At 63.8% G+C, this 110,763-nt stretch carries 114 protein-coding genes, 1 tRNA gene, 3 pseudogenes and 1 riboswitch (2 of these 119 cut by a window edge); of the genes and pseudogenes, 61 read left to right on the top strand and 57 right to left on the bottom strand.

The genetic code is table 11. The annotated features are described in order from the left end of the window. From XH88_RS38600 to XH88_RS38565, 8 genes are all read left to right on the top strand, one after another. Positions 1-260, top strand: partial view of an MFS transporter gene (locus XH88_RS38600; protein WP_333909295.1) — the 3' portion only. Its footprint begins 1,003 nt before the window's first position; the window shows 260 of its 1,263 coding nt (coding positions 1,004-1,263); its start codon lies beyond the left edge, outside the window; it ends in the stop codon at positions 258-260. 23 nt (positions 261-283) lie between these two features. Then, positions 284-1,132, top strand: a complete 849-nt coding sequence (locus XH88_RS38595) for a fumarylacetoacetate hydrolase family protein (RefSeq protein ID WP_271673380.1) — start codon at positions 284-286, stop codon at positions 1,130-1,132. Further along, a complete protein-coding gene (locus XH88_RS38590; protein WP_271673379.1) occupies positions 1,132-1,299 on the top strand; it encodes a cytochrome b/b6 domain-containing protein in 168 nt (55 codons plus the stop codon). The genes XH88_RS38595 and XH88_RS38590 overlap by 1 nt, the downstream gene beginning before the upstream one ends. A 29-nt stretch (positions 1,300-1,328) precedes the next feature. After that, complete coding sequence (locus XH88_RS38585; RefSeq protein WP_271673378.1) at positions 1,329-1,691, top strand: cytochrome b; 363 nt, start codon at positions 1,329-1,331, stop codon at positions 1,689-1,691. 468 nt (positions 1,692-2,159) lie between these two features. After that, positions 2,160-2,357: riboswitch (cobalamin riboswitch) on the top strand. A gap of 114 nt (positions 2,358-2,471) precedes the next feature. Then, on the top strand, positions 2,472-4,574 hold the full coding sequence (locus XH88_RS38580; RefSeq protein ID WP_271673377.1) for a TonB-dependent receptor plug domain-containing protein: 2,103 nt from the start codon (positions 2,472-2,474) through the stop codon (positions 4,572-4,574). A 140-nt stretch (positions 4,575-4,714) separates the two neighbouring features. Then, a complete protein-coding gene (locus tag XH88_RS38575) occupies positions 4,715-5,005 on the top strand; it encodes a hypothetical protein (RefSeq protein ID WP_271673376.1) in 291 nt (96 codons plus the stop codon). A 3-nt stretch (positions 5,006-5,008) separates the two neighbouring features. Beyond that, the gene (locus XH88_RS38570; protein ID WP_271673375.1) at positions 5,009-5,215 is read left to right on the top strand and encodes a CbtB domain-containing protein; all 207 of its coding nucleotides are present in this window, start codon (positions 5,009-5,011) and stop codon (positions 5,213-5,215) included. Between the two features lie 10 nt (positions 5,216-5,225). Further along, positions 5,226-6,020 (top strand): CbtA family protein, encoded by a 795-nt coding sequence (locus XH88_RS38565; RefSeq protein ID WP_271673374.1) that lies wholly within the window; start codon positions 5,226-5,228, stop codon positions 6,018-6,020. Positions 6,021-6,036: 16 nt separating this feature from the next. Here XH88_RS38565 and XH88_RS38560 read toward each other — a convergent pair whose 3' ends face one another. Then, positions 6,037-7,104, bottom strand: coding sequence for a nickel/cobalt efflux transporter (locus tag XH88_RS38560; RefSeq protein ID WP_271673373.1), 1,068 nt, complete (start codon positions 7,102-7,104; stop codon positions 6,037-6,039). Positions 7,105-7,108: 4 nt separating this feature from the next. Further along, positions 7,109-7,387: a metal/formaldehyde-sensitive transcriptional repressor gene (locus tag XH88_RS38555; RefSeq protein ID WP_063706516.1), complete on the bottom strand. Its 279-nt coding sequence runs from the start codon at positions 7,385-7,387 to the stop codon at positions 7,109-7,111. Between the two features lie 559 nt (positions 7,388-7,946). On the opposite strand from XH88_RS38555, the gene ilvD reads away from it, so the two are divergent. Both ilvD and XH88_RS38545 read left to right on the top strand, forming a co-directional pair. Further along, on the top strand, positions 7,947-9,671 hold the full coding sequence (gene ilvD, locus XH88_RS38550; RefSeq protein ID WP_271673372.1) for a dihydroxy-acid dehydratase: 1,725 nt from the start codon (positions 7,947-7,949) through the stop codon (positions 9,669-9,671). Continuing rightward, positions 9,658-10,482, top strand: coding sequence for a tetratricopeptide repeat protein (locus XH88_RS38545; protein ID WP_271673371.1), 825 nt, complete (start codon positions 9,658-9,660; stop codon positions 10,480-10,482). Before ilvD ends, XH88_RS38545 begins: the two co-directional genes overlap by 14 nt. A 153-nt stretch (positions 10,483-10,635) precedes the next feature. Here the strand turns inward: XH88_RS38545 and xth are convergent, their stop codons facing one another. Then, positions 10,636-11,433 carry an exodeoxyribonuclease III gene (gene xth / locus XH88_RS38540; RefSeq protein WP_271673370.1) on the bottom strand — a complete coding sequence of 266 codons (798 nt, stop codon included), beginning with the start codon at positions 11,431-11,433 and terminating at the stop codon, positions 10,636-10,638. A gap of 134 nt (positions 11,434-11,567) precedes the next feature. Here xth and XH88_RS38535 point away from each other — a divergent pair, with 134 nt between their 5' ends. The 3 genes from XH88_RS38535 to XH88_RS38530 all read left to right on the top strand — a co-directional run bounded on the left by XH88_RS38535 (position 11,568) and on the right by XH88_RS38530 (position 14,615). Beyond that, positions 11,568-13,898, top strand: coding sequence for a hybrid sensor histidine kinase/response regulator (locus XH88_RS38535; RefSeq protein WP_271673369.1), 2,331 nt, complete (start codon positions 11,568-11,570; stop codon positions 13,896-13,898). A gap of 71 nt (positions 13,899-13,969) precedes the next feature. After that, positions 13,970-14,383 (top strand): DUF6883 domain-containing protein, encoded by a 414-nt coding sequence (locus tag XH88_RS39385; protein ID WP_442868523.1) that lies wholly within the window; start codon positions 13,970-13,972, stop codon positions 14,381-14,383. Between the two features lie 43 nt (positions 14,384-14,426). Further along, positions 14,427-14,615, top strand: coding sequence for a DUF4926 domain-containing protein (locus XH88_RS38530; RefSeq protein ID WP_333909294.1), 189 nt, complete (start codon positions 14,427-14,429; stop codon positions 14,613-14,615). 126 nt (positions 14,616-14,741) lie between these two features. Here the strand turns inward: XH88_RS38530 and XH88_RS38525 are convergent, their stop codons facing one another. Both XH88_RS38525 and erpA read right to left on the bottom strand, forming a co-directional pair. Then, positions 14,742-15,644 (bottom strand): hypothetical protein, encoded by a 903-nt coding sequence (locus tag XH88_RS38525; RefSeq protein WP_333909293.1) that lies wholly within the window; start codon positions 15,642-15,644, stop codon positions 14,742-14,744. A 266-nt stretch (positions 15,645-15,910) separates the two neighbouring features. Then, entirely contained in the window at positions 15,911-16,240 is a 330-nt protein-coding gene (gene erpA / locus XH88_RS38520; RefSeq protein WP_011087527.1) for an iron-sulfur cluster insertion protein ErpA, read from the bottom strand. Positions 16,241-16,349: 109 nt separating this feature from the next. Here erpA and XH88_RS38515 point away from each other — a divergent pair, with 109 nt between their 5' ends. The 12 genes from XH88_RS38515 (at position 16,350) to surE (ending at position 27,766) form a co-directional block, all read left to right on the top strand. Continuing rightward, positions 16,350-17,558, top strand: coding sequence for a deoxyguanosinetriphosphate triphosphohydrolase (locus XH88_RS38515; protein WP_271673367.1), 1,209 nt, complete (start codon positions 16,350-16,352; stop codon positions 17,556-17,558). A gap of 9 nt (positions 17,559-17,567) precedes the next feature. Continuing rightward, positions 17,568-19,358, top strand: coding sequence for an arginine--tRNA ligase (argS, locus tag XH88_RS38510; RefSeq protein WP_271673366.1), 1,791 nt, complete (start codon positions 17,568-17,570; stop codon positions 19,356-19,358). Between the two features lie 140 nt (positions 19,359-19,498). Next, positions 19,499-20,998: an SPOR domain-containing protein gene (locus XH88_RS38505; RefSeq protein WP_271673466.1), complete on the top strand. Its 1,500-nt coding sequence runs from the start codon at positions 19,499-19,501 to the stop codon at positions 20,996-20,998. 45 nt (positions 20,999-21,043) lie between these two features. Continuing rightward, entirely contained in the window at positions 21,044-21,481 is a 438-nt protein-coding gene (locus XH88_RS39380) for a hypothetical protein (protein ID WP_442868522.1), read from the top strand. Next, a complete protein-coding gene (locus tag XH88_RS38495; RefSeq protein ID WP_271673465.1) occupies positions 21,478-22,317 on the top strand; it encodes a segregation and condensation protein A in 840 nt (279 codons plus the stop codon). The genes XH88_RS39380 and XH88_RS38495 overlap by 4 nt, the downstream gene beginning before the upstream one ends. 21 nt (positions 22,318-22,338) lie before the next feature. Beyond that, entirely contained in the window at positions 22,339-23,082 is a 744-nt protein-coding gene (gene scpB, locus XH88_RS38490; RefSeq protein ID WP_271673365.1) for an SMC-Scp complex subunit ScpB, read from the top strand. 166 nt (positions 23,083-23,248) lie between these two features. Further along, a complete protein-coding gene (locus XH88_RS38485) occupies positions 23,249-23,482 on the top strand; it encodes a twin-arginine translocase TatA/TatE family subunit (protein ID WP_027529733.1) in 234 nt (77 codons plus the stop codon). Between the two features lie 87 nt (positions 23,483-23,569). Beyond that, the gene (gene tatB / locus XH88_RS38480) at positions 23,570-24,073 is read left to right on the top strand and encodes a Sec-independent protein translocase protein TatB (RefSeq protein ID WP_271673364.1); all 504 of its coding nucleotides are present in this window, start codon (positions 23,570-23,572) and stop codon (positions 24,071-24,073) included. Then, positions 24,070-24,882 (top strand): twin-arginine translocase subunit TatC, encoded by an 813-nt coding sequence (tatC, locus tag XH88_RS38475; RefSeq protein ID WP_271673363.1) that lies wholly within the window; start codon positions 24,070-24,072, stop codon positions 24,880-24,882. The genes tatB and tatC overlap by 4 nt, the downstream gene beginning before the upstream one ends. Positions 24,883-25,079: 197 nt before the next feature. Continuing rightward, complete coding sequence (serS, locus tag XH88_RS38470) at positions 25,080-26,411, top strand: serine--tRNA ligase (RefSeq protein WP_271673362.1); 1,332 nt, start codon at positions 25,080-25,082, stop codon at positions 26,409-26,411. 92 nt (positions 26,412-26,503) lie between these two features. Then, a complete protein-coding gene (locus XH88_RS38465) occupies positions 26,504-26,866 on the top strand; it encodes a hypothetical protein (protein WP_271673361.1) in 363 nt (120 codons plus the stop codon). Between the two features lie 132 nt (positions 26,867-26,998). Further along, entirely contained in the window at positions 26,999-27,766 is a 768-nt protein-coding gene (gene surE / locus XH88_RS38460) for a 5'/3'-nucleotidase SurE (protein WP_271673360.1), read from the top strand. Between the two features lie 3 nt (positions 27,767-27,769). Here the strand turns inward: surE and XH88_RS38455 are convergent, their stop codons facing one another. Further along, positions 27,770-28,141 carry a response regulator gene (locus XH88_RS38455; RefSeq protein WP_271673359.1) on the bottom strand — a complete coding sequence of 124 codons (372 nt, stop codon included), beginning with the start codon at positions 28,139-28,141 and terminating at the stop codon, positions 27,770-27,772. A 237-nt stretch (positions 28,142-28,378) separates the two neighbouring features. Here XH88_RS38455 and XH88_RS38450 point away from each other — a divergent pair, with 237 nt between their 5' ends. After that, a complete protein-coding gene (locus XH88_RS38450; protein WP_271673358.1) occupies positions 28,379-29,029 on the top strand; it encodes a protein-L-isoaspartate(D-aspartate) O-methyltransferase in 651 nt (216 codons plus the stop codon). Between the two features lie 109 nt (positions 29,030-29,138). Next, complete coding sequence (locus XH88_RS38445; RefSeq protein ID WP_271673357.1) at positions 29,139-30,506, top strand: LysM peptidoglycan-binding domain-containing M23 family metallopeptidase; 1,368 nt, start codon at positions 29,139-29,141, stop codon at positions 30,504-30,506. 81 nt (positions 30,507-30,587) lie between these two features. Here the strand turns inward: XH88_RS38445 and XH88_RS38440 are convergent, their stop codons facing one another. Next, positions 30,588-31,592 carry an ATP-binding protein gene (locus XH88_RS38440; protein ID WP_271673356.1) on the bottom strand — a complete coding sequence of 335 codons (1,005 nt, stop codon included), beginning with the start codon at positions 31,590-31,592 and terminating at the stop codon, positions 30,588-30,590. 179 nt (positions 31,593-31,771) lie between these two features. Between XH88_RS38440 and yajC the strand changes: the two genes are divergently transcribed. The 6 genes from yajC to XH88_RS38410 are packed head-to-tail and all read left to right on the top strand — an operon-like array spanning position 31,772 to position 37,412. Beyond that, the gene (gene yajC / locus XH88_RS38435; protein WP_271673355.1) at positions 31,772-32,128 is read left to right on the top strand and encodes a preprotein translocase subunit YajC; all 357 of its coding nucleotides are present in this window, start codon (positions 31,772-31,774) and stop codon (positions 32,126-32,128) included. A gap of 49 nt (positions 32,129-32,177) precedes the next feature. Next, complete coding sequence (secD, locus tag XH88_RS38430; protein ID WP_271673354.1) at positions 32,178-33,776, top strand: protein translocase subunit SecD; 1,599 nt, start codon at positions 32,178-32,180, stop codon at positions 33,774-33,776. Positions 33,777-33,792: 16 nt separating this feature from the next. Continuing rightward, positions 33,793-34,818, top strand: a complete 1,026-nt coding sequence (gene secF, locus XH88_RS38425) for a protein translocase subunit SecF (protein WP_271673353.1) — start codon at positions 33,793-33,795, stop codon at positions 34,816-34,818. A 60-nt stretch (positions 34,819-34,878) separates the two neighbouring features. Next, the gene (locus XH88_RS38420; protein WP_271673352.1) at positions 34,879-35,262 is read left to right on the top strand and encodes an Mth938-like domain-containing protein; all 384 of its coding nucleotides are present in this window, start codon (positions 34,879-34,881) and stop codon (positions 35,260-35,262) included. Next, complete coding sequence (locus XH88_RS38415) at positions 35,259-36,122, top strand: phytoene/squalene synthase family protein (protein WP_271673351.1); 864 nt, start codon at positions 35,259-35,261, stop codon at positions 36,120-36,122. Before XH88_RS38420 ends, XH88_RS38415 begins: the two co-directional genes overlap by 4 nt. Before the next feature lie 45 nt (positions 36,123-36,167). Next, positions 36,168-37,412: a threonine ammonia-lyase gene (locus XH88_RS38410; RefSeq protein ID WP_271673350.1), complete on the top strand. Its 1,245-nt coding sequence runs from the start codon at positions 36,168-36,170 to the stop codon at positions 37,410-37,412. A 13-nt stretch (positions 37,413-37,425) separates the two neighbouring features. Here the strand turns inward: XH88_RS38410 and XH88_RS38405 are convergent, their stop codons facing one another. After that, the gene (locus XH88_RS38405; protein WP_271673349.1) at positions 37,426-38,967 is read right to left on the bottom strand and encodes a winged helix-turn-helix domain-containing protein; all 1,542 of its coding nucleotides are present in this window, start codon (positions 38,965-38,967) and stop codon (positions 37,426-37,428) included. Between the two features lie 125 nt (positions 38,968-39,092). Here XH88_RS38405 and XH88_RS38400 point away from each other — a divergent pair, with 125 nt between their 5' ends. Then, positions 39,093-39,554, top strand: a complete 462-nt coding sequence (locus XH88_RS38400) for a cupin domain-containing protein (protein WP_271673348.1) — start codon at positions 39,093-39,095, stop codon at positions 39,552-39,554. 26 nt (positions 39,555-39,580) lie between these two features. Here XH88_RS38400 and XH88_RS38395 read toward each other — a convergent pair whose 3' ends face one another. The 7 genes from XH88_RS38395 to XH88_RS38365 all read right to left on the bottom strand — a co-directional run bounded on the left by XH88_RS38395 (position 39,581) and on the right by XH88_RS38365 (position 46,986). Then, complete coding sequence (locus tag XH88_RS38395) at positions 39,581-40,759, bottom strand: aminotransferase class V-fold PLP-dependent enzyme (protein WP_271673347.1); 1,179 nt, start codon at positions 40,757-40,759, stop codon at positions 39,581-39,583. Positions 40,760-40,856: 97 nt separating this feature from the next. Beyond that, positions 40,857-41,420 (bottom strand): CAP domain-containing protein, encoded by a 564-nt coding sequence (locus XH88_RS38390; RefSeq protein ID WP_271673346.1) that lies wholly within the window; start codon positions 41,418-41,420, stop codon positions 40,857-40,859. 94 nt (positions 41,421-41,514) lie between these two features. Next, a complete protein-coding gene (locus XH88_RS38385; RefSeq protein WP_271673345.1) occupies positions 41,515-42,609 on the bottom strand; it encodes a serine/threonine protein kinase in 1,095 nt (364 codons plus the stop codon). A 7-nt stretch (positions 42,610-42,616) separates the two neighbouring features. Further along, positions 42,617-44,044, bottom strand: a complete 1,428-nt coding sequence (gene trmFO, locus XH88_RS38380; RefSeq protein ID WP_271673344.1) for a methylenetetrahydrofolate--tRNA-(uracil(54)-C(5))-methyltransferase (FADH(2)-oxidizing) TrmFO — start codon at positions 44,042-44,044, stop codon at positions 42,617-42,619. Positions 44,045-44,170: 126 nt separating this feature from the next. Further along, the gene (locus XH88_RS38375) at positions 44,171-44,323 is read right to left on the bottom strand and encodes a DUF1127 domain-containing protein (RefSeq protein ID WP_194461963.1); all 153 of its coding nucleotides are present in this window, start codon (positions 44,321-44,323) and stop codon (positions 44,171-44,173) included. Between the two features lie 800 nt (positions 44,324-45,123). Beyond that, entirely contained in the window at positions 45,124-45,948 is an 825-nt protein-coding gene (locus XH88_RS38370; protein WP_271673343.1) for a lytic murein transglycosylase, read from the bottom strand. A 135-nt stretch (positions 45,949-46,083) separates the two neighbouring features. Continuing rightward, positions 46,084-46,986 carry a DUF2189 domain-containing protein gene (locus XH88_RS38365; protein WP_271673342.1) on the bottom strand — a complete coding sequence of 301 codons (903 nt, stop codon included), beginning with the start codon at positions 46,984-46,986 and terminating at the stop codon, positions 46,084-46,086. A 335-nt stretch (positions 46,987-47,321) separates the two neighbouring features. Between XH88_RS38365 and XH88_RS38360 the strand changes: the two genes are divergently transcribed. Continuing rightward, positions 47,322-47,735 (top strand): DUF3597 domain-containing protein, encoded by a 414-nt coding sequence (locus XH88_RS38360; protein WP_271673341.1) that lies wholly within the window; start codon positions 47,322-47,324, stop codon positions 47,733-47,735. 54 nt (positions 47,736-47,789) lie between these two features. Here XH88_RS38360 and XH88_RS38355 read toward each other — a convergent pair whose 3' ends face one another. Then, the gene (locus XH88_RS38355; RefSeq protein ID WP_271673340.1) at positions 47,790-48,065 is read right to left on the bottom strand and encodes a GNAT family N-acetyltransferase; all 276 of its coding nucleotides are present in this window, start codon (positions 48,063-48,065) and stop codon (positions 47,790-47,792) included. 103 nt (positions 48,066-48,168) lie between these two features. Between XH88_RS38355 and XH88_RS39375 the strand changes: the two are divergent. The 4 genes and pseudogenes from XH88_RS39375 to XH88_RS38340 all read left to right on the top strand — a co-directional run. Beyond that, positions 48,169-48,510: pseudogene (locus XH88_RS39375) on the top strand (tetratricopeptide repeat protein); the annotation flags it as partial. Between the two features lie 104 nt (positions 48,511-48,614). Then, positions 48,615-48,668, top strand: a pseudogene (locus XH88_RS38350) (hypothetical protein); the annotation flags it as partial. Positions 48,669-48,716: 48 nt separating this feature from the next. After that, on the top strand, positions 48,717-49,103 hold the full coding sequence (locus XH88_RS38345) for a tetratricopeptide repeat protein (protein ID WP_271673339.1): 387 nt from the start codon (positions 48,717-48,719) through the stop codon (positions 49,101-49,103). A gap of 183 nt (positions 49,104-49,286) precedes the next feature. Next, positions 49,287-49,685 (top strand): SPW repeat protein, encoded by a 399-nt coding sequence (locus tag XH88_RS38340; protein ID WP_271673338.1) that lies wholly within the window; start codon positions 49,287-49,289, stop codon positions 49,683-49,685. 49 nt (positions 49,686-49,734) lie between these two features. Here the strand turns inward: XH88_RS38340 and XH88_RS38335 are convergent, their stop codons facing one another. The 3 genes from XH88_RS38335 to XH88_RS38325 form a co-directional block, all read right to left on the bottom strand. Continuing rightward, on the bottom strand, positions 49,735-50,010 hold the full coding sequence (locus XH88_RS38335) for a GNAT family N-acetyltransferase (RefSeq protein WP_271673337.1): 276 nt from the start codon (positions 50,008-50,010) through the stop codon (positions 49,735-49,737). A gap of 11 nt (positions 50,011-50,021) precedes the next feature. Then, on the bottom strand, positions 50,022-50,537 hold the full coding sequence (locus XH88_RS38330; protein ID WP_271673336.1) for a DUF3828 domain-containing protein: 516 nt from the start codon (positions 50,535-50,537) through the stop codon (positions 50,022-50,024). A 90-nt stretch (positions 50,538-50,627) separates the two neighbouring features. Continuing rightward, positions 50,628-51,092, bottom strand: a complete 465-nt coding sequence (locus tag XH88_RS38325) for a hypothetical protein (RefSeq protein WP_271673335.1) — start codon at positions 51,090-51,092, stop codon at positions 50,628-50,630. On the opposite strand from XH88_RS38325, the gene XH88_RS38320 reads away from it, so the two are divergent. The 4 genes and pseudogenes from XH88_RS38320 (at position 51,091) to XH88_RS38305 (ending at position 55,033) form a co-directional block, all read left to right on the top strand. Further along, positions 51,091-51,591, top strand: coding sequence for a hypothetical protein (locus XH88_RS38320; RefSeq protein WP_271673334.1), 501 nt, complete (start codon positions 51,091-51,093; stop codon positions 51,589-51,591). The two genes, XH88_RS38325 and XH88_RS38320, sit on opposite strands and share 2 nt — an antisense overlap. Positions 51,592-51,696: 105 nt before the next feature. Continuing rightward, positions 51,697-53,304, top strand: coding sequence for an acyl-CoA synthetase (locus XH88_RS38315; RefSeq protein WP_271673333.1), 1,608 nt, complete (start codon positions 51,697-51,699; stop codon positions 53,302-53,304). Between the two features lie 9 nt (positions 53,305-53,313). Continuing rightward, positions 53,314-54,174, top strand: coding sequence for a PCC domain-containing protein (locus tag XH88_RS38310; protein WP_271673332.1), 861 nt, complete (start codon positions 53,314-53,316; stop codon positions 54,172-54,174). A 90-nt stretch (positions 54,175-54,264) separates the two neighbouring features. Further along, positions 54,265-55,033 (top strand): annotated as a pseudogene (locus XH88_RS38305) (AAA family ATPase). Positions 55,034-55,045: 12 nt separating this feature from the next. Here the strand turns inward: XH88_RS38305 and XH88_RS38300 are convergent. Next, the gene (locus tag XH88_RS38300) at positions 55,046-57,115 is read right to left on the bottom strand and encodes a DUF1217 domain-containing protein (RefSeq protein WP_271673331.1); all 2,070 of its coding nucleotides are present in this window, start codon (positions 57,113-57,115) and stop codon (positions 55,046-55,048) included. A gap of 972 nt (positions 57,116-58,087) precedes the next feature. Between XH88_RS38300 and XH88_RS38295 the strand changes: the two genes are divergently transcribed. Then, the gene (locus tag XH88_RS38295) at positions 58,088-58,654 is read left to right on the top strand and encodes an SRPBCC family protein (RefSeq protein ID WP_271673330.1); all 567 of its coding nucleotides are present in this window, start codon (positions 58,088-58,090) and stop codon (positions 58,652-58,654) included. A gap of 2 nt (positions 58,655-58,656) precedes the next feature. Further along, positions 58,657-59,607: a YVTN family beta-propeller repeat protein gene (locus XH88_RS38290; protein ID WP_271673329.1), complete on the top strand. Its 951-nt coding sequence runs from the start codon at positions 58,657-58,659 to the stop codon at positions 59,605-59,607. Between the two features lie 4 nt (positions 59,608-59,611). Here the strand turns inward: XH88_RS38290 and XH88_RS38285 are convergent, their stop codons facing one another. The 5 genes from XH88_RS38285 to XH88_RS38265 all read right to left on the bottom strand — a co-directional run bounded on the left by XH88_RS38285 (position 59,612) and on the right by XH88_RS38265 (position 65,931). Next, a complete protein-coding gene (locus tag XH88_RS38285) occupies positions 59,612-60,244 on the bottom strand; it encodes an HAD-IA family hydrolase (RefSeq protein ID WP_271673328.1) in 633 nt (210 codons plus the stop codon). 18 nt (positions 60,245-60,262) lie between these two features. Further along, positions 60,263-60,826: a DinB family protein gene (locus tag XH88_RS38280; protein ID WP_271673327.1), complete on the bottom strand. Its 564-nt coding sequence runs from the start codon at positions 60,824-60,826 to the stop codon at positions 60,263-60,265. Between the two features lie 88 nt (positions 60,827-60,914). Beyond that, complete coding sequence (uvrA, locus tag XH88_RS38275; RefSeq protein ID WP_271673326.1) at positions 60,915-63,890, bottom strand: excinuclease ABC subunit UvrA; 2,976 nt, start codon at positions 63,888-63,890, stop codon at positions 60,915-60,917. 340 nt (positions 63,891-64,230) lie between these two features. After that, entirely contained in the window at positions 64,231-64,914 is a 684-nt protein-coding gene (locus tag XH88_RS38270) for an outer membrane protein (protein ID WP_271673325.1), read from the bottom strand. A gap of 234 nt (positions 64,915-65,148) precedes the next feature. Further along, entirely contained in the window at positions 65,149-65,931 is a 783-nt protein-coding gene (locus XH88_RS38265; RefSeq protein WP_271673324.1) for an outer membrane protein, read from the bottom strand. Positions 65,932-66,353: 422 nt separating this feature from the next. Here XH88_RS38265 and XH88_RS38260 point away from each other — a divergent pair, with 422 nt between their 5' ends. Then, the gene (locus tag XH88_RS38260) at positions 66,354-66,848 is read left to right on the top strand and encodes a single-stranded DNA-binding protein (RefSeq protein ID WP_271673323.1); all 495 of its coding nucleotides are present in this window, start codon (positions 66,354-66,356) and stop codon (positions 66,846-66,848) included. A 357-nt stretch (positions 66,849-67,205) separates the two neighbouring features. Further along, entirely contained in the window at positions 67,206-69,950 is a 2,745-nt protein-coding gene (gyrA, locus tag XH88_RS38255; RefSeq protein WP_271673322.1) for a DNA gyrase subunit A, read from the top strand. 105 nt (positions 69,951-70,055) lie between these two features. Here the strand turns inward: gyrA and XH88_RS38250 are convergent, their stop codons facing one another. Next, entirely contained in the window at positions 70,056-71,909 is a 1,854-nt protein-coding gene (locus XH88_RS38250; RefSeq protein ID WP_271673464.1) for a potassium transporter Kup, read from the bottom strand. Positions 71,910-72,100: 191 nt separating this feature from the next. After that, entirely contained in the window at positions 72,101-72,358 is a 258-nt protein-coding gene (locus tag XH88_RS38245; RefSeq protein WP_271673321.1) for a hypothetical protein, read from the bottom strand. A gap of 260 nt (positions 72,359-72,618) precedes the next feature. Here XH88_RS38245 and coaD point away from each other — a divergent pair, with 260 nt between their 5' ends. The 5 genes from coaD (at position 72,619) to queA (ending at position 75,816) form a co-directional block, all read left to right on the top strand. Then, positions 72,619-73,113 (top strand): pantetheine-phosphate adenylyltransferase, encoded by a 495-nt coding sequence (gene coaD / locus XH88_RS38240; RefSeq protein ID WP_271673320.1) that lies wholly within the window; start codon positions 72,619-72,621, stop codon positions 73,111-73,113. 39 nt (positions 73,114-73,152) lie between these two features. Next, positions 73,153-73,728, top strand: coding sequence for a peptidylprolyl isomerase (locus XH88_RS38235; protein ID WP_271673319.1), 576 nt, complete (start codon positions 73,153-73,155; stop codon positions 73,726-73,728). Positions 73,729-73,735: 7 nt separating this feature from the next. Beyond that, the gene (locus XH88_RS38230; protein WP_271673318.1) at positions 73,736-74,161 is read left to right on the top strand and encodes a hypothetical protein; all 426 of its coding nucleotides are present in this window, start codon (positions 73,736-73,738) and stop codon (positions 74,159-74,161) included. Further along, complete coding sequence (locus tag XH88_RS38225) at positions 74,158-74,622, top strand: peptidylprolyl isomerase (RefSeq protein ID WP_271673317.1); 465 nt, start codon at positions 74,158-74,160, stop codon at positions 74,620-74,622. The genes XH88_RS38230 and XH88_RS38225 overlap by 4 nt, the downstream gene beginning before the upstream one ends. A 120-nt stretch (positions 74,623-74,742) precedes the next feature. Continuing rightward, complete coding sequence (gene queA, locus XH88_RS38220; RefSeq protein WP_271673316.1) at positions 74,743-75,816, top strand: tRNA preQ1(34) S-adenosylmethionine ribosyltransferase-isomerase QueA; 1,074 nt, start codon at positions 74,743-74,745, stop codon at positions 75,814-75,816. A 110-nt stretch (positions 75,817-75,926) separates the two neighbouring features. Here queA and XH88_RS38215 read toward each other — a convergent pair whose 3' ends face one another. The 4 genes from XH88_RS38215 to XH88_RS38200 all read right to left on the bottom strand — a co-directional run bounded on the left by XH88_RS38215 (position 75,927) and on the right by XH88_RS38200 (position 80,090). Then, positions 75,927-76,952, bottom strand: a complete 1,026-nt coding sequence (locus XH88_RS38215) for an aspartate-semialdehyde dehydrogenase (RefSeq protein ID WP_271673315.1) — start codon at positions 76,950-76,952, stop codon at positions 75,927-75,929. Between the two features lie 230 nt (positions 76,953-77,182). Next, the gene (locus XH88_RS38210; protein WP_271673463.1) at positions 77,183-77,788 is read right to left on the bottom strand and encodes a PepSY domain-containing protein; all 606 of its coding nucleotides are present in this window, start codon (positions 77,786-77,788) and stop codon (positions 77,183-77,185) included. A 255-nt stretch (positions 77,789-78,043) separates the two neighbouring features. Continuing rightward, on the bottom strand, positions 78,044-78,790 hold the full coding sequence (locus XH88_RS38205) for a TetR/AcrR family transcriptional regulator (protein ID WP_271673314.1): 747 nt from the start codon (positions 78,788-78,790) through the stop codon (positions 78,044-78,046). Between the two features lie 145 nt (positions 78,791-78,935). Further along, entirely contained in the window at positions 78,936-80,090 is a 1,155-nt protein-coding gene (locus tag XH88_RS38200; protein ID WP_271673313.1) for a patatin-like phospholipase family protein, read from the bottom strand. A 221-nt stretch (positions 80,091-80,311) separates the two neighbouring features. Here XH88_RS38200 and tgt point away from each other — a divergent pair, with 221 nt between their 5' ends. Then, on the top strand, positions 80,312-81,445 hold the full coding sequence (gene tgt, locus XH88_RS38195; RefSeq protein WP_271673312.1) for a tRNA guanosine(34) transglycosylase Tgt: 1,134 nt from the start codon (positions 80,312-80,314) through the stop codon (positions 81,443-81,445). Between the two features lie 12 nt (positions 81,446-81,457). Here the strand turns inward: tgt and XH88_RS38190 are convergent, their stop codons facing one another. Further along, positions 81,458-81,676, bottom strand: a complete 219-nt coding sequence (locus XH88_RS38190) for a hypothetical protein (RefSeq protein WP_271673311.1) — start codon at positions 81,674-81,676, stop codon at positions 81,458-81,460. A gap of 223 nt (positions 81,677-81,899) precedes the next feature. Here XH88_RS38190 and cysK point away from each other — a divergent pair, with 223 nt between their 5' ends. Both cysK and XH88_RS38180 read left to right on the top strand, forming a co-directional pair. Next, positions 81,900-82,877 carry a cysteine synthase A gene (gene cysK, locus XH88_RS38185; protein ID WP_271673310.1) on the top strand — a complete coding sequence of 326 codons (978 nt, stop codon included), beginning with the start codon at positions 81,900-81,902 and terminating at the stop codon, positions 82,875-82,877. A 3-nt stretch (positions 82,878-82,880) separates the two neighbouring features. Then, a complete protein-coding gene (locus XH88_RS38180; protein ID WP_271673309.1) occupies positions 82,881-83,120 on the top strand; it encodes a BrnA antitoxin family protein in 240 nt (79 codons plus the stop codon). Between the two features lie 71 nt (positions 83,121-83,191). On the opposite strand, the gene XH88_RS38175 is transcribed toward XH88_RS38180, so the two are convergent. The 5 genes from XH88_RS38175 to XH88_RS38155 all read right to left on the bottom strand — a co-directional run bounded on the left by XH88_RS38175 (position 83,192) and on the right by XH88_RS38155 (position 87,566). Beyond that, the gene (locus XH88_RS38175) at positions 83,192-84,610 is read right to left on the bottom strand and encodes a caspase family protein (RefSeq protein ID WP_271673308.1); all 1,419 of its coding nucleotides are present in this window, start codon (positions 84,608-84,610) and stop codon (positions 83,192-83,194) included. 207 nt (positions 84,611-84,817) lie between these two features. After that, the gene (locus XH88_RS38170; RefSeq protein ID WP_271673307.1) at positions 84,818-85,693 is read right to left on the bottom strand and encodes a DMT family transporter; all 876 of its coding nucleotides are present in this window, start codon (positions 85,691-85,693) and stop codon (positions 84,818-84,820) included. 248 nt (positions 85,694-85,941) lie between these two features. Next, on the bottom strand, positions 85,942-86,487 hold the full coding sequence (locus tag XH88_RS38165; protein WP_271673306.1) for a hypothetical protein: 546 nt from the start codon (positions 86,485-86,487) through the stop codon (positions 85,942-85,944). After that, the gene (locus XH88_RS38160; RefSeq protein WP_271673305.1) at positions 86,432-86,782 is read right to left on the bottom strand and encodes a hypothetical protein; all 351 of its coding nucleotides are present in this window, start codon (positions 86,780-86,782) and stop codon (positions 86,432-86,434) included. The genes XH88_RS38165 and XH88_RS38160 overlap by 56 nt, the downstream gene beginning before the upstream one ends. 196 nt (positions 86,783-86,978) lie before the next feature. Next, the gene (locus XH88_RS38155) at positions 86,979-87,566 is read right to left on the bottom strand and encodes a formyltransferase family protein (protein WP_271673304.1); all 588 of its coding nucleotides are present in this window, start codon (positions 87,564-87,566) and stop codon (positions 86,979-86,981) included. A gap of 191 nt (positions 87,567-87,757) precedes the next feature. Here XH88_RS38155 and XH88_RS38150 point away from each other — a divergent pair, with 191 nt between their 5' ends. Both XH88_RS38150 and XH88_RS38145 read left to right on the top strand, forming a co-directional pair. Continuing rightward, a complete protein-coding gene (locus XH88_RS38150; protein ID WP_271673303.1) occupies positions 87,758-88,042 on the top strand; it encodes a hypothetical protein in 285 nt (94 codons plus the stop codon). Positions 88,043-88,376: 334 nt separating this feature from the next. Further along, a complete protein-coding gene (locus tag XH88_RS38145; protein WP_271673302.1) occupies positions 88,377-88,613 on the top strand; it encodes a hypothetical protein in 237 nt (78 codons plus the stop codon). Positions 88,614-88,618: 5 nt separating this feature from the next. Here XH88_RS38145 and XH88_RS38140 read toward each other — a convergent pair whose 3' ends face one another. The 3 genes from XH88_RS38140 to XH88_RS38130 all read right to left on the bottom strand — a co-directional run bounded on the left by XH88_RS38140 (position 88,619) and on the right by XH88_RS38130 (position 91,369). Next, positions 88,619-88,921, bottom strand: coding sequence for a hypothetical protein (locus XH88_RS38140; RefSeq protein WP_271673301.1), 303 nt, complete (start codon positions 88,919-88,921; stop codon positions 88,619-88,621). A 96-nt stretch (positions 88,922-89,017) separates the two neighbouring features. Beyond that, positions 89,018-91,063 carry an acetoacetate--CoA ligase gene (locus XH88_RS38135; RefSeq protein WP_271673300.1) on the bottom strand — a complete coding sequence of 682 codons (2,046 nt, stop codon included), beginning with the start codon at positions 91,061-91,063 and terminating at the stop codon, positions 89,018-89,020. Between the two features lie 78 nt (positions 91,064-91,141). Further along, the gene (locus tag XH88_RS38130) at positions 91,142-91,369 is read right to left on the bottom strand and encodes a hypothetical protein (protein WP_271673299.1); all 228 of its coding nucleotides are present in this window, start codon (positions 91,367-91,369) and stop codon (positions 91,142-91,144) included. A 271-nt stretch (positions 91,370-91,640) separates the two neighbouring features. On the opposite strand from XH88_RS38130, the gene XH88_RS38125 reads away from it, so the two are divergent. Together XH88_RS38125 and XH88_RS38120 are read left to right on the top strand one after the other, a co-directional pair. Then, positions 91,641-92,738 (top strand): AI-2E family transporter, encoded by a 1,098-nt coding sequence (locus XH88_RS38125; protein WP_271673298.1) that lies wholly within the window; start codon positions 91,641-91,643, stop codon positions 92,736-92,738. Between the two features lie 149 nt (positions 92,739-92,887). After that, positions 92,888-93,280: an NUDIX hydrolase gene (locus tag XH88_RS38120; RefSeq protein ID WP_271673297.1), complete on the top strand. Its 393-nt coding sequence runs from the start codon at positions 92,888-92,890 to the stop codon at positions 93,278-93,280. A gap of 167 nt (positions 93,281-93,447) precedes the next feature. Here XH88_RS38120 and XH88_RS38115 read toward each other — a convergent pair whose 3' ends face one another. From XH88_RS38115 to XH88_RS38065, 11 genes are all read right to left on the bottom strand, one after another. Next, positions 93,448-93,735 (bottom strand): YciI family protein, encoded by a 288-nt coding sequence (locus XH88_RS38115; protein ID WP_271673296.1) that lies wholly within the window; start codon positions 93,733-93,735, stop codon positions 93,448-93,450. Between the two features lie 70 nt (positions 93,736-93,805). Then, positions 93,806-94,780: a sugar ABC transporter substrate-binding protein gene (locus tag XH88_RS38110; RefSeq protein WP_271673295.1), complete on the bottom strand. Its 975-nt coding sequence runs from the start codon at positions 94,778-94,780 to the stop codon at positions 93,806-93,808. A 43-nt stretch (positions 94,781-94,823) separates the two neighbouring features. Next, entirely contained in the window at positions 94,824-95,801 is a 978-nt protein-coding gene (locus XH88_RS38105) for an ABC transporter permease (RefSeq protein ID WP_271673294.1), read from the bottom strand. Next, positions 95,798-96,748 carry an ABC transporter permease gene (locus XH88_RS38100; protein WP_271673293.1) on the bottom strand — a complete coding sequence of 317 codons (951 nt, stop codon included), beginning with the start codon at positions 96,746-96,748 and terminating at the stop codon, positions 95,798-95,800. Before XH88_RS38100 ends, XH88_RS38105 begins: the two co-directional genes overlap by 4 nt. Further along, entirely contained in the window at positions 96,741-98,267 is a 1,527-nt protein-coding gene (locus XH88_RS38095) for a sugar ABC transporter ATP-binding protein (protein ID WP_271673292.1), read from the bottom strand. The genes XH88_RS38100 and XH88_RS38095 overlap by 8 nt, the downstream gene beginning before the upstream one ends. Next, positions 98,264-99,658, bottom strand: a complete 1,395-nt coding sequence (locus XH88_RS38090) for an FAD-linked oxidase C-terminal domain-containing protein (protein WP_271673291.1) — start codon at positions 99,656-99,658, stop codon at positions 98,264-98,266. Before XH88_RS38090 ends, XH88_RS38095 begins: the two co-directional genes overlap by 4 nt. A gap of 61 nt (positions 99,659-99,719) precedes the next feature. Continuing rightward, positions 99,720-100,604, bottom strand: a complete 885-nt coding sequence (locus XH88_RS38085; protein WP_271673290.1) for an intradiol ring-cleavage dioxygenase — start codon at positions 100,602-100,604, stop codon at positions 99,720-99,722. Positions 100,605-100,619: 15 nt separating this feature from the next. Further along, a complete protein-coding gene (locus tag XH88_RS38080; protein ID WP_271673289.1) occupies positions 100,620-101,522 on the bottom strand; it encodes an NAD(P)-dependent oxidoreductase in 903 nt (300 codons plus the stop codon). 19 nt (positions 101,523-101,541) lie between these two features. Then, entirely contained in the window at positions 101,542-102,918 is a 1,377-nt protein-coding gene (locus XH88_RS38075) for an amidohydrolase family protein (protein WP_271673288.1), read from the bottom strand. Next, a complete protein-coding gene (locus tag XH88_RS38070; protein WP_271673287.1) occupies positions 102,915-104,003 on the bottom strand; it encodes a maleylacetate reductase in 1,089 nt (362 codons plus the stop codon). Before XH88_RS38070 ends, XH88_RS38075 begins: the two co-directional genes overlap by 4 nt. Further along, positions 104,000-104,323, bottom strand: coding sequence for a Dabb family protein (locus tag XH88_RS38065; RefSeq protein ID WP_271673286.1), 324 nt, complete (start codon positions 104,321-104,323; stop codon positions 104,000-104,002). The genes XH88_RS38070 and XH88_RS38065 overlap by 4 nt, the downstream gene beginning before the upstream one ends. Positions 104,324-104,429: 106 nt before the next feature. On the opposite strand from XH88_RS38065, the gene XH88_RS38060 reads away from it, so the two are divergent. Next, a complete protein-coding gene (locus tag XH88_RS38060) occupies positions 104,430-105,350 on the top strand; it encodes a LysR family transcriptional regulator (RefSeq protein ID WP_271673285.1) in 921 nt (306 codons plus the stop codon). Between the two features lie 15 nt (positions 105,351-105,365). On the opposite strand, the gene XH88_RS38055 is transcribed toward XH88_RS38060, so the two are convergent. The 3 genes from XH88_RS38055 to XH88_RS38045 all read right to left on the bottom strand — a co-directional run bounded on the left by XH88_RS38055 (position 105,366) and on the right by XH88_RS38045 (position 106,262). Further along, complete coding sequence (locus XH88_RS38055; protein WP_271673284.1) at positions 105,366-105,656, bottom strand: hypothetical protein; 291 nt, start codon at positions 105,654-105,656, stop codon at positions 105,366-105,368. A gap of 118 nt (positions 105,657-105,774) precedes the next feature. Further along, on the bottom strand, positions 105,775-106,014 hold the full coding sequence (locus tag XH88_RS38050; protein ID WP_271673283.1) for a hypothetical protein: 240 nt from the start codon (positions 106,012-106,014) through the stop codon (positions 105,775-105,777). Positions 106,015-106,091: 77 nt separating this feature from the next. Then, on the bottom strand, positions 106,092-106,262 hold the full coding sequence (locus XH88_RS38045) for a hypothetical protein (RefSeq protein ID WP_271673282.1): 171 nt from the start codon (positions 106,260-106,262) through the stop codon (positions 106,092-106,094). Between the two features lie 262 nt (positions 106,263-106,524). Between XH88_RS38045 and XH88_RS38040 the strand changes: the two genes are divergently transcribed. Continuing rightward, positions 106,525-107,199 carry a hypothetical protein gene (locus XH88_RS38040; protein WP_271673281.1) on the top strand — a complete coding sequence of 225 codons (675 nt, stop codon included), beginning with the start codon at positions 106,525-106,527 and terminating at the stop codon, positions 107,197-107,199. Between the two features lie 437 nt (positions 107,200-107,636). Here XH88_RS38040 and XH88_RS38035 read toward each other — a convergent pair whose 3' ends face one another. The 3 genes from XH88_RS38035 to XH88_RS38025 form a co-directional block, all read right to left on the bottom strand. After that, complete coding sequence (locus tag XH88_RS38035; RefSeq protein WP_271673280.1) at positions 107,637-108,272, bottom strand: methyltransferase; 636 nt, start codon at positions 108,270-108,272, stop codon at positions 107,637-107,639. 856 nt (positions 108,273-109,128) lie between these two features. Further along, a tRNA-Lys gene (locus XH88_RS38030) sits at positions 109,129-109,204 on the bottom strand. 272 nt (positions 109,205-109,476) lie between these two features. After that, positions 109,477-110,763 carry the end of a glycosyltransferase gene (locus XH88_RS38025; RefSeq protein ID WP_271673279.1) on the bottom strand. Its footprint extends 1,383 nt past the window's final position, so only the last 1,287 of its 2,670 coding nucleotides appear in the window; its start codon lies beyond the right edge, outside the window; it ends in the stop codon at positions 109,477-109,479.

Here is a 110,763-nt window from a genome sequence, read left to right as displayed (position 1 = left end):
GCCGGCTGATCGTCGTGATCTATTCAGGCAATGCAGCGTCCGCGCTGTTCTCGAACGCGCTGACCGGATGGATCGTCGGCGAGGCGGGCAGCAATAGCGCGCTCGGCTATGCCCATGCCATGACGTTTACCGCCGGCATTCTCATCGTCGGCGCGATTGCCGCCTTCGCACTCATCTTCCCGGAGCGGACCATCGCGCGTTTTGCGAAGACCTCTTCGCCGTCATCTTCAGCTACTATTGTTTCGGTCACGTCGACTTGATCGGCCTATCTCGAGGACACCACATGAAATTCGCAAGCTTTGAAATCGACAACGCTGTCTCGTGGGGCCTGGTGGAGGGCGACAGCGTGGCCGATCTCGGCACCGTCCTGAAGGATCGCTATCCCGACCTCAAATCGGCGATCGCAGCCGGCGCGCTGGCCGAAGCGGCCGCCGCAACCGGCAAGGCAAAGCATCATCCGCTCTCGAAGATCACCTTCCTGCCGGTCATCCCGAACCCCGACAAGATCCTTTGCATCGGGTTGAACTACGAGAACCATCGCAAGGAGACCGGCCGCTCGGAGGTCGAGAACCCCACCGTCTTCGGTCGGTTCGCCAACAGCCAGACCGGACATCTCACCGACATCATCCGCCCCAAGGTTTCGACCCAGCTCGACTTCGAGGGCGAGCTCGCGGTGATCATCGGCAAGCCTGGCCGCTATATTTCGCGCAGCGAAGCGTGGGGGCATATCGCCGGCTATGCCTGCTACAACGAGGGCAGCGTGCGCGACTATCAGCGTCACACCCATCAGTTCACGCCGGGCAAGAACTTTCCCGCGACCGGCGGCTTCGGCCCGTATCTCGTGACGCCGAACGAGGTCGGCGATCTCGGACGCTTGCGCTTGCAGACAAGGCTCAACGGCGAGGTGGTGCAGGACACCACCATCGACCAGATGATCTTCGATATCCCGCGCCAGATCGAATATTGCTCGCAGTTCACGCGGCTCGAAGCAGGCGATGTCATCGCGACGGGCACGCCCGGCGGCGTCGGCTCCAGGCGCACCCCGCCGATCTGGATGAAGGCGGGCGATGTCGTCGAGGTCGAGATCGACAAGGTCGGCCTGCTGCGCAACGGGATTGCCGACGAAGCCTGATGTCCTCGGAAGTCACGCCGGCTTATGCGCCGCTGCTGCGCAGGATTCACTGGGCAACGGCGGTGCTCTTCATCGTAGCGATGCTGATCGGCTTCTATTGCGGACTTCAGCCGCCCGGCACGTCACCGCGCCGCGAGCTGCTGGAGGTGCACAAATCGCTCGGCTGACGCTGCTGTTCCTGTCGGTACTGCGGCTGATGGTACGCGCCGCCACGAGGATGCCGCCCGAGCCGTCCTCGTTCGGCGTGCTGGTGCGCTTCGCGGCCCGGATGAATCATCTCGCGCTCTATCTCATCCTGTTTGCGATGCCGCTCACCGGCTACGCGTTCTCCGCGGCCGGCGGCTATTCGCTAAAGTACTTCTGGACGTTCAGTTGGCCGCGCCTGGTGCGCGGTAGCCCTGGAATCGCCCATGCCGGGGAGATCGCGCACGATACGTTGGCCTATGTCGTCTATGCCGTCGTGGCCCTGCACATCGCCGCCACCGTCTGGCATGCGTTGGTGGTGCGCGATGGAACATTGGCCCGGATGTGGCCGCACCAGGGGAACGCCGAGCGCTGAGCTTGCTGGTGCCGGGGCACCGGAACGATTCACTTGGGTTAATCATTAGAGGAGGGGCGGCAGGACGCGGAGTCCTATGGAATGGGTATGCTCGATCCCGGTCGGTTTCTGGTGTCGTGCTCGCATTGCGAGACATGGCCGATGGCCGCCAACGTCAGGCGCTCGAACTGGTCGGCGTCTCCGCATGAAGTCCGCTTCGTGTGCCCACGCTGTCGCCGCGAAGAGACGGCGATCATTTCGGCCTCCGGTGAGTTGACGCCAATCAAGCGCATCGATGTTCCACTGCGAAACGTCAAGGCCGCCTGGGCTCAGGCTCAACAGCGGCCAAGAGGGCGAGCGTAGCTCGCCCGTCTCCAAGGGCCGTGAGGGCGAGCATAGCTCGCCCGTCCCAAAGCCAAGAAGGCGAGCGCAGATTGAGCCGGCGCAACTTGTCGCGGGCGCTTCGATTGACTCGCCATACGAACCACCCATAGATTGATCCCTGACGGTTCTCCTCAGGGAGATCAAAAGGGAACGTGGTGCGGGAATTTCCCAACGCCACGGCTGCCCCCGCAACTGTAAGCGGCGAATCTTTCGTCATATGCCACTGGGAATCTCGGTCCCGGGAAGGCGACGCAGAGGTCACGACCCGCGAGCCAGGAGACCTGCCGTCAGCCGTGGTCACACGCGAAGATGTCGGTCGGGGAGTGCAGACATTAGCTTCACCGGAGCAAGTGAGCGCTCTGCCGTGAAACCTCGTTCGCTGTGACGTGCCACTGACGTCATGCCGAGGTTACAAGGGTGTCCCGTATCATCTCTGCCGCCAGGCGCTTTCGCGCCGGCGTTGTCGCGTCCGTTTCCCTGTGCGCGCTCGATCCTTCCGTGGTCCAGGCACAGCAGCCGGCATCGCCCGACCTGCTGCCGCCGGTCGAGGTCGTGTCGACAGAACGTCAAGCCAGGCCGCAAGCCGCACGACGTGATCCTGACAAGCCCGCGCATCGACGTGTTGGGCGGACGCCGAAACCCGAGGTGCCCGTTGCCGGCGTCTCTGCCGCCAATTTGTTTCCCACGGTCGTCGTCAGTCCGACAGGCGTGGTCACGCCGGCCGATGTGGTTGCGAGTTCGGTGACGGTGCTGACTGCCCGCGACATGGAGCGCGATCAGCGCCGGACGGCGTCCGAGGCGCTCAGTGCCGTTCCGGGGCTCAATCTCGTCCAGACCGGCGGGCCGGGCGGACAGACCTCGATCTTCATGCGTGGAACGAACTCAAACCATACCAAGGTCCTGATCGATGGCATCGATGTCAGCGATCCCGGTAGCCCGAACCGATCGTTCGATCTCGGCAAGCTGCTCACGTCCGATCTTCAGCAGATCGAAGTGCTGCGCGGTCCGCAAAGCGGCCTCTACGGCGCCGATGCACTGGGCGGAGTGATCTCCATCGTGACGAAGAAGGGCGACGGTCCCGCCCGCGTGACGGGCTCGGTCGAGGGAGGCTCGTTCGGCACGTTCAATCAGACGACCGCGCTGAGCGGTTCGCAAGACCAGTTCAATTACGCCTTCAACGCCGCGCATTTTCACGCCAATGACGTTCCGGTGACGCCCGTCGAGCTGCTGCCGCCGGGGCGGAAGGCGATCGGCAATTCCTACGACAACATGACCTATTCGACCAAGCTCGGCACTGAAGTCAGCGAGAACCTGACGCTCAACGGCGTCGCGCGTTACACCGACGCGACCTTGCGCTTTACGGGCGACACGCTTGATCCCGCGACATTTGCGAGTTTTCCCGCTGCCACGCAAAGCACGCAGGCGGTTCACCAGCTCTTCACGCGGGGAGAGGCGGTCTGGTCCGCGCTCGACGACCGGATGAAGAGCTATTTCGGCGCCAACTACAGCAATCACTGGAATGACAACGTCTCGCCCGGCGACGCGGTACCGACCATCACAACCGGCGATCGGGTCAAATACGACTGGCACACCACGACCGAGCTAGCGCCCAACAACGATGTCATCATCGGTGCGGAGCACGAGACCGAAACGCTGCAGACCGCGACGGTCGCCGCGCAGAACGTCAACAAGGCGGGCTATATGGAGTTGCAGTCCCAGATCCGGGATCGCGTCTTCTTCACGGGCAATGTTCGCCAGGACGACCACGAGCGGTTCGGCGGGCATCCGACCTTTCGCCTGGCGTCCGCGGTCATCGCCCCGGTCATGGACACGAAATTCAGGGGGAGCTACGGCTCCGGTTTCAAGGCGCCGACGCTCAATCAGCTCTATGTCAGCTTTCCCGCGTTCTTCTTCTTTGCCAATCCAGACCTCAAGCCCGAGGAAAGCATCGGCTACGACGCCGGCTTCGAGCAGCCTTTGCTCAACGACCGTGTACGCTTCGGCTCGACCTACTTCCGAAACAACATCACGGGCCTGATCCAGAGCACGTTCGATCCCGTGACGGTCACCAGCACCAATGTGAATATCGGCAGGGCGATCACGGAGGGCACCGAAAGCTTCGTCGCGGCTGCGATCAGCGATCGCTTGCGCGTTCGCGCCGATTACACCTTCACCCGCGCCGTCGACACGACGGCGGGACTGGAGTTGCTGCGGCGTCCGAAAGAGAAATGGAGCGCAAACCTCATCTGGAGGCCGAACGATCCACTGACGCTGTCGGCGACGGTGCTGCACGTGGGAAGCTTCGTCGACGGCAGCCGCGACTTCAGCATTCCGCGCCTGCTGGCTCCGGCTTACACGGTCGTCAACGTGGCGGCGGAATATCGGGTCACCGATCAGTTCAAGGCGTTTGGCCGTATCGATAACCTCGCCAACATGCACTATCAAAATCCGACCGGCTTTCTGCAACCGGGGCTGGGTGTCTATGCCGGCATTCGCCTGGCGAATGACGATGTCAGATAGCGTAACGAGCGGAGCCTCAGGCCTGTCGCTGCGTTCCCGCAGAACGTGCTACGGATCCTGCAAGGAGATCTTTCCATGGCAGTCACCATCGTGACCCGGTTCGGGCTGACCGATGCGGTCTGGCTCAGAGGTGCGACAGCTTGAGCAGCGAGGTCCATTGGCGGGACGACATCGTCTCGCTGGTGTTTCCGGTCACCGGGCACGGTGCCATCTGCGCCGTGCACCGCGGCGCATTCCGGACACTGCTCGGCAGCGAGCCCGCACCGGAGGCCTGCCTCGGCTATTTCCGGCGGTTTGAGGCCGTCTTTCGGGCCGCCGCCGACGCCAAGATCGTCCGCCGGGGCATTTTGCCCGGGACAAGTCTGCATCTTACAAGTCGCGACATCGCTCGGAAGCTGTTAGAAGACGGCCAAATCGCCAATGGAGAATAGACCATGAGCCAGTCCCAGCTCGCCAACGCCCAGACCTCGGCCCAGATCTCGCTTCCGGTCGCCGCCGGGCAGGTGGGACGGCTGTCGCAGGCTCTGATGGCCATGGCGCTCGGCCTGTTCGCCGTCGGTATGGTCGGCTTCTCCAACATCGACGTCGTCCACAACGCCGCCCACGACGTGCGCCACTCCAACGCATTCCCCTGCCACTAACCGGGATGGCATGAGCACGTTTCGCTCGATCGTCTTCGCCTCGGTCATCTCAGGTTTCATCGTCGGTCTCGTCGTCACGGTCGTCCAGCAATTCGGCACCGTCCCCCTGATCCTGAAGGCGGAAGTCTTCGAGAAGGCGGCAGCGACGCATCATCATGATGCTCCGGTCGCGGCGGAGCCGACGGCCGCCGGCCACGACCATTCAGGCCAGGAACATGCCGCTCACGATCACGGCGACCATGAGCATGGCGCCGGCGACCATGAGCATGGCGCCGGGGCCTGGGAGCCGCGCGACGGTTTTGAACGCAATGCCTACACGGCTGCCGCAAATGTCCTGACCGCAATCGGTTTCGCGCTGCTGCTGGCCGGCTTCTTCGCCGTGCGCAGCGGCGTCACCGGCATGAGCGTGTCGTGGCACGAAGGGCTGTTGTGGGGCCTGGCGGGATTCGCCGTCTTCACCGTGGCACCCGGGCTCGGCCTGCCGCCGGAGCTGCCGGGTGTGCCCACGGCGCCGCTGCTGTCGCGCCAGATCTGGTGGCTGGCGGCCGTGCTGGCGACGGCCGGAGGGCTTGCCATGATCGCCTTCCGCCGCTCGGTGCCGGCGGCGATGTCAGGCGTGATCCTGCTGACCCTGCCGCATCTGATCGGCGCGCCGGAACTCGCCAACGTCGACACCAACGTGCCGTCGTCGCTGACGCATCAGTTCGTCACGGCGGTGACGGTGACGAGCCTGGTGTTCTGGACCCTGCTCGGCGGTGTGACCAGCGCGGTGTTCGCGCGTTTTGATCGCGGCGCGACTGTCTAGCGACTCACGCCGTCCGTCACGACATCAGTTCGTGCCAACCCGTCCAGCCGGTGTAGAGGCCGACGAAGACGATCAGGGCCGCCGAGACGTAGGGCGCGCGGTGGGCGTAGCGGCTGAAGCCGCCCCAGTGTCGTTCGACGTGTCGCAGGCTGAGGGCTGCGAGAACGCCGGCCGACACCATCGTGATCGCGAGCCCGATGCCGAAGGACAGTACCAGGACAAAGCCGAGACTGAACTGCTTCAGCTGAAGGCAAAGCAGCAGCACGGTGATGGCGGCGGGGCAGGGGATCAGTCCGCCGGTGAGCCCGAACAGAACGATCTGCAGGGTGGTCACCCTGCGCCCCCCAAAGCGCTTGCGGATGTCGGCGGCATGGGCACGGGCGTGCGCGTCGTCCTCGTCGCCGAGATCGATATGGCCATGATCGTGCTCTTCGAACAGGAGCTCGGTGGAATCGCCGGCCAGCGCGATGTGCGCCTTGAATGCGTGCGGCTCGGGAATCTCCGCGATGCTTTCGAGGTATCCATCCCGGGCAACGAAGGCGAATGTCTGCTCCGAGCCGTCCTCGCGGATCGTGGTCACCTTGATGTCGCCGGCAGCGGGAAGCGCGCCGGTCTCGCTCCTGACCCGCCAGCGAGGGGGCACGCCATCTTCGAACACGTCCAGCAGGAGCGGCAATCCGCCGAGCGAGATGGATTGCGGCTCGTCGTGGTGGTGATGGTCGTGCTCGTGCTCGTGGTTTTGATCCCGCCAGGTGCGCCAGACCATCCAGCCGGCGATGCCGACGATGACGACGGCGGAAGCCAGTTGCAGCCAGGCTTCGCTGCGTTCGCCCGATAATTCCCGGCCGAAATGGAGCCCCGCGAGGGCGACCGCCCAGACGATCGCGGTATGGGAGATGGTCGCCGACAGGCCGAGCAACACGGCCTGAAGCACCGTTCCCCTGATGGCGATGATGAACGCGGCCATCATGGTCTTGGAATGCCCGGGCTCCAGGCCATGCAGGGCGCCGAGCAGGATGGCGCTGGGCACGAACAGCCATGCGTGCGCGCTGCTCTGTTGGAGCAGCTGAGATAGGTCGGTCATTTCTTCACTTCAAATAGGTTCGAACGACGTCGATGAGGTCGGCAGCGCCCTTGGCCTTTTCCGGATCCTTCTCGTGGGCGGGATCCACGACGTGATGGCGGATATGATCTTCCAGCAGCTCGGTGGTGAGACCACTGATCGCGCCCTTCACCGAAGCCACCAGCATCAGCACATCGGCGCAGCCGATCTCCGATTCGAGCGCGCGCTCGACGGCTTCCAGTTGCCCCTTGATGCGCCGGACGCGGCCGATGAGCTTCGACTTGTGTTTGATCGTGTGGGACATGGGCGTAAGATAGGGGGGTACCCTATAATTGTCAAACCCGTCCTCTGCCGAAATTCGGAATTGCCAAAGCGTTGCAGGGCCGGTTCGTCCGTGACGCAAGGCGCGGGCGAAACGCGATGGTGAGAAGGTGGGTCTGCATCTGTCACCGCCCGCGAAGGCGGGCATGGCCTTGCCAGCGGAGAGGGCGACTCAGTCATGGTTGCTCGTCATCGCCGCAAAGTGGGTCGCGCGCCTCACGCCGTGAAATCAGAGATTGTGGATTGTCATCTTCATGACGGTATCAAGGTAAGCGGATCCGTGTCTTCCCGGTCACGATTGTGCTGTTCTCGCAACATTCCCGTGTGATTTAACCCTTATCGCAGCTCGTTCGCATCAGCGCCGCTTTTTGGCCACACCCGAACATGAATAAAATCGCTCTAATGTTTCAGGAGCTGGGCTCGCTCCTTGCAGGCGGCGGAAATTCCAAGGTCGATTCAAATCTTGGGTCTGATTTTCCCGGTCTGACAAGGGTTGGCCAAGGAAACTGGACCAGGAAACTGGACCAAGGAAACTGGTCGCGATGGACGCCAAGACCAACATAAAGAACAGGCTGCCGAGCCGTCACGTGACGGAAGGGCCGGCGCGCGCGCCCCATCGCTCCTACTTCTACGCCATGGGTCTGACCTCCGAGCAGATCCATCAACCTTTCGTCGGTGTTGCCTCGTGCTGGAACGAGGCTGCTCCCTGCAACATCGCCCTGATGCGCCAGGCACAGGCGGTGAAGAAGGGCGTCGCGTCTGCCGGCGGCACGCCGCGCGAATTCTGCACCATCACCGTCACCGACGGCATCGCCATGGGCCATGACGGCATGCGCTCCTCGCTGCCGTCGCGCGAGTGCATCGCCGACTCCGTCGAACTGACCGTGCGCGGCCACGCCTATGACGCGCTGGTCGGTCTTGCCGGCTGCGACAAGTCGCTGCCGGGCATGATGATGGCGATGGTTCGTCTCAACGTGCCGTCGATCTTCATCTATGGCGGCTCGATCCTCCCGGGCAATTTCCGTGGCCAGCAGGTCACCGTGCAGGACATGTTCGAGGCGGTCGGCAAGCACTCGGTCGGTGCGATGTCCGACGAGGACCTCGACGAGATCGAGCGCGTGGCGTGTCCCTCGGCGGGCGCCTGCGGCGCGCAGTTCACCGCCAACACCATGGCGACCGTGTCGGAAGCGATCGGCCTCGCGCTGCCTTACTCGGCCGGTGCTCCGGCACCGTATGAGATCCGCGACGCTTTCTGCATGACGGCGGGCGAGAAGGTGATGGAGCTGATCGCGTCCAACATCCGGCCGCGCGACATCGTCACGCGCAAGGCGCTGGAGAACGCGGCGGCCGTGGTCGCCGCCTCCGGCGGCTCGACCAATGCTGCGTTGCACTTGCCGGCGATCGCGCACGAGGCCGGCATCAAGTTCGACCTGTTCGACGTCGCCGAAATCTTCAAAAAGACACCTTATGTCGCGGATTTGAAGCCGGGCGGCCGTTATGTCGCCAAAGACATGTTTGAAGTAGGTGGCATACCGCTTCTGATGAAGACGCTGCTCGACAACGGCTTCCTGCACGGTGATTGCCTTACCGTCACGGGCCGCACGATCGCCGAAAACCTCAAGAGCGTGAAGTGGAATTCGCACCAGGACGTGGTGCACCCGGCAGACAAGCCCATCACCGTGACAGGCGGTGTGGTCGGTCTGAAGGGCAATTTGGCGCCAGAAGGTGCGATCGTGAAAGTCGCGGGAATGTCCAACCTCAAGTTTACCGGTCCGGCCAGGTGCTTCGACCGGGAGGAGGATGCTTTCGAGGCGGTTCAGAAGCGCACCTACCGGGAAGGCGAAGTCATCGTGATCCGCTACGAGGGCCCGAAGGGCGGCCCCGGCATGCGGGAGATGCTCCAGACCACCGCCGCGCTGACCGGCCAGGGCATGGGCGGCAAGATCGCGCTCATCACCGATGGCCGCTTCTCCGGCGCCACCCGCGGCTTCTGCATCGGCCATGTCGGGCCCGAGGCTGCGGTCGGTGGCCCGATCGGGCTGCTCGAGGACGGCGACATCATCGAGATCGACGCCGTGGTCGGTACCCTTAACGTAAAATTGAGTGACGCTGAGCTCGCTCAGCGCAAGACCAAATGGAGCGCTCGCGCGACTAACCACACGTCGGGTGCGCTCTGGAAATATGCCCAGCAGGTTGGACCAGCGGTCGGGGGGGCAGTGACCCATCCTGGCGGTGCGCACGAGAAACAGTGTTATGCGGACATCTAGGCGTGCCATTGTTGCGTTTGTGTTGGGGGCTGGCGTGCTGGCTGCACCGGCGCTCGCCTTCGACGGTGCGCCGGTCAATCCGAAGGATGCGACCATCCCTGTCGTGACCACATTGCCCGGTGCCGCGGGTGCGGTGCGCAAGTTGGCACCGCCGGTTGAGCCTCAGGATACCTCGGTCAGGGCCCTGGAATTTGCCGCCGAGGGCGGTCACCCGGTCGCACAATGGATGCTCGGCCGCATGTACGCCAGTGGCGACCGCGTGGCCCGGGACGACCTGCGCGCCTTCGATTATTTCAGCCAGGTTGCCAATGCGCATGCCGAGGACCTCCCGTCGACGCCACAGGCGCAGGTGGTGGCCAACGCCTTCGTCGCGCTCGGGCGCTATTATCTCAGCGGCATCCCGAACTCGAAGGTGAAGGCCGATCCTGACAGGGCCCGGGAGATGTTCTCCTATGCCGCCTCATATTTCGGCAACGCGGATGCCCAATACGATCTGGCCCGGCTCTATCTGAAGACGCCGGACGCCTCGCGCGAGGATTTCCGCTATGGCGCGCGCTGGCTCGGCCTTGCCGCCCAGAAGGGCCAGCACGAGGCCCAGGCGCTGCTCGGCCAGATGCTGTTCAATGGCGACCGCCTGCCGCGGCAGGCCGCGCGTGGCCTGATGTGGCTGACCCTGGCGCGTGACAGCGCCAGCGCCGACGAGACCTGGATCAAGGAAAACTACAACCGCGCCTTCGCCAAGGCCTCAGTCGACGACCGCGCCATGTGCCTGCAAATGCTGGAACAGTGGGTGCAGGGGCGCCGCGAGTAGGCGTCAGCCTCGATGCCGTAGGATGGGCAAAGGCGCTTGGCGCCGTGCCCACCATCCCTCCGCGATCTCGATCTGAAGGGGTGGGCACGCTTCGCTTTGCCCCCACCCGACTGCCGCTCTTCGAGCCGCTCCGGGAATGGACGGTGCTGGCTCCTATGCCGCCTCCAGATCCAGATCCGCCCACACCGGTACGTGGTCCGACGGCTTCTCCCAGGCCCGCACATAGCTGTCGATGCCGACATTGGCGAGCCGGTCGCTGGCCTGGGGCGATAGCAGGAGATGGTCGATGCGCAGGCCCTGGTTCTTCTGCCAGGCGCCGGCCTGATAGTCCCAGAACGTGTACAGCCCTGGGGCGTCGGTCACGGCGCGCAGCGCATCGGTCAGGCCGAGGCCGAGCAGGGACTGGAAGCTCTCGCGCGTCTCGGCCTTGAACAGCGCATCCTCGGTCCAGGCCGCGGGGTTGTGGACGTCGCGGGCATGCGGGATGACGTTGAAGTCGCCCGCGAGGATCAGCGGCTCCTCGGTCTTAAGACGCTCCTTCGAATACTCAAGAAGCCGCGACATCCATTTGAGCTTGTAGGGATATTTCTGGGTGCCGACCGGATTGCCATTGGGCAGATAGAGGCAGGCGATGCGCAGCACCCCGCGCTTCAGCGTCACCACGCCCTCGAGGAAGCGTGCGTGCGTGTCTTCGTCGTCGCCGGCGAGCCCCGACTTGGTCTCGTCGAATTTCAGCTTGGAGAGCAGCGCGACGCCGTTGAACGTCTTCTGCCCATGCGTGACCACGTTGTAGCCCAGCGCCTCGATCTCCAGTCTCGGAAACGCCTCGTCGACGCATTTGATCTCCTGGAGGCAGACGATGTCCGGCTGACAATCCTTCAGCCACGTCAGGAGGAGATCGATCCGCTGCCGGACCGAATTCACGTTCCAGGTGGCAACTCTGATGGGCATGGGGGGCGGCTCCGGGCAGGGGCCATGGTTAGAACAAACTGCCAACGCGCCCGTCAAGGACGACGCAAAATCTCCCACAAAATTAACCCGGCTTAAGCAGGCGGCAGGTCTTTGATCGTCAAAAGGTTCCTCGGATGGGATGGCCGGAAAAATCCATGACGCGAACTGAGCCGCGCGACGGTCTGATCGGTGGATTCCTGTACAGGCTCGGCGGCATCGAGATCGAGGATGGCCTCACCGCCGATCTCAGCGAGCGCGAGCTGCGCCGGATCCGCGCCAAGCAGATCGACGCGGTGACGAAGGCCATCCCGGTGACGATGGCCGTCACCATGCTCAACGTCGCCATCGTGCTGATCCTGTTCTGGGGCAGGGGCTGGAACGATTTCCTCGCGATCTGGGGCGCAACCCTCACGGCCGTTGCCGCGCTCGCGCTGCGCGCATGGACGCGCACGCATCGGAATCCACCGCAGGAAGCGTCGCCGCGCGCCGCGCGGCAGATGCTGCGGCAGGCATTCTTCCTCGCGGCGATCTGGGGCACGCTGCCGCTCGCCTTGTTCCGCCTGTTAGAGCCGACCAGCCAGCTGATCCTGGCCTGCCTGATGGTCGGCATGATGTCCGGCGGCGCCTTCACGCTGTCGACCTACCCGCGTGCGGGCCTCATCTACCTCGCGACCATCACGATCGCCTGCACCGGCACGCTGTTGCTCTGCAGCACCGGGCCGTATCTGGTGACGGCGGTCTTCCTGCTGCTGTTCGCGTTTTTCATGGCGCGCAACATCGTTTCACAGGGCAATCTGTTCCTCGGCAATCTCAAGGCCCGGCTCGAGCTCGAACGCCAGACCGAGATCATTTCACTGCTGCTGAAGGACTTTCAGGAGAACGCCAGCGACTGGCTGTGGCAGACCGATGCCGAGGGGCGTCTTACGGACGTGCCGCAACGCTTCGCCGACGTCGCGCAGTTGCCCCTTCCGCTGCTGAAGGGGGCGTCTTTCGCCGACGTGCTCGACATGCTCTGTCCTGACGACAAGGCGGCCGCCTACAACATCGTCGGCCTGATGGAGCATGGCGAGCCGTTGCACGAGATGAACCTCAAGGTCGTCACTGGCGGCGATGCACGGCTGTGGTCGCTGACCGCAAAGCCTGCCTATGACCGCGACGGCCAGTTTCTCGGCTATCGCGGCTTCGGCCGTGACGTCACCGAACGCTGGCGCGCCGAGAAGGCCGAAGCCGAGAGCCGCGCGAAGTCGGATTTCCTCGCCGTGATGAGCCACGAGATCCGCACGCCCATGAACGGCGTGCTCGGGCTCGCCAGCATGCTGCTGGAGACAGAGCTCGATCCGGAGCAGCACGAGGCCGTCACCACGATCCGCGAGTCCGGCGACAACCTCCAGCGCATCCTCAACGACATCCTCGACCTTTCCAAGCTCGAGGCCGGACGCTTCCAGTTCGAGGTCATCGAATTTGCGCCGCAGACGCTCGTCGACACGGTTGCAACCGTCGTGCGCGCGAGCGCCAAGGGCAGGGGGCTCGCCGTCAAGGTCGAGCTGGATCCGAACCTGCCGCCGACGCTGCGCGGCGACGTCGCGCGCATCCGGCAGGTGCTGCTCAATCTTGCCTCCAATGCGGTGAAGTTCACCGACCATGGCGAGGTGATGATCAAGGCCATGTGCCAGGCGCGGCGCGATCTGCTCGCGACCGTCGAATGGACGGTCACCGACAGTGGGATCGGCATCGCGCCCGAGAAGCTCGGACAGCTGTTCTCCGACTTCGCCCAGGCCGACGCCTCGATCAGCCGCCGCTTCGGCGGCACTGGCCTCGGGCTTGCGATCTCCCGCCGCATCATCGAGCAGATGGGCGGCACCATCGGCGTCACCTCGACGCCGGGCGAGGGCTCGACCTTCCGCTTCACGCTGGTGCTGCCCTGGAGCCAGGCGCAGACCTCCGACCAGGATGCGGGCCGCGACGAGGTCGACGATCTCAAGGCCCGGATTGCGAGTCTCGACCGGCCGCTGAAGGTGCTGGTCGCGGAGGACGACGCCGTCAACCGCATGGTCGTAAGCAAGATGCTGGGCACCTTCGACGTCGAGCTCAAGGTCGTCACCGACGGCGTCGAGGCTGTGACGGCCGTGTCCGAAGGCGATTACGACGTCGTGCTGATGGACGTGCGCATGCCTGACATGGATGGCCTGGCCGCAACCCGGGCGATCCGCGCGGAAGGCGGGCGCTTCGCGGCCTTGCCGATCATCGCGCTGACCGCCAACGCCTTCTCCGACGACGTCAAGGTCTGCCGCGGGGCCGGCATGTCGGACTTCCTTGCAAAACCGCTGCGCAAGCCCGCGCTGGCCGCAGCCTTGCTGCGCGCGCTGGATGGCCACGTGATGACGGAGGAAGCGCCGCTTCAACCGGATCTGATGCCTGATGAGGTGGAGTGGACGGACGAGGAAAGGCAGCTGACGGGCGCCTAGGCGGCCGTTACAGCTTTCCACGGACGCGCGCGGCGACTGCCTTCAGGGCGCTCGACCGACCCGGACTCCGGATGCGGCTTGACGCTCCGTGGGGACATGACTGCCGGTGGGCTTGTGCTCCACCGGATATGAAGCCAGTCTGCCGCAATGACAAGGCGTCTGCCGAACGGCGATCAGGCACTCCTCGATATGCGCAAAATCGAGGACTATTGTTTGGACCCGTCGCATCCGCGGGCCGGCACAAAGCCCGGGTATTTCGCGAAGCCCTTGGCCTTCAACGCAGCGATGCATCGTGGCTGCGCGATGCTCTGCTCGAAGCGGCACAATCCAGCGAAGCCTTCCTGGATGGAGAGGGGCCTTGGGGGACGCATTGGCGCCTCGATACGACCGTGAGGCGACAGGGGAAGAGTGTTGTGGTAAGAACAATCTGGATCATACGAACCGGCGAGAGGGTGCCGAGGTTCGTCACCTGCTGGGTGTTGTGATGAGAACGAAAAGGGCCAAGAACAAGGACCGTCCGTTCTGGACGTGGTGGCATTGCTGACGGACCTTCCCGCGCAGCAGCTTGCCCGTGGGCAGGTCGGTACCGTCGTTGAACAGCTTGACGACAAATCGCTGCTCGTGGAGTTCAGCGACGACCAAGGTCGTGCCTACGCGATTACGGCTTGCCCGATGGCCGAATTGCTCATCCTGCACTATGTCCCGGAAGCCGCCTGAGCGTCATACGGCAGGGCAGAACTGGTGCCCTCAGCGGTCCACACAATGCTCTGGCCAAGATGAGCAGACGGCGCGCCAGCTGATATGGCGGTGACAGTGCTGGATTGCACCCGGCCGTAGGCGCCGTCACAGCTTTCCATAGACCCGCGCGGCGACTATCTTCAGGCGCTCGACCGAGCCTGACTCCGGATGCGGCTTGACCGGTGCGAACAGGATGGAAGCCTGCTTGCCGTTCTTCCAGACATAGATGGTGTCAGCGTTGCCGTTGCCCTTGGTGCAGGAATGCTCGCCGAACGCTTCACTGCCGAGTTCGGGGATCGCGACGTGCTGGCAGGGACCTGCGCGCTTCATCATGCTGATGGCCGTGTCGCGTGAAGTCGCGATGACAGCGACCACCATGGTGTTGGCCTCGCGATCGAACATCATGCAACTGCCCGCGCCGGTCCGCTGGACCTGCAACGTGCTCTTGTCGAGGAAGCCGTCGGCGTCCGCGGCGGTGAGCCATTCGCAGTCGCCGAACCGCTCGCTGGTCTTGCTCATATTTCCGACGGCAACACGCGCGACCTGGGTGAGGGGACCGAGGAGCGCGTCGTCGGCGCGCCGGCCGATCGGATAGACGCTGATCTGCAGAATGTAATCGCCGGACAGAGCGAGAACCGACGCCTCCTGGCGCTGCGCGTCGGCGGCGGTCGTCCCGCGCTGGCCGTCATCGCCGATTCCCGCGACCGCGCTGAGCGGCATGCGCTCACCGAGCGTCTTGACGAAGGTCGCATACAATTTCTTGGCGCGGTCCTTGTCGGGATTGCGGAACACGGTCAGCATCATCGTATCACCGCGCCCGGCCTGATAGATGCAGCCGCGGCCGTCCTGATTTGAAATCAGCGACCATTTGAGCGCTGGCATCGCGCCGGCGAGCTCCTTGGCGCTGATGAACGGGCAGGTTTCGGCAGCGCGGGCGGGAGCCACTTGGGCGGCTCCGATTGCAAGGAAGAGAACGAGGCTACAGAACAGACGAACGATCGTGTGCATTGAAAAATTGCTACCGCTATTGGCACCCCTGACGAGATTCGAACTTGCTCGAAGGATTGGCTACGGCAGGGGCGCTTCGGCATCGGGCTGTATCGAACCCGCCGAGTGTGTCCAGTCGAGCTCCCGATTGAGGGACCTCGCAATGATCACATCACATCTTACCCCTGTTTTGCCCGTCGCGTCAAACGCTATTCGTAAAAGCCGAAATGCGCCGGCCGGCGTACCGGCTACTGTGCATGGGGTTGTTTTGCAGATTTTGAGTGGGGCTAGATCGAGAAGCTGGTGCCGCAGCCGCAGGACGCCGTCGCGTTGGGGTTATTGACGCGGAACGAAGCGCCAATCAGATCGTCGACGAAATCGACCTGCGAGCCCGCCAGGAAGGGCTGCGAGGCGGAATCGACCAGCACCACCGCATTGTCCTGCTCGATTACGAGATCGTCGTCTGTGCGGTCGCGGTCGATGTCGAACTTGTACTGGAAGCCGGAACAGCCGCCGCCCTCGACCGAGATGCGCAGCATCGCGCCAGACCCTTCGCCCTTGAGGATCTCCCCGATCCGGCGTGCGGCGCGGTCACTGATGGTCACGGCAGTCGTCATCTCAGGTCTCCGATCGTCCGGCGTCATACCCAATTCATTTGGTATCCCGCCTTCGGCATAGTTAAGTGCAAGGATACGCAGAATCAAATGGATAGGGACTAAATTCGTCGTGTCCGTCGGAATGGCAGCCCCCCGCGCGCCCTATGCCTGCGATCCCGATCGCAGCCGCGGCCGGCTGGTCGCCGAACCCCCGAGCCGGACCCGGAGCCCGTTCCGGCGCGATTGCGACCGGGTAATCCATTCGACGGCGTTTCGCCGGCTCAAGTACAAGACCCAGGTGTTCGTGTTCCACGAGGGCGACCACTACCGGACCCGGCTGACCCATTCGCTGGAAGTGGCCCAGATCGCCCGCGCGCTGGCCCGGCAGCTCGGGCTGGACGAGGATCTCACGGAAACGCTGGCACTCGCCCATGATCTCGGCCATCCGCCGTTCGGCCATGCCGGCGAGCGGGCGCTGGACGCATGCCTGAAGGATTTCGGCGGCTTCGACCACAATGCCCAGACGCTGCGCGTCGTTACCGCCCTGGAGCACCGCTACCCCGAATTCGACGGGCTGAACCTGACCTGGGAATCGCTGGAGGGCATCGTCAAGCACAACGGTCCGCTGACCGATCGCGGCGGCGCGCCCGTTGGCCGCTATCGCGAGCACGGCGTTCCCGTCGGCATCGCCGACTACATCAAGACCTACGACCTCGAATTGTGGAGCTTCGCCTCGCTGGAGGCGCAGGTCGCGGCCATTGCGGACGATATCGCCTACGACGCCCACGACATCGATGATGGTCTGCGCGCCGGCCTGTTCCACCTCGACGATCTCAAGGTCATGCCGCTCACCGCAGAGATCATCGCCGAGACCTCGGCGCACTATCCTGGTCTCGAGGCTGTCAGGCGCGGGGCTGAGCTGGTGCGCGAGCTGATCTCGCATCTGATTGGCTCGGTGTTTGCCGAGGCGCGGAAGAACATTGCCGCCATCGGGCCGCAATCGGCCCAGGACGTGCGCCAGCAGAGCCGGGCGCTGATCGCGTTTCCGCCTGAAGTCGCCGAGGAGGAGGCCGCCATCAAGACCTTCCTCTACGGGCACATGTACCGCCACAAGCGCGTGATGCGGGTGATGGCCGAGGCGGAACAGATCGTGTTCGACCTGTTCGCGAAATATCTGGCGTCGCCGGCCGACCTGCCGCCGGAATGGCTCGTCGGGGCCGAGGTGGACAATGAGGGCGACCGGGCCCGCCGGATCGGCAATTTCATTGCCGGAATGACCGACCGTTTCGCCCTGACCGAGCACCAGCGGCTCTTTGACTCGACCCCGGATTTGCGTTAGGCGGCGGCCATGCCCGAGACATCCTCAGCACTGCATCTGTTCGCCGACGTGCTCGCACGCGTGCACGCCGCCTGCCGCGCGCTCGCGGCGGAAGCCAACTGGCCCGAGGACGTCGATTTCTCACGCGTGGTGGTCGAGCCGCCGCGCGACGCCTCCCATGGCGACATGGCGACCAACGCCGCCATGGTGCTGGCGAAAGAGGCAAAAACAAAGCCCCGTGACCTCGCCGGGCAGATCGCCGAGAAGCTCCGTGCTGATGCGCTGATCGCGAAGGTCGATGTTGCCGGTCCCGGCTTCATCAACCTCACCCTGAAGCCCGCCGCCTGGGCCGAGGCGCTCCGGACGGTGCTGCGCGAGGGGGCTGACTATGGTCGCGTGCGCGGCGGCTCCAAGGTCAATGTCGAATACGTCTCGGCCAATCCGACGGGACCGATGCATGTCGGTCATTGCCGCGGCGCCGTGTTCGGCGACGCGCTGGCGAGCCTGCTCCAGTTCGGCGGCCATGACGTCACCCGCGAATATTACATCAATGACGCCGGCGCCCAGGTCGACGTGCTCGCACGCTCCGCGTTCCTCAGGTACCGCGAGGCGCTTGGCGAGGACATCGGTGCGATCCCGGAAGGTCTCTATCCCGGCGACTATCTGAAGCCGGTGGGGCAGGTGCTTGCGAAGGAGCATGGCGACAAGTTGCGCGCGAAGAGTGAGGCCGAGTGGCTTCCCGTCGTCCGCGCCAAGGCGATCGCGATGATGATGGATGAGATCAAGAACGATCTCGCCGCCCTCAATATTCATCACGATGTGTTCTTCTCTGAGCGCTCCCTGATCGAGGGCGGCAACAACAAGGTTGCCGAGACCATCGATTTCCTGAAGGCCAAGGGCGACATCTACGAAGGCCGCCTCCCGCCACCAAAGGGCGCGCCGGTCGAGGACTGGGAAGACCGCGAGCAGCTGCTGTTCAAGGCGACTGCCTATGGCGACGACGTCGATCGCCCGCTGATCAAGTCGGACAATTCCTACACCTACTTCGCTTCCGACATCGCCTACCACAAGAACAAGTTCGACCGCGGTTTTGCGGAGATGATCGACGTCTGGGGCGCCGATCATGGCGGCTACATCAAGCGCATGCAGGCGGCGGTGAAGGCGACGACGTCGGGCAAGGGATCGCTCGACGTCAAGATCGTCCAGCTCGTGAAGCTCTTGCGCAACGGCGAGCCGGTGAAAATGTCCAAGCGGAGCGGGGACTTCGTCACGCTGCGTGAGGTGGTGGATGAAGTCGGCCAGGACGCCGTCCGCTTCATGATGCTCTACCGCAAGAACGACGCGGTGCTGGACTTCGACCTCGCCAAGGTCATGGAACAATCGCGCGACAACCCGGTGTTCTACGTCCAGTACGGCCATGCCCGCGGCCACTCGATTTTCCGCAATGCCCGGGCTGAGTTGTTCCCGGACCTGCCCGAGGATGCCGAGAAGCGGATCGCCTGGCTCAGTGAGTCGGCGGTGGAACGGCTGTCGGACCCCGTCGAACTCGATCTTCTTAAGCGCCTCGCAATTTATCCGAGGATGCTGGAAGCTGCCGCTGCGGCCCATGAGCCGCACCGTATTGCCTTTTATCTCTATGACTTAGCGAGTGAATTTCACGCACTTTGGACGAAAGGGCGCGATTTGCCCTATTTACGCTTCATTATCAATAATGATGCAGATCTTACAAAGGCGCGGCTGGCCATGGTCCAGGGCGTCGTCTCTGTCCTGGCATCGGGCCTCGCCATCCTCGGCGTCCATGCTCCGGACGAGATGCGGTAGTTTGGGGCGAACTACTTAAGGGGAATGTTGGGGGTACCGGCAGAAGCCGGGTCGCTTAGACTTGGTTCAAAGCCTTGTGGGTCGAAAGCCGCGCCTTGGTCGAGGGGCGCGCGGCTTTCCCGAAGGGACGCATCATCACGATGGCCGATCGATATCACGACAGACCGTTTCCCTCCGATGACTATGGTCACGGCGGCGATCAGCATGGGAAGGCGGAAAACGATCCCTTGGCCGAGCTCGCCCGCCTGATCGGGCAGACCGATCCATTCGCGGCGCAGGGCCGTCCGGGCGCGCGGCCGGCAGCCGCGGCCGCTCAGGCCCATCAGGACGACGATTATCCGCATGACGACTATCAGCAGGATTACCCCGAGCCCGCGCCGCCGCCTCAGCCGGGGCCGCCCTCATGGATGCGGCGCGCCAACGTGCAGCCGCAGCCGGCGCCCGAGCCTGACTATCCCGTCACGGTGAATCCGGTTCATCCGTTGCATCGTTACTCCACCCCGCCGGCTGCGCCCGAGCCGCAGTATCATCAGCCGCAGGCCTATCAGGATCAGGCTTACCGGGATCAAGCATATCATCAGGAGCAGGCCTACGAGGCGCCATACGAGCAGCCCGATCCGGCGCGCTATGATGATGCGCTCTACGGGCGGCTCGAGGCGGGCGAGCAGGATTTTCAGCGCGAGCCGGCCTATCCGGATGATCCTTATGCGTTCCAGAGCGATTATCCCGAGGCCGATCTCGACGAGCCCAGGAAGTCGCGCGGCGGCATGATGACGGTTGCGGCGATCCTCGCGCTCGCCGTGGTCGGAACTGGCGCGGCCTTCGCCTACAAAACCTATATCGGCGCGCCCCGCAGCGGCGAGCCGCCGATCATCAAGGCCGACAACACGCCGACGAAGATCGTGCCGGCACCGTCCGACTCCTCGGCCAAGGTTCCGGACCGCATGGTAAGCGGCGACGGTAGCGAAAAGATCGTGCCGCGCGAGGAGGCCCCCGTCGACGTTAACGCGAAGGCGGCCGGTCCCCGCGTGATTTTCCCGCCGCTCAACCAGAATGCCAACCCGCCGCCGGTTGCGAGCGTTTCGCCGTCCACTGTTCCGCCGCCGAGCGCCGGTCCTGTTCCGAGCAACGGCACGATGCCGAACGCTGCGCCGCGCTCGGTCAAGGTCGTGGTTGTGAAGGGTGATCAAACCGACAGTACTGCGCCGTCGTCCGCCAAGCCGGCCGCGCCACCCAAGCCTGTCGCCGCGCCGCGTACGCCGCCGACCTCGGCCAATGCCAGTGTCAACCAGCCCCTCTCGCTGGCGCCGCAGGCCGCCCCGGCCGAGCCCCCGCAGCGCATGGCCGCGACCAATCCAACGCAGATTGCGCCGGCAAGCGGTGGCGGCTACGTCGTGCAGGTCTCCTCGCAGCAGAGCGAGGAGAGCGCCGCCGCATCGTACAGGGTGCTGCAGAGCAAGTATGGCAGCGTGCTTGGTTCGCGTTCACCCGTGATCAAGCGGGTCGACCTGACCGATAAGGGCAAGGGCATCGTCTATCGCGCCTTCGCTGGTCCCTATGGTTCGGTCGAGGAAGCGACGCAGGCTTGCAGCCACCTGAAGTCCGCCGGCTTGTCCGCCTGCTTCGTCCAGAGGAATTAGCGGCCGTTTCCTTGACCCCCTCCTGGGGCAGGGTTAATCGGCCCTATGAGCACGCGGGCTTTCAATACCGGCGTATCCGGAACGGGACTGACCGCAGCTGGGCGGGCGTTTGCCCGTGCCGCATGCCGATGCGACGTCATTTCCTTCAGGCCTAGCTTCGAGATTCCGATCCAAGTTATGGTCCCTGCTGGGGAATTGGCTGCGCGACAGCTGGTTGCGGCCAACTCCTCCGGTCTCAGCATTCCCGTGGATGGCGCCGCCGACCCGGTCCATCCGGTGACGACATCTGCGACAATGGTTGCTCAGGTGATTCGCAGCGCGATCGGGTTCCAGGGTTTGTTAATGAGTAATGACGTGCCGATGAAGGGGCTGGCAGGACGCATTGGCGGACCATATCGCGCCGTGCTCGCGGCCGGCGCGCCGCGTCACAGCAACGACAATGCGCAATGGGACGCATTGACCGCAACAACGGCATCCGCATGACTGCAGAAATTTTATCGTTTGAGACCGGGCGGCCTGCAGAGCTCGCCGAGGGCGAGCCGGCGTTGGTGGTCGACGTCGAGGGCTATGAGGGCCCGCTCGACCTGCTGCTCGCGTTGGCGCGGCAGCAGAAGGTCGACCTCGCCAAGATCTCGATTCTGGCGCTGGCCGATCAGTATCTCCACTTCATCGAAGCTGCGCGAAAGATCCGCCTGGAGCTTGCTGCCGATTATCTCGTGATGGCGGCCTGGCTCGCGTTCCTGAAGTCCCGCCTGCTGCTGCCGGAACCGCCGAGTGCGGAGGGGCCGAGCGCCGAGGAAATGGCGACCGCGCTCGCCAACCGTCTGCGCCGTCTCGAAGCCATTCGCGAAGCCGCCAACCGCCTGATGAACCGGCAGCAATTGCTGCGCGACATTTTCCCGCGCGGCGAGCCCGAGCAGATCGCCGAGATCAAGCATCCGAAATACACCGCGACGCTGTACGATTTGCTGACGGCCTATGCTTCGCAGCGCCAGTCGCGCGTGCTGGCGAGCGTGCATCTGGCGAAGCGCACGGTGTGGTCGCTCGCCGAGGCGCGCGCCACGCTGGAACGGCTGGTCGGCAGCATCACAGAACAGGACGATTGGGGCGTGCTCGACGATTTCCTGATCCGTCACGTCGCCGATCCGACGCAGCGCGCGACGGTGTTCGCCTCGAGCTTCGCCGCTGCGCTCGAGCTCGTGCGTGAAGGTCAGCTCGAGCTGAACCAGAAAGAGGCGTTTGCGCCCATTTATTTCCGCAAAGGGCGCGGGAAACCGGTCGTGGACGCAGCTCCTGCGCCCGATGTGCCGGTCGGTTAAGTGCAAGAAGGAGAATCTGCCATGGCAAGCCTGGCTGAAGTGCGGATAGAAGAGGCCGAGCCGATGGAGAACGAATCCCAGGCACGTCCCGAAGAATTGCGGCTGCTGGAAGCGCTGCTGTTCGCCTCGAGCGAACCGCTGGACACCGCGACGCTGGCCAAGCGCATGCCCGAGGGGGTGGACGTAAAGGCTGCGCTCGAGCAGCTCCAGGCCGACTATGCCGCGCGCGGCGTCAACCTCGTGCGGGTCGCCAACAAATGGACGTTCCGCACCGCCGGCGATCTCTCCTGGCTGATGACGCGTGAGAGCCACGAGACCCGGCGCCTGTCGCGCGCGGCGATCGAGGTGTTGGCGATCATCGCCTATCACCAGCCGGTGACGCGCGCCGAGATCGAAGAGATCCGCGGCGTCGTGACGTCGAAGGGCACGCTCGACGTGCTCCTGGAGACCGGTTGGATCAAGCCGCGGGGCCGCCGCAAGACGCCCGGCCGTCCATTGACTTTCGGGACCACCGAGGAGTTCCTGTCGCAATTCACCCTGGAGCAGCTTGGCGATCTGCCGGGGCTGGAGGAGCTGAAGGGCACTGGCCTTCTCGATTCGCGCCTGCCGACCGGTTTCAGCGTACCGACTCCCTCGGATGACCCGGCGCTCCGTGAGGACGAGGATCCCTTGGAACCCGGCGAGGAGCTCGACCTGGCGCTCGCGCCTGCGGTCGAGCCCGAGACGCCGCCGGAGGGCAGCGATGAGGGTGGAAGCGAGGAGTGATCCTTCGGCCTTCTACGGGTCCCCTGCGACCGGTTAACACTAGGAAGATTACGTAGCGCCAACAGCGAATTGGCGCTGCCTTGGTCCTTGTTTTTGAGGCCTGCCAAGCCTACGTTCCGGTCAAGATCGGCCGGGTCTCGGCCATGCGCGTTTGGAGGGTTGCAGGATGGGTTCACTTAGCATTTGGCACTGGATCTTGGTGATCGCAGTGGTCCTGCTGCTGTTCGGCCGCGGCAAGATTTCGGATCTGATGGGCGACGTGGCTCAGGGCATCAAGGCCTTCAAGAAGGGCATGCAGGACGACGACAAGCCTGCCGAGAAGCAGGAGCCCTCGAAGTCCATCGAGCATAATGCGGCGCCGACTGCTGCGCGATCCGACGTCGGCAGTAAGGCCGTCTGAGCCAGGAGCACGCGAAACGCCGGAAGCCGACCCGATCCTGCGCGTGAGGGTTGGGCCGATGGTGGCTTCGCGTGAACGGAAGACGTCATGTTCGACATCGGATGGAGTGAGCTGGTTTTGATCGGGGTCGTGGCGCTGGTCGCCATTGGCCCGAAAGAGCTGCCGGGCGTGCTGCGCATGGTCGGGCAATGGATGGGCAAGGCCCGCAAGATGGCCGCCGAATTCCAGGGCCAGTTCCAGGAAGCGATGCGCGAGGCCGAGATGGCCGACCTCAAGAAGAGCTTTGACGAGGTCAAGGAAGCCGCCTCCGGTTTCACCGGCGGCGGTCTGATGACCTCGCTGCAGAAGGATGTCAGCGACGCGCTACGCATCGATGCGCTCGACAAGCCGGCAGAGACGCCCACGACGACTGCTGTCGAACCGTCAGCAACTCCGACCACGCCTGAAGCCCCAACAGCTGAAACCTTCGTGGAAGCGGAAGCACATTCCGCTGTGAACGAGCCGCTCGCCATCACTCGTGAGGTCGAGCACACACCGGTGGCGCAGGACACTGCGCCATCCGATGCGATCAAGGACGCCAAAGCGTCATGAGCGACGCCGATATCGAGGCCAGCAAAGCCCCGCTGATGGACCATCTGATCGAGCTGCGCTCGCGGCTGATCAAGGCGCTGCTCGGCTTCGGCGTGGCCTTCATCTTTTGTTTCTTCTTCGCCAAGCAGATCTACAACGTGCTGGTCTGGCCGTTCGTGTGGGTCGCGGGCGCTGAGAACTCGAAATTCATCTACACGGCGCTGCTGGAATATTTCATCACGCAGTTGAAGCTCGCACTGTTCGGTGCCGGCTTCATCTCATTCCCAATTGTCGCGACGCAGATCTACAAGTTCGTCGCGCCGGGCCTCTACAAGCATGAGAAGCAGGCGTTCCTGCCGTATCTGATCGCGACCCCGTTCTTCTTCGTGCTCGGTGCGATGCTGGTCTACTTTGTCGTGCTGCCGATGCTGGTGCGCTTCTCGCTTGGCATGCAGCAGATGGGCGGCGACGAGACCGCGCAGATCCAGCTCCTGCCCAAGGTCGGCGAATATCTGTCGCTGATGATGTCGCTGATTTTTGCCTTCGGCATCGCCTTCCAGCTTCCGGTGATCCTGACGCTGCTGGGGCGGGTCGGCATCATCACCTCGAAGATGCTGCGCGAGAAGCGCCGCTATTTCATCGTGCTCGCGTTCATTATCGCAGCCGTCCTGACGCCGCCTGATATCCTTAGCCAGTGCTCGCTCGCGATTCCCCTGCTTGCGCTCTACGAGGGTTCGATCATCGCGGTGACGATGGTGGAGAAGAAGGCGGCGGCTTCGTCGCAGGCGAGCGGCACAGACGTGTCGACGCCGGCCAATCCGGCGGAGTAGGGCGCTCCGACCTCCACTGTCATTCCTCGCGCAGGCGGGGAATCCAGTACGCCGCGGCCCCTCGAACAATCACGCCCGTCTCTGGAATACTGGATCATCCGCCTTCGCGGACGATGACAGCCGTGCTAGGAGACGCGCTGATGTAAACCTACAGCAATCGTCGCTGTATGTTCACGCGCTGATCCAGGACCTCCGCCATGCACGACATCAAATCGATCCGCGACAATCCGCAAGCCTTCGACGCCGGCCTTGCCAGGCGGGGCCTGAAGCCGTTGTCGGCCTCGCTGCTCGCGATCGATGAGAAGCGGCGGGCGGCGATTCTGGCGTCCGAGCAGGCGCAGGCACGGCGCAACGCGGCGTCCAAGGAAATCGGCGACGCCAAGAAGGCCAAGGACGAGGCGCGCGCGGCCAAGCTGATGGCCGAGGTCGCAGAGCTCAAGACCACGATGCCGGAGCTCGAGGCCGCTGCAAAAGCGGCCGACGAGGAGCTCACCAAAGAGCTGTCCGCGATCCCGAACATTCCGTTCGATGAAGTGCCCGATGGTGTCGACGAGCACGGCAATGTCCAGCACCACGTGTTCGGTGCCAGGCGCAATTACGGCTTCGCGCCAAAGCTGCACGACGATCTCGGCACGGCGCTCGGCTACATGGATTTCGAGGCAGCGGCGAAGCTCTCCGGTGCGCGCTTTGTCGTTCTGAAGAAGGGGCTCGCTCGTCTCGAACGCGCGATCGGCCAATTCATGCTCGATCTGCACACCACCGAGCATGGCTACACCGAGATCAACCCACCGCTGCTCGTGCGCAACGAGGTGATGTTCGGCACCGGGCAGTTGCCGAAATTCGAGGACGATCAGTTCTGGGCGATCAAGGGCGAGCTGCTGGCCGAGCCGGATCATGAGCGTCTGAAGACCGAGCGCCTCGGCCTGATCCCGACGGCTGAGGTGTCGCTCACCAACCTCGCGCGCGAATCCATCCTCGACGAGAAGCAGCTGCCGATGCGGTTGACCGCACTGACGCCGTGCTTCCGCGCCGAGGCGGGCGCGGCCGGACGCGATACCCGCGGCATGATCCGCCAGCACCAGTTCACCAAGGTCGAGCTGGTCTCGATCACGACGCCGGAAGCGAGCAAGGACGAACTGGAGCGGATGCTGTCCTGCGCCGAGCAGGTGCTGCAAAAGCTCGACCTGCATTATCGCGTGATGACGCTCTGTGCAGGAGACATGGGTTTCTCGTCGCAAAAAACCTATGACATCGAGGTGTGGATGCCTGGACAGGGCGACGATGGCATGTTCCGCGAGATCTCGAGCTGCTCGGTCTGCGGCGACTTCCAGGCGCGGCGCATGGATGCGCGCTCGCGCGGCCCGGACGGCAAGCCACGTTTCGTGCACACGCTGAACGGTTCCGGTACGGCGGTCGGCCGCGCGCTGATCGCCGTGATGGAGACCTATCAGCAGGAGAATGGTTCGATCGCCGTCCCGACGGTGCTTCAGCCCTATATGGGCGGGTTGAAGGTGATTGCCCGCGAGTAGGGCGGGTAGCCGGCCTGAACGTCAAAACGTTTGGTTGCGAAGATCGGATGGCTGACTATCCTGCCGACCTCCGATAACGCTGACCCACGTTCATGGCCCTGCACCGCGACATCTTCTGGATCGGCAGACAATGGGCGGTGACGGGTGCCGGCATTCAGGCCGTGGATCAGCGCCTGCGTGGCGTGCTGGACATCGAGGCCTCCCGACTCTGGGACGACGATCTCATGCAGAGTCGGCGGGCCAAGCCGGGTGTGAATGCCGCGGATTTCGACAAGGCGCTGGCGGTTGCACGCGAACGCTTTCCACAAGCGTCCGCGCTGGACCCGATCGTTGCGCATCTGGAGGCGCCTGGAGTGATCGACGCACCCGCCGTCAGCCCGGTCGGGCCGGCGATGAAGCTGCGTACGGAGGGGCGGCTCGCGCGATTCCTGCCGCAATGGCGCGTCCGCCGGTAAATCGAGTGGGATGAATTGTTGCGTTGCGGCATGAACGAGGATCGCGGGTGAGATCTGCGTCGAAGCCGGTTTGCCTGATCGGTGCCAGCCGGATAAGACGGCCTGACCTCACTTCAGGAATTGACCACCGGCATGCGCATTCTCTGCACCAATGACGACGGCATCCACGCCCCCGGCCTCAAGGTCGTGGAGGAGATCGCACGGGCGCTGTCCGACGATGTGTGGGTGGTGGCGCCCGAGCTCGATCAGTCCGGCGTGTCTCATTCGCTGTCGTTGAACGATCCACTGCGTCTGCGCGAAGTCGGGCCACGGCACTTCGCGGTGCGCGGCACGCCGACCGACTGCGTGATCATGGGCGCGCGCCATATCCTCGGTGCCAAGCTTCCGGATGTCGTGCTCTCCGGCGTCAACAAGGGCCGCAACGTCGCCGAGGACGTGGTCTATTCCGGCACCATCGCCGGCGCGCTCGAAGGCACCATTCTGGGCATCCCGTCATTCGCGCTGTCGCAGGAATTCAGCGTCGAGACCCGCGAGCGGCCGCCGTGGGACACTGCGCGCAAGTTCGGCCCCGACATCTTGCGCAAGGTGATCAAGGCCGGCGTCCCGAAGGACACCGTCATCAACGTCAATTTCCCGTCCTGCATGCCGGAGGACGTGCTCGGCATTCGCGTGACGCGGCAGGGCAAGCGCAATCTCGGCTTCTTGCGGATCGACGAACGCAGGGACGGGCGCAACAATCCTTATTTCTGGATCGGCTTCGAGCGCGCGGCGATGATGGATACGCCGGCGGACGGCACCGATCTCGCAGCGCTGCGCGAGCGCTACGTTTCGGTCACGCCGCTCCGGCTCGACCGCACCAATGAAGCGTTTTCCGAAGAGCTGAGCGCGATGCTGAAGTAGAAGCTACTCGCTGCGAAGCGCGGCTTCGATGGTCTTGCCGAGTGCGTCGAGCTGAAACGGCTTCTGAAGGGCGGGCCGGTCACGATATTGCTCGGGCAGGCCCGACGAGCCGTAGCCGGTCGCGAAGATAAAGGGGCAGCCCTTGGCCTGGATGACGTCGGCGACCGGGGAGATGACCTTGCCATTGACGTTGACGTCGAGAATGGCGATGTCGAACTCGGTGGCCTGGGCGAGCCGCATTGCCTCGGTGATGTCTCCCGCTTCGGCCGCGACCTTGTAACCAAGCTCTTCCAGCATATCCGCAACCATCATTCGGATCATCACCTCGTCCTCGACGAGGAATACAGAGCGGCCGGAGAGCCCTGTCGCGGTCATTGTCGTTGAGTCCTTGCCCATTCCGAAAAAGGTTCGCAGATAACACGAATCGAAGCAATGCGCGTTTCGCCCAGCTGACGCTTGAAAAGGCTTCAGTGGCTGCTCCGCCGCAAGCCGATTTGTGGTCAAATGCCGAGCCAAGAGGTTATCATGGGTTCCTGAACAGGAACAAGATTCCGGGTTGGGCATTGGCGCTGAAGCCGTCGCTCCTCCCCGGACGAGACAACGTAAGCAGCGATGATCTCCAACCAGCCACCGCCCGAAAAGATGATGTTTCAGCTCACGCTGAGGCGTCGTGGCATCAGCGACCAGACCGTGTTGCGGACCATGGAGGAGGTGCCACGCGAGCTGTTCGTCGAGGCCTCCGATCGCGACGGCGCCTATCGCGACAGCGCCCTGCCGATTGCCTGCGGGCAGACCATCAGTCAGCCCTTCGTCGTCGCTTACATGACCGAGCAGCTCCAGCTCCAGAAGCAGCACCGTGTGCTCGAGATCGGGACTGGCTCCGGCTATCAGGCCGCCGTGCTGTCGCGGCTCGCGGGGCAGGTGCTGACGGTCGAGCGGTACCGCAAGCTGGCTGATGACGCACGCGCCAGGCTTGAAAAGCTGGATTGTCACAATGTCGAGGTAATGCTCGGCGACGGCCTCAATTTACCGCCGAATATCGGCTCGTTCGACCGCATCATTGTGACCGCCGCGGTAGAGCAGATTCCTGAGAACCTGATCGAGCGGCTGGAAATCGGCGGCATCCTGATCGCGCCTGTCGGCCCGCATCAGGGCGTGCAGACGCTGACCCGCCTCAGCCGGACCGAAGCCGGCATCGAACGCAAGGAACTTGTCGAGGTCCGCTTCGTGCCGGCGCTGCCCGGAGTGGCGCGGGAGCTGTAGAATTCCGGATTGGTTGCGCATCCAACATCTTATTGGGAGGGTTAAGCCGTTATTTACTCGGCGCGTGTTTACTTAAAACACCAGTTTTGTTGCGTACGAGTGAGTAACCATGTCAGTTGTCGCCGAGTTGCTTTACTCGCGCCGCGTACCGCAGGTCGCGGTGCTGGCGCTGATTTCCTTCAGCTTCGCAGGGTGCAGTGCCGACATGTCGTCGCGGCTGTCCCAGTCGAACTTCTCCAACCCCTTCTCTGAATCGACCGGTTCGGTGCAGCAGGCTCCGCCTCCGCAGCGTGAGCTGCCGCAATATGCGCGGCCACAGACCCAGCCCGGCTATTACCAATCCCAGCCCTTGGCGCCGCCAGCGGTTGCCGCGCCGCAATCCTATCCCGTCGCTGCGAGTGGGGGCGTCTCGGGAGGCGGGCGTGGTCTCGGCTCCTACAAACCGCCGGCCCAGCCGCACCTTGAGGCCACCGGCACTGTGCCGCCGCGCTCGGTCGCAGCCGCCCAACCGGTCGGTGGGACCAAGATCATCGTCGGCACCAGCGATACGCTCGACGTGCTCGCCAAACGCTACCACGTCACGCCGCAGGCGATCATGGCCGCCAACGGCTACAAGGGCCCGCGCGCGCTGTCGCCGGGCCAGCAGCTGGTCATCCCGCATCCGGGGGCGGCGGCTCCAGTAGCTGCGGCTCCCGCGATGGCGCCAAAGGCGGTCGCTGCGGTCGCCGCACCGTCCAGCTTCCACTTCGTCAATCATGGCGACACGCTCGCCAGCATCGCTCGCAAGAACCATATCTCGGCCGCTGAGCTCGCCCGTGCCAATGGTCTCGATCCGTCGGCCAAGCTCAGGCTCGGCACCAAGCTGACCGTGCCCGGCGCTAAGACCGCGGCGGTTGCGGCTCCGCTTGCTCCGGCGCCCGTCGGGGCAGCCCCCGTGGCGGCTGCGCTGCAACCGGTCGCGGCAACTCCAGTTCCCACCACCAAGGTGGCTGCCGTTGCCGGGCCTGCGCAGAGCGCGCGCCTCGCCCAGGCGACCACCAATATCGAAGAGAAGCCAGCAGAGACGACGGCGAAACCGGCAGAGACAACCAGCTCGCTGCCGACCTTCCGTTGGCCGGTGCGCGGCAAGGTGATCACGAGCTACGGCACCAAGACCAACGGCAAGACCAATGACGGCATCAACGTCGCGGTGCCCGAAGGCACGCCGATCAAGGCGGCTGATGATGGCGTCGTTGCCTATTCCGGCAACGAGCTGAAAAACTACGGCAATCTGGTCCTGGTTCGGCACTCCAACGGCTACGTCACCGCATATGCCCATGCGAGTGAGCTGTTGGTGAAGCGCGGCGATACCATCAAGCGCGGTCAGGTCATTGCCAAGTCGGGTCAATCCGGGGAGGTGGCGTCGCCGCAGCTCCACTTCGAGATCCGTAAGGGATCGAACCCGGTTGACCCGCTTCAATTCCTGAATGGGGCGTGAGGCCGATAGGCCTTTACAAAGACGGTGTCGTCGCCCGGTCAAGCCGGGCGACGACAGTAGTGGGTGGGGCGAGACAGTTAGCTACGTCGCCGTCAGCTTCACACCTAACCGGCCCGCCAGCTCCTGCACGAACTGCCAGGCGACACGGCCCGAGCGCGAGCCGCGCGTGGTCGACCATTCCAGTGCCTCGCGCTCCAGCGCCTCATCGTCGATCTTGATGCCGAAATGGCCGCAATAGCCGCGCACCATGGCAAGGTATTCGTCCTGGCTGCAACGGTGGAAGCCAAGCCAGAGGCCGAAGCGATCCGACAGCGAGACCTTTTCCTCGACGGCTTCGCCGGGATTGATCGCGGTGGAACGTTCGTTCTCGATCATCTCGCGCGCGAGCAGGTGGCGGCGGTTGGATGTTGCATAGAGGATCACGTTCTCGGGCCGGCCCTCGATGCCGCCTTCGAGCACGGCCTTGAGCGATTTGTAGGACGCATCATTGCCGTCGAAGGAGAGGTCGTCGCAGAACACGATGAAGCGGAAGGACGAGGCGCGCAGTTGCTCCATCAGCGCCGGCAGGCTTTCGATATCCTCGCGGTGGATCTCGATCAGCTTGAGCTTGTCGGCGGGTTTGCGGTCGGCGTTGATGCTGGCATGTGCCGCCTTCACCAGCGAGGACTTGCCCATGCCGCGCGCGCCCCAGAGCAGGGCGTTGTTGGCGGGCAGGCCGTTCGCAAAGCGCTCGGTGTTCTCCATCAAGATGTCGCGCATCCGGTCGACGCCCTTCAGAAGGAACAGCTCGACGCGGCTCACCCTTGGCACCGCCGCCAGGCGGCCGTCCGGATGCCAGACGTAAGCGTCTGCCCGCTCGAACGACTCGCGTTCGACGGCCGGTTTGCCCCTGGCTGCGAGGTGCGCCGCAATGGTCTCCAGCGCGCGGACGATGCGCTCCTGGGAGAGGTCAGGGACCGCCTTGAGGGGGGGCTTTGAGGCCGCCTTTTGGACGAGCTTGGGGCGTTTTGCCGCGATCTGGGCGGGCTTCGAGGCAGGGGTACGGGGGCCTTTGCCGGCCGGGCTTTTGCTAAGGTTTTTGGGCATGTCCGAAGTTCCTGAGAATGCAGCCTTATCGGGCCTGACGGCGCGCCGCAAGGTGGCGAAAAGGGCGGTCTGGCAGCGTTGCAATTGGGGCGGTGGTCGCTATAGTCCGCGCGAATTTGACCGAACTGGTCGCCGCCAAGGCCTGACCGGCTTCCCCCGTTTCCACGAGGATCATCTGAATGCTGATTACCCCTGCGTATGCCCAGGCCGCGGGCGCTGGCGACACCAACAGCATGTTGATGTCGCTGCTGCCGTTCGCCCTGATCTTCGTGATCATGTACTTCCTGATTCTGCGCCCGCAGCAGAAGAAGGTGAAAGATCACGCCGAGCTCGTGAAGAACATCCGCCGCGGCGACACGGTCGTGACCTCCGGCGGCCTGGTCGGCAAGGTCACCAAGGTGGTCGATGACGACCAGATCGAGTTCGAGATTTCCGACGGTGTGCGTGTGCGCCAGATGCGCTCGATGATCTCGGGTGTGCGCGCCAAGGGCGAGCCGGCCAAGGAAAGCGCCAAGGATGACGCCGCGGCGAAGTGAGCGCTTTCCCGCGAGTGTTTCGAATCTCCTGATCTGACAGGTCCAGTCGATGTTGTATTTCACGCGGTGGAAGGCGCTCGGGATTATCCTGACGGCGCTGATCGTGTGCCTTTGCGCGGTCCCGAACTTCTTTCCCGAGGCCAAGGTCAAGACCTGGCCCGCCTGGGCGCAGCGGCGGCTGGTGTTGGGTCTCGACTTGCAGGGCGGCTCCTCTCTGCAGCTCGAGGTGGACTCCAACTATGTGAAGAAGGAAAAGCTCGACCAGATTCGCGATGACGTCCGCCGTGTGCTGCGTGAGGCCAGGATCGGTTACACTGGTATCGTAACGAAAGGCGATGCCGTCGAGGTCCGCATCCGGGATGCGGACGCCCAGCCTGCGCTTGCCAAGCTCCGCGATCTGGCCCAGCCGATTGGCGGCCTGATGGGGTCTAGCGGTCAGCGCGATCTCGAGGTCTCCGATGCCGGGGGCGGATTGATCCGCCTCAGTATCCCGGAGGCCGCGATGCTCGACCGCATGCGCAAGACCATCGAGCAATCGATCCAGATCGTCGAGAAGCGCGTCAACGAGCTCGGCACCGTCGAGCCTATCATCCAGCGTCAGGGTAACGACCGCATCCTGGTGCAGGTGCCGGGTTTGCAGGATCCCACTCATTTGAAGGAACTGCTGGGCAAGACCGCGAAGATGGAATTCCGCATGGTCGATCCCTCGGTGCCGCTTGATCAGGCGCAGCAGGGCAGGCTGCCACCGGACTCCGAGATCCTGCCGGCCGCCAACCCGCCGCCGCCCAGCTACGTGGTCAAGAAGCAGGTGCTGGTTGCGGGTGGCGATCTGACCAATGCCCAGGCGACCTTTGACCAGCGGACCAACGAGCCGGTGGTCAGCTTCACGTTCAATACCTCTGGCGCGCGCAAGTTCGCGCAGGCCACGCAAGAGAATGTCGGCGTGCCCTTCGCGATCATCCTCGACGGCAAGGTGATCTCGGCGCCGGTCATTCGCGAACCGATCACCGGCGGCCAGGGCCAGATCTCCGGCAGCTTCACCGTGCAGTCGGCCAACGACCTCGCGATCCTGCTGCGCGCCGGCGCGCTGCCTGCGCCGCTCACGGTTGTCGAGGAACGCACTGTTGGTCCGGGCCTCGGCCAGGACTCGATCGAGAAAGGTGAGCTTGCCGCCTATGTCGGCTCGATCATGGTCGTCGTGTTCATGCTGGTGACGTATCGGCTGTTCGGCGTGTTCGCCAACATCGCGGTGACCATCAACGTCGCCATGATCTTCGGCCTGTTATCGCTGCTCAGCGCCACGCTGACGCTTCCCGGCATCGCCGGCATCGTGCTCACCGTCGGCATCGCGGTCGACTCCAACGTGCTGATCTATGAGCGCATCCGTGAGGAATTGCGTGGCGGCAGAAGCCCGATCTCGGCGATCGATGCGGGCTTCAAGCGGGCGCTTGCGACCATTCTCGATTCCAACATCACGACCTTCATTGCCGCTGCCGTACTGTTCATGATCGGCACCGGACCGGTGCGCGGCTTCGCTGTAACGCTCGGTATCGGCATCATCACCACGGTGTTCACCGCCTTCACCATGACCCGCCTGATCGTGGCATGGTGGGTGCAGTGGAAGCGGCCGAAGACTGTGCCGATTTGATCATTCGAGGCCGACTGTGACCACTACTCAAATCGTTCTGATCTCTCTCGGCGTCCTGATTGCCGTGCTGACCGTGGTCAGCGTGCTCGGCGTGCTGCCGTCGCTGCGCATCGTCCCGGACAATACGCATTTCGACTTCACGCGCTTTCGCCGCATCAGCTTTCCGATCTCGGCCGCGCTCTCGATCGTCGCCATTACGCTGTTCTTCACCCATGGCCTGAACTTCGGCATCGACTTCAAGGGCGGCACCCTGATGGAGGTGCGGGCCAAGTCCGGCTCGGCCGATCTTGCGCAGATGCGTACGACGCTTGGCAGTCTCGGCCTCGGCGAAGTCCAGCTGCAGCAATTCGGCGGCGCCGCCGACGTGCTGCTGCGCGTTGCCGAGCAGCCGGGTGGCGATAAGGCGCAGCAGGAAGCGGTGGACAAGATTCGCGGCGCCCTTGGCGACTCCGTGGAGTATCGTCGCGTCGAGGTGGTGGGCCCGCGCGTCTCCGGCGAGCTGCTCGGTTGGGGCATGGCCGGCCTGATGCTGGCGATCGTTGCGATCCTGGTCTACCTCTGGTTCCGGTTCGAATGGCAGTTCGCGCTCGGCGCCATGATCGCCAACGTGCACGATATCGTGCTGACCATCGGATTCATGTCGATCAGCCAGGTCGATTTCGACCTGACCAGCATCGCGGCGCTTCTGACCATTCTGGGCTATTCGCTCAACGACACCGTCGTCATCTATGACCGCATCCGTGAAATGCTGCGGCGCTACAAGAAGATGCCGATGCCGCAGCTGCTCAACGAGTCCATCAACTCGACGCTGTCGCGCTCGATCATCACCCACTTGACGGTGACGCTTGCGTTGCTGGCGCTGTTGCTGTTCGGCGGTCATGCCATCCACAGCTTCACGGCCGTCATGATGTTCGGCGTGGTGCTGGTCGGCACCTACACTTCGATCTTCATCGCGGCGCCGATCCTGATCTATCTCGGCGTGGGCGAGCATCGCGAAGATGCGAAGGACGAGGCTCCGCCGGCGAAGAAAAATAAGGCATGATCCGAACCGCATGCCCTCGCAGGAGTTTGCGAGGGTAGTCAGCTCCTTCGGACGAAGCTCATGGCCGGCGATCCCAACGCTCCCCATTTCCCGCGCTCGGCGCCGATCGAGGCCTATGGCAAGGGCGGCTTCGCCTTCGCCGGCATGTCGCACCGGGGCTCGCTGCTCTGCCTGCCCGACGCGATCTGGGCCTGGGACGTGACTGATCCCACCAAGATCGACCGCTATTCGCTGGATCGGGTTTTTGCGGCTGCCAATAGTATCGATACGCTGCTGGTTGGCACCGGAACCCGCGTCTGGCTGGCGCCGCCCGAACTGCGCCAGGCTTTGAAGACGGTGAGGGTGGTGCTGGACACCATGCAGACCGGCCCAGCCGTACGCACCTACAACATCATGATGGGCGAACGGCGCCGCGTCGCGGCTGCGCTGATTGCCGTACCATGAGCAGCGCTACGACACCGCCCGATGCCGTGATATTCTGCGCCGACCTCGTGCGCAGCCATGACTTCCCACGGTATGCTGCGACCCTGTTCGCGCCGGCCGCCGAGCGCCGCGCGCTCCTTGCGCTCTACGCCTTCAATGTCGAGATCGTCCGCGTCCGAGATCAGGTGAGCCAGCCCTTGCCGGGTGAGATCCGCTTTCAATGGTGGACCGACCTGTTCTCCGGTCTCGTCCACGGCAGCGCCGAGGGCAGTCCGGTGGCGGCGGAGCTCTTGCGCGCCATTCGCGAGTTTGACCTTCCGGTCGAGCCGTTGTTGCTGCTTGTCGACGAGCATCAGTTCGATCTCTACAACGATCCGATGCCGACCATGGCGGCGCTCGAAGGCTATCTGGCGGCGACCTGTTCGGCCTTGTTCGCGCTTGCGGCGCGGATCATGGGGGCATCTTCGGATGCGGCCGAGCATCTGGCGCGGCACGCCGGATTGGCGCAGGGGATCGCGCAGGTGATTGCAAACCTGCCCCGGGACGCGTCGCATCGGCAATTGTTTCTGCCGCAGCAATTCCTGACCAGCCATAGTTGTGCCATGGAGGATGTGTTCGCGGGCAAGGGGACGCCCAATCTCCATGCCGTTCTGGACCAGCTCATCGGCGAGGCGCGGCAGCATCTTGCAACGGCCGCGTCGCTGCTCGCGCAGGTGCCACCCTCGGCGCGGGCGGCGTTCCTGCCACTGAGCCAGGCTCGGGCCGATCTCGATCGGCTGGCGCGGCCGGGACGCAATCCCTTCGCGCCGCAGCCGGCCTCGCGGCTACGCACGCTATGGACGCTGTGGCGGGCTTCACGATCCCGGGAGTTTACCAAATAGCGTTTGGCTTATCGCAGCAGCCCGGCAAATGCTCTATGCTGTCCCATGGCTGAGATATCCCAAACGGCACCCCCCGATCTGAGCGGCTTTCCGGTCGCCCCTCGCGATATTCACGCCGCCGCCGAAATCATCCGGGGCGCCGTCGTCGAGACGCCCTGCAGCTACAGCCGGACGCTGAGCAACATCTGCGGCTGCGAGCTCTGGCTCAAATTCGAGAACCTCCAGTTCACCTCCTCGTTCAAGGAGCGCGGAGCGCTCAATCGGCTCACTGCGCTGATGCCGGAGGAACGCAGCCGCGGCGTCATCGCGATGTCGGCCGGCAATCACGCGCAGGGTGTCGCCTATCACGCCAGGCGGCTTGGCATTCCCGCCACCATCGTGATGCCCGTAGGCACCCCGATGGTGAAGATCGAGAACACCAGGCACCATGGCGCCGAGGTGGTCGTCACAGGCGCGACGCTGGAGGAGGCGGCCGCGTTTGCGCGAAGTCACGGCGAAGCCCGCGGCATGATCTTCGTTCATCCCTATGACGATCCGCTTGTCATCGCGGGGCAGGGCACGGTCGGGCTGGAGATGCTCAAGGCTGTGCCGGAGCTCGACACGCTGGTGGTTCCGATCGGCGGCGGCGGCCTGATCGGCGGCATCGCCATTGCGGCGAAATCCCTGAAACCGTCGCTGCGAATCCTCGGCGTCGAAGCCTGGCTTTATCCCTCGATGTACAACGCCGTCCATGGCGGCAACCTGCCGGCGCGCGGCGATACGCTCGCCGAAGGCATCGCAGTCAAATCGCCGGGCAAGATCACCACCGAAATCGTCCGCCGCCTCGTCGACGATATTGCGCTCGTCAACGAAGCCGAGCTCGAGCGCGCGGTCGCGACCCTGATCTCGATCGAGAAGACGGTCGTGGAGGGCGCGGGCGCGGCCGGTCTTGCGGCAATCATGTCCGATCCGGCCCGCTTCGCCGGTGAGAAAGTCGGTCTGGTCCTGAGCGGCGGCAATATTGATACCAGGCTGATCGCTTCGGTGCTGACGCGCGAACTCGCGCGCGAGGGGCGGCTGACGCAGCTCTCGCTCGATATTCCCGACAGGCCCGGCCAATTGGCCGCGGTCGCAGCGCTGCTGGCAGAGGCGGGCGCCAACATCATCGAGGTCTCGCACCAGCGGACCTTCTCGGACCTGCCGGCCAAGGCGACGCTGCTGCAACTCGTCATCGAGACCCGCGACAGCGCCCATCTCGACGAGGTCATGGCCAAGCTCGGCGCCTCAGGATTGAGTGTGCGCTGTACCTAAAGAGGGTCGATGGCTACTCCGGTAGTCCCGCGGCGCGAAGCGCCTCGCCAAGCGATTCTGCCAGCGCCGGAGCGCAGTTGACGCCCTGGAATTGACGGCCGTAGCGGAACGTGGGGTGCAATTCGAGCACCCGGGTCGCGGCCGCTCTCGCTTCCTGCAATCGGCCGAGCTTTGCGAGCGCCGCCGCCAGTTGCACATGGGTGATGCTGTGACGCGGATTGGCCTGAACCGAGCGGTAGGCAGCGCGACAGGCCTCATCAAATCGGCCGCGGTGAAAATGCCCCATCGCCTGGGCGTCGAAGGCGGCGAAGGCCCAGGTGTCGAACGGGCTGAGGCGCATTCCGCGCTCGCTCCATTCAATGGCACGATCTGCATCTCCGCCCCAACCCAGCATGACGCTGCCGAGGATGTAAGTTAGCGCTGATGAGGGGCTGATCGCGAGCGCGGCATCGAGCGCGGTGAATGCCGCGGAGCGATCATGTCCATCCATGCCGATCGAAAAGCCTGCCAGCGTGAGGGCAAGCGCGTCATCCTGCCCATGGGCGATGGCTGAGCGCGCGTGCTTGATCGAGGCTGCGCGATTTGTCTCTTGCAAACCGGCGCGGAGGAACAGGCAATGATGACACATAGCAGCGTTGCCGTGCGCCAGTGCGTAGGATGGCTCGAACGCGATCGCACATTCGAGCAGCACGAGCGCCTGAGCCACTTGCTCCGGCATCCCGGAATCGACATCCGGCTGGGCGCGCAGAACGAGATCGTAGGCGTCGAGGCTGTCGGGCCGCTTGCGCTTGACTCTGTTGATCTCGGCGCGGCGCAGGCTCGGCGCGATGGCGCCCACAACCGACATGGCTATGTCGTCCTGAAGCGCGAAAATGTCCTCGGATTGACGGTCATAGCGCTCGGCCCAGACATGCATGCCGGTCGAGGTATCGATCAACTGACCCGTGATGCGCGCATTGCCGCCGGTCTTCCGGATGCTGCCTTCCAGCACGTAGCGCACGCCGAGCTCGCGGCCGACCTGTTTCACGTCGATCGCCCGGCCCTTATACGTGAATGTGGAATTTCGCGCGATGACGAACAGCCAGTTGATGCGGGAGAGGCCGGTAATGATGTCATCGACCATTCCGTCGGCAAAATAATCTTGCTCAGCATCACCGCTCAGGTTCGCAAAAGGCAACACTGCGATCGATGGCCGGTCAGGCAAGGATAGCGATGGTCCGGATGCTCGGTCCGGGTTGGGCGCCGTCACCGCCGGTCCGACATAGCGATAGCCGCGCCGTGGCATTGTCTCGATCCATTGCGTCGCTCCTGACGCGTCCGCCAGCGCGCGCCGGACAGCTGCCATCTGGACGGTCAGGTTGCTGTCTTCAACCGCCAGGGCCGGCCATGCCGCTTCGATCAAATCGCTCTTGGACACTGGCTCGCCGGCTCGCCGCACCAGCAGGGCCAGGAGCAACACTGCGCGCTGGCCGAGCGAGGTCGGCTCGGCGCCGCGGAACAGGATCCCGGCATCGGCGTCGAGGCGGAAAGGACCAAACTCAAGGATCGCGGCCATTGCTGAAGAAGGGCACATTTTGCAGGTTTTTTGCAATGTTTTCCGCACTGCTTCGCTACCTCCCGGAGCTAGCGGGCCATCATGTCGCTGGTCGCGTACTGAAGCGACCCATTATGGAGGACCACATGACCGCAAAGCCACTCATCCGCAGACCGGGTGCAACCAGTGGAGTGATGCTGCGGGGCCAGCCGATGGCCTTTCTGGTGACCGGGGAGGATACCCGGCACACCAGCATGTTCGACTGGACGATTCCGGCCGGTTTCGCCACGGGTCGGCACGTTCATCGTGTGCAGGAAGAGACCTTCTATGTGCTTGAAGGCCAATGCGAATGGCACGTCGCCGAAGAGGTCGTCCAGGCCCCGCCAGGGACATACCTCTTCATTCCTCCGGGCGTTCCCCACAACATTACCAATGTCAGCGACAAGCCTGCGCGGGTGCTCATGACAGTATCCCCGCCGGGGCACGAGCATTACTTCGCGGAGTTGGCCAAGCTCACCGCCAGTGGAACGCCGGACGCCAACGCCATCAGCGAGTTGCGCGCCCGCTTCGACACCGACCAATTGTCGGCGCTGACGACAAGGGCCTAGACCGACGTCGCGGGTTCGGCGCCAACCTATCGCGGCGCCAGGCCTGCGAGGAGGGCGATCAGCCGATCGATCTCGGCCTCCGTGTTGTAGTAATGCGGAGACGCCCGCACGACCACTGGTAACGCACGGACTTCTGCATCGATGCGGGTGCTCGACGGATGCGACGCGCCGATTGTGATGCCGGCCGCGCCAGCGCTGCTGACGATCGCGTCCGCCTCGTAGCCTTCCATCGTGAAGCTGACGATGGCGCCCGGCGTGCGACCGAGATCGCGAATCTTGATGCCGCTGATGGCGGCGAGTCCGCGACGAAGACGGTCCGCCAGCAGGCGGCAGCGCTCCTCGATCGGACCGAGGCCGATCGCGAGGGCGTAATCGACGGCGGCGCCCAGCCCGAGCCGCGCTGCATAATTGTTTTCCCACGTCTCGAACCGGCGCGCATCGTCGCGCAGATGATAGTGGTTCCGGGACACCCAGGGCGCCGCAAAATGATCGATCATCGGCGGCTCGAGCCGTTGCAGCAGTGCTTTGCGGACGTAAAGAAAGCCCGTGCCGCGCGGACCGCGCAGGAACTTGCGGCCCGTGGCTGAAAGCATGTCACAGCCGATCGCTTCGACGTCGACCTGCATCTGGCCGACCGCCTGGCAGGCGTCGAGCAGATAGGGAATGCCATGTGCACGCGCGATTCTGCCGATCGCTGCGGCCGGATTGACCAGCCCGCCATTGGTTGGAACCCAGGTGATCGCGATGAGCTTTACGCTGGCGTCTATCATGCGTTCAAGTGCGTGGACATCGAGCTCGCCGCGGGCATCGCTCGGCACGATCTCAATGACCGCGCCCGTGCGTTTGGCAACCTGAAGAAAGGCGACATAGTTGGCAGCGTATTCGGCCTCGGCAGTCAGGATCCGATCGCCGGCGCGAAACGGTAGCGCATAGAACGCCATCTGCCAGGCGACGGTTGCGTTCTCCATCAGTGCGATCTCGTCCGGCGCGGCGTTCAGCAGTCGCGCCACCGAGCCGTAGACCGCATCGAGTCGGCCAGACTCGCGGTCGGCGGCGGCATAACCTCCGATCTCGCTCTCCAGGTCGATATGCTGCTTCATCGCCGCGACGACGGTCGTGGGCATGAGGGCGGCGCCGGCGTTGTGGAGATAGGCGCGCCGGGAGGCGGCTGGTGTGTCGGAGCGTATTCGGTCGATGTCGATCAACTGCGCCTCTCCCTCTCGCGATACCGCGGAATGGATTAGACGCGCCTAACAAGGCAGGCAAGACCGCGGGCCGGAGAAGAGCAGGCCCGACTTCATCTCAGATGCAGAGGCCGAGCAGCTTGACGTGGCAGCTGGCGACTTTGGGTTTGCTGGCAGGAGTGACCTCGCGTTTCACGGCGACCAGCGGCTCGCTGTCCTTCTTGCCTTTGCCCTTGCCCGGCTTCGGCTCGTAATCGCCGGCGATCACCATGGCCCAATAGGTCCGCTTGCCGCTGGCATTCTTCGCGCTCGCGATCCCGACGCGGGAGGCGTTGTGCAGCAGCAGGTTCTTGCGGTGCCCGGACGAGTCGATCCACTGTCCCAGTGTCTTTTCGAAGTTGTCGTAGCCGTAGGCGATATTCTCGGCGGCGCGGCCTGCGCCTGATGGCGCGACGCGCTTGTTGAACGGGCCGAGCGCGTCGTGGCTGAGATCATCTTTGGCCGCCATCGCTCGGGCCTGATCCATCGCGATGCGGTCGAGGGTGGCGTCGCGCACGACGCGGCCCTCACCATGCTTGAGCCGGAAGCCGGAGATCTGCTCGGCTGGGGACTCCCCGCCCATCACAGGTGCGGCCGTCAGCAGCACCAGACCCGCGATCAGCAGAGCCGCGCGGCGCCTCATGATCCCCCAGCTCGTCATCGGTCCCCAAATAAGTGCGATTCCCGCCTTCTCCACCGGCATTGTGGACGCTTCAAGGCGAAGCGCCCTTCATAGTCTAACTGGTGGGCAGGTCCGCTTCGAAGTTGAAGCGGTCGCGCAGGTTCTTGCGCTGCTCCAGGATGTCCTTGAGGAACGCGCGGTCCTGGTCATTCTTCATCATCGGCTCTATGAGGTCGAGCTGGTTCATGGCGACCAGTTGCAGGATCTCGGTGCGCGGCCTGCCACTGGTGTCGCGCGGCAGCGCGTGGACGACCTGGATGTGTTCCGGCGGCTTCGGGCCCTTGGCGGCGGCGAGCTCATTGCGAAGCTGGCCTTCGAGCGCCTGCTGATCCGCTTCCACGAACGCGTAGAGTCCGACGCCCGAGCGGCGATCAGCAAAGGCCACAATGGCAGTGTCGCGCACGGCAGGGTTGTTGCGGATCAGCGCGGCCAGCATGGGCGCGTCGTTGACGAGACGGCGGCCGCCACCCTCGCGGTCGGTGAAATTGAACAGACCGCGGGTGATTGCGCGATAGACCTTCTTGCCGGTGACAAGCCACAGGCTTGCAGCGAAGGATTTCCTCGCCAGGATCTTTCGCTCGCGCGGAGTCAGCGCCTCGGGCGCATAGGAGCGCTTGTGTTTGAGCAGATGGCGGAGGTCTTCGTAGGCGAGGATGCGATAAAGCCGGCCACGCCGGGCGAAGCACGCCGCAAGCTGGAAATCGGTCACATAGGCGCGGCCATCGCGGCCGACCAGCCAGTTCTGTTCCTTGGCGAGATCGTTGTGGCAAATGCCGGCGCGGCGCAGCCGGCGCAGCGCGGCTTTGGCCGAGCGGAAATAGGCGAGGTTGCCATGCGGCTTTGCCAGATGCAGGGCAACACCGTCGACGAAGCCGCGCACCAGCGCCCGATGTCCGGCCCAGAGCAGCTCGGGGCCGACATTGAGACCCTTTGCCAGGGCGAGCGCGTGCTTCTCGCGTGCGAACAGATGGCGCGCCAGCAGGAACGACCACCACGGGACCTCGTCCAACCGGCGCAGCACGGCGTCGATCTCGCCGGTCTCGACAAGGAAGCGGCCGCGCTCGACGGTCGAGAACACGTCGCGCTTGAGCAGCACGCCCTCGGTCCAGCGCGCCGAAAGCATCGCGGCGTCGTCTTTCGGGAGACTCATCGATATCTCACGCGGCTGCGGCGATGCGCAGATGATCGACGATCCAGCGATCGAGATCGGCCAGCGCCAACGTACTCATCGCCTGCTTCTTGGCCACTGTCTTCTCGTTGCCGCGCAGGCGCGTGCCGTCGGGCTTCTTCGTCGGCGGGCTTGCAAGCGGCGGGAACAGGCCGAAATTGATGTTCATTGGCTGGAACGAGCGCGTGCCCGGTTCAATCGTCTCGATATGGCCGCCGGTGATGTGACCGAGGAGAGATCCGAGCGCCGTGGTAGCCGGCGGGCTTGCAAGCCGCTCGCCGCGCGCATCGGCCGCGGCATAGAGGCCGGCGATCAGGCCGACGCTGGCGGATTCCACATAACCTTCGCAGCCCGTCATCTGACCGGCAAAGCGCAGCCGCGGCTGCGCGCGCAGGCGCAGTTGGTTGTCGAGCAGTTTTGGCGAGTTGAGGAAGGTGTTGCGATGCAGGCCGCCGAGACGAGCGAATTCGGCTCTCTCCAGTCCGGGAATGGTGCGGAAGATCCGCTGTTGCTCCCCGTATTTGAGCTTCGTCTGGAAGCCGACGATGTTGTAGAGCGTGCCGAGCTTGTTGTCCTGGCGGAGCTGCACGATCGCGTAGGCTTTCGTGGTCGGATCGTGCGGATTGGTAAGGCCGACCGGCTTCATCGGGCCGTGGCGCAGCGTCTCGAGACCGCGCTCGGCCATTACCTCGATCGGCAGGCAGCCGTCGAAATAAGGCGTGTTGGTTTCCCACTCCTTGAACTCGGTCTTCTCGCCGGCAATCAGCGCGGCGACGAAGCCGTCATACTGCTCCTTGGTCATGGGGCAGTTGATGTAGTCGGCGCCGTTGCCGCCGGGGCCGACCTTGTCATAACGAGACTGGAACCAGGCCACCGACATGTCGATGGACTCACGGTGCACGATCGGCGCAATGGCGTCGAAGAAGGCAAGCGCGTTCTCGTCGGTGAGCGCGCGGATGGCGTCGGCCAGCGGGGCAGAGGTGAGGGGACCGGTCGCAACGATGACGTTGCTCCAGTCCGCCGGCGGCAGGCCTGTGATCTCGCCGCGGGCGATCTCGATCAAGGGATGGTCGTTCAGCGCCTTGGTGACGGTCGCCGAGAAGCCGTCGCGGTCAACCGCGAGGGCGCCGCCTGCGGGCACTTGGTTGGCATCGGCGGCGCGCATGATCAGCGAGTCGAGGCGGCGCATCTCGGCGTGGAGCAGGCCGACGGCGTTATTGGCGGCGTCATCAGAGCGGAACGAATTCGAGCAGACGAGCTCGGCGAGCCCGTCGGTGCGATGCGCCTCGGTCATGCGGTCCGGCCGCATCTCGTGCAGCACCACGGGCACGCCTGATTTGGCCACCTGCCAGGCGGCTTCCGAGCCGGCAAGGCCGGCACCGATGACGTGCACGGGAGTGGGTAAGGGTCCTGTCATGGGGCGGACAGGTAGCGCTTTTCAGCGGTCAGTGGAATCGCCGAGATCGAGTTTTTTGCCATCAGAAACGACAACGCCCGCACGAGGCGGGCGCTATCGGTTGGTCCGGTGGAGAGCTGAAGGATTTCAGCCCTGATAATGACCGGCGGCAACGCGCGGGATGTCCGAGCGATCAAGACCGATGTCGGCAAGTTCGCGGTCGCTGAGCTGGGACAACTCGGCAACATTGCGCTGATAGTCCCGGAAGGCCTGGATCATGCGGATGAGCGAGAGCAGCATTGGTAGTCTCCTGTAGTTTGATTCAGCCCTTGCTTCGGGCCTCATCGTTGAAATGAATATAAGTGAGGGTGGTGCACTGCGATAGTTCCAATGTTGCGATGCAGCTAAGCGAACAGCGCATAGCGACGCTAGGAAATGATTAACCGATTGGCGCTCCCGCCCCGCAGTCAGGCAAAGAGGGACGTTAGGTGCATCAAACACCCGTGAAATCACGGGCTTACGAGGGATCTTTGCGAATCCACGCACCTTAAAAATAGGTGACATCCCCGTGAGCGGAAAGCCTTTGCATCACCTCAATGAGCCCAAGTCGGGCATGCGCGATTCGCATGCGCTGCAGGTCAATAAAAGTGAATATTAATTCATATTATTGCCCACAGGCGCCGTCGATCTTGGCTGAGGGATGGGGACAGAGAGGAATACGGGCTCAAGGAGATCGCGAGCACCTGGACCGGTCTTTTCTGAAGATATCGGGAGATACTTGCCTCATGACGCGTTGCACACACGTTGAACGTGTGGGCTTAGATTGCAGAGTTGTAATGAAAATCAGAAATCCCGCATGCGGCTCTGCGTGGCGCCGTCACGCCGGCTCAGGCCACAAAACATGCCATGGGCGACTGCAGCGCGGGCAATCTGGAGAACACAGGGACCGCGATCGAGGCGATGCCCGACGGCGACGGGGCATGCACCTGAACAAGACGATGCACGCCACTATGGGCAAGTAACCAGGTCGGTAAACGCAATCCAAAAGGGGGCCAGTCGCCGGGCGACCGGCCCTACTTCTTTGTTTGTCTTTGAAGGTCTTATGGAGCGTGCGCGAGTTGGGTGGCGAAATAGGCCACGGTCTTGGAATAGACCTCGCTCTTGTTCCACTGCTGCAGGACCGCGAAGTTCGGGCTGCCCGGCTGCCAGTCCTTGCCCTTCTGCCAGCCATAGCCGGCGAGATAGTTGGCAGTGGAGGCGAGCACGTCGGGAGCGCTGTGCAGCAGGTCGCGCTTGCCGTTGCCGTCGAAATCGACGGCGTATTTCATCCAGGATGACGGCATGAATTGGGTCTGGCCGAGTTCGCCCGCCCAGGCGCCTTTCATCTCGGCGGGCGTAAGATCGCCGCGCTGGACGATGCGCAGCGCGTCCATCAGTTCACCACGAAACTGCTCGGCGCGCCGGCAATCATAGGCCAGTGTCGCAAGCGAGCGGATCGTCGCGAACTTGCCGGTGTTCACGCCGAAATCGGTTTCGAGGCCCCAGATCGCAACCAGGATCTCGCCAGGCACTCCATAAGCCTGCTCAATGCGCGACAGCACTGATCCGTATTGTTTCATCATGTTGGAGCCGCGCTTCATCCGCGGCGGCACCATGCGGCCGGAAAATTCTTCAAAGGTCTGGTTGAAGACCTTTTGCGATTTGTCACGGTTGAGCACGCTCTGGTCCAAGGTGACGCCGGCAAGGCCGGCGGTAATCGCCTGTTGCGAGATGCCCTTTGCCGCGGCCTCGGTTTTGAAGTCGGCGAGCCAAGCGTCGAAATTGCCCGAGCCGCAAGCGGCTGCAGCCAGTGTGGGCTCGACGGATACGATGGAGGCTGAGAGGGCAAGGGCTGCGAGAGCGAGACGAGAAATCGTCAGGGTCATCAGAGGTAATTGATTCCGTGAAGTGACCGGCGGCGAAATGTCTAATGTAACAGCGGCCAAAGCAAGGCGTATGACAGCGGCCGATCCCGCCGGGGGCTGGACGGGATCGGCCGTAAGATTCGTCAGGTCGCCGCTCTATTCCCTATTCCGCCACGGGAACAAGTTGGCGGGGAAATCCGCCGCCGGCTTGCGGGGACGCTGAGGCGGAGGCGGCACCGGCCGCGCGCCGGGCTCCGAGACGATGGCCTTACGATACAGGTGCCAAGTGGCGTGGCCGAGCAGGGGGATGACGACTGCGAGTCCGAGGAAGGCAGGAATGGTGCCGAGCGCCAGCAGCACCGCGACGATCAGGCCCCAGGCCGCCATCGGCACCGGGTTTTTGGCGACGACGCGAAGTGAGGTGACCATCGCCTCCAGCGCGCCGGCATGGCGGTCGAGCATCAGCGGGAACGATACGGCGCTGATGCAGAGCGCAGCGAGCGCGAATAGAAAGCCCGTGCCGCAACCGACCACGATCAGCCACCAGCCCTGCGATGTCGTCAGAACGCGCGTCACGAAATCCGAGATTCCGGTCACGCCCTCGTAGCCGAATGCCGCCACATAGATCGCCTGCGCGGTCGCGACCCAGGTTACGAACAATGCAAGCAGTAGCGTGCCGAGGCCGAGCATGGCACCAAAGGAGGGTGAGCGCAGCACGTCCATGGCATCCCAGGCGCTGGCCTCTTCGTGGCGCTCGCGACGGCTTGAGAGCTCATAGAGGCCGAGCGCTGCGAACGGGCCGATCAGGGCGAAGCCCGCGGCGAGCGGAAACAGCAGCGGGAGCACCGAATAGCCCATCACCACGCGGGCGAGCACGAGGCCGAGCACCGGATAGATCACGCAGAGAATGATGGCGTGGCTCGGAACCGCCTTGAAGTCTTCCCAGCCCCGCTTGAGCGCGTCATGCAGGTCGGAGAGTTGGATGGTTCGGATCACCGGTCCAGCCGCGTTTGCGGTCTGGCCCATCGTGGGGACATTGCCCTGATAGAGTGTGGCCATGGTCGGCTTGCTCCCTTGCCATGCGGCCGAACTCGGCGCCGACAACGGCGCAAGCGGCCGCTTTTCTGAGTTATGCGAGTGCCAACCAGACGCGAATTCCGGACGGCATCGCGAGCTGAAGGTCAAGCGTACGCCTATTTCCGAGTCCTGTCCCTCACGCTTGGGTGAGATTCGATGCCGCAGTGCAACCTCGATGACGTCATCCGGTCGTCATTTCGCCGCAGATAAGCTCATGCTGTGAGTGGGTCGCGCGAGCAGCGCGGGCGCAATGCAGAAACTTCATCTATAATGGCCCGCTCAGGGCCTTCCAACGGGATCCTATTCGGGGAGCAGACATGAGCATTTTCGGGAAAATCATGGGCGCGATCTTCGGCGGCCATCCGGGTTCCGCTGCGCCCGCCGGCGGCGCGCCAGCGGGCAGCGCGCCTGCAGGGAGCGCGCCGAGCGGATCGGCGCCCGCGTCTGCGCCGGCCGCCGCGCCTGCGGCAACGGTGGACGTCGCCGCAATCGTCGACAAGGCGGCCGCCGCGCACAAGGGCGAGAAGCTGGAATGGCGCACCTCGATCGTCGACCTCATGAAGGCGCTCGACGTCGATTCGAGCCTCGCAGCGCGCAAGGATCTGGCCAAGGAGCTCGGCTACACCGGCGACATGAACGATTCTGCCAGCATGAACGTCTGGCTGCACAAGCAGGTGATGTCCAAGCTCGCCGCAAATGGTGGCAAGCTGCCGCCGGAAATCAAGCACTGATCCACAACGCGGTCGATGCGAGAGGGCCCGCGATGTCGCGGGCCCATTTGCGTTTCAGGGCATGAGATCCGCATGCTCCGGATGCCTGTCGAGGTAGTCGACGACAAAACCGCAGCCCGCGATCACTTTCCTGCCGTCGCGGCGGATGATCTCGAGCGCGCCCTTGATCAACTCGGACGCAATGCCGCGGCCGCGCAGCGCGCGCGGCGTCTCGGTGTGAGTGATGATGATGGCCGATGGTGTCAGCAGGTAATTGGCGAAGGCCACCTCACCGCCGACATCGAGTTCGAAGCGGCTCCTGTCCTTGTTGTCGCGTACCGATGCCGCCATGCCTGATCCTTCCGAAGCCTTGCTTATTGCTGATCTAGGCGCCTGAACCCGCGCTTGCCAAGGCGCGACCAAGGGAGGTTGTCGCGGGGGAGATATCTGCAAAATGCGTATCCTGTTCAGTCTCGGGGTCTTGCTCCCCGTGTTCGCCGCGACAGCGCCGGCCCCGGCCGCAGCCGAGGGCGGTCCGGCCTGGCAAGCGTGCGTGGGGCCAACCAGCACGCCGGATGAGCGGGTGAAGGCCTGCTCGATCGTGATCGACACCAAGAGCGAGACCGGCCGGAGGCTCGCGGGCGCCTATTGCAACCGCGGTCATGGCTTCACCGAGAAGCGCGAGTTCGATGCGGCGCTGTCCGACCTCGACGAGGCGGTCAAGCTCGACCCGACCTACGCCTGCGCCTTCAACAATCGCGGCCGCGTCTACAGCTTCATGCGCGACTATGATCGCGCCATTGCCGAGTACGACCAGGCCATCAAGCTCGATCCGTCGCTGGCGATGGCCTATAGAATCGCGGCGAGTCTCGCTACAACAAGGGCGATCTCGATGGCGCCATCGCCGATTTCGATACGACGATCAAGCGCGATCCCAGCTATGCCGCCGCCTACGCCAATCGCGGCTACGTCTATGCCCGCAAGCACGATACGGTGCATGCGTTGGCCGACTACACGATGCGGATCAAGCTTGCGCCCGATGTGCTCGCCTATATCGATCGTGGCAACGTCTATCGTGACAGCGAGCAACTCGACCGCGCTGCCTCCGATTATGGTGAGGCGATCCGCGTTGCGCCGTCAGATGCGCGCGGCTGGCGCAATCGCGGCATGATCCGGCTTTACCTCGGCGACAACAAAGGCGGCCTTGCCGACTACGACAAGGCGCTCCAATACGATCCCGCCGATGGGTTCTCCTGGAACAATCGCGGCCAGGCCAAGATGCGGCTCGGCGATACGAAGGGCGCGATCGCCGATTTCCGGAAGGCGCTGGAATTGAAGCCCGGTCTTCAGACGGCGCAGGAGGCGCTGAGGAAGCTCGGGGCGTTGTAACCTCAGCGCGGGATGAACAGCGCGGCGATAACGAATAATTCCCGGTATTGCTCTTGCAAGTTCCGCGGCGGTTCCCACGTCCCTCACAGGACATACGCCCGAATGCGGCCGGCAGGGTCGTTGGACATTCGGAGTGTCATGATCGCCAGCCGCTGACGTATGCCTCTTTTGTAGGAGGATACGATGTCGGATTTTGGTTTCTTGAATACTCATCGCAAATGGGAAGACTGGTGCGGGATGATCCTCGGCGCGCTGATCGTCGTGTCGCCATGGTTTCCCATCCGCGAGCCGACGCCCATCGTCGGAAATGAGACGACGATCCTGAATGCGATCGCAGTCGGCCTGGTCGTCTTTGGAGTCAGCCAGCTCGAATATGTCGCACTGCAACGTTGGCAAGAGTTCGCGACGATCCTGGTCGGATTCTGGCTCATCGCCTCGCCTTATGCTCTCGGCTACTCCGATGCAGGCTTTCTCCGCATCTACCACACAAGTCTCGGCGGAGTGGTCGTGCTGCTCGGAATCCTCCAGCTGTGGCAGGACTGGGATCTGAGTGACCAGGACTTGCTGAGGCACGGCCAATAGGCCGCGGATGTCGGCAGGCCCGCCGCGTCATCGGCGGGCCTGAACTCGCTCATCTCTTCACCAGGTCCTGATAGTCCGGATGCTTCTCGATCCATGCCTTTACGAACGGGCATTGCGGGATCAGCTTCAGGCCGCGGGCGCGGACCTGGTCGAGGGCGCCTTGCACCAGCTTCGAGCCGACGCCTTTGCCGCCCAGTTCCTTCGGCACGTCGGTATGCTCGAAAGTAATGACATTGCCATCGAGCTTGTAATGCTCAGTCGTGAGATGGCCATCCACCTCGAGCTCGTAGCGGTGATGGGCCTTGTTGTCGATGATTTCGCTCATGACGTCTCCGGTCAGCTTTTCAGCGAGTCCGTCAGCATCTTGCGGACCGACCAGGCTTCGCCGTCGGAGGAGCCCTTGATGTCGTCGATCTTCCAGCCGCCAGCCTCGCGCACGAAGTCGTAATGCACGATCTGGTCGGCGGGTTTGCGCTCGTTGCGATGGCCCGTGATGGTTACCGCCAAGGTGGCCTTGTCGGCCTCCATCGTCTCCGCGTCAACCTTGAACGACTTCACGTCGGGTTCCTGCGCATTGGTGACGGGGTCGAAATCGATCGGCCCGACATCGCCCTTCGGCGTATGCGCATCCGCCCTGGCCCACAGCGCAACCAGCGCCCTGGAGAGATATTTTGCTTTTGCGGCTTTGTTCTCGGTGACAAAGGCCGCGCCGCCGTCGCCCTTGCCTTTGGCGGCGCGGGTGTAAATCGCGGTCAGGATCGTGATGGGATCGTTACCGGCGAGCGCTTGGGCGAAGGCGGGCGTGGTGGCGACGAAGAGAGAGGCGGCAATGAGGCTGCGGCGGGTGAGCATGGATTGTCCCTGAGATGATGGCACACGACGGGGCCGGAATGGCCGATGTCTGCGCGGTACCTCAGTAGACCGGCGTAACGGCAGTTCGGTTCAATCGGCCGCCTTGGCGAGCCGCGAATCTTCCGGCTGTTGTTTCAGCCGGAGACAGCCCTGACAGATGACGAGCGACCGATTGACCCTGGCGTCCTGCTCGGCCTCGATGCCGTCCTGGGCCTGCCACCACTCCTTCGAATAGGGTTGCAGCCCGGTCTGAGCCCGGGTGCGCTCCGATCTGATGGCCGTGCGTGTTGCCTGCGACGGCTGGGCGGCGCGCGGCCGGTTGGGATCCTCGCCGCCGGCGCCATCCCAGGCGTAGTGCGCGGGCTTAAAGGCTGGATCGGGAGCAAGATGCGCCTGCGGGGCGATGGCACATCCACCGAGCGCCAGCGACAATAGGAAGACGGCAGGCGCTTTGACCATGATGCGGTACTCTGTACGCGAGAACTGATGAAGGTTGCGCCGATCATGTTTAAATTTCCCTGAACGGTTGGATCGGCGCCGGCGACAAACGCGCATGCGCTATCTCATCTTCCCGCTCGCCCTGTTCGCCGTCGCTGCCGCGCGCGCCGACGATGCAAAACCGTTCAATCCTGCCGACTATCCGACAGGCGTGCAGAAAGCGCTGCGCTACGCCAATGAAGAGTGCCGGAGCGAGGGCGGCGGCGAGGTCGCGTTCGCACCGGACACGGTGCGAAGGATCGACCTGACCGGCGATGGCCGCGACGATTACATCGTCGCTTTCCGCGACACCAAATGCGCCGAGCGCGAGGGCTCCTTTTGCGGAACCGGCGGTTGCGTCATGACTATTCTGGTGACGCTGCCGGATGGCCGAACGCGTGAGGTGTTTGACGGCTATGTCCGCAGCTACACCATCCTGGCTCCGCCGATGAAACACGGCGCGGCGCGCACCGTCCGTTTCGATCTGCACGGCAGCTTCTGCGGCGGCTTTGGCGCGCAGGCCTGCGTCAAGGAGAAGGCGATCACTGCAACGCCGTTCGAATTCAGGAAACCGTAGGGCAGGGGTGCGGATCGCGGCCTTGCAGGGGCGCGTTCGATGGCGATAAATGGGCTGCAATGAGCGGGCGGCTTGCGTGCCGTCCGCCGCCGAAGAGGAAGCCCGATGCAGCCGCTCCGTATGTCCCGCCGCGTCATGAATCTCGCTTACATGCTGACCCAGAATGCGCGGCGGCATGGAACGCGCCCCGGCTTCGTCTGGGGAGACAAATCCTGGACCTGGCGCGAGATCGATGCGCAGGTCTCGGCGCTCGCCGCAGCACTTGCCGCGCGCGGCATCGTCAAGGGCGATCGTATCCTGGTTCATTCCAAGAATGGCGACGAGATGTTTGTCTCGATGTTCGCCGCGTTCCGGCTCGGCGCGGTCTGGGTGCCGACCAATTTCCGCTTGATGTCCGATGAGGTCGCCTATCTCGCCCAGGCTTCGGGTGCGAAGGCGTTTCTGTGCCATGTCGATTTTCCTGAGCACGCGGCGGCCGTGAATGGCGGCACCTTGGAGTTCACCTGGAGCATCGACGGCAAGGGCACGTTTGGCGAGCGCTCGGTCGCCGATGCGATCGCCTCGCAGCCAGGGCAGGTGGTCGAGAACGTCGCGGTTGAGCACGACGATCCCTGCTGGTTCTTCTTCACTTCCGGCACCACGGGCCGTTCGAAGGCGGCGGTACTGACTCATGGGCAAATGGGCTTTGTCGTCACCAACCATCTCGCCGACCTCACGCCCGGGGTGACGGAAGCCGATGCCTCGCTGGTGGTGGCGCCGCTGTCGCACGGCGCCGGCGTGCATCAGCTGGTGCAGACCGCGCGCGGCGTCTGCACCGTGCTGCTGCCAACCGAGCGATTCGACATCGACGAAGCGTTCCGGCTGATCGAAACGCATCGGGTCAGTAATCTTTTCACTGTGCCGACGATTTTGAAGATGATGGTCGAGCACCCCGCGGCTGACAAATATGATCATTCCTCGCTGCGTCACGTCATCTATGCTGGCGCGCCGATGTATCGCGAGGATCAGAAGGCCGCGCTGAGGAAGCTCGGCAAGGTCATCGTGCAATATTTCGGGCTGGGCGAGGTCACCGGCAACATCACCGTATTGCCGGCGGCGCTGCACGATCCCGAGGACGGGCCGCATGCGAAGATCGGCACCTGTGGCTTCGAGCGCACCGGCATGCAGGTCTCGATCCAGGACGACGAGGGGCGCGAGCTCGGGGCGAACCAGAGCGGCGAGATCTGCGTGATCGGGCCCGCGGTGCTCGCCGGTTATTATGACAACCCCGAGGCCAACGCGAAGGCATTCCGCAACGGCTGGTTCCGCACCGGCGACCTCGGCCATATGGACGAGGAGGGGTTCGTCTACATCACGGGTCGGGCTTCCGACATGTACATCTCCGGTGGCTCCAATATCTATCCGCGCGAGATCGAGGAGAAGATCTTGACCCATCCTGCGGTCGGCGAGGTCGCGGTGCTCGGCGTGCCTGATGCGACCTGGGGCGAGGTCGGCGTCGCCGTCTGCGTCCCCCGCGAGGGCGCCAAGCCCGTCAGCGAGGCGGAAATGGCGGCATTTCTGTCGCCGAAGGTGCCGCGCTACAAGATGCCGAAGCGGTTCTTCTTCTGGGAGTCGTTGCCGAAATCCGGCTACGGCAAGGTGCCGAAGCGCATGGTGCGCGACGAGCTCGAGGCGCGCGGTCTGCTCGCTCTCGACAGGACCAAGTCGGGCTGAGTGCGGGGAATGCGGACGATCAAGCAGCCGGGCGCTCCCGCCCCTGAACGCATCCAATGGGTGGAGGCGAGGGGGCGCGCGTTCTCTTTCACGCTTGAAGCAGGCCTGCCGCTGCTCGAAGCTGCGCGCCGCGGCTTTGCCGCAGAAGGGTTCGCCTGCGGCGTGCTGAATTTCGACCACGGCGCGCTCGGGCCATTCGGTTATGTGATGCCGGCGCTGTCGAGGACGGGCGAGAACGCGGCGTTCTACAGCGAGACCTATCGGCCTGCGGGCGTGACGCACACGAGGCTCGGCAGCATGACGCTGGGCTCGCGCGACGGTGCGCCGTTCTTTCATTGCCACGGGCTCTGGACCGAGGCAGATGGCAAGGCGAGCGGCGGCCACATGCTGCCGGACGAGACAGATGTCGCCGAGCCGTTCGAGGTTCAGGCTTTCGGAATCGATGGCGCGATGTTCACCGCCGAGCCCGATCCCGAGACCAATTTTACGCTGTTCGGGCCGCTGGTGGCCACGAGCAGCGGCGCCCGCACCACCAGCTGCGCCTTTGCGCTGCGGCTGCGACCCAACCAGGACTTTGCTTCCTCTCTGGAAACCTTCTGCCGCACGCACGGTATTGCGCGCGCGAAAATCCATGGCGGCGTCGGCTCGACCATCGGCGCGCGCTTCAGCCATGGCGGCGTGACCGAGCCTTTCGCCACCGAGCTTGCGATCACCGCCGGGATGATCGCGCCTGATACGTCCGGCGCGCTTCAAGCCGCGCTCGATGTTGCCCTGATCGATTACACCGGCGGGATCGCCGAGGGCCGTCTGATCCGCGGGGACAATCCTGTGCTGATGACCATGGAGCTGGTGCTGGAGGTCTTGGCGTAGCCTCGCTGGCGACTGGCGCGGCAAGATATCTCTTTGCAATTTGCGTGTTCCTGTTATGTTCCGTTCGAATGAGGTGCGCGGAGGCCGGCAATGGCGCGACGGGGCTATCGGACGATCAACCTGCCTGCGCCGTATCTGAGGCGGGGTCTGGCTCGACCCCTCGCACATCCATGATCGCGAGGCCTATCCGTTTTGCCTGCCGATCTTTCCGGATGATTTCGAGCTCAATTTCGAGGCCGCCATCACGGTCATCGTTGGTGAGAACGGCACGGGGAAGTCGACGATTCTCAAGGGAATCGCGGCGCTCGTCGGTTATGACGATGCTGGCGGAGGCAAGGGCTACATGCCCGTCGATCACTCCGAGGCACGCGAGAAGATGGGCGGGCAGCTCTCCAAATCGCTGCGCGCAAGCTGGCTGCCGAAGATCACCAATGGCTGGTTCTTCCGAGCCGAGAGCTTTTTCTCGGTCGCGCGATATCTGGACAAGGCCTCGCGCGATGCGGGCCAGGTCGGACCCGATTTCCTGTCGCACTCCCATGGCGAAGGCTTCCTGCGCTTTTTCGAGGAGCGGTGTCAGCGGCAGGGCATCTTCATCTTCGACGAGCCGGAATCCGCGTTGTCGCCGGCGCGTCAGATCGAGTTCCTGAAGCTGCTGCGCCGCATGGAAGACTCCCGCATCTGCCAGGTGATCATGGCGACCCATTCGCCGATGCTGATGGCCTATCCCAACGCGCAGCTGCTGCGGCTCGGCAAATACGGCCTCGAGTGGACGACGGTCGAGCAAACCGATCACTACCGGGTGATGCGGGAGTTCTGTGACGATCCGCACGGCTTCGTCGAGACAACGCTGCCGGAGTAGGTGAGCAAGCGATCACCACGGGCTGGTCTTGACTTTGGCCATGGCGAGGTATGTCGATTCACTGAAGCTCGATGTCCCCGAGCTCGATCCCTGAAACAGGTCGAGCACCGGCGAGTAGGTCTGGCTGGCGTTCTTCGCGTCGTACATGGCGGAGAAACGGCTCAGCAGCTTGGCTACCTTGGTGGGATCGGACAGGTCCTTGATGTTGAGATACTTCTCCACGATCTTGGCCTGCTGATCGATCTGCATCGAGGCCATCTGATCGGGCAGATCGAAGGTGGTGCGAAACACCTCCGACAGAGCCTTGTCTGCAAGGATGTCGAAGGCGGAGGTGATGTGTCCCGCCATGCGCTGGAAATACAGCGCCAGACGTACGCCGGGATTCGTGTCGCCCTGCTGCTGCTCCAGGCTCTGCTGGAGATAGTCCTTTTGCGTTGCCAGGAATTGATCGCGCTTTTGCGGCCCCATCATCGGAAGACGCGCGACATTGCCCTCGCTGTCGAAATTGAACGACGCCGCGATCTCGGCAAAGCGAGGGTCGCTCTCCGTGTTTGCGAAGCTTTTGGGATCGTTCAGATCCGAGGCGAAGATCTTCTTGAGATAGGCTGTGCTCACCTTCGCAGGGTCCAATCCCTTGGCGACCAGAATGAAGTCGACCATCTTCCTGTTCGCGAGCAGGTCGGAAACGCTCGTGATGTCGCCGATCGACTGTTGATAGTCGGTCGCGTCCTTCTGGGCTTGAGCCTTGACTTTCGCCTGGTCCTGCTTGCTTGCAGCTTTCAGTTTCGCGATGACGTAATTCTTCGCGGTATCGAGGATTTCGGCCGGGTCCTGAGCCGCCAGGGGCATCGTCAGATTGCCTTTGCCATCGAAGTTGAACGCGCGCGCGAGCTTGACGTATCGATCGTCCTTCAGCGTATAGACGTAGCTCTTGGGATCGTTGAGGTCGCTCTCCAGCACAGCCTTCACGGTGGACTGTGAGACCTGTGTAGGGTCGAGGCCGACCGCCGCCAGCGCGAAGTTATACGCTGATGGGGCGGACACGAGCGCCTGGAGCGACGTGACCTTCGGGATGGCATTTCTGAATTGCCCGATCACCAGGGCTTCCTGCAGCGGGCTTGCCGCCGCATAGACAGCCGACTTGCTGTCGTCGAAACTCTGGTTCGTGATGGCGAGGTTTGCAGCGGTCTGCGCAGGTGTACCAGATGGCAGCGATCCGTCGGCCGAAAACTCGTACGCAGTGGCGAAATTCATGAACCGGTTGGTCGCCACGATGGCGTCGTTGGTGGTCGCCATGCTGCTTACGGCGGATTGCAGGCGATATCGTTCGACCAATATCTGCACATTCAACTGGTCGACGTCGGCGCCGGGTTGCGACAGTTGAGACGTGTAGTCGGCAATTTTCGAGCTGGCGTCGGTCGCATCCGATTTGGCCTGGGCAAGCTGGGCGTTGAGGCCATCCAGCTTCGAAGCGAAGGTGACATTCACATAGCTGTTCGGATCGGACGGGTCGCTGGACAAGACCTGCCTGATCGTGTCACGCGGCCATTTGCTCTGATCGATCCCGAACGCCGACGCGACATAGTTGCGGAGACGATCGTCGTTGAGAAGCTGGTCGACGCTGGTCACGTTGCCGATCGTGGCATTGTAGTATTTCGTGTCGGCAGCAACGGCATCGACGTTGCTCTTCATGGCGGCCGTGTAGAGCCCGATCATGTCGTCAGTCTGGTTGCTCGACTGCGCAACCTTGGTGTCACCGCCGCCGAAGGAAAACGCCGCGGCAAATTCCCGGTAGCGCTTGTCAATCAGCGTGTTGGCGAAGCTCTTGGGGTCGGTGAGATCGCTCTGCAGCACCTTTTTCATGAAAGCCTTGGCATAGGCCATGTCTTCCAGGCCATAGGCCTTCGTGACGTAGTGATACAGGCGATAGTCGTTCATCAGGTCGTCGACCGAGTGAACCTTGCCGATGTTTGCTTTGTAATAGGCGGCTTCGCGCGATACGTCCGATTGCTGTGCCACCCGCGTCAGCGACTGCGTGAGATTGCGCGCGAGATAGCTGTAGCTGAAATAGGTCGACACCATGGGAATTCCTGACGGCTCGACGGGGCTTGCCGAGGGGCTTGGACGTCCGTCAATCATTGCCGGGGCGCAAGGCAGAAGACTGGCCTCATGCCAGCCGACAGAAACATTGTTCAATTCATTACTGCGATTCTGGCGCGACAACCTCAGGTGCAGTTTGCGTCCTAGTGCCGCATCGTTTGCATCTCTCCGACAAGCCTCCCGCAAGCAAGGCGTGGCAAGCTTCGTCCTCGCTTTGGCGTTGAGACCGCAGACATGCTTTCGCGTCCTCGTGGCGCATCGCGCCCGAGCTTTGCGGCAGTCAGTGCCCTCGAGAGTGCCGAGGGCGCAGGGAAGGCCGGGTGCCGACTGGCACCCGCGGTCCACTGTGCGAAGGTTGCGCTACAAGAGGCTGCACAGCGGCATACAGGTGAAGCCGAAACATCCGGCCTTCCCTGCGCAGTGGGTTGACGGCTTATGTCGTGCTCTCCTCGGGGAGCGATGCACTATTGCCCCCGTCGCCTTGCAGATCATTGATGCGCCGGCCCGGTTGGGCCACACGCATCGCCACAAGACTTGGCGCACAGCCTTCGGGCGCCAGGACCACACGATTTTGCCGTACGCAGGCCGCACCCGTCGTGCGCGCGCGGGGCGTTGCTCACGGAGTGACCCGCCCTGCAACCACCTTCGCGCCAATGCGGCCCGCGTCCACCACGTCCCATCCCGCGTGTCGTGACGATCGCGATAGCGCCCCTCGGCCGGGTTGGGATGATCGAAGTATGCGATAATTCCGAATTCGAGTAAAGCGAATCATTTTTGTTCTGATCCGTTGACCTGGCTCTCGCGTGTTTTGCCCGCCGCTCAGGCAATGGATGGTGTGGGCGAGGGAGGCTGCCGCCACAGCCGCGCCACGAACCGGTCTCCCCACGGTCGAAAAATGCGTTACGATGCTTGCAGCGCGCATCAGTCGCGCCAGGTCAAAGGTGAGGAAACGGTATGCGGATGACGATCGGAAAGGCGATCGCCGGGGTGGCGGCGCTGTCGGTGGCGGGAATGATTCTGACGACGGCGTTTGAGCCGGTTTGGGCCCACGGGCCGACCCGGCAGAAGGTGCGGGAATCCATCGAGATCAACGCGGCCCCGGCCAAGGTGTGGGCGGCGATCGGCAATTTCCAGGATATGAGCTGGCTGCCGCCGGTCACCAAGACCGAGGGCGAGAAGGGCAATGAGATCGGCGCCACGCGGCGGCTGACCCTGACGGGAGGCGCCACAGTCGACGAGGAGCTCTACAAGTTCGACGCGGCCGCCATGACCTATTCCTACCGCATCACCGCCGTCGACGTGAAGGTGCTGCCGGTCAACAACTACTCCTCGACGCTGACGGTGACGCCGAGCGCCGACGGCAAGGGCGCGACGCTGGAATGGGCCGGCGCGTTCTATCGCGGCTTTCCCAACAACGATCCGCCGCCGGAGCTGAATGACGAGGCCTCGGTCAAGGCGGTGAAGAGCCTGTATCAGACCGGGCTCGCAGCCCTGAAGAAGAAGATCGAGAGCGGAAGCTGACGATGCGGGTCCTGGGGCTGGTTCGGATCCTGGCGGCGTTCGCCGCCGGCATCGCGAACGCCTCTGCCGAAGAGGCGTTCGTCACCAACCAGCTCAGCGACGATCTGATGGTCGTTGACCTCGCCACCTCGCGCAGCGTTGCGACCATCCCGATCGGCGGCAAGCCGGCCGGAATCGCCGTCACCGCGGACGGCCGCTTGGCCTATGTCACGAGCCCGGATGCCAAGGCGGTGACGGTGGTTGATGCCGCGACGCGTCAGGTTGCCGGCCGCATCGAGGTCGGCGGCGGCCCGCTCGGCATTGCCGTGACGCCTGACGGCAAGACCGTCTATGTCGCCGATTGGTATGCGGCCGCGGTGCGGGTGATCGATGCGACCTCGCGCAGCGTCACCGCCAGCATCACGGTCGGCGCCTCGCCGTCGGGGCTCGCGGTGACGCCTGACGGCAAGCTACTGCTCTCGGCGGACCGCGACGACGACAGCGTCTCGGTGGTGGATACCGCAACGCGCCAGCGCAAGGCAGTCGTCAAGGTCGGTGTCCATCCGTTCGGCGTCACCATCGACGCCGAGGGCAAGCGCGCCTACACCGCCAATGTCGGCTCCAACGACGTCTCCGTGATCGACATCGCGGAGGCACACGAAATCGGCCGCGTGCCGGTGGGAATGCGCCCCTATGCCGTGGCGCTGGCGCAAGGCCGTGGCTTCGTCACCGATCAATATGGCGGCACCGTCAGCGTGTTCGATGTCGCGACACTGAAGCCGATGAAGCGCATCAATGTCGGCGACTATCCCGAAGGCATCAACGCGACCGTCGACGGCAGGCGCATCATCGTCGCCTGCTGGGAGAGCAACACGCTCGAGATCATCGACGCCGCCGAGCTGAGGGTGATCGGCAAGGTCGCGACCGGCGACGGCCCGCGCGCGTTCGGCACGTTCTTGCGCAGGACGAAATAGGGGGCTACGGCCCCGTTCGTAGCGCCGGTACGATCTCTTCGATCCGCTCGAATACGTGATCCGGCCCGCGCGCCCGCAGCGCCGCCGGTGCCGCGTAGCCCCAACACACCGCGCCGCAGGCAATCCCCACCGCACGCGCCGCTTCGATGTCGCGAACCTCGTCGCCGATCGCGATGACCTTGTCAGGCGCAACGCCGGCGCGCCGGATTACGCGGCGGAATTTTGCGGGCTTGCCGAACGCCGAGGCCGAGCAGTCGAATTGCGAAAACAGGGCGGTTGATACGCCGAGCTTTTGCCGCGCATTGGTCTCGCTGTCCGATGTCACCAGTGCGAGCTGCACGCCGTTGTCCACCAGAGTCCGCAGCATCGCCTCGGCTCCCGCAAACAGCGAAATCTCCGCGGCTGCCTCTCCTTTCAGCCGCCGTGCATGCCGCGCGATCGCCGGCAGCTTCCAGACGGGCACCTCGAGCCGGCTGAGGATTTCGCGCGTCGAAGCATGCCGCAGCTCCTCGATATCCCCGTCCTTCACGCGCCGAAAGCCGAAGTGATCGGCGACGTCGTTGATGGTGCGCAGGAACCAGGGGAAGCTGTCGACGAGCGTGCCGTCGAGATCGAAGATGGCGAGGGAGAAGGGCATGGAAAAGAAATTACGCCATCAATATTTCCATACGGTTTGCTCGCTCCAACCAAGCTCCGCGAACTCGCCGGCCCGAAGCGGCGCTTCTCCTTCAGCGAAGAATTCATCGAGCTGTGGCGGCGCGACCGCTGTCTCCGACAGCATGGCATGCGCCTGGCCGCGGTGATGGATCTGGTGCTGAAACAGATGCATCAGAAGCCGGTCGCGGCGTTCGATCTGGACGCGTGTGTCACGGTTGATCCGGACAAAGCCGTTCAGCAGATCAGGCGTCAACGCATCGCAGATGGCGATCAGGCGCTTGTCCATTGCGGCCTGGGCGGGTTTTAGCCCGGAAAGCGAAGGATACGGCACCTCATTCTCCCAGGCGCGCGGGCCGAGCCAGCCACCTTCGAGCGCGTCGATATAGAAGAGATCGATAACGTAGATGTGGTTCAGCGTGCGTTGAATGCTCGGGAAGAAGCCGGTGCGCCGGGCTTCGAATTCGGCCTGGCTTAAACCGGCGCAGGCGGAGAGCAGGCGGTGGTTCGCCCAAGCATTGTTGTGGACGAAGGCGCGATAGGTTTGCACGAGTCCAGCGGACATATCGGTCTTCCCCGGATACTGCGTCTCACGAGAAGAGCGCTGGCGGATTACGATTCGCTAACCCGCCCTGCGGCTTCGGCGCAACGCGCTACTCCGCCGCCTCGCTCGTGCTCCGCCGCTTCGGCTTCCGCGATTTCTTCAGCACCGGCTCGAGGAATTTGCCGGTATAGCTCCGCGGCGCCTTGGCAATGTCCTCCGGCGGCCCCCAGGCGACGATCTCGCCGCCGCCGTCGCCACCTTCGGGGCCGAGGTCGATGACCCAGTCGGCGGTCTTGATGACTTCGAGATTGTGCTCGATGACCACCACCGTGTTGCCCTGCGCGACGAGCTCGTGCAGCACCTCCAGCAGCTTCTTGACGTCGTGGAAGTGAAGGCCCGTCGTCGGCTCGTCCAGGATGTAGAGCGTACGTCCGGTGGCGCGTTTTGAAAGCTCCTTGGCCAGCTTGACGCGCTGGGCTTCGCCGCCCGACAGCGTCGTCGCTTGCTGGCCGACATGGATGTAATCGAGCCCGACGCGGTGCAACGTTTGAAAAGTCTCGCGCACGCGCGGCACCGCCTTGAAGAACTCGGCGGCTTCCTCGACGGTCATGTCGAGCACGTCGGCAATGCTTTTGCCCTTGAACAGGACTTCGAGCGTCTCGCGGTTGTAGCGCTTGCCCTTGCAGACATCGCAGGTGACGTAAACGTCGGGCAGGAAGTGCATCTCGATCTTGATAACGCCGTCGCCCTGGCAGGCCTCGCAGCGGCCGCCCTTCACGTTGAAGGAGAAGCGGCCCGGCTCGTAGCCGCGCGCCTTGGCCTCGGGCAGGCCGGCGAACCATTCGCGGATCGGGGTGAAGGCGCCGGTATAGGTCGCCGGGTTGGAGCGCGGGGTGCGGCCGATCGGCGACTGGTCGATGTCGATGATCTTGTCGATGTGCTCCAGGCCCTCGATGCGGTCGTGCGGGGCGGCGCCTTCGCTGGCGTTGTTGAGCTTGCGGGCGATGGCCTTGTAGAGCGTGTCGATCAGCAGCGTCGACTTGCCGCCGCCCGAGACGCCGGTGACGCAGGTGAACAGGCCGAGCGGAATCTCGGCCGTGACGTTCTTGAGGTTATTGCCGCGCGCGTTCACCACCTTGATGGTGCGGCGATGGTTCGGCGGACGCCGCTCCGGTACCTCGACCTCCAGCTCGCCGGTCAGGTACTTGCCGGTGAGCGATTTCGGGTTGCGCATGATCTCGGCGGGCGTGCCTTCGGCGACGATATTGCCGCCATGCATGCCGGCGCCAGGGCCGATGTCGAGCACGTAGTCAGCGAGGCGAATGGCGTCCTCGTCATGCTCGACCACGACCACGGTGTTGCCGAGGTCGCGCAGACGCTTGAGGGTGTCGAGCAGGCGCGCGTTGTCGCGCTGGTGCAGGCCGATCGAGGGCTCGTCCAGCACGTAGAGTACGCCCGTCAGGCCGGAGCCGATCTGCGAGGCGAGGCGGATGCGCTGGCTCTCGCCGCCGGACAGCGTGCCGGAGGAGCGGGAGAGGGTGAGATAGTTGAGGCCGACATCGAGCAGGAAGGTGAGACGCTCGCGGATTTCCTTGAGGATACGCCCTGCGATCTCGTTCTGCTGTGCGTTCAGCGTGTCGGGCACGGTCTCGAACCAGGCGCCGGCACCCCTCACCGACAGCTCCGAGATCTCGCCGATATGCTTGCCGCCGACCTTGACGCAGAGCGCCTCGGGTTTCAGCCGGAAGCCGTTGCAGGCGCCGCAGGGCACGTCGTGGAAGTATTTTGCGAGCTCCTCGCGCGCCCACTCGCTCTCGGTCTCGCGATAGCGGCGGTTGATGTTGGTGATGACGCCTTCGAACGGCTTCTTGGTGTCGTAGGAGCGGACGCCGTCCTCATAGAAGAACTTGATCTCGTCCTCGCCGGAGCCAAACAGGATCGCATTCTGCGTTTTCTTCGGCAGATCCTTCCATTTGGTGGTCAGCGTGAACTTGTAGTGCTTGCCGAGCGCGGTCAGCGTCTGCGTGTAATAGGGCGACGACGACTTGGCCCATGGCGCGATCGCACCCTTGCCGATCGCGAGCTCCTTGTCGGGGATGACGAGGTCCTCGTCGACATGCTGCTCGACGCCGAGGCCGCCGCAGGCCGGACACGCGCCGTAGGGGTTGTTGAACGAAAACAGGCGCGGCTCGATCTCGGGGATGGTGAAGCCGGAGACCGGGCAGGCGAATTTTTCCGAGAACAGGATGCGCTCGGGCCCGCTCTTGTCGTGGATCTTTGCGGTCTTCTTTTTCTCCTCGACCGGGGCCGCCGCCGGCGCGTCGGCGAACTCGACCACGGCGAGGCCCTCGGCGAGCTTCAGTGCGGTCTCAAAGCTCTCAGCGAGGCGCTGGCCGATATCGGCGCGCACCACGATGCGGTCGACCACGACGTCGATGTCGTGGGGGAATTTCTTGTCGAGGCTAGGCGCTTCGGCGAGCTCGTAGAAGGTGCCGTCGATCTTGACGCGCTGAAAGCCCTTCTTGAGCCATTCGGCAAGCTCCTTGCGGTACTCGCCCTTACGGCCGCGCACGACAGGCGCCAGCAGATAGAGGCGGGTGCCCTCGGGCAGCGCCAGCACGCGATCGACCATTTGCGAGACGGTCTGGCTCTCGATCGGCAGGCCGGTGGCCGGCGAATAGGGCACGCCGACACGCGCCCAGAGCAGGCGCATGTAGTCGTAGATCTCGGTGACGGTGCCGACGGTGGAGCGCGGATTCTTCGACGTCGTCTTCTGCTCGATCGAGATCGCCGGCGACAGGCCGTCGATCTGGTCGACGTCGGGCTTCTGCATCATCTCGAGGAACTGGCGGGCATAGGCCGACAGCGATTCGACGTAGCGGCGCTGGCCCTCGGCGTAGATGGTGTCGAAGGCGAGCGAGGATTTGCCGGACCCGGAGAGGCCGGTGAACACCACGAGCTTGTCGCGGGGAATCTCGACGTCGATGTTCTTGAGGTTGTGCTCGCGCGCGCCGCGGATCGTAATTGCGCGCAGGCTGGAGCCCGCGTTCTGCTGTTGGCGCTTCGCCTTGATCACTTCATCCATCCGAGTTGCCCTCAAGGAATCCCAAAGCTACGCGATCGCGCCAACGTAAAAGGCGCGCTTCGCCCGGAACCGGGACCGGCGCCGATGGGGTTGTGAGGCGAACGTAGGAAGAACGGAGGCGGATTTCCAGTGGGACTTGCGAATCGTCAACGGATTGTTGTTGCGCTGGCGGGACTTGGCAGCAGGAGCAGGCGCGCGGAACTGCACGAGCATGGCGCCAAATAAAAAGGCCGGCGCGAGGCCGGCCTTTCGTGACGATGTGACGTCGGTAGCGATCAGTACTTGAGCTCAGTACTTGAGCTCAGTACTTGAGTTCAGTACTTGAGTTCAGTACTTGAGTTCAGTACTTGGCGACGACCGGGCCGTTGAAGTGATAGTTCACGCCAAGCTGCACGGTGTGGAGGTTGAGCGTGCCGGTGGGCAGGGCGCCGAAGTAGGTCTCGCCGCCGAGGCTGCGATAGAGGTACTCGCCCTTGATCGACCACTGCGGAGCGATGAACGCTTCGACGCCGGCGCCAACGGTCCAGCCCGAATGCCACTTGCTGTCGGACGCGGACACGCCGAGCGCGGAGAGGGTGATCTTGTTGTCGATCCAGGCGTAGCCACCGGTGCCGTAGAACAGCACGTTGTTGACGGCGTAGCCGATGCGGCCGCGCACGGTTCCCAACGCGTCGGTCTTCGAGCTCGCGGTCGTGGTCACGACACCGAAGCCCGGCACGACGGTGGCGCCGGTCGCCGAGGCGCTGACGTCAGCCCAGGCGCCATCAGCCTCGACACCGAACACGACGTTGCCGGTCTGCCAGTTGTAGCCAGCGGTGCCGCCGACAAAGCCGCCCTGCATGCGGGGCGAGCCCGAATCTTCCCAGGCGCCGCCACCGACGAGACCGAGGTAGAAGCCGGTCCAGTTGTAGACCGAAGCCATCGCCACGGGGGCCTTGACATAGGGGCGAGCCGCCAGGTCGGCAGCCGAAGCGGCGCCAGTGAGGGCGAGCAGGCAGGCCGAAGCCAAGAAAATCTTCTTCATTTTGAACAAATCCCAGTCCCAGTTTCTGTTTTGGACTTCCGTGCGTCGGAAGCAGCATCGGACGCTGTGGTCCAACTGGCGCCGTGCTTACACCACTGAAGCCGCAAGTTGTGTCTCCCAAATGCCACAACGGTTGCAAAATGCCGCAGTGCTCGAACGTCCGAGCCGCCAGCAAAAAAGGCCGGCGCAGAGGCCGGCCTTTCATGCGAGATCTCGAAGATCAGTGCTACTACATCAGTACCTGGCGACCACTGGGCCGCCCCAGCGGTAGTTCAGGCGGACGAGGCCCATATCGACATCCTGGCCAATGCGGTCGCTGCCGAAGGTGACTCCGGCCGGCGTGGTGAAGCCGATCGTGCGGTGACCAAGGAACATGTGGTCATACTCGACACCAACCGACCAGTTCGGTGCGAAGCCGAATTCGAGACCTGCACCAACGGTGCCGCCCCAACGAGTCTCGCGGGCTGACGCCAGCAGGGTACCAGCGCCCGGCGTGCCTGGAGCCGCGAAGACGTCGTACTTGTCCCCGACGACAGCGCCGCCACCCTTGACGTAGAGCAGCACGCTGTTCCAAGCGTAACCCACCTGGCCCGTGATCAAGCCAAAAGAGTCGATGCGCGAGCGATTGCGGTCGCCGACAACGAGTGCAGAGCCCGGGAAGGCGAGGCTGATGTTGTCGCCCTGGAAATCAGCCCAGTTGCCCTGACCCTCAAGGCCGAACACCCAACTGGCCGATTGCCAGCGGTAGCCAATCTGACCGCCGATCGTGCCGCCGGTCGCGTTGTGGCAGCCTTCGGGAACGAGAGTGCCCGTGACGGGCGTCACGAAGTCCCAGCACTTGTGGGCCGATCCGCCGCCGCCGTTGATGCCGATGTAGAAACCGCTCCAGTCGTAGATGGCGGCGACCATTGGCGGCGGCGCCTTGGTGTAGGGACGCGCCGCGAGATCCGCTGCACTCGCCGGCGCAGACACGCCCAACGCAACAATACCAATGGTACCGAACAGAATTTTCTTCATTGCAGTCTCCCCAGTGTGTCCGCTTCAGAGATCCCCGGAGCGGTCATTCAGGCGCGACGCCCATATGAACTAATTCCAAGGCAACGGTAGTCCAACCGGGAGCCTGAGTCCGTCTCTGAAATGCAACACTTATCGGACAATCGACATGCACGTAAGTTGATGAATGTTAAGCATTTTCCTGCCCCGCCTGGTTCCAATTCATGTCGGCGTGCATATGCGGAGGAGAACTTGCGTGCGCTTCGCTCCCCGCGATCCTTCGCCGGAACAAATCTGGAACAAATGTTGGGTCGATGCTATATATGGGGATAACCGAGGGCGTGGTGGGGTGATCGGTCTCCGTAAGCGTATAGGGTCGGCCCAGCAGGCGGCAGCGCGGGCGCGCCTTTTTCGAAATTCAGTGCCATTTGGAGTGGAGAGCGGCGATGGCGGGAAGCGTCAACAAGGTCATTCTGGTTGGAAATCTCGGCAAGGATCCGGAGATCCGCCGCACCCAGGACGGGCGGCCGATTGCGAATCTGAGCATCGCCACCTCAGAGACCTGGCGCGACAAGAACACCGGCGAACGCAAGGAAAAGACCGAGTGGCATCGCGTCGTGATCTTCAACGAAGGGCTCTGCAAGGTCGCCGAGCAGTACTTGAAGAAGGGCGCGAAGGTTTACATCGAGGGTGCGCTCCAGACCCGCAAATGGACAGACCAGAGCGGCGTGGAAAAGTACTCCACCGAGGTCGTGCTCCAGGGCTTCAACTCGACCCTGACGATGCTCGACGGCCGCGGCGGTGGTGGAGGAGGCGGCAGCTTCGGCGATGAGCCGGGCGGCGATTTCGGCTCATCCGGTCCGGTCAGCAGCGCGCCGCGCCGCGCCGTGGCCGCTGGCGGCGGCCGCAACAACGACATGGACGACGACATCCCGTTCTGAGAACGGTCCCCCGACGAGACGGCGCTGGCCCAAGAGGGCCGTGCGCCTTCCACGTCGTATCAGCAAACCGTGCTAATCAGCGGGCTGGGCTCGGGATTTCCGGGCCCGTTTCATGTTTGGGGCGAACTCGCCTTGCCAGCGGCCAAACGCGGCCGACGGAGAACATTCGACCGCCCGATAGTGCCTGCAAAGGGCGATTTTGGACGGTGGCTGCAGCAACCCCGAAGGCGCTGCTGTCGATGCCTTAAGTTGTTGGAAAAACAACCGGAAAAAGCGCCTCCCGGAAGCCTCCAAGGGTGGTTATCGGGGCCTCGATGCGCTATATGATTCCCAGATAAACCTTCACCGGATTCCCCCTTGGCTGACGACGACAACAAGCCCGGCGATCAGCCGGCGCAACCCTCGGACATTCGCCCCGTCTCGATCTACGAGGAGATGAAGAAGTCCTATCTCGATTACGCCATGAGCGTGATCGTGTCGCGTGCGCTGCCCGATGCGCGCGATGGGTTGAAGCCGGTGCATCGCCGCATCCTGTTCTCGATGAACGAGGAAGGCTATACGCCCGACAAGAAGCACAAGAAGTCGGCCGGTATCGTCGGCGACGTCATGGGCCAATACCATCCGCATGGCGACCAAGCGATCTATGACGCGTTGGTCCGCATGGCGCAGCCTTTCTCGATGCGAGAGTTGCTGGTGGACGGGCAGGGCAATTTCGGCTCGGTCGACGGCGATCCTCCGGCGGCGATGCGCTATACCGAGTCGCGTCTGACGAAGATCGCGCTCAAGCTGCTCGACGACATCGACAATGAGACGGTCGACTTCCAGGACAACTATGACGGTTCCACCAAGGAGCCGGTGGTCCTGCCGGCAAGGTTCCCCAACCTGCTGGTGAACGGCGCAGGCGGCATCGCGGTCGGCATGGCCACCAACATCCCGCCGCACAATCTCGGCGAGGTCATCGACGCCTGCCTGGCGCTGGTCGACAATCCGTCGCTGACCATCGACGAACTCAACAACATCATCCCGGGTCCGGATTTCCCGACCGGCGGCATCATCCTCGGACGTCAGGGTATCCGCAGCGCCTACCATCTCGGCCGCGGCTCCATCGTGATGCGCGGCAAAGTCACATTCGAGACGATCCGGAAGGAGCGCGAGGCGATCGTCATCACCGAGATCCCGTATCAGGTGAACAAGGCGACGATGGTCGAGCGCATCGCCGAGCTCTACAAGGAAAAGAAGATCGAGGGCATCTCTGACCTTCGCGACGAATCCGACCGCGACGGCTACCGCGTCGTCGTCGAGCTCAAGCGCGATGCCGTGCCCGACGTGGTGCTCAACCAGCTCTACAAATTCACCCCGCTGCAGACCTCCTTTGGTGTCAACGCCGTGGCGCTCGATAGCGGCCGCCCGCAGACGATGAATCTGAAGGACATGTTGACGATCTTCGTCGGCTTCCGCGAGCAGGTCGTCACCCGCCGGACCAAGTACAAGCTGCGCAAGGCGCGCGAGCGCGCGCACGAGCAGGTCGGTCTTGCCATCGCGGTCGCCAATATCGACGAGATCATCAAGGTGATCCGGACCTCGCCGACGCCGGCTGCGGCGCGCGAGACCCTGATGACGCGCGATTGGCCGGCGCGCGACGTCGAGGATATCATCACGCTGATCGACGATCCCCGCCATCGCATCAACGAGGACGGCACGATCCGCCTGTCGCTGGATCAAGCGAAGGCCATCCTGGAGCTGCGCCTGGCGCGACTCACCGCGCTCGGCCGCGACGAGATCGGCGATGAGCTCTCCAAGCTTGCGGGTGAGATCGGAGAGTATCTCGAGATCCTGCACTCGCGCGCCCGTATCCTCGACATCATCAAGACCGAGCTTGCCGAGGTGAAGGCCGAGTTCGCCACGCCGCGCAAGACCGTGATCATGGAGCAGGAAGGCGAGGTCGAGGACGAGGACCTGATCCAGCGCGAGGACATGGTCGTGACCGTCTCGCACGCCGGCTACGTCAAGCGCGTGCCGCTGTCGGCCTACCGCGCCCAGCGCCGCGGCGGCAAGGGCCGCGCCGGCATGCAGACCCGCGACGAGGACTTTGTCAGCCGCCTGTTCGTGGCCTCCACGCACACGCCGGTGCTGTTCTTCTCCTCGCGCGGCCAGGTCTACAAGGAAAAGGTCTGGCGGCTGCCGATGGCCGCGCCGAACGCGCGCGGCAAGGCGATGATCAACATCCTGCCGCTGGAGCAGGGCGAACGCATCACCACCATCATGCCGCTGCCCGAGGATGAATCCACCTGGGCCCAGCTCGACGTGATGTTCGCCACGACGGGCGGTAACGTCCGGCGCAACAAGCTGTCCGACTTCGTCGATGTCCGCCGTTCCGGCATCATCGCGATGAAGCTCGATGACGGCGAAGCGATCGTCGACGTGCAGATCTGCACCGAGCGCGACGACGTGCTGCTGACCGCTGCCGGCGGCCAGTGCATCCGCTTCCCGGTCCCAGATGTTCGCGTGTTCACCGGGCGCACCTCGATGGGTGTCCGCGGCATCGCGCTCGGCGAGGGCGACAAGGTGATCTCGCTGGCGATCCTGCGCCACGTCGAGACCACTTCGGACGAACGCTCAGCCTATTTGAAGATGCGCCGCGCGGTCGCCGGCGAGTCCGCGGCTGAAGAGGCTGCGGTCGATGCCGAGGCGGAGGAGACCTCCGGCAGCTTCCAGCTTCCGCAGGAGCGCTATGCCGAGATGTCGGCAGCCGAGCAGGTGGTGCTGACAGTCTCCGTCAACGGCTATGGCAAGCGGACCTCGTCCTACGAGTACCGCACAACGGGCCGCGGCGGCAAAGGCATCGTCGCCATGAGCGTCAACAACCGCAACGGCAACCTCGTTGCATCGTTCCCTGTTGAGGACGCCGATCAAATCATGCTGGTCACCGACAAGGGCCAGCTGATCCGCTGCCCGGTCGAAGGCATTCGCATCGCCGGTCGCTCGACGCAAGGCGTGATCGTGTTCGACACCGCCGAGGACGAGCACGTCGTCTCGGTCGAGCACATCACGGAGGAGGCGGAGAACGGCAACGGCGCCAATGCGGAGACGAGCGGGGATTGATGCATCACCCCGTAGCCCGGATGGAGCGAAGCGAAATCCGGGCTCCTTGCCATGCGCTGAGAAACCCGGATTACGCTTGCGCTCCATCCGGGCTACGCACTTGCGCTAGATCTCCAATTCCGTGCCGAACTCCACCACCTGCTTGGTGGGCACGCCGAAGAATGCGGCCGAGCGTTCGGCATTGCGCTGCAGGAAGGCGAACAGGCCTTCGCGCCAGACCCACATGCCCGGAATGTCCTCGCGCGGGATGATGGTCTCGCGGCCCACATAATAGGTGACGTCGGAGAGTTCGATGCCGGGCAGCTTGCCCTGGCGGCAGGCGAGCGCCAATCCCTCGTAGATCGTCGGGTTCTGCATGAAGCCGTAATGCAGGATGATGCGGGTGATGCCGGGAATGATCTCGATCACCTCGGCACGCTCCTCGTCCGGGATGTGCGGGGACTCCTCGATCAGCACCGTCACCAGCAGCACGCGCTCGTGCAGCACGTGGTTGTGCTTGACGAACTGGGTCAGCGCGAGCGGCACGCCGCGTGGCGCGGAAGCCAGGAACGCGGCGGTCCCGGGCAGCCTGGCGCGGCACTTGTTGACCGCAGTCTCGATCAGGTCCTCCTCGGGCTGGCGCAGCTTTGCGCGCGCGGCCTCGACCAGCTTCACGCCGGCGCGCCAGGTCAGCATCAGGAAGGCGACGAGGCCCGCGAGCAGCAGCGGAAACCAGCCGCCCTCGAACAGCTTGATCGAGTTCGCCGCGAAGAAAATCATATCGATCACGAAGAAGAAGCCGTTCACGGCTACGACGAGCCAGGGCGAAAAGCCCCACTGGAGCGCGACCAGTGCGGCCAAAAGCGTGGTGATCGCCATCAGCAAGGACACCGCGATGCCGTAGGCGCCGGCCAGCGCATCCGAGGAGCCGAAGCTCAGGACCGCCCCCAACGTTGCGGCAGCGAGCAGCCAGTTCACCAGCGGCACGTAAATCTGACCGATCGCATCGCTCGTGGTGTGGCGGATCTGCATGCGCGGCAGGAAGCCCAGCTGGATCGACTGCTGGGTCAGCGAGAACACGCCGGAGATGATCGCCTGCGAGGCGATGACCGTCGCGACGGCCGAGAACACGACCAGCAAATAGTGCAGGGCGTCGGGGCAGAGCTGGAAGAACGGGTTCTCGATCATCGCGGGATCGGTGATCAGCAGCGCGGCCTGGCCGAAATAATTCAGCACCAGCGCGGGCAGGCAGATCCCAAACCAGGCGAGCCTGATCGGCAGGCGGCCGAAATGGCCCATGTCGGCGTACATGGCTTCGCCACCGGTCACCGCGAGGAAGGCGGCGCCGAGGATCGCGAAGGAGACGTGGAAATCCTGGTGGATCAGGAAGTCGAAGGCATAGAGCGGGCTGAGCGCGGCGAGAACCGCCGGGGCCTTGATGATGCCGTGGATGCCGAGCGCGGCCAGCACGACGAACCAGGCCAGCATGACCGGTCCGAAGATGCGGCCGATGAAGCCGGTGCCCTGCTTCTGCATCATGAACAGGCCGACCAGAATAGCGACGGTGACGGGCACGACCACAGACGAGAGCGAGGGCGCGTCGACCTTGAGGCCTTCGATGGCTGACAGCACCGAGATGGCCGGCGTGATCGCCCCGTCGCCGTACAGCAGGGCGGCGCCAATGAGGCCGATGACAAGCAGATGCGCGCGCCAGGTGCCCGGCTGGGCGTGACGGGCATGCAGCAGTGCCAGCAGCGCGACGATGCCGCCTTCGCCGCGGTTGTCCGCGCGCAGGATCAGCAGCGCGTATTTCAGCGAGATGATCAGCAACAGAGCCCAGAGGATCAGCGAAGCAACGCCCAGGACGGCCTCGGGAGTCACTGCGCCGCCATGAGCGGCCGCCTTGGCGGCTTCCTTCAGGGCGTAGAGCGGGCTGGTGCCGATATCGCCGTAGACCACCCCGAGGGCGCCCATGGTCATGGCAAGCGGCAGCGGATCGGGATGATGGCCGGACGCAACTGCGGGCGTACTGGACAAAGGCAACCCCTCAATGGGATCGCGCCCGTCGGTCCATTCCGACAGGCGCGAACATCACACACTCTGCGACGAGACGTCGCAAATATCCATGGGGTTTATAACCGGCTTTGCATGACGCGAAGCTGACAGAGCGCCTACGGGGTGCGGTCCGCGGTCACCAGGCGGGCCTCGCGGACATTGGCCTTGGTGCCGGCACGACGCAGGCAGGCCGCCTCGAAGTTCGGCCAGGCCTGCTGCGAGCAGTCCCTGCCGATGGACTTAATGTCGAGCCGGTCACCCTTGGCCAGTGGCTGCGGCACGCTGGCTTCGACGGTAGGAGCAAAACCGGGCAGGAGGGTGAGGGTTGCAGCCACGCACGCGGCGATAGCGATCGCTGAAAGAGCCTTGATCATCGACGGTCCCCTGTGATGCGGCCGCTACGCCCAGGTTGCGGCCCGTCATTCGTTGGTTGGATTGATAACCATGACCAGTTTCCTGACGTCTTCGCCGATGCCGGAAATGGTTTCGTTCGCGTCCCGTTTTGTTTCGTGGATGGTCCGAGGACGAAACAAATCGGGTCTTTCCGACGGGGTTTGGCGGAAAATCGCGCAGGAAACTGCTACGGAACCCGCCCGGCTTGCCGGCCCGGGCCGGGCGGGGTAGGAGGAAGGCCATGCCGCGCATCGCCTTCTACCCAGGTTCCTTCGACCCCATCACCAACGGCCATCTGGACGTGGTCCGGCATGCCGTTCCGCTTTGCGACCGGCTGGTTGTCGCAATCGGGGTCCATCCCGGCAAGAAACCGCTGTTCTCGACCGAGGAGCGGTTGAAAATGCTCCACGACGTCTGCGGGCCGATTGCGGCCCAGGCCGGCTGTGCGCTGGAGGCCACCACCTTTGACGACCTCTCTGTGACGGCTGCCCGCAAGCACGGTGCGACCATCATGATTCGCGGTCTTCGTGACGGCACCGACCTCGACTACGAAATGCGGCTTGCCGGCATGAACGAAGCGATGGCGCCGGAGGTGCACACGGTCTTCCTGCCGGCGTCTCCGATGGTCCGCCCGATCGCTGCCACACTGGTACGCCAGATCGCAGCGATGGGCGGCGACGTTTCGACCTTCGTGCCGCCGCTCGTTGCATCCCTTCTCAAGGCCAAATTCGCCTGAAAACGGCGCACGTCTCATCTCATCTGATCCGGAGTTTTCATGAACCGTCGTTTCGCAATTCTTGCCACGATGTTTGTCGCACTCGTCGGTGCGGTCCCGGCGATGGCGCAGCAGCTGCCGGCCAATCTCGACAAGGCCAATGCGCTCGTCATCGACACCACCAAGGGCCGCATCGTCATCAAGCTCCGGACCGACTTGGCGCCGCACCACGCCGAGCGTCTCAAGCAGCTCGCGCGCGAGGGCTTTTACAACAACGTGCCCTTCCACCGCGTGATGGACGGCTTCATGGCCCAGACCGGCGATGGCCAGAACGGCAACGGCACCGGCGGCTCGAAATATCCGAACCTGAAGCAGGAGTTCTCCAAGGTTCACTTCGCACGCGGCATCGTCGGCATGGCCCGCCGCGGCGACAGTGTCGATACCGCCAACTCGCAGTTCTTCATCATGTTCGCCGACGGTGGCGGCCTCGATGGCCAGTACACCGTGGTCGGCGAGGTGGTGCAGGGCATGGACGTGGTCGACAAGCTGAAGAAGGCGCCAGCCGGCTCGTCGAGCGGCACCGTCACCGATCCCGACAAGATGGTGAAGGTACAGGTCGCCTCCGATATCAAGTAGCGGAACGATGGCGCGCCGTGGCGACAGGCTCCTGTTCGCTGCCGCGGCGCTGCTGCTCGGCACCACCAGTGCTGCCGCAGAGGACGCGCAGGTCAACACCATCCAGGACGTCTTCCAGCACTTGCGGACCTGCTGGAAGCCGCCACCGCCGGCCAAGGCCCGTCCTATCGACATCACCGTCGTGGTGAGCTTTAACCGGTCCGGAAACATTCTGGGCCACCCAAGGATTACCTATGAATCCGCGGAGGCTTCGGACAATGACCGGCTGCAATACCGGATCGCGGTGATGGAGGCGTTGCAACGCTGCACGCCGATGCCATTTTCCGCTGCAATGGCCGGCGCCGCGGCGGGACGTCCCTTCGCGATCCAGTTCCGTAATCGCAGAACTTCGCCTGACAAGACTTCACCCCCAACGCAAGAGAGACGAGCATGAGCGTCACCGAAAACACATTGATCCTCGAGACCACGCAGGGCCCGGTCACCATCGAGATGCGCCCCGACCTCGCGCCTGGCCATGTCGCGCGCATCAAGGAGCTGGTCCGCGAGGGCTTCTACGACGGCATTGTGTTCCATCGCGTGATCGACGGCTTCATGGCGCAGACCGGCTGCCCGCACGGCACCGGCACCGGCGGCTCGGGCAAGAAGCTGAAGGCCGAGTTCAACAAGGAGCCGCATGTGCGTGGCACGGCCTCGATGGCCCGCGCCGCCAATCCCGATTCCGGCGACAGCCAGTTCTTCATCTGCTTCGATGACGCCCGTTTCCTCGACAACCAGTACACGGTGTGGGGCAAGGTCACCGAGGGCATGGAGAACGTCGACAAGATCAAGCGCGGCGAGCCGGTGCAGAACCCCGACAAGATCATCAAGGCGCGGATGGCCGCGGACAAGGAATAAGCGGCTCTTGTCGATGTCATGCCCCGCGCCGGGCATCCAGTAACCACCGGAGGTGGTTACAGCTAAGATTGTGAGTGCTGGATCGCCCGCTTTCTGCGTGGGCGATGGCAGGTTCTGGGTATGCGCACGGACCTCTTCGATTTCGACCTGCCGCCCGAGCGCATCGCGTTGCGTCCGGCGAACCCGCGCGACTCCGCGAAGATGCTGGTCGTCGAGAACGGTACGCTGCGCGATCAGACCATCGTCGACCTGCCGCAATGGCTGAGGCCGGGCGACCAGCTCGTCGTCAACGACACCAAGGTAATCGCCGCGCAATTGAAAGGCCGCCGCATCGGCCGGGAGACCGAGCCGAAGATCGAGGCGACGCTGATCAAGCGGCTCGACGGTTCGCGTTGGCAGGCGCTGGTGAAGCCGGCCAAGAAGCTCGTCGCCGGTGATCGCATCCGCTTCGGCAATGAGGGCAAGGTCTGCCTGCTCGGCCATCTCGATGCCGAGGTCGAGGCCAAAGGCGGTGAGGGCGAGGTGACGCTGTCATTCTCGTTTCATGGCCCGGCGCTCGATCAGGCCATCGCCGATCTCGGCAGCCCGCCGCTGCCGCCCTACATCGCCTCCAAGCGCACGCCCGACGATCAGGATCTCGCCGACTACCAGACCATGTTCGCGATGAACGAAGGCGCGGTCGCAGCGCCGACGGCAGGCCTGCACTTCACGCCATCGCTGGAGCAGGCGCTGCGCGAGCGCGGTGTCGGGATCGTCAGAGTCACGCTGCATGTCGGGGCAGGGACCTTCCTGCCGGTCAAGGTCGACGACACCGATGCTCACAAGATGCATGCCGAGTGGGGCACGATCTCGGCCGAGACGGCGGAAGCATTGAATGCCGCACGAAAGAGCGGCGGCCGCATTGTTGCGGTCGGTACCACGTCATTGCGGCTGCTGGAAAGCGCGGCGACGGAAGACGGCACGATCCAGCCCTTCACGGCGGAGACGTCGATCTTCATCACGCCGGGTTATCGGTTCCGCGCGGTCGATGTCCTGATGACGAATTTTCATTTGCCAAAGTCGACGCTGTTCATGCTGGTATCGGCCTTCGCCGGCCTGGACACGATGAAGCAGGCCTACGCACACGCGATCGCGAATGAGTACCGGTTTTACTCGTATGGCGACGCGTGCCTGTTATTTCGGGCAGAGCCGTAGGGTGGGCAAAGCAAAGCGTGCCCACGCCTTTCTAAAATGCGGAGAAGACAGGTGGGCACGGCGCTTGCGCGCCTTTGCCCACCCTACGAGACCTTTTCCTACGGTGTCCCTTACGCCATCACCCGCTGCGGCAACAGCTCCGCGATCTGCACCGCGTTCAGCGCCGCGCCCTTGAGCAGCTGATCGGCGGCCACGAACATCGAGATCGAATGCCCCGAGGGGTCACTGAGGTCCCTGCGGATGCGGCCGACCAGGACATCGTCCTGGCCTGAGGCGTCAATCGGCATCGGGAAGTAGTTCTTCACGCGATCGTCGACGACCTTGACGCCGGGGGCCTGCGCCATGATGGCGCGGACCTGGTCCTCGGTGATCGGCTTCTCGCATTCGAAGGTGATGGCCTCGCAATGCGCGCGCAGCACCGGCACGCGCACGCAGGTGACGCCGATCGCGATCTTCTCGTCCTCGAAGATCTTCCGGGTTTCGTTGATGACCTTGGTCTCTTCGTCGTTGTAGCCGGTCTCGGGATCAATTGCGGTGTTGTGGCTGAAGAGATTGAAGGCGTAGGGGTGCGGCATCACCTTGGGCGTATAGACCTGCCCGTTGAGATTGGCGCGGGTGGATTCGACGAGCTCGTCCATCGCCGCGGCGCCGGCGCCTGAGGCGGCCTGGTAGGTCGAGAGGATGACGCGCTTGATGCGGTTCTTCTGATGGATCGGCCAGAGCGGCACCAGCGCGGTGATCGCGGCGCAGTTCGGGTTGGCGATGATGCCCTTGTGGTCGCGGATGCGATTGCCGTTCACCTCGGGGATCACCAGCGGCACGTTCGGGTCCATTCGGAAGGCGGAGGAGTTGTCGACGACGACGGCCCCGGCCTTGACCGCAATAGGCGCGAACTTCTTGGAGATGCCGCTGCCTGCCGAGAACAGCGCGATGTCGACGCCGTCGAACGCGCGCTCGGTCAGCTCCTCGATGACAATATCCTGGCCGCGGAACGACACCGTCTTGCCGGCCGAGCGGGCGCTGGCGAGCGCCTTCAGCTTGCTGACGCGAAAGCCGCGCTTGTCCATGGTGGCGATGAATTCGGCGCCCACTGCACCGGTGACGCCGACAATCGCGACGACTGGATCGTTACTCACTTTGTCCTCCTTTGCGTTGAGATTCAGACAACAAAAAAGCCCCGGACCATCGAGGGCGGGGCTTCGGTCAAGCTTGATGCGTTCTAGTCGACGACTACGCGCGCACGCCTCCCCGGGCCCCTGAGGCCGTGGTGGTTTTGGTCGTGCGTTTGGTGGTCGTGAACATGGCGCGACTTATGCGGGAGAGTTCTGCGCGCGTCAATGGCTTTCCGGCAGGATTGCGGCCTCGTTTATCTGCCCCGCACGCCCGGCGGCTCGAGGATGACTTCCTTGAGATCGTCGCCGCTGATGACGACGATCGCGAAATTGAGCCGGCCGCGATCGCGCACCAGCCCGCCGCTGATGGCCTTGCCGGATGCCGCTTTCTCGGCGACGCGCACGGCATCGGCGAGGCGATGCCTGATGGCGCCGAGCGCTGCGAGATTGCTGCGATCTTCCAGGTCGAGTTCGGTCAGCGGCAGGGCAGCTTCGCCGCCCATGACTTCGCCCGTCGCCGCGTTGATGGTGTACCGCCAGATCCGGTCATTGTGCAGGGTCTTCACCCGGTACACAGGTACGCCCGATTCGCCGTCGAAGCTGACATCCGCGGTTGTCGCGCCGGCATGACGGGCCTCCGCAATCGCCATGGCCTGGCTGATCGAGATCGACGAGCTGCGGAAGCGCTCTATCTCGCGGGTGACGGCCTGGCGGTCCGCTGCGACGTCCCCATCTGTCTCGTTGTGGAGGGCGGTGGGTGTAGAGCCCGCCGAGACGATGGCTCGGGCCGGCGCTGCGGCGAGCAGCCCCGATAGGGCGATCGCAAGCAAGCCTGACACCCGTCCTTTTGTCGATCGCATGGTCCAAACCCTCGACCAGAAAGTCTGCCGGATGTTCGTAAAGAAATCGCGGCCGACCTTGGGCACCGGCCGGCCGCGGAACGTCACCACGGGCTGTACCCGTCGCGGCGATCTGAGCGGCCCGGTCCCCTTTTGGGGCTGGTGAATAAAAGTGGCCCGCACCGCTCTATAAACAAAACCATACCGTATCGTTTTATTTTGGTCAATGAAGGGGCGATCGTCCGCAGGGGACAAATCGCCGGTCTCACGGAAATGTCAGCGGGAAGGGCGGCGCCGTGGAGCGGCTTTTGGGACGCTTTGGACGCGGTCGGCAGGACCGATCGCGCCGGCGAGGAACAGCTTGATCGCTGCGCGCATCCGCTTCTCGGCGGCTTTCAGTTCCATCGGCGTGCCGAACGTCGCCATGCGGTGGGTGTGGCCGACGACGACGTCGAGGAACACTTCGGCTGCGATCGTGGTGTCGTCGACGTCGAGCGCGCCTTGCGCCACCAGGTGGTCGAAGAAGCGCGCGGTGGTGGCGACAGCCTTCAGCCAGCCTTCTTCCTTGCCGAGCTTGGCAATGTCGGGAAAGTTGATGGCCTGCGACGTCATCATGCGGCTGAACGCCATGGCGTCGGGCCCGCACGTGAAATTGAGCATGTCGCGCCCGATCTCGACCAGCCGCTGCTCGACCGAAATGTCGGATGAGCTGCCGAGCTGCGTCTCGGCTGCGGCCGACAGCGGCGCCAGCCAGCGCGCGATCTCGCGCCTCAGCACGGCCGTGAACAGCCCGCGCTTGTCGCCGTACCGTGAATAAACCGTGGGCTTGCTGACGCGAGCAGCTTCCGCCACTGCGTCGAGCGAGGTCGCGTCAAATCCGCGGTCGAGGAACAGGCGGGTGGCGACCTCGATCAACCGCTGATCGCGCTCGATCGCAGCTGACTTCGTCGGCCGGCCGCCGCGCGACTTTGATACCTCGCGCCGAGGTGCGGCCGTTCTTGCCTTGGTCGCAGCCGATCCCATGTCCAATGATGCCCAATGATTCCAGCGCGGTCGTGCCAGTGTTCATTGCTGTATAACGCGCAGCAACCGGGGCGTCATCGCGAATCTGGCCGAATTGGCCGTATCGTCAACGGTCCCCGACCAACGCCGTTCCGCGATGCGGACCTCACGGCATCCGCGAGGTCCAGGCCTGGCCGGCCGCCGCTTTCTCGTAGCCGTATTGGTAGAGCGCCCGCATATAGCTGGTGTCGAACCCCTCGGACGGCGACGCCGGATAATCGCGTTCGATATAGGAGAGGTGGAATCCAAGGTGGTTACGCCTGGCGAAATCATACGTCGAGAAGATGATCGAGCGCGTCTGCGACTGCGTGATCGAGGACAGGCTGCGTGAAGCGACGTCGATCGTGCTGTTGGCGACCAGCTCGAAATTGCGTTCGATCTTCTTGTTGACGAGGATGTAGATGTCCATCTTCGCGTTGCCGGGCAGGCGCCCCTGAAACAGCAGAGCTTCGGGCAAGGTCAGCACCGGGGCAGTCACGCCGCCATCGACATGCATCTCCTGAAACCTGCGGCCCTGACCTTCGGCCTCGATCAGGATCGGCGGAAATACCAGAGGAATGCTGGCGGAGGCCGCCATCACGTCGCGAAACAGCTTGAGCGCTTCAGGCGTGCCGACCGCGGCGATCTTGCCCATATCCCAGATCGCGGTGCGCTGGGTGTCGAGATCGGTGGTCACCACCAGGAGACGTCGGCCCTTGGCGTTCTCGCGCGCGACCTGTGCCAGGATCTCCGGCCCGACATAGCGGGCGACGAGCTCGCGCAGCCGCGTGTTGCCGAACAGGCCGGAGCCGAACAGCACGCGCATGATGCTGGGATCGTTCAGCAGGCTCTCGGCAATGCCGCTGGTGTAGAGCTCCCGCAGCGTGTCGTCATATTGCGATCCAAGGAACGCAAAGGGCGCGATCAGCCCTCCGGTGCTCACGCCTGATACGACGGAGAAGGTTGGACGGTTATGCGCCGCAGTCCAGCCGTTCAGCACCCCGACGCCATAGGCCCCATCAGCGCCGCCCCCTGATAGCGCCAGGTAGGTTCTGCTCCCGGTCGCCTTGTCCTGCTCGAAGCCGAACCTGGTGACGGGTTCGTCGGCGTAGCGGCGCAGGCCGTCGACGTCGAGCACGCGCGAGGCGCGGGCATCGGCCGCCGTGTAGGGCGTGCGCGGGAGCGAGGTGCAGGCGGCGAGTGCCAGACTGCACGCCAGCGCCAGCGCCCCGATCAGGCGGGCGCCTGTCCGCTTTGTCCCGCCATCGGAGGTGGCGGACATGTCGGTCGAACCTGTGGGGAGGGGCATTGGTCGGCGGCTGACGATCAAGCATCTACGGCCGTCGGCAATGTTGCCGCGCCGTCTCGTCCAACCCGTTACTAAACTATACCGTGTCGTTTTGTTTAACAAGGCAGGGCGCGGATCACGTCCGCGTCAACGCTGTCCCAGTCTGGGTCATCGTGCGGGTTGATCGGGCTGCCTCGACACGCAATAAGCACGCCATGAATCTTCCCAATCATTTCGAACTGCTCGCCACCGATGGCGCCGCGCGCACCGGCCGCCTGACCACGCCGCATGGTGTGGTGCGGACGCCCGCCTTCATGCCGGTCGGCACTGCCGGCGCCATGAAGGGCATGCATTGGCGCGAGGTGCGCGAGGCCGGCGCCGACATCGTGCTCGGCAACACCTATCATCTGATGCTGCGCCCCGGCGCTGAGCGTATCAACGCCCTGGGCGGCCTGCAGCGGTTCACCGGGTGGAACGGGCCGATGCTGACGGATTCTGGCGGCTTCCAGGTCATGTCGCTGTCGGATTTGCGCAAGATCAGCGAGCACGCCGTGACTTTCCGCTCGCATATCGACGGCGCCAAGATCGAGCTGTCGCCGGAGCGCTCGATCGAGGTCCAACGCCTGCTCGGTTCCGACATCGCGATGCAGATGGACGAATGCGTGCGGCTGCCGGCGGAGCGCGACGATATCGACCGTGCGATGCGGCTGTCGTTGCGCTGGGCCGAGCGGAGCAAGCGCGCCTTCGAGAGCGCGCCTGACGGTTACATGCTGTTTGGAATCGTGCAGGGCGGCGACATCCCGCAGCTGCGTCATGCCAGCACGCAAGGCCTCGTCGAAATCGGATTCCACGGCTATGCGATCGGCGGCCTGGCCGTCGGCGAGCCGCAGGAGGTCATGTTGGCGATGATCGACGAGACCGCGCCGGCGCTGCCGACGGATCGGCCGCGCTATCTGATGGGCGTCGGCACGCCCGACGATATCCTCGAAGCCGTGAAGCGCGGGGTCGACATGTTCGATTGCGTGATGCCGACGCGCAATGGCCGCCACGGCGTTGCGTTCACGCGCTTCGGCCAGGTGAACTTGCGCAACGCGCGACATGCAGACGATCCGCGCCCGCTCGACGAGGAAAGCTCATGGCCCTCGGCCAGCAATTATGCGCGCGCCTATCTGCATCATCTCGTCAAGGCTGGCGAGACGTTGGGAGCGATGTTGCTGTCCGAAATCAATATTGCCTACTACCAGTCCCTGATGCAGGGCATCAGGGATGCGATCGCCCGCGGAACGTTCGATGAGTTCTATCAGCGTACGCGCGAGGACTGGGCGAGGGGCGACATCGCCCCGCGCTAGATCGATCAAAGATCAGTTGCACACGATCCGCTGCTTGACGGCGTGCTTTGTGACAAAGCCGTAGCCGCAATTGTCGCAGGTCCAGAGATAGCTGATCATGTGGTCCGAGAGGTAAGCGGAAGCTTCGGCGGCGACCATGGAGTCGGCGCAAACCGGACAGGTGGGCAACTCGCTGCAACGCGGATCACGCCTTGGCGCGACGGTCGACAACACTTCAGCGACTGCTGACATCGTGGTGACCTCCCTGCTTTGAGACCTAAGTCTAACATAAGCAGAATCGGTTGACGAGGTCGCAACACAAATGCGTTGGTTTTCTGATAATTAAAGCTCACGCGGTTTTGCGATGCAGCGTATTTAACATGTGCCGCATTGTCGCTTGCGTGTCGTCATAAGCTGACCGTAACTGCGCATGCACAGCGCCAGAAGTACAAATTGTTGCCAAAGGGAGTTCATCATGGACGCATCGTCCACCACGGGTGCAGCGCACCAACCGGGTCGCGGCCGGGTTTATGACTCGATCGTCGAGGCTTTTGGCGACACGCCAATCGTGCGCCTGCGCCGGCTGCCGGGCATGCAAGGCGTCAATGCGACCATTCTGGCAAAGCTTGAATATTTCAATCCGGCCGCGAGCGTGAAGGACCGCATCGGTGCGGCCATGATCATCGCCATGGAGAAGGCGGGCATCATCAAGCCCGACACCGTGCTGATCGAGCCGACCTCCGGCAACACCGGCATCGCACTCGCCTTCGTCGCGGCGTCACGCGGTTACCGGTTGAAGCTCGTGATGCCGGAATCCATGTCGATCGAGCGGCGCAAGATGCTCGCCTTCCTCGGCGCCGAACTGGTGCTGACGCCGGCTGCGCAAGGCATGAAGGGCGCGATCGCAGCCGCCGAAGAGCTCCTGAAGACGACACCGAACTCGGTGATGCCGCAGCAGTTCAAGAACCTCGCCAATCCCGAGGTGCATCGCCGCACCACGGCGGAGGAGATATGGAATGACACATCAGGCAACATCGACTTCTTCGTCGCCGGCGTCGGCACCGGAGGCACCATCACGGGTGTCGGCCAGGTTCTGAAGCCGCGCAAGCCATCCTTGCGGGTAGTCGCCGTCGAGCCGGAGGAAAGCCCGGTGCTGTCAGGCGGCCAGCACACGCCGCACAAGATCCAGGGCATTGGCGCCGGCTTCGTGCCTGACATTCTCGACCGCGCCGTGATCGACGAGATCGTGAAAATCAACTCGACGACGGCGCTCGAGACGTCACGGGCGCTGGCGCGGCATGAGGGCATTCCGGGTGGCATCTCCTCGGGCGCTGCGATCGCAGCCGCGCTCCAGATCGGCAAGCGGCCGGAAGCTGCCGGAAAGACCATCCTCGCGGTCGTGCCGTCGTTCTCCGAGCGCTATCTTTCGACCGCTCTGTTTGAAGGAATCTAGGTCATGGCGGATCAACCGAGGCGGCCGCGGACGCTTGGCGACGCGCGGACCGAAGCCGAGGCAGCGTTCAAGAAGGTGACGGCCAAGGTCGCCGCGGCGCCGCCGAAGCAGAACGCCGTTCCCGGCATCAAGGAGCAGGTCACACTGCGCCTCGATCAGGACGTGCTGGAGTTCTTCCAGGAGGGCGGTCCCGGCTGGCAGGACCGCATCAACGAGGCGCTGCGCAAGGCGGCTGGGAAGTAACGCACTTCCTCGTAGCAACGAAAAAGCCCGGCGCGAGCCAGGCTTTTTGCGTCTCGCGATCTGGTCTCGGCTTAGTGGCGGAACATGCCGCCCATCATGCCGCCGACTACTCCGCCCACGAAGGCTGCGCCGGCAGCATCGCCAGCGCTGTTGCGATGCTGAACCGGTGCGCTCTGCGCGGGCGGGGGAGCCGCGTGCCGGGCCGGCTTGGGGCTGTCCTGGCTCGCGGCTGTCGTCGACGCCACGATCTCGGAGAGCAGGGCCTTGTGCTGCAGCTTGTTGAGGAAGCCCGTCGACGGATAGCCGCGGGCGGCCTGCCAGCGCTTCAGCACCGAGCGGGTTTCGTCGTTGAACACGCCGGTCACCTTGGTGTCGAAACCAAGACCGTTGAGGCGGCGCTGCACGTCGCGGCGCTGCCCCTTGTCGAGGCCGATCTGGTCCTCGGTGAGCTGGCTGGCGTCTTCGGTGAAGGTGGCGGGATCGACGCCGGCATTGAGGTTGCGAGTCGTGGTCGACGGACCGTTCTGGATCGCCGCCAGCCGTGCCAGCGCCAGCGGCTTGAACTGTCCGTTGGGATAGGCCGAGAGGTAGGCGTTAAGCTCTTCCGGCTTGTTGGATTCCTTCACCGAGCGCCAGAACTCGACTTCAGCCTCGGAGCCGCCGGCCGCTGCGGCTGGCGAGGCGGTTGCTGTCGGTGCCGCATTGGCGACCTGGGTCGCCGGCCCCTGGTTGAGGTAGACCGCCCCGATCAGGTTGGTGTGACCCCAGGGCAGCTGGCCCTTGTGGGTCTCCTCATTGACCTGGGCGCGCACCGAGGTCATGGCCTGCTGGATCTCGACGCCGGGCTTGGTGATGTTGTCGATCAGCGCGCGGGTGAATGGGCTGTTATTGCCCTCCTGGCCGTCGAGCGCGGTCTGGCCGGGGCCGGTGGCAAACGCGATCAGCGTGCCTTCGCCGGACTTCATCTCGGCAAGGCCGCTCTGAACGTTGACGCTGCGGGTGGCGGAGTTCGACTTGATCTTCGCGGCGAAGGGATTGTCGCGGCAGGCGTCGAGGAACACCAGCTTGACCTTGGCATCGCCCATGGTCTGGTCGAGCGTCAGGTCGATATTGATGGCGGCCCCGAGCTTGACGTCCATCTCCGATTTGATGTCGGCATCAACGGGCAAGAGATAGTTGGTGCCGCCGACGGCGATGCCGTGGCCGGCATAATAGAACACCGCGATGTCCGAGCCCTGCGCCTTGCGGCCGAAATCCAGCAGCTTCTCCGTCATCTGGTCGCGCGTGAGGTTGGATCCTTCGATCACCTCGAAGCCGACATTGCGCAGCGTCGATGCCATCGCCTTGGCGTCGATCGGCGGGTTCGGCAATTGCGCGACGTTCTTGTAGGCGCCGTTGCCGACGACGAAAGCGACGCGGCGGTCGGCCTTGGCGGCCCCGACGGACAGCGCCACGCACATCAGCGATACGATGAAGGTGAGAGTGCGCATCTGAAATCCCCAACAGAATCGAATGGCAGGCAGCAACAAATTGGCGTCGAACCTACACGAACCGCCCGACTTCACGCCACCCAAACGACAGGGAGCTTCGTTCAACCCGTTGCTGTGTGGCCGAATGTGCACGCTGGAATGCCCGCTCCAACGTGATCCAAATCACGCTCGACCACTTGGATGTGTCGCCTCAGGCCGCGCGCGGGTTCACTGGGCGCGGGCGGGAATCGGGGCGGGCGGCTTCAAATTCAGCAGATTGCCGCACAGGATCAGGGCCGCGCCCAGCACGGTCCAGGCGTCGAGCCGCTCGGAATAGAGCAGCCAGCCGGCTGTCGCGGTGAGCGGAACCCGCAGGAAGTCCATGGGGACCACAATGGTCGCATCCGCGTAGCGCAGCGCGCTGGCGAGGCAATAGTGCGAAAAAGTGCCGCAGACCCCGATGACGAAGAGCCAGGCCCAGAGCGTGGCTGACGGCCAGGTCCAGACATAGAGTGTCGGCAGCAGGCCCATGACCATCTGCACCACGACCATCCAGAACAGGATCGACAACGCGCTCTCGGTCCGCGTCAACGACTTCGCCAAAGCCATCGAAATGCTGAAGCCGATCGCAGCCCCGAGCGCGATCAACTGGCCCGGATTGATCTCGCCCGTCGCGGGCCGCACGATCATGACGACGCCGACGATGCCGAGCACAATAGCTCCGATCTTCCAGGACGTCATGCGCTCAGACAGGAACGTTGCAGCCAGCAGCGCGGTCCAGATCGGCATCGTGAATTCGATGGCGACGACCTGACCGATCCCGATCAGCGTCAGTGCGTAGAACCAGCCGAGCTGCGCGAAATAATGCACCGCGTTACGAGCGAGGTGCTGGGGCAGCCGTTTGGTCGCGACCGCCTTGAAGCCGCCCGAGCGATAGATAATCGGCAGGAGCAGCATAAAGCCGATCAACGACCGAACCAGCATGATCTGAAAGACGCTCAAGTCGCGCGTGGTCTCGCGCCCCGCGACCGCCATGATCAGCATCAGGGACAGCCATCCGGCCATCCACAGGGCGGCCATGGTTTTGGACGGTGTTGCGCTCATCGGTGCTGGATAAGAGAGAACCTGGGGGAAGCCGGTATCGGCGACATCGTATGGGTTTGCAACGGCCAAATCTGCGGATGCAGCGATGCGCAGCGGCGTGACAGGAGATGCTCGGGCGCACCTTCCCGCCGTCGACGCTGCTCTCTGTTGGCAGTCCCATCGACCGAGATCGAAGTCACGGTGTTGGTGCCTGGCGCATAAAAAAGACCCGGCGAGGTCGCCGGGTCGATGTCTCGAGTGCGGCGCTCTCAGCGCGACATTGAGATGTTGGCGCCGCGGAATTGGCTGTCCGCGCGCATCGTGACGGTCTGCTTATTGCCGCTCGTCCTCAGCACGATGTTGGCGTTGAAGCCGGCCGCGGCGACGACCACCTCGAAGTTTCCGCCGCCGCCGCGGCCCTGGAGCGAGCCGGAGATGTTGCGGCTGGACTCGGACCAGCTTCCCGTGATGGTATTACCCGCCGACTGAACGTTCGCGGAGAGGATGAATTTGTAGGCGTCGCTGGCGCAGGTCAGCGTCATTTCCATCGTAGGGCCGATCGGGGCGTATTTGGCCCGGCAACGGATCCGTTCCGTCGATCCGTCCTCGAGACTGACGGTGCCGCCCCCGCTCCAGCTGCCGGCCATCGGGGCGAACGGGCCCGACTGGGCCTTGCTTTCAGAGGTGGCGAGTCCTGCCGTAAACAAAACGGCGGCCGCGATCAGCAGCCGCCGGTTCCAGGCGCGAGCCGAGTTTGATTTATTGGCGCGATGCTTCCCACCGCCCGCTGCACGGTATGCCTGCAGATGCTCCATTCCACTTCCCCGATCCGGCGTTGCCGCTGAGTTGACCGTTAGCATATGCACCATTGATCGAAACTTTCACAAGACCCCCGCTGCCGATGGTGCCGGAAACGTTAGCGCCGGGCGCGGTGATCTTGCCGTCGGCAACAGTCAGCATGGAGCTTGCGGTCGGCTCGCAGGAGCCGGTCTTGGTCACGATGGTGACCTGCCAATTGCCATCATAAGGAGTCTGGGCGAGTGCAGGGGCGGCGAGGGTGGAGGTAATAACTGAAGCGGCACAGAACGCCGCGATGCGAGCAAAACGCATGAATTCCGTCCTTGAATCTGTCTGATATGCTGACTCTTATTGGGACGGAATGTGACGGAAATTTGATGCAATGCAAAGTCGAAAATTGTTCCTGTGGAAACAATGGTTTATTTGCGTTTCCGGTTCCGATTTCGGAAGCGAAATCAAGGCCTCCTCACGTTAATCGTTAACGTGGGAAGCGACCCGGAAGGGCCGGTTAGGACAAACTGGGTGCGGAGGTCGCGAACTGCTCGTCCTGGGGCTTGGCAGGCAGGGCCTTGTGCACCTTGGCATAATCGATCACGTCGGCCAGCAGCTTGAGGCCGAGCGGGGCCAGTGCACGCTCCCAGAGTTCGCGCGCGGTCTCCCCCTTCTTGACGAAGCACCAGTCCTGGACGGCGATGGCGCCGGCGTCCATACGGTCGGCGAGGTGATAGATCGTGCCGCCGGCGATCGGATCGCCTTCCTTGATGGTCCACTCCACCGCGGCCTTGCCGCGGTGGCGGGGCAGCAGCGAGGGGTGATAGCCGATGCCGCCGAGCTTCGCTGCCGCCAGCGCGTCCCTGCCGATCCGGGCATGGCTGTGGGCGGTGATGATCAGATCGGTGTCGGGCGCGATCTCGGAGGCCACCACCAGCTTTGGGTTGGCCTGCACCACCACCTCGATGCCGGCGGCTTTCGCGGCTGCAGCCAAGCGGTCCTCGGCGTCAGCTACCACGATCCGCACGATGCCGACGCCATGCTCGCGGAGCATGTTCAGGGTGGTCACGCCGAAATGGCGGGAGCCGACGAGGGTAATGCGCATGGATGTCCGATCCGTCTCGCAACTGCGTTCTATTCCCGATAACACGTCGGCGTGCCCTGTCACCATCCGCGACCCGTTTGCGCCAGTTATCAACAATGCGCGCCAGGCGCGGAGGGCATGAACTCCGTGATTGCGTTGCCGGCTGTTGCGGTGCTTCCCTGGGCGCATTGCGACCACTCTGGAGCGAACGCATGCGTTGCGCGTGGTTTGTCATTCTTGCTGTCCTGATTGCGGCCGCTCCGGCCCGTGCCGGTGGGCCATATCCGGGCGTGCCTCCGGAGATCGGGGTGGCGCCCTTCATCGGCCCGACCTGGGATGCCTATCGCTGCGCAGAAGGGACGATCCACAATTTCTATCACGGCGCTTACTACGGCGAGGAGCCGCCGGCGCTCTTTCGCAGCTACGCCTACCGACCGTATTACCGCTACAGCGCCAATCGCAAATTGCCGCGCGCCTATTTCTGTGTCACGGACTAGTTGCCGCATCGCCGCGGTTGGACGGCGAACGCCAGACAGGCCGGTTCCTGAGTCTGCTTTCGAACAGAGGGAGCCGCGATTTTGCGTTAGAACGTGCGCACCGGGGCTGGCGACATTTCAATCCGCATCCGTTTTCGAACCCGGCTTAAGCCGCTGGCACAATCGCCAGCGGCTTTTTCATTCCTGCCATCACAAAATCATCAATCAGTAACGCGTTCTCAACCCGCCTGTCGTATCGACGAATCCGTCGCGGATTTGTATTGCGTACCGCGACACCAAGAATGTGCCGCCGGCGCGGGTGCGTCGCGCGGGCATTTTTGCCGGGACCGATTTCATGTCGAGTGCAATTGCGCAGATCGTGGACGCCTATGTCCGGCTGAAGAACCGTCGCGGTCTCGACGAGCTGATGATGCACCGGCAGCGGCTCGCGGTCGATCTGAAGAGCAGGTCGGGTGCTTACGATTTCAGCCTGCCGATCAGCAAGATCGACGAGGAGATCGCCATCATCGAGGAAGGTCTCAGCCGGCTCAAGGCTGAATCGACTGATGCCGGCACGACACGTCCGAACTGACGGGCTCAGTCGCGCCGCCCGCCGTCGATCACCGTGAACAGCGGCCGCGCCGGGGTTGGCTCGACCAGCAGCTCCTCCACCAGCGCCGTTGCCGCATCGACATATTTGCGCGTCGGCTTGTCCAGCTCACGTTTCGCCTCGTCGTCGAGCGCAACCTTGGCGGCTTCGACCAGCTTGCGCATCCGCACGGCGTGATCGTCACCCGCGGTCAGGGTCGCACGCGCCAGCGAGCGCAGCACGAACAGCTCGCCTTCGAGGCGGAGCAGGCGGTCGTTGAGCCTGGTGAGGACGGTATTGAGGTCGACCATTGCTACAGTTCGTTGCACGCAATCCGGACCCGTCTAGCGACGATCGGTGAACGGAGTGCAAATGACAATGGCGCAATTGGGCCGATCTGCCTGAGATCAGGCCGCGGTTCGCGCCAGATAGTCGCGTGCGAAGGCGAGATACCAGTCAAGGCAGGCGGGGTTTGCCATCGCCTCCTTGTTGATGACCTTGTCGACGGGCTGGCCGAGCAAGAGCTTCTTGATCGGCAGTTCCTGCTTCTTGCCCGACAGCGTCCGCGGGATCTCGGCGACGGCGAAGATCTCGTTCGGCAGAAATCTACGGGAGAGACCGGTCTCTATCGCCTTGTTGATCTTCGCCTGCATTGCGCTGTCGAAGACAACACCTTCACGCAGCACTACGAACAGCGGCATGTAGCTGTCGCGGCCGAGATATTCGAGGTCGACGACGAGGCTGTCGAGCACCTCGGGCAGTGCCTCGATGGCGGAATAGAGCTCGCTCGTGCCCATGCGAAGCCCGTGCCGGTTGATGGTGGCATCGCTGCGGCCGTAGATGACGCAGGAGCGGTCCGGGTTGACCTTGAGCCAGTCGCCGTGCCGCCATACCGGCCCGCGGCCGCTGCCGTCGAAATTGTCGGGATAGGTCTCGAAATAGCTGGCGCGGTAGCGCGCACCGTCCTTGTCGTTCCAGAAGTAGAGCGGCATCGACGGCATTGGCTCGGTGCAGACGAGTTCGCCCACCTCGTCGATCACGGCGCGACCCTGCTCGCTGAAAGCTTCGACCGCGGCTCCCAGCAGCCGGCACTGCATCGCGCCCGGTGTCTGCGGCAATTCGCGGTTCCCCCCGATGAAGGCGCCGGCGAAGTCGGTGCCGCCGGAGATGTTCGCCCACCAGATGTCCGCCTGCGCCGTGCTGCCGTTCATTTTCGATAAGGCCGCGAAGCGGTCGTTGAACCAGGCTTGCGTGTCGGCGCTGAGCGGCGAGCCGGTCGAGCCGAGGCAGCGCAGTCGCGAAAGGTCGCCGGCGGCTGTGAGATCGATCCCGGCCTTGGTGCAGTTGGCGAAATACGCCGCCCCCGCGCCGAAGAAGGTCGCTTTCGACTGCGCCACGAAGCGCCACAGCGTGGACCAGTCCGGCTTATCCCTGGTTCCGCCGGGGCTGCCGTCGAAAATGCAGCAGGTGGTGCCGCTGAGCAGCCCGCCGACCTGGCTGTTCCACATGATCCAGCCGGTCGAAGAGTACCAGTGATAGCGCTCGCCGAACGAGTTGGCATGGTAGGAGCAGCCGAGGTCGTTGTGGAGGCCGAGCAGCGCCAGCACGACGATGACGATGCCGCCATGGCCGTGCACGATCGGTTTCGGCAGGCCGGTCGTGCCACTGGAATAGACAATCCAGAGCGGGTGATCGAACGGCAGCCACATCGGCTCGAATGCGTCGATCGCCGCGTCCGTCCTTGCGGCGATGTCGGAGAGCCGCGCGTCCGGCGCTGCGGGTGCGGCGTCGCTGTGCAGGATGACATGTTCGACGGATGGCAGCGATCGTCGCAGTTCGTCGATCACGTCGTTTCGATCATGCCTGCGTCCGGCATAGGTCACGGCATCGCAGGCGATCAGCACCTTCGGCTCGATCTGCTTGAAGCGGTCGATCACCGCGGGCGCGGCCATGTCGGGCGCGCAGACGCTCCAGATCGCACCGATGCTGGCGCTGGCGAGGAAGGCGATGATGGTCTCGGGGATGTTGGGCAGATAGGCCGCGACGCGGTCGCCGGGCTGGACACCCCTGTCCTTCAGATACAGCGCGAGCGCGACCGCCTTGCGCCGCAGCTCCGCCCAGCTCGTCTCGTGGAGCTTGCCGTCTTCGCCGCTACTGATGATCGCGGGCAGGCCGGCGGCGTGCGCCGCATCGACATGCCGGAACACCTGCCGGGCGTAATTGACCTGCGCGCCGGGAAACCAGATCGCGCCGGGCATCTTGCGTTCGGTGATGACCGCCGCAAACGGCGTCGGTGATTGCAGATCGTAATAGTCCCAGATGCTGCGCCAGAACGCATCGAGATCGCGCACCGACCATTGTCGCATCTCCTCGTAATTCGAGAAGGTGAAGCCACGCTGCTCGGCAAGCCAGCTGCGGTAGAGGGCGATCTGCGGGACGAAAGGAGAGGTCATTGCGTGTCGGCTTCGGTTGCGGGGAGGGGAATCCAGCCCTGACCGTAGCCTAGCAGAATCCGCTCGCGCAGCTGGCGCCTAATACTGCACCCCGGCCCAGCGGCGGCCAAACACCGGCGGCTTGGTCTTCACCGGCCGCCATCCGAAGAAATGATGCTTGCCCGACCAGCTGTGCACCACGTTGCTGCAGATCCTGCATTTGAAACTGCCGGCATGCGGCTCGGCATGCTCCTCCCGGGTCGCGGTGTAGTTCATGCTGCAACCCGTGCAGGTGAATTCTTCGATCGTCCAGAGACTGTTGGCCATTGCACCGCAAGTGTTTTTGAGACGCTGAGGCGGAGCATAGGTACGAGCTTTTGCATCGGCGTAAATCGGTCGGCGGAAATCCGGTTAATCGCCGTTAGGTAAACTGGTGCGAGGGGCAGATCCTGTCGTAGTTTCTGGGTCCAAGGAAGGCTCCCGGACCGGCTGGGCCAGCGCCCGGACCCGCTCGTCTTGACGGCAGGCCCGGGGCTGGCAATAACGCATGCCCGCGCATGCGCCGGAACCCGCGTTGATGCCGCAAGGAAAGCTGCCTGTGAAAAGTCTGCGTCAGCTCCTGACGGGCGAGGACGTCATTCAGCTCGTGATCCGGCTTGGCCTGTTGGCACTGCTGATCATCTGGACGTTCCTGATCATCCGGCCCTTCGTGCCGATCCTGGCCTGGAGCGCCGTGCTCGCGGTTGCGTTCTACCCGGCCTTCAGTTGGGTCGCCAAAATCCTGGGCGGGCGGCCCAAGACCGCGGCTGCGATCCTGACCCTGATCACGCTCGGCATCGTCCTTGGCCCGGCTACTTGGCTCGGCCTCAGCGCCGTGGACGGGGTGAGGGAGCTTGCGCACCAACTCGGCACCGGTGACCTCGCGCTCCAGTCGGCGCCTGAGCAGATCAAATCGTGGCCGCTGATCGGTCCGACCCTCTACGAGCTCTGGGACCAGGCCTACAACAACATCCGCGCCGTGTTGCGCGAGGTCGCGCCGTATCTCCAGCCGCTGGCGGGACCGCTCCTGGTGCTCGCTGGCGATGCCAGTCTCGGCACGCTGCAGTTCCTGGTCTCGGTGTTCGTGGCCGGTTTCCTGTTTCCGCATGGACCGCGGCTGGTTGCGGCCGGGCGCGGCTTCCTGTCGCGCATCGTGCCTGAGCAGAGCGAGCATTTCCTCGAGCTCGGCGGCGCCACCATCCGCGCCGTGGCGCAGGGCGTGATCGGCGTCGCCATCGTTCAGGCGTTGCTTGCCGGCATCGGCTTCAAGCTCGCGACGGTGCCGAGCGCGGGTCTGCTTGCCTTCATCGTGCTGCTGCTGTCGATCGTGCAGATCGGCGCCTTCCTCGTGCTGCTGCCTGTCATCATCTGGATCTGGACCGCCAAGGACGTCACCACGGCGCTGGTCCTGACCGTGTTCTTCGTCGTCGTCGGCTTTATCGACACCATGCTGAAGCCGCTCGTGATGGGACGCGGTCTCAACACGCCGACCATCGTGATCTTCGTCGGCGTGATCGGCGGTACGCTTGCTCACGGTATTGTCGGCCTGTTCATCGGTCCCATCATCCTGTCGGTAGCCTGGGAGATGGCGGCGGCATGGATCGGAGGCGAGGCGAGGAAGCGGACAGCGCCGCCCGCGACCGAAGAGGGACGCTAGGGCCGGGCGCACCGACAGCGGCGGCAGGATTGCCGGCGCCTCGCTGTGGACAATTGCGCACCGCAGCGGCAACCGGACCGGCCATCGAACTTGTCTAACGAAACAGACAAGTTACCATGGTCCGATTCCTTTTTCAGTTTGCGACGGGAATGGCGAAGTCTTCCAAATTGGTTGCCTCCAGGCGCGGCAAGGTTCTGTTGGTCAGGCGACGGTCGGACGGCCTGTGGATGTTCCCTGGCGGTCGCAAGCGTGCGCGCGAAACCGAGAAGGCCTGCCTGCGGCGTGAAATCAAGGAAGAGCTGCCGAAGTTGAAGCTCGGCCGGATCAGCCTCTGGAAAGAGGTGAAGGCCAAGAACAAGCGTTCGGGGCGAAGGATGAGCGATGCGATCTTCATCGCCAAGAGCGCCAAGGGGCGCCTGGCGATCGGCGACAAGAAGGAGATCGATCGCGCCGCCTGGCAGAAGCCGCGCGGGATCCGGCTGACCGCGACCTCGCGCTACATCCGCGATCGGCTATTCCCGCGGAAATCGCGGCGGCGATAGCGTCGAGGGGACAAATAGTCCGGCCATCCCGCGGGATATGTGAACCAGCTCACAAGCTGCCGTGGAACACGCTGCTATAGAGGCGTCATTGCCTTACCAATCCATTTTTTGAAACGCCCCAGCGCCCGCAAGCGCTGGGGTTTTTCGCATCTGGGAGCGCGCGCTGCTCAGCCCTGCCGCCGCAGGAAGCCGGTGATCGTCACCTTCTCCCAGATGCCGGCTGCGGCGAACGGGTCGGCGCGGTTGAAGGCCTCGACCCCGGCACGGCCAGGGGCTTCGATCAGGAACAGGCTGCCGATCATGGTGACGCCGTCGTCGGAAACCAGCGGTCCCGACATCACGATCTTGACGCCGAAGCGCGAGGTGTCGCTGAGGAACGTCTTGTGGGCGTCGTAATTGGCAAGACGCGTCGGCAATGCGTCGGTGCGGTCGATGGCGTGGATGGCAAACAGCATGATGTCTCCAGTCTTCTTGGGGACGGCTGTGTCATCAGCCGTCCCGGTGATTGATCAGAACAGGCGGGGCCTACTTCGCACCGAGCTTGCTGGCGTCTTCGAAGGTCGGGCAGGCGCGCTGCTCGAGCGGCTGGTCGAACGGCTGGTAATTGTCCTTGGTGATGACGGTCGGCTTCAGCACGATCTCGGCGATCACGGGCTGCTCGCGCAGGGCGCGGATCGCCATCATGGTGCCGATGCAGCCCTGGTAAAAGCCGTTGTAGTCGCCGCTCGCCAGCAGCTTGCCGGACTTGATGGCGTCGATCGCCTCCTTGGTGCCGTTGATACCGATCACCTGCGCCTTGCGATTGGCGCCGTCGAGCGCCTCGATCGCGCCGACCGCCATGGCGTCGTTGGCGGCGAGCACGCCGTCGATCTGCGAATTCGACTGCATCAAATTCTCCATGACCTGAAGCGCCTGGAGCCGCTGGTAGTTGCCGGGCTGTGAGGCCAAGAGCTTGGCGCCCGGATTTTCCTTCAGCGCGTCGTTGAAGCCGCGGACGCGGTCGACATTGGTGAGCGAGCCCTTGACGCCTTCGATGATGACGATCTTGCCCTTGCCGCCGAGCGTCTTGAGCAGGAAGCGCGCGGTTTCGAGCCCGAGGCTGTAATCATCGGCGCCGACGAAGGAGAGGAACTTGCCGCCGGCCGAACGGTCGGTGATGTTGACGACGGGGATTTTGGCGTCGTTGATTTTCTCGACACCAGGCACCATCGCCTTGTAGTCGACAGGCGTGAAGACGATGGCGCTCGGCTTCTTCACCACGACATCCTCGATCTGGCTGAGCTGCTCGGGGATCGAATCCGGCTTTGTCGGGATGTACTGGAGCGTCTTGGCGTTCAGTGCTTTCGCCATGACGTCGGCGCCGACCCGCACCGTCTGGAAGAACGGGTTAGTCTGGTTCTTGGTGAACACGGCGATGGTCTCGCCGTCGGCGCGCGCCTGCGTCGTGAACGCGGCCGCCATCACGAGCGGCAGTGCGAGATAGCCCAGTCTCTGTTTCATGTCGTCTCCATCCCCTTTTTGGTTTGTTGGACTGCTTGAGAACTCATTGCGCGCGGCGGCGGGTCTTCATGTCGAGCCATACCGCCAGGATCACGATGATGCCGGTGACGAGCGGCTGCCAATTGGCGCTGACCGAGAGCAGGTTCATTCCGTTCAGCACCAGCGTCAGGATCAGCGCGCCGATGAAGGTGCCGAACACGGTGCCGACGCCGCCGAACAGCGAGGTGCCGCCAATCAGCACGGCCGCGATCGCCGGCAGCGTCAGGCTTTCGCCGATGTCGGCCTCGGCGGAATTGAGACGGGACAGGAAAATGATCGAGGCGAGCCCGGCCATGGTGCCTGATACTGCGTAGACCAGCAGCAGCCTCCGCGTGACGGGGATGCCGGAGAGGCGGGCCGCGACCGGATTGGCGCCGATCGCATAGATCTCCTGGCCCCAGATCGTGCGCTGCGCAAACAGTGTTCCGATGCCGAGAAACACCAGCAGCAGATAGACCGGGATCGGCAGGCCGAACAAATAACCGCTGCCGATCTGGCGGAAGCCCGCCGGGAAGCCGTGCAGCGTCTCGCCTGCCATGTACCAATAAGTGAGTCCGTTCAGCACCCAGAGCATGCCGTAGGTGGCGATGAAGGAGGGGATGCGAAGCGCCGTCACCATGATGCCGTTGAGAAGGCCAACGATGCCGCCGCAGGCAAGGCCCGTCAGGATGCCAAGCGCCGGTGATCCCGTGGTGTGGATTACCGTCCCGGCGATGCAGGCGGACAGCGCGACATTGGCGCCGACGGAGAGATCGAGGCCGGCGGTCAGAACGACCAGGGTCAGGCCCGAAGCGATGAAGAAAGTCAGGCTCGCCTGGCGCAGCACGTTGAGGATATTGCCGAGGCTCAGGAACGAGCCGTTCAAGATCGCCAGCACGGCGCAGATCAACAGGACGGCGAGCAGCCGGTAGAACAGCTGGATCGCGTCCCGGGACAGGAAGGAGCGGGGCGGTGACAGGGCCTCCTTGGTAATGTCGGTCATGTGCGGCTCCTGAGGCCGTCGAGGAACAGCGCGACGATGACGAGGACGCCGACGCTTGCGACCTGCACCGAGGAGGGCAGCGAGATCAGGTTCAGCCCGTTGCGCAGCACGCCGACGGCGAGGACGCCGAGCAGCGTGCCGAGCAGCCAGCCATTGCCGCGCTCGAACGAGGTGCCCCCGACTGCGACCGCCGCGATCGCATCGAATTCGAGCCCGAGGCCCGCGGTCGGATGCCCCGAATTCATGCGGGCGGTCATCAGGAGGCCGGCGATGCCGGCCATGATGCCGCCGAGCGCGTAGACCGCGATCAACAGCCGGTCGGGCGAGAGGCCGGCATAGCGGAGCGCCTCGCGGTTGCCGCCGAGCGCGAACACATAAGTGCCGAAGCGAGTGTGATAGAGCAGGCCGTGGAAGGCGGCGTAGGTCACCAGCGCCAGCACGATCGGCAGGGGGATGCCTGCTAGCGTCGCCGAATAGATGTCGCGGACGCTGTGGGGGATGCCGACCACGCTCTGGCCGTCGGAGACGATCAGCGACAGGCCCTGCGCCATGCCGAGCGTGCCGAGCGTCGCAACGAAGGGCGGGATGCCCAGGATCGCGACCAGCCAGCCGTTGACGGTGCCGAAGGCGGCGCCGACCAGGACACCGGCGCCGAGGCTGAGCAGCATCGACTTGGTCGCGAGCGAGACGATGGCAACGCACAGCGAGGTCAGCGTCAGCACCGCGCCCATCGAGAGGTCGAGGCCCTCGGTCATGATGATCAGCGTCATCGGCAGCGCCAGCATGGTCAGGATGGTCGACTGCACCAGCACGTTGGAGAGGTTGGCCGGGGTGAGGAAGCCGGGCGCGATCGCGCCGAACAGCACGATCAGGGCGCCCAGCACGATGGCAACCCCGGGAATGCGCTGGAGCGGATTGGACTGAGATACGACCGCGGCCTCACGCATGATGCATCCCCAATCGCACGATGTTCTCCTCGGTCAGCTCGCCTCGTGTCAGATGTCCCGCGACGCGGCCCTCGCGCATCACATAGGCGCGGTCGCAGACATGGCAGATTTCGATCTGCTCGGACGAGATCATCAGCGCCGCCGCGCCCTCGGCGACCAGCCGGTCGATCAGCGCGAAGATCTCCGACTTGGCGCCGATATCAATGCCGCGGGTCGGTTCGTCGAAGATGAAGAGCTTTGCGCCGGCCGCCAGCCATTTGCCGATCACGACCTTCTGCTGGTTGCCGCCCGACAGCAGACCGACCATCTGCCGCGCGCTCGGAGTTGCGATGCGGAGCTGCCGGATCAGTCCGTCGGCCGTGCGCTGGCCGCTGCGCGGATCGAACAGCCCGCTCGGGAACAGTTTGCGCAGCGCCGAGACCACGAGATTGTCGCCGACCGAACGCAGTAGCGCGAGGCCTTCGCTCTTGCGGCTCTCCGGGATCAGCGCGATGCCGCGGCGGGCGGCGATATCAGGCTCGCCGGAGATCGGCTTGCCGTCGAACACGATCTCGCCCGAGGCGATCGGATCGGCGCCGAAGATCGCGCGTGCAACTTCGGTGCGGCCGGATCCGACCAGGCCGCACAGGCCGACGATCTCGCCGCGGCGAACCTCGATGTTGATGTCGGAGATGCCGCTCGGTGCGGTGAGGTTCTTGACCTCGAGCAGCACCTCGCCGGGCTTGTCGGCGAAGTTGCGCGGATAGGTCATGTCGACGGTGCGACCGACCATCATCCGCACGAGTTGATCGGGGGTGACGTCGGCCGGGCGCACGCCGTCGATGCGGCGGCCGTCGCGCAGCACGGTGATACGGTCGCCGAGCGCAAACACCTCGGCCATGCGGTGCGAGATGTAGACGATGGAGACGCCGTCGGCCTTCAGCCGCGCGATCAGCGCGAACAACAGCTCGGTCTCGCGGTCGGAGAGCGCGGCGGTCGGCTCGTCCATGACCAGGATGCGCGCGTTCTGGCTGATGGCCTTCGCGATCTCGACCATCTGCTGCTGGGCGACGCCGAGCGTGTCGACGACGACGGATGGATCGATGTCGAAGCCGATCGTGTCGAGCAGTCGCTTGGCGTCAGTCAGCATCCTGCGGCGGTCGATGGTGCCGGGGATGCGTCCCTTCGGCTCGCGGCCGAGGAAGATGTTCTGCGCGATGTCGAGATAGGGGACGAGCGAGAATTCCTGGAAGATCACGGCTATGCCGAGCTTCTGCGCGTCCGCGGTCGAGGAAATCGTGACCTTCTCGCCGTTGTAGAAGAATTCGCCGGCATCGGCGCTGTAGGCGCCACACAGCACCTTCATCAGGCTCGATTTGCCCGCGCCGTTCTCCCCGAGCAGCATGTGCACTTCGCCGGGATAGAGCGCAAATGAGACGTCGTCGAGTGCCTTGACGCCGGGAAACTCCTTGCTGATGCCGCGCAGCTGGAGCAGCGGCACCGGCGATGGGGACGCAGTGTCAGGCGCGGCGGTGCTCATGCCTGCGCTCCGCTTGCGAAGATCTTGCCGGGATTCATCAATCCATCAGGATCGAGCGCGGTCTTGATCGACCGCATGATGTCGACGGCCTCGCCGAGCTCGTCGGCGAGATAGCCGATCTTGCCGAGTCCGATACCGTGCTCGCCGGTGCAGGTGCCGTCCATCGCGATGGCGCGGGCGACCATGCGGGCCTGGAGCGCCTTGGCACCATCGATCTCCTCCGGCTTTGCGGGATCGACCAGGATCAGCATGTGGAAATTTCCGTCGCCGACATGGCCGACGATCGGCGCGGTGAAGCCGTGTTCGTCGGCGTCGCGGCGCGTGTCGGTCAGGCATTCCGCCAGCCGTGAGATAGGAACGCAGACATCGGTAATGACGGCGCGCGCGCCGGGGCGCAGGCCGAGTCCGGCATAGAGCGTGTTGTCGCGGGCATGCCAAAGCCGGCTGCGGTCTTCCGCTGCCTTGGCCCATTCAAAGCCGCGGCCGCCGTGCTCGGCGGCGATCGCCTGCGCCAGCTCTGCCTGCTCGGCCACCGCACCCTCGGTACCATGGAATTCGAAGAACAGCGTCGGCGCCTCGCGATAGCCGAGCTTGGCGTAGGCATTGATGCCGCGCATCATGACGTCGTCGAGCAGCTCGACGCGGGCGACGGGAATGGCGGCCTGGATGATGCCGATCGCGGTATCGACTGCATTGTGCAGGGTGTCGAAGCTGCAGACCGCCGCCGAAATCGCCTGCGGCAGCGGATGCAGCTTCAGCGTGATTTCGGTGATGACGCCGAGCGTGCCTTCGGCGCCGACGAACAGCCGCGTCAGGTCGTAGCCGGCGGCGGATTTGCGGGCGCGACGCGACGTACGGATCACGCGACCGTCCGCCAGCACGACCTCCAGCGCCATGACATTGTCTTTCATCGTGCCGTAACGCACCGCCATGGTGCCGGAGGCGCGCGTCGAGGTCATGCCGCCGATCGAGGCGTCCGCGCCGGGATCGATCGGGAAGAAAAGGCCGGTGCCGCGCAGCTCCGCATTGAGCTGCTTGCGGGTGATGCCGGGCTGGACCACGACATTCATGTCGCTGTCGTGGACCGTGAGCACCTTGTTCATGCGCGCAAAGTCGATGCAGACGCCGCCGGCGACCGCGGAGGCGTTGCCCTCGAGCGAGGTGCCGGCACCGAACGGTACGATCGGCATCCCCGCGCCGGCGCAGAGCTTGACGATCTCGGCGACTTCCGCCGTCGTCTCAGGGAACACGACGATGTCAGGGGGTAGGGCGCGATAATAGGACTCGCTCTGGCCATGCTGGTCGAGCACGCCGCGCGCGATGGTCGCGCGCGGACCGATCACGCCCGTGAGGCGTTCGGCCAAAGCCGCACTGTCGACCCGCGGTCCCATCGTTTCTCCCGTCTTCGTTCTTGTCGCGAACTGTTGTCAGTCCGTCGATTCGACGTTTGGCCTACGCGGCCCGTGCGTTGCTTGCGGCCTGCTTCAGGCCGAAATCATAGTTGAGATGGTAGTAGGCTGAAGCCATCGTGCGACCGTCAGGCGCACGACCAGGCGGGCAGTGCACGAAATCGTGAATCAGGCTGTCCTTGACGCCGAACACCACGTCGCTGTCCAGATATTTATCGCCGGCGACGAACACATGCGTGACGAGCTGCTCGAAGCCGGGCGCGGAGATCATGAAATGCACATGCGCCGGACGCCAGGGATGGCGGCCCTGCGCCTCCAGCATCTCGCCGACTGGGCCGTCGTGAGGGATTGGATAGGCCGCGGGCTTGATCGACCAGAAATGGAAGCGGCCGTTGGCGTCGGTGTGGAAGCGCGCGCGCATCGCGAGCTCGCCGATCTCGTCGAGCTGCTGCACGTCGTAATAGCCGTCGTTGTCGGAATGCCAGACGTCGACCACGGCGCCGGCGAGCGGCTTGCCGTCTGAGGTCGAAACCGAGCCCGTGACGATGATGGGATCGCCCTCCATCGGACCGGAGATGTCGTCGCCGTTCTGCTTCTCGGGCGCAGCCTGGACGAAGAACGGGCCGAGCACGGTGGTCTCGGTCGCGCCATCCGGCAGGGGATGGTTGATTGCGTCGACCAGCATGGACACGCCGAGCGTGTCCGACAGCAAAATGAATTCCTGTCGCTTGTCGTCGCACATGTGGCCGGTGCGGGTCAGGAAGTCGATGCCGTATTCCCATTCCTTCTGGGTCGGCCTGATTTCGCGTACGAAGGCGTGGAGGTGACGCACCAGGGCTTCGCTGACCTGCTTGATGCGCGGATCGCTGGCGCCGGCGATGCGCTCGAGCACGGCTTCGGTGATGTTGGTCTCGCTGAAGTTACGCAATTCTGCCTCCGTCGATCAGAATTTGGGCTCACCAAGGCCGGACAGCCGTTCCAGATGCTTCACGGTCGCGATGAAGTCGGTCTCGCCATCGCCTTGCGCGACCAGCGCGCCATAGGTCTCGCGCACCTGGGCTGCGAGCTGCAGCGGCACGCCGACGGCATGGCCGGCGCCCAGGATGAGGTCAAGATCCTTGGCCATCTGCTTGCAGGAGAAGCTCGAGACAAAGTCGCGGGAGCGCAGCGGCGCAGTCTTGTACTTCACCATGGGGGAGGCAACGGCGCTCTCGTCCAGCACCTTCAGAATGTCCTGCCAGCCGATGCCGCCCTTGCGCGCCAGCGCCAGACTCTCGGCCATCATAGCGGCCGAGACTGCGATCATGAGATTGACTGCCAGCTTTGCGTAGCGTGCTTCCTCGTTCGGGCCGAGATAGGTCTGCGCACGGGTGAAACTCGCAAACAGCGGCTTGGCGCTCTCGAACGCGTCTTTGGGGCCGGAGACGAAGCAGCTCAGCGCGCCGGTATGAACGATGCTGGCATTGCCAGAGACGGGGGCCCGGAGATAGGCGACGCCGCAGGCTTGCGCGGCGGCATTGACCTCGGCCGAGGCTTCGGCGCTGACCGTGCTGGTCTCGATCAGCATTGCCCTGGGCGCCATCACGCCGATCAACCCAGTCGGGCCAAGCATTGCGGCGCGCAAGGCGGCATCGTCGGGGAGTGAGGTGATGACCACGCGACGGCCGTTGACCGCGTCAGCCGGAGAGCTTGCGACCGCGATGCCCTGTTCGCGCGCCTCGTCGAGCCGCGCTGCGCTTTGGTCGAAGGCGATGACGGCATGGCCGGCCTTGGCGACGAGTTGAGACATCGGCAGGCCCATCTTGCCGATGCCGATGAAGGCGACCTGTTTGCTTGTATCAGTCATTGTTCTTGTCCGTTGGCCGCTATCCCGCGGCGTGCCCTTGTCGTTCGATGTCTCGCACCAGCCGCCGGCCGGATTGCGCGAGCAGCTCCTTCTTCGCCTCCAGCCGGTCCACCAGCAGTTCCCCGTTCCGTTTCTTCCAGACGCCGCCAATCATGACCGCCTCGATGTTGGCAAGGCTCGTCTGCATCACCACAGTGGCGACGGGGTCGTGGACCGGGAATAGGTTCAGGTCGTCGGCATTGATGATCACGAGATCTGCGAGTTTTCCCGGCGTCAGCGAGCCGATCTGGCTCTCGCGGCCGAGCATGCGTGCCCCTTCGGTGGTGACCCAGGCCAGCGCCTCGCGCACGGGAATCGTGGTCGTCGCGGGGATCGTCCCCTCGCTCTTGCGCGTTTCGGCATTATCGAGCGCGCGCTGCATCGACAGCGCCACACGAGCTGCTGAAAAGAGATCGCCGGCCAGAACGGATTCCAGGTCGATGCCGATGGTGGGGCGCACGCCGCGCTTGAGTAGCCGTCCGGTGATCGGAAAGCCGTGGCCCTGGATCATCTCGTTCTCGGGCGTGACCGAGAAGGTGACGCCGAGATTGATCAGCTTCTGCAGGAGATCGTCGGGCAGGTCGTTGCCGTGGACGATGTTGACGTTGGGCCCGATCAGGCCAGTCCCGATCAGCTTCTCCCAGCCGCCCGGCGTCTTTGCGGGACCGCCACCCTGATGCATCGAGGCGATCAGGCTGAGCTCCCGCGCCAGGCGAAAATCATGCAAGGACACGTCGAGCGTCGAATAATGCGGACCGAGAATGGCAAGCCCGAGCGTAACGAGGCCGTTGCGGTCGGCGAGGGGGCCGGCCAGCAGCCGCTCGATCTCACGGCGGGGATGCGGCACCTCCGAAAAGTGCGGCTCGCCCGGCTTCGGCTCGGGCTTCGGCGAGCCGTGGAAGAACGCGGCGCGGATGCCGCTTTCGATGAGCCCCCGCACAGCGGCGTCGGTATGGGCAGGCGTCGGATTGTTGTGGCACCAGTCGACCAGCGTGGTGGCGCCGCAATTGATCTGATTCAGCGCGCCGACAAGGGTGGCGATGTAGATGTCATCAGGCGTGAACAGGGTAGCCAGCCCGGCGTGCATGCGGCGGAAATATTCGAGCAGCGTCCAGTTCGCAGCAAAGCCGCGCAAGCCCGTCTGCCAGGTGTGCATGTGCGCGTTGATGAGCCCGGGGATGACGATGCGCCCGCGCCCGTCGATGATCTCGGTCTCCGCCGCGCCGCTACCAAGCTCGATGCCCGGACGTACCTCGGCAATTCGCCCGTTTTCCACCAGCACATCGGCATTTCTGAGATCGCCGATGCGATCGTCCATGCTGATGATGGTTGCTGACTGGATGAGGGTACGCTTCATCGTGGCCACGCCGCAGCTTTGGCGGCGACCGGCGGCTCGCCGGCCCAGGCGCGCGCGATGAGGTCGCGGATGGCATTGCGCTCGAGCGGGCGCGGATTCCAGTAGGCGTTGGTGACGGCGAGGTCGGCCGCCTTGTCGATGCCGCTCTCGGGCATGCCGATATCGCGCAGCGCGACCTTCGCGCCCAGGCGGCTGGCGAGATCGAACAGCCCCTGCGATGCGTCCGCAGCCCCGATTGCGCGCGCGATCCGCGTCATCGCCTCGGGGACCGCGGGCGCATTGTAGGCCAGCGCATGCGGCAGCACGATGGTGTGCGTCTCCGCATGCGGCAGGTCAAACGCGCCACCGAGCGTGTGGCAAAGCTTGTGATGCAGCGCCATGCCGACGGTGCCAAGACACACGCCACACAGCCAGGCGCCGTACAGCGCATCGCTGCGGGCGGCGCGATCGTCAGGCTTTGCGGCAATGGCGGGCAGGGCACGCGCCAGCGCGCGGATGCCTTCTTCCGCCATCAGAGAGGTGACGGGATTGGTATCGCGCGCATAAAGCGCTTCCACCGCATGGGCGATGGCGTTGATGCCGGAGGTCGCGGTAAGGCCGACCGGCAGCGTCATCGTCAGCTCGACGTCGTAGATCACCGTCTCCGGCAGCACGGCCATATCGCGCACGGTGGTCTTCAGCCCGTTCTCGGTCTGACCGACGATCGGGGTCATCTCCGAGCCGGCATAGGTGGTGGGAATACAGAGCTGGTTGACGCCGGTGCGCAAGGCCAGCGCCTTGCCCAATCCAGTCGTCGAGCCGCCGCCGAGCGCGACCACGCAATCGGCTTCGCACGCCTTCATCGCCACGATCGCGCGCTCGGTCACCTCGACCGGCGTGTGCATCGTGGCGCCGGCGAAGATGCCGGCATAGAGCGGGCCGAGGGCAGCGCCCAGCGCTTTGCCTTGCGCTTCCTGCTGCGGCGTCGTCAGCACCAGTGCGCGCTTGCCGCCGAGCCGCTCGACCTCGGCCTTGGCCGCGGCAAGCGTCCCGCTGCCGAACACGACCCGGCAGGGCAGATTTTCGAAGGTGAATGAACCGATCATGCGCCGGTCTCTATGATGGGATAATCGACCTGGAAACGTCCGATCCGCAAGTCGCCGAGCTCCTCCCTGACGCGCAGATGTTCCGGATGGGTGGCGTAGGCCTTTAAGGCGTTGCTGTCGGTAAACTCGGAGACGAGGACAACGTCGCAGGCATAATCGACCTCGCTGATATCGACCCCGACCTCGATGTGTGTCAGGCCGGCGATCCGCCCCTTGAGACCCTCGAACAGGGTCTTGACCTTGGTCCGTGCCGCCAGGCGCTCTGCGGCGGTCTCCCCGCGCAGCCGCCACATCACGATGTGCTTGATCGGACCCGACATTTCCCGGAATTCCTCGCCTGCATCTTGCTTGTTCGGGCCATTTTGCCTTGCAGAAATCGGAAATAAAGGTCAAAAATCGTAAGTCTCTTTTCCGGAATGAGGAAAAATGGACCGTCTTCTCCAACTCGAGGTGTTTTCCAAGACGGCCGAACTCGGCAGCCTCTCCAAAGCCGCCGAGCTCTTGCGGATGTCGAACGCGGCCGCGAGCCGCCACCTCAGTGCGCTGGAGGAGCGGCTCGCGGTTCGTCTGATCGAGCGCAACACCCGCCGGCAATGGCTGACCGAGGCCGGGCAGGAGCTGTTGCAGCGTTGCAGCACGCTCTTGAACGAACTTGCTGAAGCCGAGGATGCCGTGAGTGATCGCGCGCTGTCGCCCAAGGGCATGCTGCGCGTCACGAGCTCACTGTCCTTTGCAATGATCTACATGGCGCCGATGCTGCCGGCGTTTCGCAGGCTCTATCCGAAGCTCGACGTCCAGATCATTGCCGCCAACCGCTATCCTGATTTCATCGAGGCCGGCATCGATGTGGCGATCCGCACGCGGGAGCAAGAGCCCGACTCCAACATCATCATCCGCCGCATCGGACAGATGCGTCGCGTGCTGGCAGCCGCGCCGTCCTATCTCGCGGCGCGCGGAATCCCCGCGCATCCCGCCGACCTCGCGCGTCACGACATGCTGGTCTACAACCTAGCCAACGATCCCTATTCGCTGCGACTGAGCAAGGGCAGCACGACGCAGACTGTCCGGATCGCGCCGACGCTCGACAGCAATGACGGCCAGATCATCTGCGGCGCGGCGCGCGCGGGGCTCGGCATCCTGATCCAGCCGCTCTACATCGTGCAGGGCGACATCGCGGCCGGCAGGCTCGTGCCTGTGTTGACGGATTGGGATCTGCCGTTGCTCACGATGAACGTGGCCTACCAGAACCGCATCAGGCTGCCGGCGAAGATCAGAGTGTTCTCGGACTTTCTGGTTGACCACATTCGAGCGCATTCCGACGCTGGCATCTGGATCGAGGCGACCTGAGCGGACGGCCGGGCACTACTCGGTTCGGCCCTGCACCCGCCCTCGGCCGACCGAGGACCGCGATCTCGGCGCCACCCGCTCTTCCTGCGGAGCAGCAAGCCTGACCGCCTCGGCCTCGCGCAGCTCCTTGCGGACTTGCCGCGCGCTTCGCATCGCGCGCTTGATGAAGGGATGCTGCGCGTCGTCGGCGAAGAACAGCACCACCTCGCAACAGGGACATTGCCTGGAATAGCCGTCCTGCAACCGTCCCGCGCGGTCGCGGAATATCGTCTTGCAACGCGTGCACTGGATCTGGACGGAGCTCATGCGCCGACAACAATCACTATTGGAAATCGGCGGCCACGGTGGGCCCAACGTCTGAAGAAAGCCTGAAACCCGGTTGCGGGCCTGATTGCACGCACTGCGTGCAGGCACGCGGGGACTGCTATGGTTTGGCGGCCATCGCTTCCAGGCAATGATTCAGATAGACGGTGCGATCTCGCGGCAGCACCTTTTCGAGATCCGCTTTCAGAGCGCATTCGCGCTGAAGGATCTGCTCGGCGCGGCGCTTTTCGGCCGCCTCACGATATTCGGGCGCAACCTTGCTGGGATCGACCAGAGCCTGGGATCGGGCGAGCCCAGCGGCAAGCAGCGCGATGGCTGCGATGAAAATAACCTGTTTCAAATGAGCCTCCTAAAAAGGCTCACTCTAGCGCCCGGTTGCTGGCGGCTCAACGCTGCGCTCGATGGAAGCGGGTTCGGCTAGGCTGCCTGCTCCTCAAAGGAGGTGTAGACCCGGCCATTGGGATCAACGATCTGCACGTCGTGGCACCCGTCCTGGATCAATTCCCTGGCCTTCTTGAGGGCCGCGGCAAGTGACTCCCGCTTGAGATTGACGACGCCTGCCGTGTCGAAACCGGTGATTTCAAACATGCCGCTCCTCCATTTTTCTGAATCTTACACTTTTTGATGGGGTTGTCTGCGGCTTTGTCGTGCTTGGAAACGGGCCAATCCCGCTTCCAGTTCCACCACATGGCACCCGTAGTCAGCCGGGGTGCCCACGCAGCCACGACGCTAACGTGGAATTAATCCGAAATGCTCACAATTTTAGACAGTTGTGTAAGTGAGTGCTGCGTAAAGGAGGCGTCGCGAGGACGTTCCGGCGACGGCCTCCTTTTGCTCGCTCATGAGGTCAATGCAGATGACCACGACATCCGACACGCTGTGCTTTGCCGAGCATCTCGACGCCGCAGCACTTGCCGCCGCAGCATCCGAATCCCACTCCGAGCCTGAAGCCGCGGAAGCTCCAGCACCTGCCAGGCCCTCCAGCCGAAAATCGATCCTGGTATTTTCGGTATGTGCCTTGGCCATCAACGGTGCGGCGGCCATTTATACATCGCCATTTGATCTTGCATCGCCGAACATCAGCCGCTTGGCTGCACTGATTCCGGACCGGGAAAATTCTGCGCCGAAACCGGATCCTATTGTTGCCGCCCTCAAGGAGATACAGGCAGCCCAGCAGCAGCAGGCCGCCGCTCTGCAAGAGATCAACACCTCCTTGCAGCAGAATACGGCTCTCCGGCAGCAGGATTCGACCGTCCTCGTCTCTCTTCGCCAGAGCATCACGGACGAACGGAGCGATGTGAAGAAGATATCGCCACAGCTGTCGACGCTGATCGCCAAGATCGATTCCCTTCAAAGCGCGGTGATGTCGGACGTCACGTCCTCCATTCGGAGAGCGCATGCTCGCTATGGACTGCCCGCGGCGTTGCGCAAGCGGATGGTCCGGGAGCCGCAATCCGTCGGACCGGTTTCGGTTGGAGGCGCTCCGTTGAGTGCACCGGCGACATTGCCAGCCCCGGAAAGCTGAAGGCGCGACGAACCGATCGGATTGCAGGGCCCTGGTCGTTTCATCGAACCTCGGCCGGCGCCTGCTGCTTGCGTTCTCCGGAGGCTCGTTCCTTTCGCGATCTCCTTGCTTCTGCCGAATTTCGATAGGTTCCGGTATTTGACCGGAGGTGTACCCTCCGCCCGCCAATCCTATGTTGCCGCGCGCGTGAGTGTGCGAGCATGAAGAGCGGCAGCACCAAGGATAATCCACCGGTCCTCATCTGCTCCGAATGCAGACGCCCGATGGACTATCTTGCGACACTGCCAGAAATTGCAAACCTGCCAGCGGTGTACGCCTACAGGTGCCTGCCATGCCGCAGGGTTGATATGATTGTACTGAAGTGACCGTCACGGGGGGCTTCTCGCGAAGCGACGCCGCAAACCAACTTCACGCAACGAACGCCCCGGCAAGATCTGCTAACTTGCGTCAGCCGCCCACATGGGAACGACGGCGCCCTTCTTCATGATGCCGATGAAATAGAACGCGCTCTCGTGTGTACGCTCTTTGTGGTCGCCGTGAGTGAACACAATTTCAAGCCCTGCATCATCGATCATTTGGCGAAAGGTCGCGACCGTCGAACCGCGGTTATTCTCCTGAAGAATGATCACGCCATTGTCGGCCAGATGAGAGTGGATCGTGTTGAAGAACTCCTTGTGGATCGCCCAATCGGGGTCATGCGCGCGGATGTCGCCTGCATACTGGTCGATGAAGTGAGGCGGGTTGCTGACCACGAGGTTCCAGCGCTCGCTTTTTGGGATGCTCCGTAGGTTGTTGGATTCGTAAACCGAGACACGATCCTCCAGGTGGTTCAATCGGACTGTATTTCGGCAGCGCGCAACCGCGGCGGGGTTGATATCGGCCAAGCACAAGGTTTCGCAAAGACCGTGTCCCAACATCGAGAAGCCGATAAACCCCGGCCCGGCGCACCACTCGAAGAGGCGCGTCTGTTTCGGCATTCCGCGGGAGCGCAAGAACGGAATGAAGTCCTGGCCGAACTCGATGCCGCCTCCATCAAGCTCGCTCTTATACTCGACGGTGATCCCGCCGAGCATGACGCGCTTCGCAGGTCGTATCCTCCGCAACAGCGGCCGAACGAACTCGTGCTCGAGCTGATTTAGGATCCTCATGGGCCTGTCGTGTCTTTGCAGGTCGTTGGCGCAACGTTGCCCGCGCAACCACCGCTTGTCAAACCAGCGCGTGACGCTCGCCAGCCGCCCGGAGTGTGATCGCCGGCGCGCGACCAATTCCACCGCGCCCTTAAGTGACGGCTTCGCCGAATGAACGGATAACGGGCCGAACTCGAGGCGAGGGCGAGCGCCGCCAAGATGTGTCCTGCGATTCCGTAGAGGCCCTTAAGCAACCGTCCCGAATTTCGAAAGCGCAGCACTCCGGATATGAAAAGCATAGGCATCCCTGACGGGAACAGCGTGATGAAAGCTCCCTCTCCAAGTGACATGTTTCTCGGGCTCACGATTGCAGGCACGGTTCTCTTGGTCGGCTCCAATGCTGCCGCGCTGTTCCTCTTTTTGGCTTGAAGAGAAGGGCGAAGGGAATGATTGCCGCTCAGGCGGTCTGGGCCAATCCGATCGTTGAGACTTGGCCAGTGGCGCCGCCTACATTTCATCCCGAGCCGTTCGTGCGACCTCGCGCGCCCTGTCGAGCACCACCTCCCGCGGTCGAACCAGCGGCGAAGGAATCCATCAGTCGCCTTTGGCGATCTGCACGCGCCCAGCAGGCTGCGGCTTTGCTTTCCACGAACTCAAGTTGCTCGTTGTCGTGCCCAAAAATGCGAGTCGGGCCGAGTCTGGGATCAGGAGGACCAAGCGGTTCAATCTCGTGCACAAAATCGGGCGGTACACGGGAGATTTTTTAGATCTTGGTGCAAGTTATTGTTTTTGGAGTATGTTTTGGTGAGCGCGCTGGGGCTCGAACCCAGGACCCCGTGATTAAAAGTCACGTGCTCTACCGGCTGAGCTACGCGCTCCCATGGCCGCTGATGGCGTTACGGTTGATCGCCATCGTCTTCGGACATTCGAGAAGCATGTCTTGCCGCTACGCTTAGGCCTGCGTCGCGGGGAAAACCGGCTGTTTCCGGATCATGCTTCGGCCCGCGCTGTGTAGGGGGATGGGGCGCTGAGGTCAATAGCGCACGCGGCTGCCGAAGATCGCGCCAGAGGCGGGGATTCGTCCGGGGTTTCCGGTGTTTAACCGAGGATTTTCAACCCGATTGGCGCCTCGTCGTCCTCCACGTCGATCTCAGTTCGCCTCGCGCCGCACCTCGCTTGGCACCGGCTGGGCGGTGCCGGCGGGGGTAGGTAGCGCCACGGGGCGCAAGCCGATCAGCTCGGCGGTGCGGATCGCGCTGTCGCGCCAGAACTGGAACGAGTTGATGCGGCTAAGCTCGAGGATGGCGATGGCGACTGCGGCCAGGAACGGCAGGCTTTGCAGCACCAGGACGCCTGCGAAGATGTAGATCTCCGTGATCTGCCTGGAGCTGTTGGAGGCGATCAGCACGCCGGCACCGACCAGGAGCAGGGTGCCGATCACAGCCTCCCAGAACGCCTGGAACTCGATCGACATCCTGCTGAGGCCGCCCTTGGACGTGCGCGCGAACGCGATGTGCTCGGTGATGAGGCCTTGCGCAACCGCGCGCGACACCGTCCATTGCACGCTCATCGCGGCGATCATCGCGCCCAGCATCTGGCCCGGCTTGATCGCGACGCGGGCGCGGTACATCGACAGGAAGTGCGCCAACGAGACGATGAAGGCGCCGATGATCGGCAGTGTCAGAATCCTGTCGGGGATGGCGATGTCCGCAAACGCGACGATGGGCACCCAGACGAGATTGAGCAGCGCCACGACCACGCCGAGGCTTTCGGCCCCGAGCCAGTTGAGCCAGCCGAGGCCGTATTCACGCTTCTGGTCGGGGGTGAGTCGGCTCGCGCCAGGCAGGAAGCGGCGCCAGTGCTTCTTCACGATCTGCAAGCCGCCATAGGCCCAGCGGTGACGCTGCTTCTTGAAGGCCTCATAGGTGTCGGGGAGCAGGCCAGCGCCGTAGCGGTGATTGGTGTAATGGGTGGTCCAGCCGAGCTCCTGGATCGCAAGGCCGAGATCGGAGTCTTCGCAGATCGTGTCGCTCGACCAGCCTCCGGCCATGTCCATCGCGGCGCGGCGGATCAGGCACATCGTGCCGTGCACGATGACGGCGTTGAGCTCATTGCGCTGGACCATGCCGATGTCGAAGAAGCCGGCATATTCGCCGTTCATGATGTAGTGCATGATCGACAGGTCGCCGTCGCGGTGCTCCTGCGGCGCCTGCACCAGGCCAACGCGCGGATCGGCGAAAGCAGGCACAAGGTCCTTCAGCCAGTCGGGTTCGACGACATAGTCGGCGTCGAGGATGCCGATGATCTCGGCATCGACAGCGGTGCGATCCATGGCGATGCGCAGCGCACCGGCCTTGAAACCCTGCACCTTCTCGGCGTTGATGAACTTGAAGCGTTCACCGAGCGCGCGGCAATGGTCCTGGATCGGCTGCCAGAA

The sequence above is a fragment of the Bradyrhizobium sp. CCBAU 51627 genome, assembly GCF_028128765.1.
GTDB lineage: Bacteria > Pseudomonadota > Alphaproteobacteria > Rhizobiales > Xanthobacteraceae > Bradyrhizobium.
The sequence above is the reverse complement of the archived record's forward strand: the minus strand, read 5'-3'. Positions and strand labels throughout refer to the sequence as shown.

Coding starts and splice junctions, on each gene's coding strand:
- XH88_RS38595 (WP_271673380.1), top strand. CDS start 284: ATGAAATTCGCAAGCTTTGAAATCGACAACGCTGTCTCGTGGGGCCTG.
- XH88_RS38590 (WP_271673379.1), top strand. CDS start 1,132: ATGTCCTCGGAAGTCACGCCGGCTTATGCGCCGCTGCTGCGCAGGATT.
- XH88_RS38585 (WP_271673378.1), top strand. CDS start 1,329: ATGGTACGCGCCGCCACGAGGATGCCGCCCGAGCCGTCCTCGTTCGGC.
- XH88_RS38570 (WP_271673375.1), top strand. CDS start 5,009: ATGAGCCAGTCCCAGCTCGCCAACGCCCAGACCTCGGCCCAGATCTCG.
- XH88_RS38565 (WP_271673374.1), top strand. CDS start 5,226: ATGAGCACGTTTCGCTCGATCGTCTTCGCCTCGGTCATCTCAGGTTTC.
- XH88_RS38560 (WP_271673373.1), bottom strand. CDS start 7,104: ATGACCGACCTATCTCAGCTGCTCCAACAGAGCAGCGCGCACGCATGG.
- XH88_RS38555 (WP_063706516.1), bottom strand. CDS start 7,387: ATGTCCCACACGATCAAACACAAGTCGAAGCTCATCGGCCGCGTCCGG.
- ilvD (WP_271673372.1), top strand. CDS start 7,947: ATGGACGCCAAGACCAACATAAAGAACAGGCTGCCGAGCCGTCACGTG.
- XH88_RS38545 (WP_271673371.1), top strand. CDS start 9,658: ATGCGGACATCTAGGCGTGCCATTGTTGCGTTTGTGTTGGGGGCTGGC.
- xth (WP_271673370.1), bottom strand. CDS start 11,433: ATGCCCATCAGAGTTGCCACCTGGAACGTGAATTCGGTCCGGCAGCGG.
- XH88_RS38535 (WP_271673369.1), top strand. CDS start 11,568: ATGGGATGGCCGGAAAAATCCATGACGCGAACTGAGCCGCGCGACGGT.
- XH88_RS39385 (WP_442868523.1), top strand. CDS start 13,970: ATGCGGCTTGACGCTCCGTGGGGACATGACTGCCGGTGGGCTTGTGCT.
- XH88_RS38525 (WP_333909293.1), bottom strand. CDS start 15,644: ATGCACACGATCGTTCGTCTGTTCTGTAGCCTCGTTCTCTTCCTTGCA.
- erpA (WP_011087527.1), bottom strand. CDS start 16,240: ATGACGACTGCCGTGACCATCAGTGACCGCGCCGCACGCCGGATCGGG.
- argS (WP_271673366.1), top strand. CDS start 17,568: ATGCCCGAGACATCCTCAGCACTGCATCTGTTCGCCGACGTGCTCGCA.
- XH88_RS38505 (WP_271673466.1), top strand. CDS start 19,499: ATGGCCGATCGATATCACGACAGACCGTTTCCCTCCGATGACTATGGT.
- XH88_RS39380 (WP_442868522.1), top strand. CDS start 21,044: ATGAGCACGCGGGCTTTCAATACCGGCGTATCCGGAACGGGACTGACC.
- XH88_RS38495 (WP_271673465.1), top strand. CDS start 21,478: ATGACTGCAGAAATTTTATCGTTTGAGACCGGGCGGCCTGCAGAGCTC.
- scpB (WP_271673365.1), top strand. CDS start 22,339: ATGGCAAGCCTGGCTGAAGTGCGGATAGAAGAGGCCGAGCCGATGGAG.
- XH88_RS38485 (WP_027529733.1), top strand. CDS start 23,249: ATGGGTTCACTTAGCATTTGGCACTGGATCTTGGTGATCGCAGTGGTC.
- tatB (WP_271673364.1), top strand. CDS start 23,570: ATGTTCGACATCGGATGGAGTGAGCTGGTTTTGATCGGGGTCGTGGCG.
- tatC (WP_271673363.1), top strand. CDS start 24,070: ATGAGCGACGCCGATATCGAGGCCAGCAAAGCCCCGCTGATGGACCAT.
- serS (WP_271673362.1), top strand. CDS start 25,080: ATGCACGACATCAAATCGATCCGCGACAATCCGCAAGCCTTCGACGCC.
- XH88_RS38465 (WP_271673361.1), top strand. CDS start 26,504: ATGGCCCTGCACCGCGACATCTTCTGGATCGGCAGACAATGGGCGGTG.
- surE (WP_271673360.1), top strand. CDS start 26,999: ATGCGCATTCTCTGCACCAATGACGACGGCATCCACGCCCCCGGCCTC.
- XH88_RS38455 (WP_271673359.1), bottom strand. CDS start 28,141: ATGACCGCGACAGGGCTCTCCGGCCGCTCTGTATTCCTCGTCGAGGAC.
- XH88_RS38450 (WP_271673358.1), top strand. CDS start 28,379: ATGATCTCCAACCAGCCACCGCCCGAAAAGATGATGTTTCAGCTCACG.
- XH88_RS38445 (WP_271673357.1), top strand. CDS start 29,139: ATGTCAGTTGTCGCCGAGTTGCTTTACTCGCGCCGCGTACCGCAGGTC.
- XH88_RS38440 (WP_271673356.1), bottom strand. CDS start 31,592: ATGCCCAAAAACCTTAGCAAAAGCCCGGCCGGCAAAGGCCCCCGTACC.
- yajC (WP_271673355.1), top strand. CDS start 31,772: ATGCTGATTACCCCTGCGTATGCCCAGGCCGCGGGCGCTGGCGACACC.
- secD (WP_271673354.1), top strand. CDS start 32,178: ATGTTGTATTTCACGCGGTGGAAGGCGCTCGGGATTATCCTGACGGCG.
- XH88_RS38420 (WP_271673352.1), top strand. CDS start 34,879: ATGGCCGGCGATCCCAACGCTCCCCATTTCCCGCGCTCGGCGCCGATC.
- XH88_RS38415 (WP_271673351.1), top strand. CDS start 35,259: ATGAGCAGCGCTACGACACCGCCCGATGCCGTGATATTCTGCGCCGAC.
- XH88_RS38410 (WP_271673350.1), top strand. CDS start 36,168: ATGGCTGAGATATCCCAAACGGCACCCCCCGATCTGAGCGGCTTTCCG.
- XH88_RS38405 (WP_271673349.1), bottom strand. CDS start 38,967: ATGGCCGCGATCCTTGAGTTTGGTCCTTTCCGCCTCGACGCCGATGCC.
- XH88_RS38400 (WP_271673348.1), top strand. CDS start 39,093: ATGACCGCAAAGCCACTCATCCGCAGACCGGGTGCAACCAGTGGAGTG.
- XH88_RS38390 (WP_271673346.1), bottom strand. CDS start 41,420: ATGAGGCGCCGCGCGGCTCTGCTGATCGCGGGTCTGGTGCTGCTGACG.
- XH88_RS38385 (WP_271673345.1), bottom strand. CDS start 42,609: ATGAGTCTCCCGAAAGACGACGCCGCGATGCTTTCGGCGCGCTGGACC.
- trmFO (WP_271673344.1), bottom strand. CDS start 44,044: ATGACAGGACCCTTACCCACTCCCGTGCACGTCATCGGTGCCGGCCTT.
- XH88_RS38375 (WP_194461963.1), bottom strand. CDS start 44,323: ATGCTGCTCTCGCTCATCCGCATGATCCAGGCCTTCCGGGACTATCAG.
- XH88_RS38370 (WP_271673343.1), bottom strand. CDS start 45,948: ATGACCCTGACGATTTCTCGTCTCGCTCTCGCAGCCCTTGCCCTCTCA.
- XH88_RS38365 (WP_271673342.1), bottom strand. CDS start 46,986: ATGGCCACACTCTATCAGGGCAATGTCCCCACGATGGGCCAGACCGCA.
- XH88_RS38360 (WP_271673341.1), top strand. CDS start 47,322: ATGAGCATTTTCGGGAAAATCATGGGCGCGATCTTCGGCGGCCATCCG.
- XH88_RS38355 (WP_271673340.1), bottom strand. CDS start 48,065: ATGGCGGCATCGGTACGCGACAACAAGGACAGGAGCCGCTTCGAACTC.
- XH88_RS38340 (WP_271673338.1), top strand. CDS start 49,287: ATGTCGGATTTTGGTTTCTTGAATACTCATCGCAAATGGGAAGACTGG.
- XH88_RS38335 (WP_271673337.1), bottom strand. CDS start 50,010: ATGAGCGAAATCATCGACAACAAGGCCCATCACCGCTACGAGCTCGAG.
- XH88_RS38330 (WP_271673336.1), bottom strand. CDS start 50,537: ATGCTCACCCGCCGCAGCCTCATTGCCGCCTCTCTCTTCGTCGCCACC.
- XH88_RS38320 (WP_271673334.1), top strand. CDS start 51,091: ATGCGCTATCTCATCTTCCCGCTCGCCCTGTTCGCCGTCGCTGCCGCG.
- XH88_RS38325 (WP_271673335.1), bottom strand. CDS start 51,092: ATGCGCGTTTGTCGCCGGCGCCGATCCAACCGTTCAGGGAAATTTAAA.
- XH88_RS38315 (WP_271673333.1), top strand. CDS start 51,697: ATGCAGCCGCTCCGTATGTCCCGCCGCGTCATGAATCTCGCTTACATG.
- XH88_RS38310 (WP_271673332.1), top strand. CDS start 53,314: ATGCGGACGATCAAGCAGCCGGGCGCTCCCGCCCCTGAACGCATCCAA.
- XH88_RS38300 (WP_271673331.1), bottom strand. CDS start 57,115: ATGGTGTCGACCTATTTCAGCTACAGCTATCTCGCGCGCAATCTCACG.
- XH88_RS38295 (WP_271673330.1), top strand. CDS start 58,088: ATGCGGATGACGATCGGAAAGGCGATCGCCGGGGTGGCGGCGCTGTCG.
- XH88_RS38290 (WP_271673329.1), top strand. CDS start 58,657: ATGCGGGTCCTGGGGCTGGTTCGGATCCTGGCGGCGTTCGCCGCCGGC.
- XH88_RS38285 (WP_271673328.1), bottom strand. CDS start 60,244: ATGCCCTTCTCCCTCGCCATCTTCGATCTCGACGGCACGCTCGTCGAC.
- XH88_RS38280 (WP_271673327.1), bottom strand. CDS start 60,826: ATGTCCGCTGGACTCGTGCAAACCTATCGCGCCTTCGTCCACAACAAT.
- uvrA (WP_271673326.1), bottom strand. CDS start 63,890: ATGGATGAAGTGATCAAGGCGAAGCGCCAACAGCAGAACGCGGGCTCC.
- XH88_RS38270 (WP_271673325.1), bottom strand. CDS start 64,914: ATGAAGAAGATTTTCTTGGCTTCGGCCTGCCTGCTCGCCCTCACTGGC.
- XH88_RS38265 (WP_271673324.1), bottom strand. CDS start 65,931: ATGAAGAAAATTCTGTTCGGTACCATTGGTATTGTTGCGTTGGGCGTG.
- XH88_RS38260 (WP_271673323.1), top strand. CDS start 66,354: ATGGCGGGAAGCGTCAACAAGGTCATTCTGGTTGGAAATCTCGGCAAG.
- XH88_RS38250 (WP_271673464.1), bottom strand. CDS start 71,909: ATGACCATGGGCGCCCTCGGGGTGGTCTACGGCGATATCGGCACCAGC.
- XH88_RS38245 (WP_271673321.1), bottom strand. CDS start 72,358: ATGATCAAGGCTCTTTCAGCGATCGCTATCGCCGCGTGCGTGGCTGCA.
- coaD (WP_271673320.1), top strand. CDS start 72,619: ATGCCGCGCATCGCCTTCTACCCAGGTTCCTTCGACCCCATCACCAAC.
- XH88_RS38235 (WP_271673319.1), top strand. CDS start 73,153: ATGAACCGTCGTTTCGCAATTCTTGCCACGATGTTTGTCGCACTCGTC.
- XH88_RS38230 (WP_271673318.1), top strand. CDS start 73,736: ATGGCGCGCCGTGGCGACAGGCTCCTGTTCGCTGCCGCGGCGCTGCTG.
- XH88_RS38225 (WP_271673317.1), top strand. CDS start 74,158: ATGAGCGTCACCGAAAACACATTGATCCTCGAGACCACGCAGGGCCCG.
- queA (WP_271673316.1), top strand. CDS start 74,743: ATGCGCACGGACCTCTTCGATTTCGACCTGCCGCCCGAGCGCATCGCG.
- XH88_RS38210 (WP_271673463.1), bottom strand. CDS start 77,788: ATGCGATCGACAAAAGGACGGGTGTCAGGCTTGCTTGCGATCGCCCTA.
- XH88_RS38205 (WP_271673314.1), bottom strand. CDS start 78,790: ATGGGATCGGCTGCGACCAAGGCAAGAACGGCCGCACCTCGGCGCGAG.
- XH88_RS38200 (WP_271673313.1), bottom strand. CDS start 80,090: ATGTCCGCCACCTCCGATGGCGGGACAAAGCGGACAGGCGCCCGCCTG.
- tgt (WP_271673312.1), top strand. CDS start 80,312: ATGAATCTTCCCAATCATTTCGAACTGCTCGCCACCGATGGCGCCGCG.
- XH88_RS38190 (WP_271673311.1), bottom strand. CDS start 81,676: ATGTCAGCAGTCGCTGAAGTGTTGTCGACCGTCGCGCCAAGGCGTGAT.
- cysK (WP_271673310.1), top strand. CDS start 81,900: ATGGACGCATCGTCCACCACGGGTGCAGCGCACCAACCGGGTCGCGGC.
- XH88_RS38180 (WP_271673309.1), top strand. CDS start 82,881: ATGGCGGATCAACCGAGGCGGCCGCGGACGCTTGGCGACGCGCGGACC.
- XH88_RS38175 (WP_271673308.1), bottom strand. CDS start 84,610: ATGCGCACTCTCACCTTCATCGTATCGCTGATGTGCGTGGCGCTGTCC.
- XH88_RS38170 (WP_271673307.1), bottom strand. CDS start 85,693: ATGAGCGCAACACCGTCCAAAACCATGGCCGCCCTGTGGATGGCCGGA.
- XH88_RS38165 (WP_271673306.1), bottom strand. CDS start 86,487: ATGGAGCATCTGCAGGCATACCGTGCAGCGGGCGGTGGGAAGCATCGC.
- XH88_RS38160 (WP_271673305.1), bottom strand. CDS start 86,782: ATGCGTTTTGCTCGCATCGCGGCGTTCTGTGCCGCTTCAGTTATTACC.
- XH88_RS38155 (WP_271673304.1), bottom strand. CDS start 87,566: ATGCGCATTACCCTCGTCGGCTCCCGCCATTTCGGCGTGACCACCCTG.
- XH88_RS38150 (WP_271673303.1), top strand. CDS start 87,758: ATGCGTTGCGCGTGGTTTGTCATTCTTGCTGTCCTGATTGCGGCCGCT.
- XH88_RS38145 (WP_271673302.1), top strand. CDS start 88,377: ATGTCGAGTGCAATTGCGCAGATCGTGGACGCCTATGTCCGGCTGAAG.
- XH88_RS38140 (WP_271673301.1), bottom strand. CDS start 88,921: ATGGTCGACCTCAATACCGTCCTCACCAGGCTCAACGACCGCCTGCTC.
- XH88_RS38135 (WP_271673300.1), bottom strand. CDS start 91,063: ATGACCTCTCCTTTCGTCCCGCAGATCGCCCTCTACCGCAGCTGGCTT.
- XH88_RS38130 (WP_271673299.1), bottom strand. CDS start 91,369: ATGGCCAACAGTCTCTGGACGATCGAAGAATTCACCTGCACGGGTTGC.
- XH88_RS38120 (WP_271673297.1), top strand. CDS start 92,888: ATGGCGAAGTCTTCCAAATTGGTTGCCTCCAGGCGCGGCAAGGTTCTG.
- XH88_RS38115 (WP_271673296.1), bottom strand. CDS start 93,735: ATGCTGTTTGCCATCCACGCCATCGACCGCACCGACGCATTGCCGACG.
- XH88_RS38110 (WP_271673295.1), bottom strand. CDS start 94,780: ATGAAACAGAGACTGGGCTATCTCGCACTGCCGCTCGTGATGGCGGCC.
- XH88_RS38105 (WP_271673294.1), bottom strand. CDS start 95,801: ATGACCGACATTACCAAGGAGGCCCTGTCACCGCCCCGCTCCTTCCTG.
- XH88_RS38100 (WP_271673293.1), bottom strand. CDS start 96,748: ATGCGTGAGGCCGCGGTCGTATCTCAGTCCAATCCGCTCCAGCGCATT.
- XH88_RS38095 (WP_271673292.1), bottom strand. CDS start 98,267: ATGAGCACCGCCGCGCCTGACACTGCGTCCCCATCGCCGGTGCCGCTG.
- XH88_RS38090 (WP_271673291.1), bottom strand. CDS start 99,658: ATGGGACCGCGGGTCGACAGTGCGGCTTTGGCCGAACGCCTCACGGGC.
- XH88_RS38080 (WP_271673289.1), bottom strand. CDS start 101,522: ATGACTGATACAAGCAAACAGGTCGCCTTCATCGGCATCGGCAAGATG.
- XH88_RS38075 (WP_271673288.1), bottom strand. CDS start 102,918: ATGAAGCGTACCCTCATCCAGTCAGCAACCATCATCAGCATGGACGAT.
- XH88_RS38070 (WP_271673287.1), bottom strand. CDS start 104,003: ATGATCGGTTCATTCACCTTCGAAAATCTGCCCTGCCGGGTCGTGTTC.
- XH88_RS38065 (WP_271673286.1), bottom strand. CDS start 104,323: ATGTCGGGTCCGATCAAGCACATCGTGATGTGGCGGCTGCGCGGGGAG.
- XH88_RS38060 (WP_271673285.1), top strand. CDS start 104,430: ATGGACCGTCTTCTCCAACTCGAGGTGTTTTCCAAGACGGCCGAACTC.
- XH88_RS38055 (WP_271673284.1), bottom strand. CDS start 105,656: ATGAGCTCCGTCCAGATCCAGTGCACGCGTTGCAAGACGATATTCCGC.
- XH88_RS38045 (WP_271673282.1), bottom strand. CDS start 106,262: ATGTTTGAAATCACCGGTTTCGACACGGCAGGCGTCGTCAATCTCAAG.
- XH88_RS38040 (WP_271673281.1), top strand. CDS start 106,525: ATGCAGATGACCACGACATCCGACACGCTGTGCTTTGCCGAGCATCTC.
- XH88_RS38035 (WP_271673280.1), bottom strand. CDS start 108,272: ATGCTCGGCGGGATCACCGTCGAGTATAAGAGCGAGCTTGATGGAGGC.